This is a genomic window from Streptomyces sp. Ag109_O5-10 (genome assembly GCF_900105755.1).
GTDB lineage: Bacteria > Actinomycetota > Actinomycetes > Streptomycetales > Streptomycetaceae > Streptomyces.
This window is the reverse complement of the sequence record NZ_FNTQ01000001.1, coordinates 8,443,166-8,555,130: the sequence shown is the minus strand read 5'-3', so window position 1 is coordinate 8,555,130 and position 111,965 is coordinate 8,443,166. Positions and strand designations below refer to the sequence as shown.

General features: G+C 72.7%; 107 protein-coding genes and 2 pseudogenes (2 of these 109 running past the window's edge). 52 read left to right on the top strand and 57 right to left on the bottom strand.

The genetic code is table 11. From position 1 onward, the window contains the following. Positions 1-243, bottom strand: the 5' portion of a protein-coding gene (speB, locus tag BLW82_RS39010; RefSeq protein ID WP_093506656.1) for an agmatinase. 726 nt of this gene lie to the left of the window's left edge; only the first 243 of its 969 coding nucleotides appear in the window; its start codon is at positions 241-243; its stop codon lies off the left edge, out of view. 156 nt (positions 244-399) lie between these two features. Here speB and BLW82_RS39005 point away from each other — a divergent pair, with 156 nt between their 5' ends. After that, on the top strand, positions 400-1,887 hold the full coding sequence (locus tag BLW82_RS39005; RefSeq protein WP_256216100.1) for a PucR family transcriptional regulator: 1,488 nt from the start codon (positions 400-402) through the stop codon (positions 1,885-1,887). A gap of 108 nt (positions 1,888-1,995) precedes the next feature. Beyond that, positions 1,996-2,439, top strand: coding sequence for a cupin domain-containing protein (locus tag BLW82_RS39000; protein WP_093506652.1), 444 nt, complete (start codon positions 1,996-1,998; stop codon positions 2,437-2,439). A gap of 89 nt (positions 2,440-2,528) precedes the next feature. Here BLW82_RS39000 and helR read toward each other — a convergent pair whose 3' ends face one another. From helR to BLW82_RS38985, 3 genes are all read right to left on the bottom strand, one after another. Then, complete coding sequence (gene helR / locus BLW82_RS38995) at positions 2,529-4,700, bottom strand: RNA polymerase recycling motor ATPase HelR (protein WP_093506650.1); 2,172 nt, start codon at positions 4,698-4,700, stop codon at positions 2,529-2,531. 280 nt (positions 4,701-4,980) lie between these two features. After that, on the bottom strand, positions 4,981-6,180 hold the full coding sequence (locus BLW82_RS38990) for a glycosyltransferase (protein WP_093508506.1): 1,200 nt from the start codon (positions 6,178-6,180) through the stop codon (positions 4,981-4,983). Between the two features lie 166 nt (positions 6,181-6,346). Beyond that, complete coding sequence (locus BLW82_RS38985) at positions 6,347-6,895, bottom strand: RNA polymerase sigma factor (protein ID WP_093506648.1); 549 nt, start codon at positions 6,893-6,895, stop codon at positions 6,347-6,349. 46 nt (positions 6,896-6,941) lie between these two features. Between BLW82_RS38985 and BLW82_RS38980 the strand changes: the two genes are divergently transcribed. The 5 genes from BLW82_RS38980 (at position 6,942) to BLW82_RS38960 (ending at position 12,567) form a co-directional block, all read left to right on the top strand. Next, a complete protein-coding gene (locus BLW82_RS38980) occupies positions 6,942-8,348 on the top strand; it encodes a serine/threonine-protein kinase (protein ID WP_093506646.1) in 1,407 nt (468 codons plus the stop codon). Between the two features lie 128 nt (positions 8,349-8,476). Beyond that, positions 8,477-9,181 (top strand): DUF4232 domain-containing protein, encoded by a 705-nt coding sequence (locus tag BLW82_RS38975; RefSeq protein WP_093506644.1) that lies wholly within the window; start codon positions 8,477-8,479, stop codon positions 9,179-9,181. Between the two features lie 191 nt (positions 9,182-9,372). Continuing rightward, complete coding sequence (locus tag BLW82_RS38970) at positions 9,373-10,626, top strand: polysaccharide deacetylase family protein (RefSeq protein ID WP_177233209.1); 1,254 nt, start codon at positions 9,373-9,375, stop codon at positions 10,624-10,626. A 29-nt stretch (positions 10,627-10,655) separates the two neighbouring features. Then, the gene (locus tag BLW82_RS38965) at positions 10,656-11,957 is read left to right on the top strand and encodes an arsenic transporter (RefSeq protein ID WP_093506642.1); all 1,302 of its coding nucleotides are present in this window, start codon (positions 10,656-10,658) and stop codon (positions 11,955-11,957) included. A 121-nt stretch (positions 11,958-12,078) separates the two neighbouring features. After that, positions 12,079-12,567: a universal stress protein gene (locus BLW82_RS38960; protein ID WP_093506640.1), complete on the top strand. Its 489-nt coding sequence runs from the start codon at positions 12,079-12,081 to the stop codon at positions 12,565-12,567. A 12-nt stretch (positions 12,568-12,579) separates the two neighbouring features. Here BLW82_RS38960 and BLW82_RS38955 read toward each other — a convergent pair whose 3' ends face one another. After that, positions 12,580-14,451, bottom strand: a complete 1,872-nt coding sequence (locus tag BLW82_RS38955) for a ricin-type beta-trefoil lectin domain protein (protein ID WP_093506637.1) — start codon at positions 14,449-14,451, stop codon at positions 12,580-12,582. Positions 14,452-14,866: 415 nt separating this feature from the next. Further along, positions 14,867-15,763, bottom strand: coding sequence for a helix-turn-helix domain-containing protein (locus tag BLW82_RS38950; RefSeq protein WP_093506635.1), 897 nt, complete (start codon positions 15,761-15,763; stop codon positions 14,867-14,869). A 69-nt stretch (positions 15,764-15,832) separates the two neighbouring features. On the opposite strand from BLW82_RS38950, the gene BLW82_RS38945 reads away from it, so the two are divergent. Then, complete coding sequence (locus tag BLW82_RS38945) at positions 15,833-16,615, top strand: phytanoyl-CoA dioxygenase family protein (RefSeq protein ID WP_093506633.1); 783 nt, start codon at positions 15,833-15,835, stop codon at positions 16,613-16,615. 60 nt (positions 16,616-16,675) lie between these two features. Here BLW82_RS38945 and BLW82_RS38940 read toward each other — a convergent pair whose 3' ends face one another. The 3 genes from BLW82_RS38940 to BLW82_RS38930 all read right to left on the bottom strand — a co-directional run bounded on the left by BLW82_RS38940 (position 16,676) and on the right by BLW82_RS38930 (position 18,762). After that, positions 16,676-17,644: an aldo/keto reductase gene (locus BLW82_RS38940; protein ID WP_093506631.1), complete on the bottom strand. Its 969-nt coding sequence runs from the start codon at positions 17,642-17,644 to the stop codon at positions 16,676-16,678. A 105-nt stretch (positions 17,645-17,749) separates the two neighbouring features. Continuing rightward, on the bottom strand, positions 17,750-18,283 hold the full coding sequence (locus tag BLW82_RS38935) for a flavoprotein (protein ID WP_093506629.1): 534 nt from the start codon (positions 18,281-18,283) through the stop codon (positions 17,750-17,752). A gap of 20 nt (positions 18,284-18,303) precedes the next feature. Further along, positions 18,304-18,762, bottom strand: coding sequence for a nuclear transport factor 2 family protein (locus BLW82_RS38930; protein WP_093506627.1), 459 nt, complete (start codon positions 18,760-18,762; stop codon positions 18,304-18,306). 89 nt (positions 18,763-18,851) lie between these two features. Between BLW82_RS38930 and BLW82_RS38925 the strand changes: the two genes are divergently transcribed. Then, positions 18,852-19,403, top strand: a complete 552-nt coding sequence (locus tag BLW82_RS38925) for a TetR/AcrR family transcriptional regulator (RefSeq protein WP_093506625.1) — start codon at positions 18,852-18,854, stop codon at positions 19,401-19,403. A 253-nt stretch (positions 19,404-19,656) separates the two neighbouring features. Here BLW82_RS38925 and BLW82_RS38920 read toward each other — a convergent pair whose 3' ends face one another. Further along, on the bottom strand, positions 19,657-19,857 hold the full coding sequence (locus tag BLW82_RS38920; RefSeq protein ID WP_093506623.1) for a ferredoxin: 201 nt from the start codon (positions 19,855-19,857) through the stop codon (positions 19,657-19,659). Between the two features lie 12 nt (positions 19,858-19,869). Then, on the bottom strand, positions 19,870-21,111 hold the full coding sequence (locus BLW82_RS38915) for a cytochrome P450 (RefSeq protein WP_177233208.1): 1,242 nt from the start codon (positions 21,109-21,111) through the stop codon (positions 19,870-19,872). 293 nt (positions 21,112-21,404) lie between these two features. Here BLW82_RS38915 and BLW82_RS38910 point away from each other — a divergent pair, with 293 nt between their 5' ends. Both BLW82_RS38910 and BLW82_RS38905 read left to right on the top strand, forming a co-directional pair. Further along, entirely contained in the window at positions 21,405-22,037 is a 633-nt protein-coding gene (locus BLW82_RS38910) for a LysE family transporter (protein ID WP_093506621.1), read from the top strand. 127 nt (positions 22,038-22,164) lie between these two features. Then, on the top strand, positions 22,165-22,605 hold the full coding sequence (locus BLW82_RS38905) for a nitroreductase family deazaflavin-dependent oxidoreductase (RefSeq protein ID WP_093506619.1): 441 nt from the start codon (positions 22,165-22,167) through the stop codon (positions 22,603-22,605). Positions 22,606-22,766: 161 nt separating this feature from the next. Here the strand turns inward: BLW82_RS38905 and BLW82_RS38900 are convergent, their stop codons facing one another. Beyond that, positions 22,767-23,747: a cation diffusion facilitator family transporter gene (locus tag BLW82_RS38900; protein ID WP_093506617.1), complete on the bottom strand. Its 981-nt coding sequence runs from the start codon at positions 23,745-23,747 to the stop codon at positions 22,767-22,769. Positions 23,748-23,860: 113 nt separating this feature from the next. On the opposite strand from BLW82_RS38900, the gene BLW82_RS38895 reads away from it, so the two are divergent. Further along, entirely contained in the window at positions 23,861-24,877 is a 1,017-nt protein-coding gene (locus tag BLW82_RS38895; protein ID WP_093506615.1) for a glutathione S-transferase family protein, read from the top strand. Positions 24,878-24,893: 16 nt separating this feature from the next. Next, positions 24,894-25,199 (top strand): DUF4235 domain-containing protein, encoded by a 306-nt coding sequence (locus tag BLW82_RS38890; protein WP_093506613.1) that lies wholly within the window; start codon positions 24,894-24,896, stop codon positions 25,197-25,199. Between the two features lie 6 nt (positions 25,200-25,205). Here the strand turns inward: BLW82_RS38890 and BLW82_RS38885 are convergent, their stop codons facing one another. Together BLW82_RS38885 and BLW82_RS38880 are read right to left on the bottom strand one after the other, a co-directional pair. After that, complete coding sequence (locus tag BLW82_RS38885) at positions 25,206-25,598, bottom strand: VOC family protein (protein WP_093506611.1); 393 nt, start codon at positions 25,596-25,598, stop codon at positions 25,206-25,208. Positions 25,599-25,651: 53 nt separating this feature from the next. Next, positions 25,652-26,380, bottom strand: coding sequence for a TetR/AcrR family transcriptional regulator (locus BLW82_RS38880; protein ID WP_093506609.1), 729 nt, complete (start codon positions 26,378-26,380; stop codon positions 25,652-25,654). Between the two features lie 128 nt (positions 26,381-26,508). Here BLW82_RS38880 and BLW82_RS38875 point away from each other — a divergent pair, with 128 nt between their 5' ends. From BLW82_RS38875 to BLW82_RS38865, 3 genes are all read left to right on the top strand, one after another. Beyond that, the gene (locus tag BLW82_RS38875) at positions 26,509-28,002 is read left to right on the top strand and encodes an APC family permease (protein ID WP_093506607.1); all 1,494 of its coding nucleotides are present in this window, start codon (positions 26,509-26,511) and stop codon (positions 28,000-28,002) included. 11 nt (positions 28,003-28,013) lie between these two features. After that, positions 28,014-29,648 carry an amidohydrolase gene (locus BLW82_RS38870; RefSeq protein ID WP_093506605.1) on the top strand — a complete coding sequence of 545 codons (1,635 nt, stop codon included), beginning with the start codon at positions 28,014-28,016 and terminating at the stop codon, positions 29,646-29,648. Positions 29,649-30,280: 632 nt separating this feature from the next. Then, positions 30,281-32,011, top strand: a complete 1,731-nt coding sequence (locus BLW82_RS38865; protein ID WP_256216099.1) for a hypothetical protein — start codon at positions 30,281-30,283, stop codon at positions 32,009-32,011. 57 nt (positions 32,012-32,068) lie between these two features. On the opposite strand, the gene BLW82_RS38860 is transcribed toward BLW82_RS38865, so the two are convergent. The 5 genes from BLW82_RS38860 to BLW82_RS38840 are packed head-to-tail and all read right to left on the bottom strand — an operon-like array spanning position 32,069 to position 36,515. After that, positions 32,069-33,319 carry a cytochrome P450 gene (locus BLW82_RS38860; RefSeq protein ID WP_093506603.1) on the bottom strand — a complete coding sequence of 417 codons (1,251 nt, stop codon included), beginning with the start codon at positions 33,317-33,319 and terminating at the stop codon, positions 32,069-32,071. Next, on the bottom strand, positions 33,316-33,921 hold the full coding sequence (locus tag BLW82_RS38855; RefSeq protein ID WP_093506601.1) for a GTP-binding protein: 606 nt from the start codon (positions 33,919-33,921) through the stop codon (positions 33,316-33,318). The genes BLW82_RS38860 and BLW82_RS38855 overlap by 4 nt, the downstream gene beginning before the upstream one ends. Then, a complete protein-coding gene (locus BLW82_RS38850) occupies positions 33,902-34,273 on the bottom strand; it encodes a DUF742 domain-containing protein (RefSeq protein ID WP_093506599.1) in 372 nt (123 codons plus the stop codon). The genes BLW82_RS38855 and BLW82_RS38850 overlap by 20 nt, the downstream gene beginning before the upstream one ends. Continuing rightward, positions 34,270-34,680: a roadblock/LC7 domain-containing protein gene (locus BLW82_RS38845; RefSeq protein WP_046733906.1), complete on the bottom strand. Its 411-nt coding sequence runs from the start codon at positions 34,678-34,680 to the stop codon at positions 34,270-34,272. Before BLW82_RS38845 ends, BLW82_RS38850 begins: the two co-directional genes overlap by 4 nt. 5 nt (positions 34,681-34,685) lie before the next feature. Then, a complete protein-coding gene (locus tag BLW82_RS38840; RefSeq protein ID WP_093506597.1) occupies positions 34,686-36,515 on the bottom strand; it encodes a sensor histidine kinase in 1,830 nt (609 codons plus the stop codon). Between the two features lie 348 nt (positions 36,516-36,863). Here BLW82_RS38840 and BLW82_RS38835 point away from each other — a divergent pair, with 348 nt between their 5' ends. Then, entirely contained in the window at positions 36,864-37,226 is a 363-nt protein-coding gene (locus BLW82_RS38835; RefSeq protein WP_093506595.1) for a DUF1304 domain-containing protein, read from the top strand. Continuing rightward, positions 37,223-37,789, top strand: a complete 567-nt coding sequence (locus BLW82_RS38830; protein WP_093506593.1) for a TetR/AcrR family transcriptional regulator — start codon at positions 37,223-37,225, stop codon at positions 37,787-37,789. Before BLW82_RS38835 ends, BLW82_RS38830 begins: the two co-directional genes overlap by 4 nt. Positions 37,790-37,793: 4 nt before the next feature. On the opposite strand, the gene BLW82_RS38825 is transcribed toward BLW82_RS38830, so the two are convergent. Next, entirely contained in the window at positions 37,794-38,642 is an 849-nt protein-coding gene (locus tag BLW82_RS38825) for a hypothetical protein (RefSeq protein WP_093506591.1), read from the bottom strand. 160 nt (positions 38,643-38,802) lie between these two features. Here BLW82_RS38825 and BLW82_RS38820 point away from each other — a divergent pair, with 160 nt between their 5' ends. Next, positions 38,803-39,753 (top strand): NADP-dependent oxidoreductase, encoded by a 951-nt coding sequence (locus tag BLW82_RS38820; protein ID WP_177233207.1) that lies wholly within the window; start codon positions 38,803-38,805, stop codon positions 39,751-39,753. 7 nt (positions 39,754-39,760) lie between these two features. Here the strand turns inward: BLW82_RS38820 and BLW82_RS38815 are convergent, their stop codons facing one another. Together BLW82_RS38815 and BLW82_RS38810 are read right to left on the bottom strand one after the other, a co-directional pair. Further along, positions 39,761-40,867 (bottom strand): NAD(P)-dependent alcohol dehydrogenase, encoded by a 1,107-nt coding sequence (locus BLW82_RS38815; RefSeq protein WP_093506587.1) that lies wholly within the window; start codon positions 40,865-40,867, stop codon positions 39,761-39,763. A 25-nt stretch (positions 40,868-40,892) separates the two neighbouring features. Then, positions 40,893-41,075 (bottom strand): annotated as a pseudogene (locus BLW82_RS38810) (aldehyde dehydrogenase family protein); the annotation flags it as partial. Positions 41,076-41,325: 250 nt separating this feature from the next. On the opposite strand from BLW82_RS38810, the gene BLW82_RS38805 reads away from it, so the two are divergent. Continuing rightward, complete coding sequence (locus tag BLW82_RS38805) at positions 41,326-41,718, top strand: anti-sigma factor antagonist (protein WP_256216098.1); 393 nt, start codon at positions 41,326-41,328, stop codon at positions 41,716-41,718. 89 nt (positions 41,719-41,807) lie between these two features. On the opposite strand, the gene tuf is transcribed toward BLW82_RS38805, so the two are convergent. The 3 genes from tuf to BLW82_RS38790 form a co-directional block, all read right to left on the bottom strand. Further along, positions 41,808-43,001: an elongation factor Tu gene (gene tuf, locus BLW82_RS38800; protein ID WP_093506583.1), complete on the bottom strand. Its 1,194-nt coding sequence runs from the start codon at positions 42,999-43,001 to the stop codon at positions 41,808-41,810. 65 nt (positions 43,002-43,066) lie between these two features. Then, a complete protein-coding gene (locus BLW82_RS38795) occupies positions 43,067-44,023 on the bottom strand; it encodes a ribose-phosphate diphosphokinase (protein WP_093506582.1) in 957 nt (318 codons plus the stop codon). Positions 44,024-44,082: 59 nt separating this feature from the next. Next, positions 44,083-44,799: an SDR family oxidoreductase gene (locus BLW82_RS38790; RefSeq protein WP_093506580.1), complete on the bottom strand. Its 717-nt coding sequence runs from the start codon at positions 44,797-44,799 to the stop codon at positions 44,083-44,085. A 77-nt stretch (positions 44,800-44,876) separates the two neighbouring features. Here BLW82_RS38790 and BLW82_RS38785 point away from each other — a divergent pair, with 77 nt between their 5' ends. Together BLW82_RS38785 and BLW82_RS38780 are read left to right on the top strand one after the other, a co-directional pair. Further along, positions 44,877-45,689: a helix-turn-helix transcriptional regulator gene (locus tag BLW82_RS38785; protein WP_093506578.1), complete on the top strand. Its 813-nt coding sequence runs from the start codon at positions 44,877-44,879 to the stop codon at positions 45,687-45,689. Positions 45,690-45,913: 224 nt separating this feature from the next. Continuing rightward, on the top strand, positions 45,914-46,546 hold the full coding sequence (locus BLW82_RS38780) for a DUF4230 domain-containing protein (RefSeq protein WP_256216261.1): 633 nt from the start codon (positions 45,914-45,916) through the stop codon (positions 46,544-46,546). Between the two features lie 61 nt (positions 46,547-46,607). On the opposite strand, the gene BLW82_RS38775 is transcribed toward BLW82_RS38780, so the two are convergent. The 6 genes from BLW82_RS38775 to BLW82_RS38750 are packed head-to-tail and all read right to left on the bottom strand — an operon-like array spanning position 46,608 to position 50,342. Beyond that, positions 46,608-48,368, bottom strand: a complete 1,761-nt coding sequence (locus tag BLW82_RS38775; protein WP_093506574.1) for a complex I subunit 5 family protein — start codon at positions 48,366-48,368, stop codon at positions 46,608-46,610. Further along, complete coding sequence (locus BLW82_RS38770; protein ID WP_093506572.1) at positions 48,368-48,718, bottom strand: sodium:proton antiporter; 351 nt, start codon at positions 48,716-48,718, stop codon at positions 48,368-48,370. Before BLW82_RS38770 ends, BLW82_RS38775 begins: the two co-directional genes overlap by 1 nt. An 8-nt stretch (positions 48,719-48,726) precedes the next feature. Then, on the bottom strand, positions 48,727-49,467 hold the full coding sequence (locus BLW82_RS38765; protein ID WP_093506570.1) for an MnhB domain-containing protein: 741 nt from the start codon (positions 49,465-49,467) through the stop codon (positions 48,727-48,729). Further along, the gene (locus BLW82_RS38760) at positions 49,464-49,718 is read right to left on the bottom strand and encodes a Na(+)/H(+) antiporter subunit B (RefSeq protein WP_093506568.1); all 255 of its coding nucleotides are present in this window, start codon (positions 49,716-49,718) and stop codon (positions 49,464-49,466) included. Before BLW82_RS38760 ends, BLW82_RS38765 begins: the two co-directional genes overlap by 4 nt. Then, entirely contained in the window at positions 49,711-50,163 is a 453-nt protein-coding gene (locus BLW82_RS38755; RefSeq protein WP_093506566.1) for an MrpF/PhaF family protein, read from the bottom strand. The genes BLW82_RS38760 and BLW82_RS38755 overlap by 8 nt, the downstream gene beginning before the upstream one ends. Next, positions 50,160-50,342, bottom strand: a complete 183-nt coding sequence (locus tag BLW82_RS38750) for a hypothetical protein (protein ID WP_093506564.1) — start codon at positions 50,340-50,342, stop codon at positions 50,160-50,162. Before BLW82_RS38750 ends, BLW82_RS38755 begins: the two co-directional genes overlap by 4 nt. A gap of 232 nt (positions 50,343-50,574) precedes the next feature. Between BLW82_RS38750 and BLW82_RS46400 the strand changes: the two genes are divergently transcribed. Both BLW82_RS46400 and BLW82_RS38740 read left to right on the top strand, forming a co-directional pair. Continuing rightward, on the top strand, positions 50,575-51,366 hold the full coding sequence (locus BLW82_RS46400; RefSeq protein WP_371131447.1) for a VanZ family protein: 792 nt from the start codon (positions 50,575-50,577) through the stop codon (positions 51,364-51,366). A gap of 166 nt (positions 51,367-51,532) precedes the next feature. Then, a complete protein-coding gene (locus BLW82_RS38740) occupies positions 51,533-52,777 on the top strand; it encodes a glycoside hydrolase family 16 protein (protein ID WP_093506562.1) in 1,245 nt (414 codons plus the stop codon). 16 nt (positions 52,778-52,793) lie between these two features. Here the strand turns inward: BLW82_RS38740 and BLW82_RS38735 are convergent, their stop codons facing one another. Then, positions 52,794-53,051 carry a hypothetical protein gene (locus BLW82_RS38735; RefSeq protein ID WP_093506560.1) on the bottom strand — a complete coding sequence of 86 codons (258 nt, stop codon included), beginning with the start codon at positions 53,049-53,051 and terminating at the stop codon, positions 52,794-52,796. A gap of 67 nt (positions 53,052-53,118) precedes the next feature. Between BLW82_RS38735 and BLW82_RS38730 the strand changes: the two genes are divergently transcribed. From BLW82_RS38730 to BLW82_RS38720, 3 genes are all read left to right on the top strand, one after another. Next, positions 53,119-54,156: a PHP domain-containing protein gene (locus BLW82_RS38730; RefSeq protein ID WP_093508501.1), complete on the top strand. Its 1,038-nt coding sequence runs from the start codon at positions 53,119-53,121 to the stop codon at positions 54,154-54,156. A 50-nt stretch (positions 54,157-54,206) separates the two neighbouring features. Further along, a complete protein-coding gene (locus BLW82_RS38725) occupies positions 54,207-54,869 on the top strand; it encodes an HAD family hydrolase (RefSeq protein ID WP_093506558.1) in 663 nt (220 codons plus the stop codon). Positions 54,870-55,182: 313 nt separating this feature from the next. Continuing rightward, positions 55,183-56,145 (top strand): SDR family NAD(P)-dependent oxidoreductase, encoded by a 963-nt coding sequence (locus BLW82_RS38720; protein ID WP_093506556.1) that lies wholly within the window; start codon positions 55,183-55,185, stop codon positions 56,143-56,145. 23 nt (positions 56,146-56,168) lie between these two features. Here BLW82_RS38720 and nrfD read toward each other — a convergent pair whose 3' ends face one another. The 5 genes from nrfD to BLW82_RS38695 form a co-directional block, all read right to left on the bottom strand. Further along, complete coding sequence (nrfD, locus tag BLW82_RS38715; protein WP_093506554.1) at positions 56,169-57,122, bottom strand: NrfD/PsrC family molybdoenzyme membrane anchor subunit; 954 nt, start codon at positions 57,120-57,122, stop codon at positions 56,169-56,171. Next, entirely contained in the window at positions 57,119-57,988 is an 870-nt protein-coding gene (locus BLW82_RS38710; protein WP_093506552.1) for a 4Fe-4S dicluster domain-containing protein, read from the bottom strand. Before BLW82_RS38710 ends, nrfD begins: the two co-directional genes overlap by 4 nt. Continuing rightward, entirely contained in the window at positions 57,985-61,230 is a 3,246-nt protein-coding gene (gene fdh, locus BLW82_RS38705; protein ID WP_093506550.1) for a formate dehydrogenase, read from the bottom strand. Before fdh ends, BLW82_RS38710 begins: the two co-directional genes overlap by 4 nt. A 26-nt stretch (positions 61,231-61,256) precedes the next feature. Continuing rightward, positions 61,257-61,493 (bottom strand): hypothetical protein, encoded by a 237-nt coding sequence (locus BLW82_RS38700; RefSeq protein WP_093506548.1) that lies wholly within the window; start codon positions 61,491-61,493, stop codon positions 61,257-61,259. Positions 61,494-61,591: 98 nt separating this feature from the next. Continuing rightward, positions 61,592-62,881: an ROK family transcriptional regulator gene (locus tag BLW82_RS38695; RefSeq protein ID WP_093506546.1), complete on the bottom strand. Its 1,290-nt coding sequence runs from the start codon at positions 62,879-62,881 to the stop codon at positions 61,592-61,594. Positions 62,882-63,740: 859 nt separating this feature from the next. Here BLW82_RS38695 and BLW82_RS38690 point away from each other — a divergent pair. The 3 genes from BLW82_RS38690 to BLW82_RS38680 all read left to right on the top strand — a co-directional run bounded on the left by BLW82_RS38690 (position 63,741) and on the right by BLW82_RS38680 (position 67,360). Continuing rightward, positions 63,741-65,021 (top strand): FUSC family protein, encoded by a 1,281-nt coding sequence (locus tag BLW82_RS38690; RefSeq protein WP_177233206.1) that lies wholly within the window; start codon positions 63,741-63,743, stop codon positions 65,019-65,021. Further along, positions 65,018-66,052, top strand: a complete 1,035-nt coding sequence (locus BLW82_RS38685; RefSeq protein WP_093506544.1) for a hypothetical protein — start codon at positions 65,018-65,020, stop codon at positions 66,050-66,052. Before BLW82_RS38690 ends, BLW82_RS38685 begins: the two co-directional genes overlap by 4 nt. A gap of 105 nt (positions 66,053-66,157) precedes the next feature. Further along, a complete protein-coding gene (locus BLW82_RS38680) occupies positions 66,158-67,360 on the top strand; it encodes a lactonase family protein (protein WP_177233205.1) in 1,203 nt (400 codons plus the stop codon). Here BLW82_RS38680 and BLW82_RS38675 read toward each other — a convergent pair. Next, on the bottom strand, positions 67,328-68,059 hold the full coding sequence (locus tag BLW82_RS38675) for a DUF2470 domain-containing protein (RefSeq protein ID WP_093506542.1): 732 nt from the start codon (positions 68,057-68,059) through the stop codon (positions 67,328-67,330). The genes BLW82_RS38680 and BLW82_RS38675 overlap by 33 nt on opposite strands. 112 nt (positions 68,060-68,171) lie before the next feature. Then, positions 68,172-68,777 carry a TetR/AcrR family transcriptional regulator gene (locus tag BLW82_RS38670; protein ID WP_093506540.1) on the bottom strand — a complete coding sequence of 202 codons (606 nt, stop codon included), beginning with the start codon at positions 68,775-68,777 and terminating at the stop codon, positions 68,172-68,174. 108 nt (positions 68,778-68,885) lie between these two features. Here BLW82_RS38670 and BLW82_RS38665 point away from each other — a divergent pair, with 108 nt between their 5' ends. Further along, entirely contained in the window at positions 68,886-70,421 is a 1,536-nt protein-coding gene (locus tag BLW82_RS38665; protein WP_093506538.1) for a cytochrome P450, read from the top strand. On the opposite strand, the gene BLW82_RS38660 is transcribed toward BLW82_RS38665, so the two are convergent. Together BLW82_RS38660 and BLW82_RS38655 are read right to left on the bottom strand one after the other, a co-directional pair. After that, entirely contained in the window at positions 70,377-71,213 is an 837-nt protein-coding gene (locus BLW82_RS38660) for a pentapeptide repeat-containing protein (RefSeq protein WP_093506536.1), read from the bottom strand. The two genes, BLW82_RS38665 and BLW82_RS38660, sit on opposite strands and share 45 nt — an antisense overlap. Positions 71,214-71,222: 9 nt before the next feature. After that, complete coding sequence (locus tag BLW82_RS38655) at positions 71,223-72,137, bottom strand: AraC family transcriptional regulator (protein ID WP_093506534.1); 915 nt, start codon at positions 72,135-72,137, stop codon at positions 71,223-71,225. A 160-nt stretch (positions 72,138-72,297) separates the two neighbouring features. Between BLW82_RS38655 and BLW82_RS38650 the strand changes: the two genes are divergently transcribed. Continuing rightward, positions 72,298-73,380 (top strand): aldo/keto reductase, encoded by a 1,083-nt coding sequence (locus BLW82_RS38650; RefSeq protein WP_093506532.1) that lies wholly within the window; start codon positions 72,298-72,300, stop codon positions 73,378-73,380. 229 nt (positions 73,381-73,609) lie between these two features. Here BLW82_RS38650 and sigJ read toward each other — a convergent pair whose 3' ends face one another. The 9 genes from sigJ to BLW82_RS38605 form a co-directional block, all read right to left on the bottom strand. After that, complete coding sequence (sigJ, locus tag BLW82_RS38645) at positions 73,610-74,506, bottom strand: RNA polymerase sigma factor SigJ (RefSeq protein ID WP_093506530.1); 897 nt, start codon at positions 74,504-74,506, stop codon at positions 73,610-73,612. Between the two features lie 79 nt (positions 74,507-74,585). Then, positions 74,586-75,887, bottom strand: coding sequence for an alpha/beta fold hydrolase (locus BLW82_RS38640; protein ID WP_093506528.1), 1,302 nt, complete (start codon positions 75,885-75,887; stop codon positions 74,586-74,588). 97 nt (positions 75,888-75,984) lie between these two features. After that, entirely contained in the window at positions 75,985-77,010 is a 1,026-nt protein-coding gene (locus BLW82_RS38635) for a LacI family DNA-binding transcriptional regulator (protein WP_093506526.1), read from the bottom strand. Between the two features lie 100 nt (positions 77,011-77,110). Further along, positions 77,111-78,526, bottom strand: coding sequence for a BNR repeat-containing protein (locus tag BLW82_RS38630; RefSeq protein ID WP_093506524.1), 1,416 nt, complete (start codon positions 78,524-78,526; stop codon positions 77,111-77,113). A 19-nt stretch (positions 78,527-78,545) separates the two neighbouring features. Then, complete coding sequence (locus BLW82_RS38625; RefSeq protein WP_093506522.1) at positions 78,546-78,866, bottom strand: L-rhamnose mutarotase; 321 nt, start codon at positions 78,864-78,866, stop codon at positions 78,546-78,548. 17 nt (positions 78,867-78,883) lie between these two features. Next, positions 78,884-79,966: a rhamnose ABC transporter substrate-binding protein gene (rhaS, locus tag BLW82_RS38620; RefSeq protein WP_093506520.1), complete on the bottom strand. Its 1,083-nt coding sequence runs from the start codon at positions 79,964-79,966 to the stop codon at positions 78,884-78,886. Between the two features lie 118 nt (positions 79,967-80,084). Then, entirely contained in the window at positions 80,085-81,062 is a 978-nt protein-coding gene (locus tag BLW82_RS38615; RefSeq protein ID WP_093506518.1) for an ABC transporter permease, read from the bottom strand. Further along, positions 81,055-82,095 carry an ABC transporter permease gene (locus tag BLW82_RS38610; protein ID WP_093506516.1) on the bottom strand — a complete coding sequence of 347 codons (1,041 nt, stop codon included), beginning with the start codon at positions 82,093-82,095 and terminating at the stop codon, positions 81,055-81,057. Before BLW82_RS38610 ends, BLW82_RS38615 begins: the two co-directional genes overlap by 8 nt. A 28-nt stretch (positions 82,096-82,123) precedes the next feature. Beyond that, positions 82,124-83,641, bottom strand: a complete 1,518-nt coding sequence (locus BLW82_RS38605; protein ID WP_093506514.1) for a sugar ABC transporter ATP-binding protein — start codon at positions 83,639-83,641, stop codon at positions 82,124-82,126. A gap of 266 nt (positions 83,642-83,907) precedes the next feature. On the opposite strand from BLW82_RS38605, the gene rhaI reads away from it, so the two are divergent. From rhaI to BLW82_RS38570, 7 genes are all read left to right on the top strand, one after another. Then, positions 83,908-85,077, top strand: a complete 1,170-nt coding sequence (rhaI, locus tag BLW82_RS38600) for an L-rhamnose isomerase (RefSeq protein ID WP_093506512.1) — start codon at positions 83,908-83,910, stop codon at positions 85,075-85,077. Between the two features lie 124 nt (positions 85,078-85,201). Further along, a complete protein-coding gene (locus BLW82_RS38595; protein ID WP_093506509.1) occupies positions 85,202-87,241 on the top strand; it encodes a bifunctional aldolase/short-chain dehydrogenase in 2,040 nt (679 codons plus the stop codon). After that, the gene (locus BLW82_RS38590) at positions 87,238-88,683 is read left to right on the top strand and encodes a rhamnulokinase (RefSeq protein ID WP_093506507.1); all 1,446 of its coding nucleotides are present in this window, start codon (positions 87,238-87,240) and stop codon (positions 88,681-88,683) included. The genes BLW82_RS38595 and BLW82_RS38590 overlap by 4 nt, the downstream gene beginning before the upstream one ends. A gap of 121 nt (positions 88,684-88,804) precedes the next feature. Beyond that, positions 88,805-89,560 (top strand): (Fe-S)-binding protein, encoded by a 756-nt coding sequence (locus BLW82_RS38585; RefSeq protein WP_093506506.1) that lies wholly within the window; start codon positions 88,805-88,807, stop codon positions 89,558-89,560. Further along, positions 89,557-91,059 carry a LutB/LldF family L-lactate oxidation iron-sulfur protein gene (locus tag BLW82_RS38580; RefSeq protein ID WP_093506504.1) on the top strand — a complete coding sequence of 501 codons (1,503 nt, stop codon included), beginning with the start codon at positions 89,557-89,559 and terminating at the stop codon, positions 91,057-91,059. The genes BLW82_RS38585 and BLW82_RS38580 overlap by 4 nt, the downstream gene beginning before the upstream one ends. After that, a complete protein-coding gene (locus BLW82_RS38575) occupies positions 91,056-91,724 on the top strand; it encodes a LutC/YkgG family protein (protein WP_093506502.1) in 669 nt (222 codons plus the stop codon). Before BLW82_RS38580 ends, BLW82_RS38575 begins: the two co-directional genes overlap by 4 nt. 22 nt (positions 91,725-91,746) lie before the next feature. Next, entirely contained in the window at positions 91,747-92,901 is a 1,155-nt protein-coding gene (locus BLW82_RS38570; RefSeq protein ID WP_093506500.1) for an ABC transporter ATP-binding protein, read from the top strand. A 15-nt stretch (positions 92,902-92,916) separates the two neighbouring features. Here the strand turns inward: BLW82_RS38570 and BLW82_RS38565 are convergent, their stop codons facing one another. The 5 genes from BLW82_RS38565 to BLW82_RS38545 all read right to left on the bottom strand — a co-directional run bounded on the left by BLW82_RS38565 (position 92,917) and on the right by BLW82_RS38545 (position 96,509). Further along, positions 92,917-93,522 (bottom strand): hypothetical protein, encoded by a 606-nt coding sequence (locus BLW82_RS38565; protein WP_093506498.1) that lies wholly within the window; start codon positions 93,520-93,522, stop codon positions 92,917-92,919. A gap of 71 nt (positions 93,523-93,593) precedes the next feature. Further along, the gene (locus BLW82_RS38560; protein WP_093506496.1) at positions 93,594-94,532 is read right to left on the bottom strand and encodes an ABC transporter substrate-binding protein; all 939 of its coding nucleotides are present in this window, start codon (positions 94,530-94,532) and stop codon (positions 93,594-93,596) included. Next, positions 94,529-95,200, bottom strand: coding sequence for an ABC transporter permease (locus BLW82_RS38555; protein WP_093508498.1), 672 nt, complete (start codon positions 95,198-95,200; stop codon positions 94,529-94,531). Before BLW82_RS38555 ends, BLW82_RS38560 begins: the two co-directional genes overlap by 4 nt. Then, a complete protein-coding gene (locus BLW82_RS38550; protein ID WP_093506494.1) occupies positions 95,197-95,877 on the bottom strand; it encodes an ABC transporter permease in 681 nt (226 codons plus the stop codon). Before BLW82_RS38550 ends, BLW82_RS38555 begins: the two co-directional genes overlap by 4 nt. A 59-nt stretch (positions 95,878-95,936) precedes the next feature. Then, complete coding sequence (locus tag BLW82_RS38545) at positions 95,937-96,509, bottom strand: TetR/AcrR family transcriptional regulator (protein ID WP_093506492.1); 573 nt, start codon at positions 96,507-96,509, stop codon at positions 95,937-95,939. A 154-nt stretch (positions 96,510-96,663) separates the two neighbouring features. Between BLW82_RS38545 and BLW82_RS38540 the strand changes: the two genes are divergently transcribed. After that, entirely contained in the window at positions 96,664-97,521 is an 858-nt protein-coding gene (locus tag BLW82_RS38540; protein ID WP_093506490.1) for an AAA family ATPase, read from the top strand. A gap of 83 nt (positions 97,522-97,604) precedes the next feature. Next, positions 97,605-98,945, top strand: coding sequence for a VWA domain-containing protein (locus BLW82_RS38535; RefSeq protein ID WP_256216260.1), 1,341 nt, complete (start codon positions 97,605-97,607; stop codon positions 98,943-98,945). A gap of 14 nt (positions 98,946-98,959) precedes the next feature. Here BLW82_RS38535 and BLW82_RS38530 read toward each other — a convergent pair. Further along, positions 98,960-99,361: pseudogene (locus BLW82_RS38530) on the bottom strand (cupin). A gap of 116 nt (positions 99,362-99,477) precedes the next feature. Here BLW82_RS38530 and BLW82_RS38525 point away from each other — a divergent pair. The 6 genes from BLW82_RS38525 (at position 99,478) to BLW82_RS38500 (ending at position 105,127) form a co-directional block, all read left to right on the top strand. Further along, positions 99,478-100,629: an NAD(P)/FAD-dependent oxidoreductase gene (locus BLW82_RS38525; protein ID WP_093506486.1), complete on the top strand. Its 1,152-nt coding sequence runs from the start codon at positions 99,478-99,480 to the stop codon at positions 100,627-100,629. Beyond that, positions 100,626-100,925 (top strand): (2Fe-2S)-binding protein, encoded by a 300-nt coding sequence (locus tag BLW82_RS38520; protein WP_093506484.1) that lies wholly within the window; start codon positions 100,626-100,628, stop codon positions 100,923-100,925. The genes BLW82_RS38525 and BLW82_RS38520 overlap by 4 nt, the downstream gene beginning before the upstream one ends. Further along, positions 100,918-102,399: an NAD(P)/FAD-dependent oxidoreductase gene (locus tag BLW82_RS38515; protein ID WP_093506481.1), complete on the top strand. Its 1,482-nt coding sequence runs from the start codon at positions 100,918-100,920 to the stop codon at positions 102,397-102,399. The genes BLW82_RS38520 and BLW82_RS38515 overlap by 8 nt, the downstream gene beginning before the upstream one ends. Further along, complete coding sequence (locus tag BLW82_RS38510; RefSeq protein WP_093506479.1) at positions 102,399-103,295, top strand: dihydrodipicolinate synthase family protein; 897 nt, start codon at positions 102,399-102,401, stop codon at positions 103,293-103,295. Before BLW82_RS38515 ends, BLW82_RS38510 begins: the two co-directional genes overlap by 1 nt. Positions 103,296-103,323: 28 nt before the next feature. Further along, positions 103,324-104,325, top strand: a complete 1,002-nt coding sequence (locus tag BLW82_RS38505) for a proline racemase family protein (protein ID WP_093506477.1) — start codon at positions 103,324-103,326, stop codon at positions 104,323-104,325. A 70-nt stretch (positions 104,326-104,395) separates the two neighbouring features. Continuing rightward, entirely contained in the window at positions 104,396-105,127 is a 732-nt protein-coding gene (locus tag BLW82_RS38500) for a GntR family transcriptional regulator (protein WP_093506475.1), read from the top strand. 312 nt (positions 105,128-105,439) lie between these two features. Here the strand turns inward: BLW82_RS38500 and BLW82_RS38495 are convergent, their stop codons facing one another. After that, on the bottom strand, positions 105,440-106,462 hold the full coding sequence (locus tag BLW82_RS38495) for a LacI family DNA-binding transcriptional regulator (protein WP_093506473.1): 1,023 nt from the start codon (positions 106,460-106,462) through the stop codon (positions 105,440-105,442). Positions 106,463-106,761: 299 nt separating this feature from the next. Between BLW82_RS38495 and BLW82_RS38490 the strand changes: the two genes are divergently transcribed. The 5 genes in view from BLW82_RS38490 to BLW82_RS38470 are tightly spaced (at most 44 nt apart) and all read left to right on the top strand, a layout consistent with a single transcriptional unit that may run on beyond the window. Then, positions 106,762-108,678, top strand: coding sequence for a glycoside hydrolase family 127 protein (locus BLW82_RS38490; protein ID WP_093506471.1), 1,917 nt, complete (start codon positions 106,762-106,764; stop codon positions 108,676-108,678). Positions 108,679-108,710: 32 nt separating this feature from the next. Then, a complete protein-coding gene (locus tag BLW82_RS38485; protein ID WP_093506469.1) occupies positions 108,711-109,949 on the top strand; it encodes a sugar ABC transporter substrate-binding protein in 1,239 nt (412 codons plus the stop codon). 3 nt (positions 109,950-109,952) lie between these two features. Further along, entirely contained in the window at positions 109,953-110,924 is a 972-nt protein-coding gene (locus BLW82_RS38480; RefSeq protein WP_093506467.1) for a carbohydrate ABC transporter permease, read from the top strand. 44 nt (positions 110,925-110,968) lie between these two features. Then, positions 110,969-111,730, top strand: coding sequence for a carbohydrate ABC transporter permease (locus tag BLW82_RS38475; RefSeq protein WP_093508497.1), 762 nt, complete (start codon positions 110,969-110,971; stop codon positions 111,728-111,730). A 32-nt stretch (positions 111,731-111,762) separates the two neighbouring features. Next, positions 111,763-111,965 carry the 5' end (the start) of an RICIN domain-containing protein gene (locus tag BLW82_RS38470; protein ID WP_093506465.1) on the top strand. Its footprint extends 1,531 nt past the window's final position, so the window shows 203 of its 1,734 coding nt (coding positions 1-203); its start codon is at positions 111,763-111,765; its stop codon lies off the right edge, out of view.

Genomic DNA, 111,965 nt, shown 5'->3' with positions numbered 1-111,965 from the left:
CGCGAACGGGGACACGTCGAGCGCCGGGTGGTAGGGACGCAGCAGCCGGGACGCCTCGCGGACGGCGGCCGGGGCGAACCGGGCGCCGGGCCGGTAGGAGACGCCGGTGTCGAAGGGCACGCCGACGACGGCGATGTCCGCGCGGGTCACCTCGTCGAGACGCGGCAGCCGGGCGAAGGTCGCGGGTCCCGCGTAGCGGGGGATCCGGGAGGAGTCCACGGGTCCACGGGGCTCGGTCGTCATGGGGAACCTTCCTGTCGAGCCTGGGCGTACACCGCCGGGTGGGCGGACCCTGGACCGGAGCTGGTGGTTCCGGTGGCGGGGGGATCGATGCCTCAGTGTGCGGACGGCCGGCCAAGAGGGTCAATTGTCGACGGCACGAAGAACTACAGTGGGCTTGTGCCCGACCACAAAGCGACTCCGCGCTCCGTCCTCACCGTGGGCGACCTGCTGTCCTTCCCGGCGTTGCAGATGCGTCTGCTCGCGGGCGGTGCCGGCCTGGGCCGTACGGTCTCCTGGGCGCACGTCAGTGAGCTGGAGGACCCCACTCCGTGGCTGCAGGGCTCGGAGGTCCTCATGACCGTGGGCCTCGCGGTACCGCGCGGCGGGGCTGCGCAGCGGCGCTATCTGGAGCGCCTCGACGACGCGGGCGTCGCGGCGCTGGTTCTCAGCACCCAGCTGCGCACCCCGCCGCTGCGGCAGGCCTTCCTCGCGGCGGCCGGGGAGCGCGGCTTCCCGGTCCTGGAAGTGCCGCTCACCGTTCCCTTCGTGACCATCGCCCAGGAGGTCGCCGCCGCGGTCAGCGAGAAGTCCGCCGAACGGCTGGGCGCCCAGCTCCAGGTGTTCGGCGCGCTGCGCTGGATGGCCGAGGAGGACCTCGACATCCCCGCGCTCTTCGACCGCCTGGAGCAGCTCAGCGGCTACCGCATCTTCCTGTGCACCCCCCAGGGGCGCCCGCTGCTGCCCGGTGTCCCGGCACCGGAGGACCTGTCGGTGCTCCCGGCACACCCGGACGCCCCGCCTACCGTGCCCGGCGGCTTCGTGCTGCCCGTCCTCGGCCCGGGCGGCGCGGCCGGCTATCTGGTGGCGCTGGAACAGGCCGGCGCGCGTCCGGCCGGGCTGGCCGTCGTCCAGCACCTGGCCACCGTCGCCGCCCTGCGGCTCGCGATGGTGCGCCAGGAGCGCGAGGTGCTGCGGCGGGAGGGTGCGGAAACCCTCGCCGAGCTGCTCCAGGACACCCTCGACGCGGCCGGCGCCCAGCGCAGGCTGGACCACCACGGTCTGGACGCCCGGCGGCCGGTCGTCCTCGCGGTGCTCCGGCGCGCCCAGGACGAGCAGCTGGCCGGCGCCCTGTCCGGCCACCCGCACCTCATCCTGCGCCGCGGCGAGGACCGGCTGGTGCTGGCCGAGCCCGGCTTCACCGAGGCGCTGGCCGAGCTGCCGGACGCGGTGTGCGGGGTGAGCCGGCCCGTCACCGTCGGCGAGCCGCTGCGGGTCGCCCTGCAGGAGGCGGAATGGGCGGCGGGCCGCGCGGAGGAGGCGGGCAAGCCGCTCCTCCACTACGGCGAGGACGCCACCGGGCGCTGGCTGCCGGAGGACCGCCGGCTGCTGGCCGCCCTCGTCGAGCAGGTCCTCGGCGCGGCCCTGCGCTACGACCAGGCGCACGGGTCCCAGCTGCTGGTCTCCGTGCGCACCTGGATGGAACGCGACCGGCGCACCGAGGACGCCGCCGCGGCACTGCACATCCACCCCAACACCCTCGCCTACCGGCTGCGCCGATTCGGCGAGGTGACCGGCCGGGACCTGTCGACGACGGCCGCCTTCACCGAGGTCTGGTTCGCCGTGCGCGCGGCGACCGAACTGGGCGTGGCGGTCGCCGGGCCGTAGCGGGCGCCCGCGACACGTCGACGCCCGCCGATTGCGAAAGCAACGGTCACGAGGCCGCCGGACGTACAGTCGGTCACGCTCGGCACCGCACGCGGAAAGGACGGTTCAGTGTCGGAGGACCCACAGCACGCCCATCCCGGCGACGCTCCGGACGCCCCGAACTGGATCCGCGCGGCGCAGGTGCTCCAGGACGCCGCTCCCCTCACCATCCCCGAGGGCGCGTCGGCGATGACCATCCGCGTCCAGTGGGAACCCGGCGATCCCGGAACCCCACCGCACCGCCACACCGGCCCGGCGTTCGGGTACGTCGTCGAGGGCGCGGTCCGCTTCGAGCTGGAGGGTGAGCCCGAGCGGATCGTCGAGGCCGGCGGCACGTTCTGGGAGCCGGGCGGCGACGTCATCCACTACCAGGACGGCAACGCGCTCGCCGACGCCAGGACCGAGTTCGTGGTCACCATGATGTGCGCGCCGGGCAAGCCGATGCTGGAGCTGGTCGAGGCCGAGGAGCTGAGGCAGCGCGCCCATCTGCGTGCTCCCCGGCCCGCGGGCTGACCTGGCTCCGGCCCAGGCGCGTGCGTCGACCGCGGCGCCGTCGTGGCTGGTCGCGCGGTTCCTCACCCAGCGCCCCTTGGGGGCGCTGATCAGTCGCTGGTCAGGACGACCAGCTGCCGGGTCGCCCGGGTCATCGCGACGTAGCGGTCCACGCCGCCCGTCACGCCTGTGCCGAACCTCTCCGGGTCGACGAGGACGACGAGGTCGAATTCGAGTCCCTTCGACAGTTCCGGGGTGAGCGCGCTGACCCGGGGCGTCGGTGTGAACGAGGGGTCGCCGATCACGCAGGCGACGCCCTCGGCGTGGCCGGCGAGCCAGGTGCCGAGGATCTCGTCCCGCTCGGACACGGATCCGTGGACCACGGGCAGGCCGCCGCCGCGGATCGAGGTCGGCACGTTGGCGTCCGGGAGCACGGCCCGGATCACCGGCTCGGCCTCCGCCATGACCTCTTCCGGGGTGCGGTAGTTGATGCTGAGCGAGGCCAGCTCGATCCGGTCGAGCCCGACCCGTGCCAGGCGTTCCTGCCAGGTCTCCGTGAACCCGTGCCGTGCCTGGGCGCGGTCCCCGACGATGGTGAAGCTGCGGGACGGGCAGCGCAGCAGCAGCATCTGCCACTCCGCGTCGGTGAGCTCCTGGGCCTCGTCGACGACGATGTGGGCGAACGGGCCGGCCAGCAGGTCGGGAGCGGGGACGGCCAGCTCGGACTCGTCGACCAGGCTGACCGCGGCGTCCTCGCCGCGGAGCATGATCACCAGGCCCTCGCCGTCGTCGCCGTCGGCTCCCGAGTCCCGGACGGCCCCGATCAGGTTGTCGACGACCTGGGTCATGCGCTCGCGCTGGGCGGCGAGCACGGCCTCCTGCCGGCGCCTGCGCCGGGAGGTCTCCGGGTCGCCGAGCCGCTGTCGGGCCGCGTCCAGGAGCGGCAGGTCGGACACCGTCCAGGCCTGGGCGTCGGCGCGCTGGAGCCTGCGTACGCCGTCCGGGCCGAGCCAGGGGGCGCACAGCCGCAGGTAGGCGGGCACCGACCAGAGGTCCCCGACCAGGTCGGTCGGCTCCAGCAGCGGCCAGGCGCGGTCGAGGGTGTCGACCAGGTCCCGGTCCCGCTGCAACGATCCGCGGAACTCCGCGGGCGCCACGTCGTCGCCGCGGTACTTCTCCAGCAGGATGGCGGCCAGCTCCTCCCAGATCTGGTCGCGTGCCTCGTTGTGCGGGGTGCCGGGAGCCGGTGCCCGGAACGCGTCGGCCCAGTCGTCCGCGGTCAGCCGGAGGTCGCCCCAGTCGGTGGTGACCGTCGTCCCCCGCTCCGGGGGCTCCTCGTAGAACCGGACGGCGGTCTCGATCGCCCGCACCATGTCCGCGGACGACTTCAGCCGGGCCGCCTCCGGGTCGGTCTCGACGGCGGCCGTGGCCCCCTCGTCGACGAGATCCCTCAGGACGCAGGTCTGCACGCCCTCCTCGCCGAGGCTCGGCAGGACGTCGGAGACGTAGTTCAGGTAGGGCCGGTGCGGGCCGACGAACAGCACCCCGCCCCGGCGGTGGCCGAGCCGCGGGTCGGAGTACAGCAGGTGGGCGGTGCGGTGCAGGGCGACGACCGTCTTGCCGGTGCCCGGGCCGCCGTCGACGACGAGGGCGCCGCGGGATCCGGCGCGGATGATCGCGTCCTGGTCGGCCTGGATGGTGGCGAGGACGTCCCGCATCCGCTCCGAGCGGTCGGCGCCCAGACTGGCGATGAACGCGGACTGGTCGTCGAGCGCGGCGTGCCCGTCGAGTCCGTCGGCGGTGAACACCTCGTCCCAGTAGTCGCTGATCCGGCCGTCCGTCCAGCGGTACCTGCGCCTGCTGCGCAGCCCCGCCGGGTCGGCGTGGGTGGCCGCGAAGAACGGCTCGGCGGCGGGCGACCGCCAGTCGATCAGCAGCCGGCGCCCCGTGCTGTCGGTGAGGCCGAGGCGGCCGATGTACACGGGCTCGGGGTCGTCGGCGGCGACGATGCGTCCCAGGCACAGGTCCAGGCCGAAGCGGCGCAGGGTGCGCAGGCGCCCGGTCAGCCGGTGGACCTCGATGTCCCGGTCCATCGCGGCCCGGCCGGTGCCGCCGGGCGCCCTGAGCTCGGCGTCGAGGCGGTCGGACAGTTCCGCGATCGTCTGGGCGAGGCACTCGGCCACGGCGGCCAGTTGCCGCTCGTCGTCGGCGATCAGGGCCGGGTCGGCCTTGGCGGCGAGCCGTTCGGGCAGGTCGAAGGCGCTGGTGGTCAGGGGGTTCAAAGAATCAGCTCCGTGGGGTGGCCGTGCGGGCCGCGGGCACGCACGGCAGGGCGTCCGGGGAGGACGGGAAGAACGGGTGGACACGGGGGCCCGGACGGCGGCCGCCGTCGGGGGGTGATCGCGGGGTGTGGTGGGTGACGGGCGGGTCGCGGGGCCGTCGTGGCCGGTCGCGCCCGCGCGGCGGGGCCGTACGGTCGGGCAGCGCCCGAGGTGGTCGTGTCACGGCGGCTCAGGCGCCGCCGAGGAGCGGCCGTGCGGCCACGGGGTCGTGTACGGCGACTCAGGCGCCGCCGAGGAGCAGCCGTGCGGCCACGGTGGCTCCGTCGGTGCGCATCGTGCCGGCCACGGCGGCCGCACGGGCACGGGTCTCGGGGGTGAGGGCGGTCGCGAGCGCGGCCGAGAGCGAGCCGACGGTCGGTACCGGGCCGTCGTGGGCCGCGCCGATGCCGAGTGCGGCGACCCGGGCGGCCCAGTGCGGCTGGTCCACGAGCTGGGGGACGACCACCTGGGGCACCCCCGCCACGGCGGCCGTCGTCGTGGTGCCCGCGCCTCCGTGGTGGACGACGGCGGCGACCCGGCGGAACAGCGCCTGGTGGTTGACCTCGCCGACGGCGAAGCAGTCGGCGAGGTCCCCCGGAGCGAGGTCGGCCCAGCCACGGCCGATCAGCACCCGGCGGCCCTGGGCACGTACCGCCTCGACGGCCACCCGGGCGGCGTCCGGCGCGCCGCGCATGGCCATGCTGCCGAAGCCGACGTAGACCGGCGGCGGGCCGGCCGCCAGGAACGCCAGCAGGTCGGCCGGCAGCGGTCGGGTGTCCGGCAGCAGCCACGCGCCGGTCTGGACGAGGTCGAGGTCGGTCATCTCCTGCCACGGGGCGAGCCCCGGATCGGCCGCCAGCCACGGCCGGTCGGTGAGGACGTGATCGCGGACGTTGTCCACCGGGGGCAGGCCGAGCGCGGCCCGGTGGGTGTTGAGCGCGTCGCCGTACAGGGCGTTCACCCGCTCGGCGTCCACCTTCCACAGCGTCGGCAGGTCGGCGTCGGCGGGGGCCGGGCGGCCAGGCCTTCTCGCGGGCGGGAAACGCGAGGAGGGCAGCCCCGCCGTGTGGTAGCAGGCCAGGACGTAGCGGATGCCCAGGTTCTCGGCCACCGACCGCGCACCGGCCGGCATCAGGCCGCTCGCCACGATCGCGTCGCAGCCCTCGGCCGCCGGGCCGACCGTGTCGAAGTGCGCGGCCACCAGCTCGGGCGCGAGCTTGAACGCGTCCTCAGGAGCCGGGTTCGGCCGGGTCACCAGCGCGCGCACCGACGGCCCGAACGGCACGTGCGGCACGCCCGCACGGGCCAGCAGCTCCGCGAACTCCTGATCCGGCGGTGCGCACACCCGGGCCTCGGCGCCGAGTTCGCGCAGCGCCACCGCGAGTCCCGCCAGCGGCTCGACGTCGCCGCGCGACCCATATCCCATCAACAGCACACGCATGTCGCGCATCCCCCACATACCGCGGTTCCTGGCTTCGGCCTGCGATTGTGCGGGACGAGGGGGGCCTTGCCACAAGCCCCCCGGTGCGCTATACGTTGAGAAGGGAGAGGAGAAGCCCTCCCCCCTGTGTATGTTGCGGGCCGCCGACGAGCGGCCCTTTCCGCTGTCAGGGCGCGCTCAGCCAGGGCCGGACCTGCTTGCGCGCCTCGTGCAGCCGGGACTTCAGGGTGCCCAGCGGGATCCCCACCCGCTCGGCGACCTCGGCGTAGTCCAGCTGGCAGATGTCCCGGTAGACGAGCGGCGCGACCAGCTGCGGGTGCTCCCGCTCCAGCCGGTCCAGCGCCTCCAGCAGATCGATGCGGGACCCGGCGATCACACTCGTCGTGCGCGGGTCGACGTGCGCGGTGGGTTCGATGGTCGCCGGCTGCTCCGCCGCCCGGCGCTTGAGGTCTCGGTACTTCTGCCGGGAGCAGTTGGCGACGACGGTGTACAGCCAGGTGCTGAAGCGGCTGCGGCCCTCGAACGTGGAGATCTTCCGGGAGATCTGCAGCAGCACGTCCTGGGCCGCCTCCTCGGCGTCCTCCCGGCACGGCAGGAACCGCCCGCAGCGTCGTACGACGTCCGGCCAGACCTCGGAGAGCAGCTGGTTCAGAGCCGCCTGGTCGCCGGCGGCGGCCTGCCGGGCGAGGTCTTCGGTCAGCGCGGCGTCCGGCACGGGAGGTCCCCCTCGAAGTCGATCTCAGGACAGGCATGATAGTCGTATGCAACCCCTGGAGCGGATCGGCCGCTATCGCCTCGGACAGCGCCTGGGCACCGGTGCCTTCGGGACGGTCTGGCTCGCCCACGACGACCAGCTGGACGCCCCGGTCGCGGTGAAGGTGCTCGCCGACAACTGGTCCCACCGGCTCGACATCCACGACCGCTTCTTGTCCGAGGCGCGGCTGCTGCGGCGGGCCGACTCGAAGCGCGTGGTGCAGGTCTACGACATCGGCGAACTCCCGGACGGGCGGCCGTACTTCGTGATGGAGTACGCCGACGCGGGGACCCTCGCCGACCTGCTCGGCGGCGGCCCGCTCCCGATCCCCGACGCGCTGCGGCTGACCGCGCTGGCGGCGCGCGGCGCGCAGGACCTGCACGGGGCGGGGATCGTGCACCGGGACATCAAGCCGACCAACGTGCTGCTGCGCACCGCGCAGGACGGCACCCGGCGGGTGCTGCTGGCCGACCTGGGGCTGGCGAAGAGCCTGGCGCAGGCGTCGGGGCTGACCCTGGCCGCCGGTTCGGCGGGGTACCAGCCGCCGGAGCAGGCCGAGCCCGGCGAGGGCATCGACGCGCGCGCCGACGTCTACGCGCTGGGCGCGGTCGGCTACGAACTGGTCACCGGGACGGTGCCGGGGGCGCCCGGGCGGGTGATCCGGCCGGAGCGGCTGCGGCCCGATCTCGGGGAGGACGTGCAGCGGGCCCTGCTGCGGGCCCTGGAGCCGGACCGGCAGCGGCGCTGGCCGTCCGCGCAGGCCTTCGCGGACGAGCTGGACCGGCTGGCGGCGGCCGCGGCGGGCCGCAGGGCGCGCCGTCCCCGGCGCCTGGACGGTGTCCGCAGGCGGCTCAACGCGGTCACGCTGACCGTCGCCGCGGTCCTCGCGGCCGGGGGCACCGCCCTCGCGGTCACGATGATCGACCGGAACGGGTCGGCGGGTGAGGAGACGCGGGTCGCCGACTCCACCGGCCGGGTGGTGGCCGAGGTGCCCTCCGGGTGGGCGGGCGAGCTGCGGAACTCCGGCTGGAACCCGCAGGCCCTGGGGCTGGCCCCCGGACAGCAGCCGGGTCTGGAGGTCGCCGACGACGTGTCCGAGTGGCAGGACCTGACGACCGCGGTGAACGGCGTCTTCATCGGCGTGAGCGAGAAGGGGGACGTCTCCGCCAAGGTGGACGCCCTCTCCCACTCCGGCTGCCACTACGACGGCAGCCGCGCCTTCACCGGCACCGAGTGGAAGGGCAGTGTCCGCAGCTGGAGCGGCTGCGCCGGCGCGGGCGGCTCGATCCAGGAGGCGGCCCTGCGCCCGGCCGGCGGGGAGAGCGAGCCGCAGGTGTACGTCCAGGTACGGCAGAAGGGCGCCGTCGACAGGACCGTCACGGACGGCATACTCCGGTCCCTTCGGGTCACCTGAGTCGGGGAATCCCGGCGTGCCCCCGAACTTTTCCGCCGTTTCTCGCATCGGATGGGAGTGACGGCGCACGGAGCGCCTCGGGCACGTCCCGCGGGCGTGCCACGACACATCCAGGAGTGGTGAGACACATGGCGCACACGTCCCAGTCCTTGCGGCGCGGGGCGGCCCTGCTCGCGAGCACGGTCGCCGCCCTGGGCCTGCTGACCGCCTGCGGCAACGGCGGCCAGGGCAAGTCCCCGGAGTCGGTGTCGGGCACGGCCGCGCCGGCGACCGGCAACGCGTCGAGCACGGACAGCTCGGGCACCTCCGCCGTCCCGTCCGGCGGCGGATCCTCCTCGGCGTCGCAGAGCGGCGGCTCGTCGACGGGCGGCGGGTCGTCGACCGGCGGCACCACCTCGAGCAGCGCCACCGCGACGCGCTGCCACACCTCGGAGCTGGCCGCCTCGGTGGGCGGCAACAACCCGGGGGCCGGACAGGAGAACTTCCCGCTCGTGCTCACCAACAAGTCGGGCCGCACCTGCACGGTGCGCGGCTTCCCGGGCGCCGCCTTCGTGAACGCTTCCGGCACCCAGCTCGGCCCCGACCCGCAGCGCGAGTCCGGCACCACCGCCACGACGGTCACCCTGAAGCCCGGCCAGAGCGCCTGGGCCGGGTTGACCTTCTCCAACCCGGAGATCAGCGGCGCCAAGACGGCGACGCCGGCCGCGCTCCTCGTCACCCCGCCGGACGAGAAGGACTCGCTGAAGGTCACCTGGAAGAACGGCGCGGTCCCGGTCTCCGGGAACGCCTCCTCGGTGCGCCTGGGCGTCTTCAGCGCCGGTACCGGCGCCTGACCACCCCCTGACCCGGACCCCGCCGCCCACTCCCCCGGGCAGCGGGGTCCGTCATGCCCGGGCCACAACTGTCACAGGCGTGCAACACGCGCGGCCGGCTCCGATCTTTTTCGCCCGACCACCCATCGAACCCGTCGACCACACAGCGACGGGGCTCCGCGAGGGGCCGGACGACGGAATCGGGGACGGACATGGGCGGCATCTCTCGCAGGCGGGTGCTGACGGCGGGCGCGACGGCAGGGGCCCTCGGCGCCCTCTCGGCATGCTCGAACGGCAGCTTGACCCTGGGCGGCAGCAGCCCGGCCGGCGGCGGCAGGGGCGGCGCCGACGGCGGCGCGCCGGCGAAGCCGCTGAAGCTCATCGGCGACGGCTCCACCGCCGACACCGGCGCGCAGCCGCACCAGCCGAGGGCGGCCCGGATGGCGCCCGGCACCAAGCCGCCGCAGTTCGTGGTGTTCTCCTGGGACGGCGCGGGCGAGCTCAGCAACAAGCTGTTCTCCCGATTCCGCACGGTGGCCGCGGACCACGGCGCCAAGATGACGTTCTTCCTCTCCGGCATCTACACCCTGCCCGAGTCCAAGAAGGACCTCTACCGTCCCCCGCAGCACCCGGTCGGCGCCTCCGCGATCGGCTACCTCTCCGACGGGCACATCCACAACACGCTCCAGCAGGTGCGGGCGGCCTGGCTTGAGGGCCACGAGATCGGCACCCACTTCAACGGGCACTTCTGCGGCTCCGACGGCGTGCGCAACTGGTCCCCCGCCGAGTGGCGCAGCGAGATCGACCAGGCCGTGGACTTCGTGACCAAGTGGAAGACGAACACCGGCTTCACCGACCTGGAGCCGCTGCCCTTCGACTACCGCAAGGAGCTGATCGGCGGCCGCACGCCGTGCCTGGAGGGCCAGGCCAACCTGCTGCCCACCGCGGCCGCGCTCGGCTGGAAGTACGACGCCTCCTCGCCCGGCGGCCTGCAGATCTGGCCGGGCAAGGTGCAGGGCAACCGCATCTGGGACTTCCCGCTGCAGTCCATACCGTTCCCCGGGCACTCCTTCCAGGTCCTGTCGATGGACTACAACATGATGTACAACCAGTCCGCCGGGAATCCGCTGGGCGACAAGACGCAGTACGACGCCTGGCGCACCCAGGCCCGCGACAGCTACGTGGCGGGCTTCGAGCGGGCCTACAGCACCAACCGGGCGCCGTTCTTCATCGGCAACCACTTCGAGCGCTGGAACGGCGGCATATACATGGACGCCGTCGAGGAAGCGATCGGCAAGATGGCCCAGTACGACGACGTGCGCTTCGTGTCCTTCAAGCAGCTCGTGGCGTGGCTGGAGGCGCAGGACCCGGCGGTGCTGCGGACGCTGCGCACGCTGAACCCGGGGCAGGAGCCGACCGGCGGCTGGGGCGAGTTCCTCGGCGCGGCGGGTACCCCGTCCTCGTAAACGGGGTCCGTCCGCGTTCATCTGCTTTCATGGGCGGGGCCCCACTTGATCACGCCTCCGAGGGACACGCCCTGAACACCCCGCTCGCCGAGACCCTGTCCGTGCTCCTGCTCGCCGCCGTGCTGGCCTGGGCCGTCGTTCGGCCGCGCGGCTGGCCGGAGGCGGTGCTCGCCGTGCCGGCGGCGGGCGTCGTCGTCGCCACCGGGGCGATCTCCCTCGACCATGCGCGGGCGGAGGCCGAGCAGTTGGGGCCGGTGGTCGGGTTCCTCGCCGCGGTCCTGGTGCTGGCCCACTTCTGCGACGTGGAGGGCCTGTTCCAGGCCTGCGGGGCGTGGATGGCGCGCTGGTCGGGCGGGCGGCCGGTGCGGCTGCTGACGGCGGTGTTCGCCCTGGCCTCGCTGATCACCGCCGTACTGAGCCTGGACGCGACGGTGGTGCTGCTGACGCCGGTGGTGTTCGCGACGGCGGCCCGGTCCGGGGTGCGGGCGAAACCCCACGTCTACGCCTGTACGCACCTGTCGAACACCGCCTCGCTGCTGCTGCCGGTGTCGAACCTGACGAACCTGCTGGCATTCGCGGCGAGCGGGCTGAGCTTCACCCGGTTCGCGGCGCTGATGGTGCTGCCCTGGCTCGTGGCGATCGGCGCCGAGTACCTGGTGTTCCGGCGGTTCTTCGCCCGTGACCTGTCCTCGGCGGCCCCCGGTTCCCAGGACCCCGGCGAACCGCCCCGGCTGCCGGTGTTCGCGCTGGTGACGGTGGCCTGCACGCTCGCCGGGTTCGTGCTCACCTCGGCGGTCGGCGTCGACCCGGCGTGGGCCGCGTGCGCGGGCGCGCTGGTGCTGGCCGGGCGGGCACTGGTACGGCGGAAGGCGACCCCGCTGACGGTGGTGAAGGCGGCCGCGCCCGCGTTCCTGGCGTTCGTGCTGGCGCTCGGGATCGTGGTGCGGGCGGTCGTCGACAACGGGCTGGCGGACGCGCTCGGCCAGGTGCTGCCGGGCGGGACCGGGCTGCCGGCGCTGCTCGGCGTCGCCGCGCTGGCGGCCGTCCTCGCGAACATCGTCAACAACCTGCCGGCGGTGCTGGTGCTGCTGCCGCTGGCCGCGCCGGCCGGGCCGGGCGCGGTGCTCGCGGTGCTGCTCGGGGTGAACATCGGACCGAATCTCACCTACGCCGGTTCCCTGGCGACACTGCTGTGGCGCAGGATCGTGCACCAGCACGACCACGGCGTGGACCTCGGCGAGTTCACCCGCCTGGGCCTGCTCGCCGTGCCGACCGCGCTGTGCGGAGCGGTGGTGGCACTGTGGGGGGCGCTCCAGGTGGTCGGGGTCTGAGCGCCCCGGAGGCGCGCGGGGAACTGCGCGACCGGCCACGACGGCGCAGCAGTCGACGCGCGGCGGACCGCGGCACTTCAAGCGGAGCGCGTCATCGGGAAACAGCTGGGAGGCCAAGGACATGCGGGTGATCGTCTGGCTGGTCGAGGGGACCTGGCCGGCCTGTGTGGACGCGGCGCGCGGTTACGCGCCGGACGCGTCCGAGGTGGTACTGCTGCACGTGGCCGAGCCAGGGGTGGCCGGGCTCGCGCACGGTGCCTTCGCGGGGCTGCTGGGCCGGGCCGGCTCGGAACCGGACCCGGAGGGGCGGCTGGTGGAGCTCGGCGACACGTCGGCGGCGGAGTTGCTGGCCGCGGCCGAGGCCCGGCTGGGGCGGCCGTGCACCCGGCTGGAGCGGGTCGGCCGGGTCGAGCGGGAGGTGGTGGCCGCCGCCGAGGACGCCGGCCTGCTGGTCCTGGCCCGGGACGGCGACCGGTCCCGGCTCGGGCCGCACAGTCTGGGCAGGGCGGCCCGGTTCGTGGTCGACCACGCGCCCTGCCCGGTGCTGCTGGTGTGGCCGGAGGGGGCACCGGGCCTGACGACGATGCCGCCCCCGCCGCCGCACTCCTGAGCCGGCGCGGGCTCAGTGCCCGTGATAGCCCCCGTAGCCACCGCCGAAACCGCCGCCGCCCCCGTAGCCGCCGCCCCCGTAGCCGCCGCCGTACTGGCCGCCCCCGGAGCCGTAGCAGTAGCCCGGGTACTGGACGCACGGGGGGTAGCCGGCGGTACTCGACGGCGTCGGCTGCGCGGTCGTCCTGGACGCCGACGGGGCTGGTGTCGGCGTGGTGGGCTTCGCGGCCCTGGTGGTCGGGGCGGCGGACGCGGTCGGGGCCGGTGTCGGTGTGGTGTCGGCGTCCCAGTTGACGATCTGCATCTGCAGGTCGGGCTGGGAGGTGTCCATCACCCAGCGCTGGGCATTGGCGTTCGTCCGGTTCTTCACCACCAGGGCGCCGCCGCCGTCGGTGGCGGCCGGGGCGAGCGCCAGGTCCTGGTCCCAGCGGGGCACCAGCGCGCCCTGGAGGGTGAAGTCGTACCGGACGCTCTTCGCCTTGGTCCCGGCCGCCGCGGTGCACGGGGCGAGCTGGACGGAGTAGCCGAGGTGCGAGTCGAGGCACAGGTCGGGGGCGGCCGCGTTGCGCAGCAGTCCGTCGCCGTCGTACGTCCACTGCTGGCTGGCGACCGTGGAGCACTCGGCGAGCTCGGTCTCGGCACCCTTGACGGCCTTCTTGCCGACCACGCCGATGCACAGGCCGGAGGCGATGTTGTGCAGGCGGCCGCGCAGGGTGCCCTGGGCGCTCCGGCTGGTGCCGACCCAGGACGGTCCGGAGGTGGCGGAGCCGGCCGGTGTGGCGGACGGCCTGGCGGTGGCCGAGGTGGAGTCGTCGCCGGAGCCGAGCACCGACCACAGCACCAGGGGCAGCACGACCAGGCCGCTCACGGCGCCCACGGCCACGGCGAGGTTGCGACGGCGGAGCCGGCGGGCGGCCCGCTGCGTGGCGCGGCGGGAGGCGGCCGGGTGCGCGACCAGGTCCTTGCCCGGGGCGGCGGACGGCGCGAAGGCCTCGCCGCCGGCGAGGCCGCCCGCGAATCCGTCGGCGGGTGCGGCCGGTTGTTCGGCGGGCTGCCCGGCCTGTGCGGCCCGGGACTCCATGTAGGCGCGGGCGCCCCAGCCGAGCACGGCCTCGGCGAGGGCGATGCCGAGCCCGCCGTTGAACTGGTGGAGCTGGTCGGCGGTGTACCGGCAGTGCTTGCAGCCGTTCAGGTGCTGCTGGAGGTCGCGGTCGATGTCGATCCCGCCGCGCCGGAAGGTCACGTCGATCATGCGGACGTAGCGCCGGCACTCGTCCTCGTGGGCGAGTTCCCGGTGCACCTGGAGGCACTCCTCGCGCATCCGGTCGCGGGCCCGGCCCAGTTCGACGTGCGCGTCCTGCTCGTCGAGGCCCAGCAGTGCGGCGGGGGACGCCAGGGGTTCCGACTCGACCTCGGTGTGCCACAGCACCGTCCGCGAGGACGGGGTGAGCCGCTGGAAGGCACGGGAGAGCAACCGCCGGTCGGCGGGCGGGAGCAGCCGGGAGGCGGCCCGCTCGCCCTGGCCGGCGCGCAGCTGGGGGTGGAGGAGTTCGCCGCGGCCGTCGTTGTCCCATTCGGCGGCGATACGCCGGACGGTGACGAGGAGCTGGGGGCGCCAGGCGGCGGTCGGCCCGGCCTGGCGGAGGGATTCCCCGAAGAGCCGGGTGAATGCGGCGGTGGTGAGCATGCCCGCGCCGCGCGTCCCGTCGGCGCACAGTCGGGCGTAGGCGAAGGCCGCTTCCCAGTGCCGGTCGAGCAGTTCACCGACGGGATGCAGGGCGGGTGCCGTCCCCGTCCACTGCTTGAGCTCGGCGCTGAGCTGCTCGTCGGTGACGTCGAACGGCCGGGCGGGGGTAGGGGAATTCCCCAGGCCTGCGTCGTTCACGGCTGCATTCCTTCCAGACGCAACGCGGGATTCGGCCCATACCGCCTGGTATGCGACCGGTATGCGGCCCCGCCGACGTCAAGGCTGGATGGGCTTGTTGGGGGGTTCGGCGCGCGGGGAGCGGCCTCGCGCACGCGGCGGTGGAAAACAATTGTCCGCATGCCGACACGCCACACCTTTGCACAGGCCAGCACGGCAGAACAAGAGATCCCAGGGTTTTGCGCATTGCCCGGCGGCTGCGCCAATTTGACGATTCGTCAAGGACAGAGTCCGCGCTTTGTCGTCGTATCGACATCGCAATTGGCGCGGGGATTCAGGGCGGGCCGCCCCGGTATCGGCACCAACCATTGAACCACGCCCCGACCTGGACAGGGCAGCCGGGCGGCCGGCACCCGGGAACCAATAACCGGGCGCATTACGGACGTTCACCCGCGCGGTAGGCGCCGGGCGGGACACCGTATCGCTCTCGGAAAACCCGGTTGAAGTGGAACGGGCTGGGAAATCCGGACGCGGCGGCGACCCGCTCGACGGTCAGGTCGCTGCTCTCCAGCAGCCGGGCGGCGTGTCGCAGCCGCGCCTCGCGCAGGGCGCGCATCGGCGGCACGCCGGTGCGGGCGGTGAAGAGGTGGGCGAACCGGGACGGCGACAGCGCGACACGCGCCGCGAGCGAGCGGACCGTGTGCGGGGCGGCCGGGTCGGCGGCGATCAGTTCCTCGGCGCGGCGCACCCGTTCGTCCCCGGCGTCCCCGCCGGGCGCCGCCGGGTGCGCGCCGGCGGTCGCGAGCAGGACGGCCTCCTCCAGCGCGCACAGGGCGAGTTCGCGGGCCGCGCTGCCGTGCGCGACGGCGACGGGGTCGTCGCCGGCCGCCGGGGCGGGCGGCGCGCCGGTGCCACTCCAGCGGGAGTCGGCGAGCACGCGCTGGAAGGCCGCCTCGATCCGGGCACGGGTGCCGTCCGGGGCGCCGACGGCGTACACGCCGTCGCCGAGGGCTCGGGGGGCCAGCCACGGCATCCAGTGGGGGCGGACCTGGCAGTGCGTCCACCAGAACCGCCAGCGGCGTGCGCCGGGCCCGACGGCGTAGCTGTGCGGGACGCCGGGGGCGAGGACGACGAGGTCACCGGCGCGTGCGGTGGTCTCCACCGCACCCTGTCGGAGCAGGCCGCTGCCGTCCGTCGTCCAGGTGAGCAGCCAGCTGTTCGCCCCCGCGGGGCGGTTGATCCGGTAGCCGGGCCCTTCGTCGTAGCGGCCGGTGACGACCATCCCCGGAGGCGGGGCCGGGACAGCAGTGCCGGGCAGCTCCGCAGCGCTCATGGGCATCCTCTCCGCGGCGGCCTCGCCCTAGCGTGACAGGTCCAGGGCACCGGACCGAGGAGGGCGGCCATGACAGCCACGGGCATCGACACCACCGTCGCGCGGCAGTTCGAGGAGGACGGGTTCACCGTCGTACGGGGGTTGTTCGGGCACGACGAGATCGACCGGCTGTGCGCGGAGTTCGCGGCGCTGCACGCGGCGGGGCGGGTCGTGCCGGGCCACTTCGAGCCGAGGCCGACGGGGGATCCGCTGCAGCGGTATCCGCGGGTGATGCAGCCGCACGAGATCTGTGCGCTCGCGCGGCGGTTCCTGCTGGACGCGCGGCTGCGGGTGGTCCTGGAGGCGCTGTTCGGGGAGGAGGTGCTGGCCGCGCAGAGCATGTTCTACTTCAAGCCGCCGGGGGCCCGGGGACAGGCGCTGCACCAGGACAACTTCTACCTGCGGGTGGAGCCGGGGACGTGTGTCGCCGCGTGGGTCGCCTGTGAGGCAATCGACCGGGAGAACGGCGGCCTCGAGGTGGTGCCGGGGACGCACCGGATGGACCTGTTCTGCCCCGAGGAGTCGGATGCGGAGCTGTCGTTCGCGCGGGAGTACGTGGCACCGCCGGAGGGGCTCGCGGCGGTGCCGGTCGACATGGGACCGGGGGACGTGCTGTTCTTCAACGGGAGCCTGGTGCACGGGTCGCGGCCCAACCGCTCCGCCGGCCGGTTCCGGCGTTCGTTCATCGGGCACTACGTGGGACGGTCGGCGGAGCGGATCGGTGAGTACTACCGGACGTTGTCCATGGGCGGGGAACCTGTGCCTCTGCTCAGGAGCGACGGGGGTGGGCCGTGCGGGACCGAGCGGGTGTGACGCGGGGCGGCTGCGACGCGGTTGCCCGCGCAACTCCCCACGCCCCCGCAGGGGCGCGGCTCAGTGGCCGGAGACCGGATGGGGGCCGTACGGCTGCTGCAGTTCTTCGAGTTCCTTGTCGCTGAGGGCCAACTCCACTGCCGCCACCGCATCCTCGATGTGCTTGGGCTTCGACGCGCCGACGATCGGGGCGGTCACCGTGCTCTGGTGCAGGAGCCAGGCCAGGGCCACCTGGGCGCGCGGGACGCCCCGGTCGTCGGCGATCCGGGTGACCGCCTCGACGATCGCGCGGTCGCCCTCCTGGTAGAGGCGGCTGCCGAAGGTGTCGTTCGCGCTGCGCTCGGTGACCGTGCCCCAGTCGCGGGTGAGGCGGCCCCGAGCCAGCGGGCTCCACGGCAGTACGCCCACGCCCTGGTCGGCGCAGAGCGGCAGCATCTCGCGTTCCTCCTCGCGGTAGAGGAGGTTGTAGTGGTTCTGCATGGACACGAACTTGGTCCAGCCGTGCCGCTCGGCGGTGTACTGCGCCTTGGAGAACTCCCAGGCGTACATCGAACTCGCCCCGATGTAGCGTGCCTTGCCGGCCTTGACGACGTCGTGCAGCGCCTCCATCGTCTCCTCGATCGGCGTGGCGTGATCGTAACGGTGGATCTGGTACAGGTCGACGTAGTCGGTGCCGAGACGGCCGAGGCTGTGGTCGATCTCGGTGAGGATCGCCTTGCGGGACAGGCCCCCGCCGTTGGGTCCGGGGCGCATCCGGCCGTGCACCTTGGTGGCGAGGACGATCTCGTCGCGCCGGGCGAAGTCGCGCAGCGCCTTGCCGACGATCTCCTCGCTGGTGCCGTCGGAGTAGACGTTGGCGGTGTCGAAGAAGTTGATGCCCGCCTCCAGCGCCTGCCGGATCAGCGGACGGGCCGCCTCCTCGCCGAGGGTCCACTCGTGGGTGCCACGGTCGGGCGCGCCGTAGGTCATGCAGCCGAGGCAGATCCGGGACACGTCCATACCGGTGCGGCCGAGCTTCACGTACTCCATCGTTGTCTCCCACCGTCGAGATCACGTCGTACAGAGGCGAGCGTACGTCGGCCGGCCGGCCGGTCTCCTGTCGTGGCGGTGGTTATCGGACGCCGGGGGCCGTCGTCAGGGCCGCTCCAGCAGGTCCAGCGCGCGCTCCCAGGCGAACTCGGGGCGGCCGCCGTCGGCGCCGGCCTCGCCGGCATAGGGGTCGCCGAAGCGGACACCGAGCGCGCGCAGCCGGACCAGGCTCTCCTGGTACGCGGGGTGGGCGGCGAGCGCGCCGGCGACGCAGGGCAGGACCGCGATCGGCACGTCCAGTCCGAGGGCCTCGCACAGGGTGCCCACGGCGAGGGTGTCGGCGAGCCCGGCTGCCCACTTGTTGACGGTGTTGAAGGTGGCCGGGGCGACGACCACGGCGTCCGGCGCGGGGAAGGGACGCGGATCGGAGGGGCGGCGCCAGGCCGACCGGATCGGGCGGCCGGTGCGCGCCTCCGCCTCCGCGGTGTCGAAGAAGCCGTTCACGGCCACGGGGGTGGCGATGACCCCGACCTCCCAGCCGCGCTCCTGGGCCGCGGTGATGAGTCTGCCGACGCCCGCGGCGATACCGGCGGCGCAGACGACCAGGTAGAGGAAGGGCTTGCGGGGCTCGTCGGTCATCCGGGAACCCTATGCGGGGGCTACCGGAGCGGGAAGGACAGGCCCCGCTCGGACTCCGGGCGCGGCCCGTGGATCCGGCGCTCGTGCTCCTCGATCGGCACGTCGTTGATGCTGGCCTCGCGCCGGGTCATGAGCCCGTGTCCGTCGAACTCCCACAGCTCGTTGCCGTAGGAGCGCCACCACCGGCCGTCGGCGTCGTGGCACTCGTACTGGAAGCGCACCGCGATGCGGTCGCCGTCGAAGGACCACAGGTCCTTGCGGAGCGCGTAGTCGAGTTCGCGGGCCCACTTCGCGGTGAGGAACTCGACGATCGCGGCGCGGCCGGTGACGAAGGTGTCGCGGTTGCGCCAGACCGAGTCCTCGGAGTAGGCGAGCGCGACCCGCTCGGGGTCGCGGGTGTTCCAGGCGTCCTCGGCGGCCTGCACCTTCTGGAGGGCGGTCTCCCGGGTGAAGGGCGGCAGGGGCGGGCGGTCGGCCATGGTCTCCTCCTCGTCGAAGCGGAGAACGTACGTTCTCCCAGGCGCTGCTACCGTAAGAGAACGCACGTTCTCTCGTCAAGGAGTGGCCCATGGACAGCGCTGTCGCGCGTGAGCAGGCTCTGGACGCCGCCGAGCGGCTGTTCTACGGGCGCGGGGTGCAGTCCGTCGGCATGGACGACATACGCGGCGCCTCCGGCGTCTCCCTCAAACGGCTCTACCAGCTCTTCCCCGCGAAGGAGCAACTGGTGGAGGCCTATCTGGAGCGGCGCGACGTGCGTTGGCGGCAGCGGCTCGTCGAGCACGTCCGGCGGCACGAGGAGCCCCGGGAGCGGCTGCTCGCGGTCTTCGAGTGGCTGGAGGGATGGTTCGGGGAGGCGGACTTCCGCGGTTGCGCCTGGATCAACGCGTACGGCGAACTCGGCGCCACCTCCCCGCGGGTGGTGGCCCAGGTGCGCGGCCACAAGCAGGCGTTCCGGGACTACTTGGCGGGGCTGGTGGCAGACGCCGGGCTGGACGCCGCGCTCACCGGGCCGATGTTCCTGCTCGCCGAGGGGGCGATGGTCACCGCGGGCGTCACCGGGAGCACGGAGCCCGCGGCGGAGGCCCGCGCGGCGGCCCGGGTGCTGCTGCGCGCCGGGTGAGTCAGGCCGCGGCGGCGAGCCGGGAGAGGGCGGCGCGGGCCTGGGCGAGTCGCCGGTCGCGTCGGCGTTGGAGTCAAACCGTCCCGGCCCTGGTGGACGGCCGGGTCGGCCTGGTCGTCGCCCCGCGCGGACGGCTGCGGTACGTCCCGCGGGTCACCGTGCGCGGCGACCGGGTGGCGGCGTAGCAGGTGGTCGCCGACCCGGTGCGGCTGCGCGGGCTTGAGCCGGAGGTGCTCGACGTGCCGACGGCCGCCTAACCCGTCGGTTCCTTGACGGTGATGGCGCTCACCGGGCAGGCCCGGGCTGCCTCCTTGACGAGCGGGTCGCCGCCCCCGTCCTCCTTGCCGGGGAGCAGGGCGCTGAAGCCGTCGTCGTCCTGGGTGAAGACGTTCGGGGCGGTCAGGGCGCACTGCCCCGCGCCGATGCAGACGTCCGTGTCGATCTCGATGTGCATGGCAGGAGCCTCTTACCAGGTCACGGGGAGTTCCAGCATCCCCTGGATCGTGTCGCCGGGTTTGAAGGGAATCTTCTCCGGCGGTGCGGCGAGCCGCAGGTCCGGGAGCCGCTCCCACAGGGTGCGCAGGGCGATCTCCAGCTCGGTGCGGGCCAGGTTCTGGCCCAGGCACTGGTGGATGCCGAAACCGAAGGCCACGTGGTGGCGGGCCGGGCGGTGCCAGTCCAGGGTGTCGGGGTCGTCGTACACCGCCTCGTCCCGGTTGATGACCGACGTCGCGAAGACCACGCCGTCACCCTTGCGGATGGTGGTGCCGTCCAGCCGGATGTCCTCCAGGGCGACGCGCAGCAGCCCGTCGGCGATGGACAGCATCCGCATCAGTTCCTCGACGGCGGCGGGCACCAGCCCGGGATCGGCGCGCAGTTCGGCGAGCCGCTCGGGCTGCTGGAGCAGGGTGAAGGTGCCGAGCGAGATCATGTTGGCGGTCGTCTCGTGCCCGGCGACCAGCAGGATGAGGGCCAGCGCCACGACCTCGGCGCGGTCCAGTTCGCCCTCGCGCAGCCGCTCGTGCACGAGGTCGTCGAGGACCCCGTCGCCGGGCGCCTCGTCCCGGCTCTTGCGGTCGGCCAGGTCGCCCAGATAGGCCTCCAGCTGGTCGCGCGCGTCCAGGGAGTCGGCAGGCGCCGGACCGCGCAGCAGCCGCCGGGACTGCGCCTCGAAGAACTCGTGGTCGGCGTAGGGCACACCGAGCAGGTCGCAGATGACCATGGACGGCACGGGCAGCGCGAAGGAGCTCACCAGATCGGCGGGCGGTCCCGCGGCGATCATCCGGTCGAGCAGTTCGTCGACGATCCGCTGGATGGCGGGCCGCATCCCGGTCGCGCGTTTGAGGGTGAAGTCCGGGATCAGCATCCGGCGCTGGATCTGGTGCTCGGGGTCGTCGAGGCCGAGCAGTGCGACCTGGCGGCGCTCCCGGGCGGCCGCGAACCGGGCGTTCGGCATCGGGAAGTCCTCCCGCCGGCGGTCGCTGGAGAGCCGGGGGTCGGAGAGCAGCGCCCGGGCCGCGCCGTGGCCGGTGACCGCCCAGACGGTGCGGCCGTCGTAGAGGGTGACGCGGGACAGCGGGGCGCCGTCGCGCAGCGGGTCGTATCCGGTGGGCGGGTGGTAGGGGCACGTGCGGTCCTGCGGCCAGGCCACGGGGTCGGCCCGGCCGGCGGGAGAGGTGGTTTCCGTCAGGTCCGTCAGTTCGTTCATGGAAGACCTCGCAGACGAGTGTCGTACGTCGTGCCGATCTTCATTAGATGCTCGGGGCACCTATGTGGCGACCGGAAGTTCGGCCAGATCGCCGCATCGGATGATCTGGCCGAACCACGTTCGGTCGGGGGATGATTCCGCGCCGAAATTCGCTTGCCGGTGCGGCGCCGCGGGTCCCAGGATCTGCGCATGAACTCTCCTGACGCCATCGTGCCGCTGACCACCGCGACCTCCGGTCGGGTGCGGGTCCAGCAGCAGCCGGGGCGTCCCCGGAGGCCCGAGCCCGCACGCGCGTGACGGCCGCGCTCCTGGCCGGCCTGCTCGCCGGATACGGGATCGCCGTCCCGGTCGGCGCGGTCGGCACATATCTAGTGTCCCTCACGGCTCGCACGTCACTGCGGACCGGCGCCTGCGCGGCGCTCGGCGTGGCCAGCGCCGACGGCCTGTACGCCCTGCTGGCGACCGTCGGCGGTGCCGCGCTGGCGGCGGCGCTGGTGCCGGTGCTCGGACCGCTGCGGCTGGTGTCGGCGCTGGTGCTGGTGGGACTCGCCGTACGCGGTGCGGCGGTCGCGCTGCGCCAGTACCGGGAGCGGCGGCTCGCGACCCGGGCCGAGCGGCCGGTACCCGGCCCCGGACGGGCGTATCTCGGCCTCCTCGGGATCACGCTGCTCAACCCCACGACGGTCATCTACTTCGCCGCCCTGGTGGTCGGCACGCGCTCCGCCGAAGGGGTACGGCCGCTGGAGCAGGGGGTCTTCGTCCTCGCGGCCTTCGCCGCGTCCGCGAGCTGGCAGCTCCTGCTGGCGGGCGGCGGGGCGCTCCTCGGCCGCGGCCTGACCGGCCACCGGGGGCGCCTGGTCACGGCGTTGCTGTCGAGTTGCGTGATGCTGGCGCTGGCGGCCCGGATGATGCTGTCTCCCGGCTGACGTCCGGCGTGCTCGACGCGGCGGCGGGATCCCGTCGCGGGAGCGGTGTCGTACGGATGATCCGGGGAACTTCGCGTGTTGAATCATGCTGTCAGTCAGTCTTGGAACAGACGAGGGGACGGACCTCATGCCTCTTGAGGGCGACTACGAGCCCAGCCCGGCCGCCTGGGTGCGGGAGCAGGTCGAGTTGTACGAGAGCTCGGGCGGGAAGGAGGGCAACACCCTGATGGACACCGGGTTGCCCGTCATTCTGCTCACCACCCTGGGGGCGAAGAGCGGGAAGATCCGCAAGACGCCGCTGATGCGGGTGGAGCACGACGGGAAGTACGCCATCGTCGCCTCGCAGGGCGGCGCGCCCAAGCACCCGGTGTGGTACTTCAACGTCAAGTCCCACCCGGACGTCGAGCTTCAGGACGGGCCGGTCAAGCAGGACATGACCGCGCGCGAGGTCACCGGGGCGGAGAAGGCCGAGTGGTGGGACCGCGCGGTCGCGGCCTTTCCGCCGTACGCCGACTACCAGAAGAAGACCAGCCGGGAGATCCCGGTGTTCGTGGTCGAACCGAAGTAACCGGAACTGCAGTAGCCGGGACGGAGCAGTCGGAACCGGAGCGGCCGGAACCGCACGGGGAATTGGCGGTTCCGGGAATTCATTCCGGCCGGGGACCGGTGGAATTTAGAAAAATCTGTTTCCGGGAGGCATGAACCGGCTTCGGGCCGGGCAGCCGAATATCAGGCCCCGCCGCGTTCCCCCGTCGCGGCGGGGCTTTCGTACGCCTCCCGCGCGGAGCGGTCCGTCACGTCCAGGAAGATCTGGTCGGTCTCGTGGAACGTCTCGGCGAGGGCCCGCTTGATGCGCACCAGGACCTCCTCCACCTCCTCGCTCTCGAGGCCGGGCACCAGGTCGACGCGGGCCGCGACCAGGGTCGACTCGAGGCCCATCTGCATCGTGTAGAGCGCCTCCACACTGTCGATCTCCGGCTCCGCCTCCAGCTGCTCCCGGATCCTGTCGCTGAGCTCCGGATCCGCGGCCTCCCCGATCAGCTGGTCGCGGGCGTCGGCGCCCAGCCGGTACGCGACGAACACCAGCAGGACGCCGATCGCCAGTGAGGCCGACGCCTCCCAGACCACCTGGCCGGTCACCATGTGCAGCACCATGCCGACGATCGCGAGGCAGACGCCGAGCACAGCGGTGCCGTCCTCGGCGATCACCGTGCGCAGGGCCGGATCCCGCAGCCCCCGCGACTCCCCGCGGGCCTGGTGCAGCGCGCGGAACAGGGACGCGCCCTCGGCGAGCAGGGCGACGCCCAGCACGACCAGGCCGGCCACGTAGCCGCTGAGTTTTTCGTCCGCGCCGTCGCGCAGTGCCTCGATCCCCTGGAGGAAGGAGAAGCAGCCGCCCATGACGAAGATCCCGACGGCCGCGAGCAGGGCCCAGAAGAAGCGCTCCTTGCCGTAGCCGAACGGGTGCCGCGCGTCGGGCGGGCGCCGGCTGCGGCGCAGGGCCGCCAGCAGGAACACCTCGTTCAGGCTGTCGGCGACGGAGTGCGCGGCCTCGGACAGCAGGGCGGGCGAGCCCGCGAGGACTCCGCCGACGGCCTTGGCGGCCGCGATGACCAGGTTGGCGGCGAGCGCCACGTACACGGTCACGCGGGTCCGGCGGTCGGCATGCGGCTGTTCCGATTGGTTCTGCGATGGTGTCCTGCTCACCACCGCCGACTGCCCCGCCGCGCGCCGATCACTCCGTGCGAGAGGCGGAAATGAGGGAACGCATTCCCACAGGGCCGCCGTTCGACCGTGGGGCGGCCCCCGGGCAAGGAGGACGCATGAGCGGCGGCGACGGCAACAGCGCGCTGGGACACAAGGCATTCAAACGGTCCCTCAGTCACTTCACGGACCGGATCACCGCGGACGGACGCGACGGCTGGCCGGTGGCGGCCGGACGCTACCGGCTGGTGGTCAGCCGTGCCTGCCCGTGGGCGAGCCGGGCGGTGATCTCCCGGCGGCTGCTCGGCCTGGAGGACGCCCTGTCGCTCGCCGTCACCGACCCGGTCCAGGACGACCGCAGCTGGCGTTTCACCCTCGACCCCGGCGGCCGTGACCCGGTGCTCGGCATCCGGTACCTCAGCGAGGCGTACGACCGCCGGGAGACCGGCTACCCCGGCGGGGTGAGCGTGCCGGCGGTGGTGGACGTGCCGAGCGGGAAGCTGGTCACCAACGACTACCAGCAACTCACCCTCGACCTGGCCACCGAGTGGACGGCACTGCACCGGGACGGGGCACCGGACCTGTACCCGGCACGGCACCGGGACGAGATCGACGCGGTGACGGCGGAGGTGTACGAGGACGTCAACAACGGGGTCTACCGGGCCGGGTTCGCACACGAGCAGCGGACGTACGAGGAGGCCTGCGCCGGGGTGTTCCGGCGGCTGGAGCTGCTCGCCGGGCGGCTGGCCGGGCGACGCTACCTGGTCGGGGACACGATCACCGAGGCCGACATCCGGCTGTTCACCACGCTGGTGCGGTTCGACGCCGTCTACCACGGCCACTTCAAGTGCAACCGCTACAAGCTCGCGGAGAGCCCGGTGCTGTGGGCGTACGCCAGGGACCTCTACCAGACGCCGGGATTCGGTGACACCGTCGACTTCGACCACATCAAGCGGCACTACTACCAGGTCCACACCGGGATCAACCCGACCCGTGTCGTGCCCCTCGGTCCGGATCTCGCCGGGTGGCTGGCGCCCCATCACCGGGAGCAGCTCGGCGGCCGGCCCTTCGGGGACGGGACGCCGCCCGGCCCGGTGCGGCCGGCCGAGGAGGTCGCGGTCGCGGGGCGGCCCTGAGAACGCGGAGGCAGGCATGGCCAAGAGCAGGAAGAAGCTGAAGCTCCCCCTCGTGGACGCACCCCTGGGTTCCGTGCTGAGCTGGGCCGGCGGGGCGCTGGGCGCGCTGGCCTTCCGCCGCACCTGGAAGGCGCTGCGCGGCGAGGACGACGCGCCGGACGCCCTGGACCGGGACCGCGGCTGGGGCGAGGTGCTGCTGGCCGCGGCGGTCCAGGGCGCGGTCTTCGCGGTGGTGCGCAGCGCCGTGGACCGTACCGGCGCGACGGCCATAGAGCGGTCCACCGGGGTGTGGCCGACGGCGGGCAGGGGTGGGCGGGACTGAGCGGTCTCAGCCCTGCTTGGGTGCCGCGGACGGCACCAGGCGCAGCGTGAAGGAGTGTCCGGCCGGGTCGGCGTACCCGCGTTCCTCGTACGGGCCGGCCGGGTCCTTCGTCTCGATGGGACGTCCGCCCAGGGCGACCACCCGGCGCTCGGCCTCGTCGAGGTCCTCGACCAGGAATTCGAGATGGGCCTGGAGCGAGTTCTCGGGCCGTGGCCAGCTGGGCGGGGTCGCGTTGACGTCGCGCCGGAAGGCGATGTGGAAGCCGTCGGCGGTCCTGATCCCGACCAGGTTGGCCGAGGCCTCGCCGTCCTCGCCGTCCAGGAACTCCCGGTAGAACTCGGCGAGTTTCTCGGGTTCTGCGCAGTCCAGCACCACGACGGCCGCGGTCACCAGTGCCATGTTTCCTCCCTCGGCAGGTTCTCCGGGCACACGTCTGTCCCCGATCGGCCGGTTCAGTCGCCCACCGGCCGCCTCCCGGCACCCTGTTGAGCGAGCCGGGCCCCGGCCGCCGTCAGCAGCAGGTCGAGGGCGGCCGGATAGGAGCTGCCCCGCATCGAGGCGACGAGATGGCGGGCGGTGGCCGCGATGTGCGGGTGACTGGTGGCGGGCAGCCGGGCGTAGGTCGCCCGCCACACGTCCGCCTCGGCGTCCCGGGCGGCCCTGGGCAGCGCGGTGTTGGCGGAGTCGAGGGCGCCGTACGCGAGGGCCTGGTCGACGAAGGCGTGGTAGACGCGGACCGCCTCGCCGTCCGGGAAACCGGCACCGCGGAGGATCCCGAGGATGGCCTCGACGGCCTGGATCTCGTACGTCCGTCCCGTCACCCGGTGGGCACTGAGCGCCGCGGCGCGAGGGTGGGCGAGGGCGCCGGCGTGCATCCGCAGGCCGAGGTCGCGCAGATCGGCGCGCCAGTCCCCGGTGGGCCGCCAGGCGCGCAGGGTACGGCCGATCAGCTCGTCGGCGACGGCGAGCATCAGGTCGTCGGTATGCCGGAAGTAGCGGTAGAGGGAGCTGGGGTCGGCGCCCAGGGCACGCCCGAGGCGGCGCACCGACAGGGCGTCGGCGCCGTGCTCCTCGATCAGCCGCATCGCGGTCTCGACGATCAGCTCCTCGGAGAGGACCACGCCCTGTTTGGTGGGGCGCCGGCGCTGCCGTGCGGCGGCCGGGACGACACGTTCGCTCAACGGACCTCCTCATGACGTGCGGGCACCTTATGACAACACCGTTGACCTGTGAAGGGCACCGGCAGTTTCATGTCCCGTCACCGGGGCCGACCAGTCCGGCCCCCAGGTGCGAGCGGAGTGTGCCGGCCATGACCGACCAGCCCTACACAGCGGACCCCCCTGCGTTGCGCAGATCCCTCGGCGTCCTGGACGGCGTGGCGGTCGCCGCGTCCAGTACGGCCGCCACCACCAGCATCGGGATCGGGCTGGGGGTGACGGCCGGGGTGGTCGGGCTGCATCTGCCGGCCATCATGCTGCTGGCGTTCGTGCCGGTCCTCGGCATCGCGGGCGCCTACTCCCGGCTGAACCGGGTGGAGCCGAACGCGGGCAACGGCTATGTGTGGGTGGGCCGTTCGCTCAATCCGTGGCTCGGCTTCCTGGTCGGCTGGGTCAACATCGTGGCGACGGTGGCGTTCCTCGCGTACACCACGGCGGTCACGGGATCGGCGTTGCTGCAGCTGGCGGGAGAGGCGGGGGCGCACCGGATCGGCTCGCTCGCCCTCGACCCCGGTTCGACGGCGCAGACCACGGCCCTCGGGATCGTGGTCCTGGTCGCCGTCACCCTCACCGCCGTGACCGGCATCCGTACCGCCGCCCGCCTGCAGACCGGGCTGCTGGTCTTCGAGTACGCGGTCCTGCTCGGGTTCTGCGGCTACGGCATCGTCAAGGGACCGCACCCCTTCAGCCTGAGCTGGTTCGACCCGTTCGCGATCCCGTCGGCCACGGCGCTGGCGCAGGGCCTGCTGCTTTCGGTGTTCTGTTACTGGGGTTTCGAGGCGGCGTTCAGCGTGAACGAGGAGGTCCGCGACCCGCGGGACGCCTCCCGGGCCGGGCTGATCACCCTGGTGACCATGCTGGGCCTTTTCCTGCTCGGCTCGGTGGCCTTCCAGCGGGTGCTGTCGGAGCGGGAGCTGGCCGGCCACGGGGCCGAGGGGCTGGCGTTCTTCGGCGACCGGCTGGCCGCGCAGCCCTGGGCCGCGCTGCCGCTGGTGGCGCTGATGTTCTCGGCGGTGGCCTCGCTGCAGGCCGGGGTGATCCCGACGGCGCGGGGCATGTTCGCGATGAGCCGGGACCGTACCCTCGGGCCGGTGTGGTCCAGGGTCAGCGCCCGGTACGGGACCCCGGCGGCCGGCACCCTGCTGATCGGCGCGCTGGCCGCGGCGGTCGCCGGGCTCGCCCTGGTGATCCCGCGGCTCGCCGACATGATCATGGCGACGGTGAACGCGGTCGGCATCGTCGTCGCCCTGTCGTACGCGCTCACCGCCCTGGCCGCCGCCGCGCGCTTCCGCGCCCTGCTGCGCGAGGACTGGCGGCAGGGGGTACGGGCCGTGGTGCTGCCGGCGCTGAGCGCGCTCGCCCTGCTGGGCCTCGGCGGCTACCTCGGCTGGTCCTTCTACACCTCCGCCGACCACTTCGAGGTCAGCGCGGACAACGGGTGGTTCCTGCTGGCCACCCCGCTGGTGATGATCGGGTCCGGGTTCGTCGCGGCCGGCTGGGCGAAGTACGTGCGCCGGTCGCCGTACTTCCGCACCGGCGAGGGCACCGACGCCGACGCGCCCCAGCTGCTCACGACCCCCAACTGAGGAACGGAAACATGCACGCAGATCTGCTCTTCACCGGTGGCCGCGTCCTCACTGACGAGGACCCCACGGCCACCGCCGTCGCCGTCACCGGCGAGCGCATCACCGCCGTCGGCTCCGCCGGGGAGCTGCGGGAGCTCGCCGGGCCGCGCACCGAGGTGGTCGACCTCGCCGGGCGGCTGCTGCTGCCCGGGTTCCAGGACGCGCACGTCCATCCGGTCCCGGCGGGCCTCGAACTGACCCAGTGCGACCTGTCCGGGCTGCGGACCGCCGAGGAGACCGTGGCCGCCGTACGCTCCTACGCCGACGCGCATCCGGAACGGGCGTGGATCCTGGGCGGCGGGTGGTCCATGGAGGCGTTCGAGGGCGGTACGCCGACGAAGGAGCTGCTGGACGCCGTCGTACCGGACCGGCCGGTGTACCTGCCCAACCGGGACCATCACGGGGCGTGGGTCAACAGCCGGGCACTGGAGCTGGCCGGGATCGGCCGCGACACGCCCGACCCGGCGGACGGGCGGATCGAGCGGGACGCCTCGGGCGCGCCGGGCGGCACGCTCCAGGAGGGCGCGATGCAGCTGGTCGGCCGGCTCGCCCCGCCGGCCGGCCCGGCGGACCGGTTGGCGGCGCTGCTGCACGCGCAGCGCCATCTGCACGCGCTGGGCATCACGGCCTGGCAGGACGCGCTGATCGGGGACTTCCTCGGCATGGACGACCCGGCGTCGGCGTATCTGGCGGCGGCCCGGGACGGTTCGCTGACCGCGCGGGTGGCCGGGGCGCTGTGGTGGGACCGGGAGCGGGGAGCCGAGCAGATTCCCGAACTCGTCGAGAGGCGGGCCGCGTTGAGCCATGGCAGGTTCCGGGCGGGCACGGTGAAGCTGATGCTGGACGGGGTCGCCGAGAACGGCACGGCGGCGCTGCTCGACCCCTACCTGGACAGGTGCGGCTGCGCGACGCGCAACCGGGGCAAGAGCTTCATCGATCCGGCGCGACTGCCGCAGTACGTGACCGAGTTGGACGCCCTCGGCTTCCAGTGCCACTTCCACGCGCTCGGTGACCGGGCCGTTCGGGACGCGCTGGACGCGGTCGAGGCGGCGCGGGCGGCCAACGGGATGAGCGACACGCGGCCCCACCTGGCGCATCTCCAGGTCGTGCACCCCGCCGACGTACCGCGGTTCGCCCGGCTCGGCGCCGCCGCCAACATCCAGGCGCTGTGGGCCGCGCACGAGCCGCAGATGGACGAGCTGACGATCCCCTTCCTCGGCCCGGAACGGGCCGGACGGCAGTACCCGTTCGGGTCGCTGCTGCGTTCCGGGGCGCGGCTCGCGGGCGGCAGCGACTGGCCGGTGAGCAGTCCCGACCCGCTCCAGGGCATCCATGTCGCGGTGAACCGGGTCGAACCGGGCGGCGACGCGCCGGTGTTCCTGCCGGCGGAACGGCTGGAGCTCGCGGCGGCGGTCAGGGCGTACACGGCCGGTTCGGCGTACGTGAACCACCTCGACGACACCGGGCGGGTGGCGGTCGGCATGCTCGCGGATCTGGTGGTCCTGGACCGCGACCCGTTCGCCGGGCCCCCGGAGCGCATCGCGGACACACGCGTCGCGTACACATACGTCGGGGGCGCGCGAGTGTACTCGGCTCAGGAGGTATGAGCAGTAACACACGTCACGGCCAGGTCACGCGTAGATCATTTACGCTCTGGGCAGACTCGTAGCGCTTCACGGCTCAACTTTCGAGCCACGAAGGCCAGTTCGAGTGCCCGGGTGGCTGACAGGCCACCCGTTCGCAGGGACGGGGGGACTCTGCGCACTGTCGCCCGAAAGGAAACACATGCCTCAGGACGTCACCTCCGACCTGCCCTTCGAGTCCCCCGCCGGTGAGCATCCGGAGTCCGTGCGGCCGTCATCCGCGCCGGCTCCGGGACACGGACCTGGGGCGTGGCCACAGCAACAGAGCTGAGGCCACGCCCCAGGTCCTCGTCGTGCGGCCGCAACGCTCCGGCGCACGCAGGCCGTTCACGGAAGGCCCGGCGGCGCCGAGGACGCGTCCGCCGCGCCGTCGCGCACGAGCGCCGCGCTCCGTCCTCCCGGGCCCGACGCGGCGGTCGCTGCCCCGCGCGGTCCTTCGCAGCAGCGGCCGGAGCCGGTCGCGGAGCCGGGCTGTCCGGCTGCCCGGCTGCCCGGCGAGGCCGTCACGGGAGGGGCCGCCCCCTTCCCGGACCCGGCTGCCGACGACCGCCGTCGGCCGATTCCGTTGTCATGACCACTACTCGAAGGAGATCGCTGTGAATTCCCGAGGCGCGGGTGCTGTTCCGAAGGCGTCCCCCGAAAGCCTGCTCCCGGCGCGGTCAAACGCCCAGTTCCGGCCCACGGAGGCGGGGACCGCTCTCGCCGACCTCTTCGTGAAACGCGCGAACGGGAGCACGGATCAGTACCGGAACTTCCGAAACGCCGCTCAGCGGCGGCTGGAAGCGCTGGGTCCCGGCCACTCGGGCACCACGCTGCATCTGGCGGGAGCCCTCCACCAGGCGCCGCGCGAGTTCCTCCCGCCCGACGAGGAGGGCCGTGCCAGGTTGCGGCACCTCGACACCAGCCTGCGCATGATCGAGGCGGCCTTCCCCGAAGTCGGCACCGACACCGAGATCTGCCGGCTGACCTGCGCGATGCTGGAAGGGGCCTGGCGGAGCCGGGCACTGGCCCCGCCGCGCGTGGCGGAACAGGCGGCCCCCTGTTCCTGCCCGTTGTGCCGTCGGCTGCCCACACCCCCCGCGCGCACGCTGGACGACTACCGCTGGCGGCAGAGCGCCGGCCGGCCCCTCGCCGTCAAGACCTGGCCGTACCGCCGGGAGCTCGACAGCGTCCTGACCGGTGGCTGGTCCTGGACCCGTCAGATGAACGACCTGGAGCACGACCTCGGCCACCGCAACCGCTTCGAGGACGACATCCTCGTCTTCCACGAGTACAAGCGCGTGATCGACACCATCGACACCACGCGCCTCACCCAGCACGTCGAAGACCGCCTGGCCGAGAGCTTCAGCACCAACAGCGCACGAGCCCTGGTCTCCGGGCTCTTCGCGGCCCACAAGCGATCCGTCGACGAGTACTGGCTCCGCCAGCACGACGCCGGCAGGGTCACGCTCCCCCAGACCAACCCCCTGGGCCACAGCTCCTACTCGGTCCTGCAGATGCTGGACTGCCTGTTCTGGCACGTCGCGCCCGACACCGAACTGTGGCAGGAGGAGAACCTCGCCTCCCTGCTGCTGTGCCGCGTCATCGACGACATGGCCGACGTCCGGGCCGACGCCCTCACCGGCGAGATCAGCAACTTCTGGCTCGCCGAGATGCCCGCCCACACCAAGGCCTTCTACGCCGCCTGCGCGATAGCCCTCGTCAAGTACGGCTGCACACCCGAGGCGCATCGCCCGATGTGGAACACCTGGCTGCTGACCACCACCGTCGTCTGGATGGGGCTCACGGGACGGCACGCCCTGTGGTTCGACGGCATCACCGAGGGCCTCCCCCCGGCCGACGGGTGCCCGCTGTGCGACCTGCAGCCCAACCCGTGCGCCGGCATCCTCACCCACGGCACGACCCTCACCATCGCCCCCCGGCCCACGGTGCCGGAACTGAGCCCCCGGACCGCCGAACTGTCCGCTCGCTGCCGGGTCCAGCACCCGGCGGCGTGGCCCCTCTTCGACGCGGAGCTCCATGCCTTCGAGGCGGTGCACGGCCCTTGGCACGGCGACACCGACAACGCCTGGGAGATCCTGCGCCGCACCTACGTCGCCGCCGTGGAGGCATCCGGCGCCGCGCCGTCCCCCGACCGCGCTCGTCAGGTCCAGCAGGACGCCGGTGCGGTGGGATCCGAAAGGTTCCACGCCCTGCACGACCCGCTGACCGGACGGGAGGACACCGCACTGCTCGCCTACATGTTCGGCTGCGCGCACCCGCATTTCCTGTGGAACGCCACGGGCTACCGCCCCACGGACGTCGCGGGCGACTGGCTCGACGGCTGACGCCGCAACGCCTGTTGCCCGGTCGGGTGACCCGACCGGGCAACGGTGCGTCCGTGTCTACACCGCGAACTCGACCGGCAGGCTGTCCAGCACGGACATCCAGGTGGACGCGGTCGAGGTGAGCTCCTCCGCCGGCACGGCCAGGCGCAGGCCCGGCAGCCGGTACAGCAGGACGTCCACCGCGATCTGGATGATGGACAGCCCGATGCTCTGCCCGGGGCACTCGTGCGGGCCGGCGCTGAAGGCCAGATGCGACTCGTTGCCCTGCACCGAGACGTCCGGGTCGGGCCGGATCTCGGGGTCGAGGTTGCCGGGTGCGAGACCGAGGACGAGCAGGTCGCCCTCCTGGATGCGGTGCCCGCCGAGTTCCACGTCGCTGACGGCGAAGCGGCCCGGCAGGACCGACAGCGGCGGGGAGTTCCACATGACCTCCTCCACCAGCGCGGTGATGGTCACCTGACCGCTGGTCAGGCCGGAGAGTCGCGCGGGGTCCGTGAGGACGAGCTGCAGCACCCGGGCCAGCAGGTTGCTGGTCGTGCTGTGCCCGGCCATCAGCACCAGGCGCAGGTGGCTCACGACCTCGTCGTGGTCGAGGGCCGCGTGATGCTCCAGCAGGCCGGTGGTGAAGTCGGAGCCGGGCTCGGCCCGCTTGCGGTCGACGAGTGCGCCGAGGATGTCCTTGATGATGCCGTCGTGCAGGATCGCGTCCTCGCCGCCCCGGAACACCATGGCGTTGGACTCGACGAGCCGGCGGCCCTCCGCCTCGGTGAGGCCCAGGACGCGGGCGAGGATCAGCATCGGCAGGTAGCCGGCGTAGTCCGCCACCAGGTCGGCGTGGCCCGTGTCGGCGAACGCGTCGATCTGCTTGTTCGCGAAGTACGTGGCATGCCGCCGGATGCCGCGGCTCACGGCGGCCTGGAGCCCGTCGTTGACGGCGCCGCGCAGCCGGCGGTGTGCCTCGCCGTCCTGGGACACGCAGTCGGGGCGCCAGGCGACCATCGGAACCAGCGGATGGTTCTCCGCGACCCGGCCCTCCTGCCAGTCCCGCCAGATCCGCGCGTCCCGGGCGAACTGGCGGGGATTGTCGAGCACCCGCCGGCCGTCCCGGTAGCCCAGCACCAGCCAGGCGTGGATGTCGCCCTCCAGCAGCACCGGAGCGACCGATCCGTGCTCCTTGCGCAGCCGTTCGTAGATGCCGGACGGGTCGGTCGCCGCCTCGGGCCCGTACAACCGGGTCAGGTCGGGAGAGCCGTGCGCGACCGGGCAGCCGCGGGGGGCGTCGGGGCTGCCGGGGCTCTGGTCGTTCATCGGGGCTCCAGTACGACGGCGGAGCGTTCCTTCAAATGACGTATCAGGGCGATCAGTACGTCACGGCTGGATGCCCGGTCCCGGGCGTCGCAGGCCACGATCGGGGTGTGCGGGGAGATGTCGAGGGCGTCCCTGATCTCCTCGATGGGATGTTCCTTGCAGTCCGGGAAGACGTTCAGCGCGATGACGAAGGGCACGTTCTGCCGCTCCATCTCCTCGATGGCGCGGAAGCTGGAGGCCAGCCGGCGCGTGTCCACCAGGACGATGGCCCCGAGCGCGCCCTTGAACAGGCCGTTCCACAGGAACCAGAACCGTTCCTGCCCGGGGGTGCCGAACAGGTACAGCATCAGGTTGTCGTTGATGCTGATCTTGCCGAAGTCGAGGCTGACCGTGGTCTCGGCCTTGTCCGCGACGCCGATGAGGTTGTCGACGCCGACGGTGGCCTGGGTGAGTGTCTCCTCGGTGGTGAGCGGCCTGATGTCGCTGACGGAGCGGACCATGGTGGTCTTCCCGGTGCCGAACCCCCCGGCGATCATCACCTTGACCGAGCGGGTCCCCCCGGCACCGGGGTCGCCGGGATGGTCAAAGCCTTTCAAGTCCACTGAGTACCTCCTGGAGGAGCGCGAGGTCAGGCCCGCGTCCGGCGTGGTGCGCCGGAATGGGATCACGGGCTTCAATACGGCCTGCGTCCAGCAGATCCGCCAACAGCACCGCGAGAATGTTGAAGGGCAATCCGAGATGGGCGGTGAGTTCGGCCACCGACAGCGGATCACGGCAGCGCCGGACTATCTCCTCGTACTCGTGCTGCATCCCCTGGACGGGGGCGGTCCGGGAGACGACGAGGGTCGCCACGTCGAGGCTCGACGCCGACCCGCCCGGCCCGCTGCGTCCCCCGGTGAGGACGTAATAGCGTTCGAGACCGGACGGATCCGACGGTCGGCGGGGAGCACTCATCCAGAGTGCTCCTCCAGGCGCGGAGAGGTGCCGAGCAGCTCACCCATCCGCCGGGACAGGTCCCGCATCTGATGGCCGAGCAGCCCCTGGTCGAGTCCTTCGCGGGCGAGGACCCCGAGATACGTCTCCACACCGGCCCGTACGACGAAGAGGTGACCGCCGTCGACCTCGATCATCGCCAGCCGCAGCTGCCCCGCGTACTTGGGGAACTGCTCGGCGACCGGCTGGGCCAGGGCCTGCAGCCCGGCCACCACGGCCGCGAAACGGTCAACGTCGTCGGGGTCCTCGGCGCCAAAGGAGGTGATGGCCTTGCCGTCGCTGGAGGCCACGAGGGCGAAACGGATCTCCGGGATGCTCTCCACCAGATCACGGAGCGCCCAGCTCACGTCGGTTCCCTGTTGCGTCATGTGGACTAGTCGCTCTCTTCAGTGCGGTGCTCGGCGGACTCGCTTCCGGCGGCGGCGTCATCGGCGCCGGCCGGGGTCGCGGGTGCCGCGTCGTCTACGTCTCCGGTCAACTCGGCCTCGCTGTCCGCTTCCTCGCCCGCGGCGGGCGCGCGGCCCGCGGTGGCGAAGGCGGCCAGACCGGCGAAGGACTCCTCGGGCGGGACCGCGGGGAACGCGGTGCCCTCGGTGCGCTCCGTGCGGGCGGTGCGCTCCTCGGGCTGCTCCTCGTCGCGGCGCCGGCTGCGCCGCCGGGGCAGACCGCCCGGGGTGGTGTCCAGGGCCTCGCCGGACTCCGGCTGGGTGACGGTTTCGACGGCGACCGGGCCGTGCGCCTGTACCGGGGACGTGGCGGCGGGGGCGGCCGCCACGGGGGCCGGAGCGGCGGTGGCCGCGGGCAGCGGGCTGAAGAACTTGTGCGGGACCACGACGACCACCGAGGTGCCGAGCCAGGGCGAGTCCGCGAAGGTGACCCGGATGCCGTAGCGGCGGGCGAGGATGCCGACCACCCGCAGGCCGATGTTGGCGTCCTCGGAGATGCCTCCGATACCGGGTCCGGCCTCGGTGCCGGCCAGCGAGTGCTCGGCCTCGCGCTTCTTCTCCTCGCTCAGGCCCTTGCCGGAGTCCTGGATCTCGATGCCGACGCCGTTGGGCACCTCCTTGCCGGAGACGACGACCGGTTCGGTGGGCGGCGAGTAGCGGGCCGCGTTGTCCAGCAGGTGGGAGAAGATCAGGGTGAGGTGGTCCACCAGACCGCCGTCGACGCCGAGTTCGGGCAGGTGCCGGACCTCGACGCGGTGGAAGTCCTTGATCCGGCCGATGCCGCCGCGCACCACGCTGAGCAGGCGCTGGGGCTCCTGCCACTGGCGGCCCGGGCGGTCCGAACCGCCGAGCACACCGATACTGGCGGCGAGCGAGTCGGCGGGACCGAGTTCCTGGTCGAGCTCCATCAGGCCGCGGGCCACGGCGGGCAGCCGGCCGTGCTCGCCCTGCATCTCGTGCAGCCGGCCGCGCAGCTTGCTGGTCAGGACGTGGATGCGGTTGCCGATGCTGATCACGGCCTGCTCGGCGGAGGTGGAGCGGTTGAACTCCTCCTCCACGCCGATCAGCGAGGTGCGCAGGATGCGCCGCAGGTCGGCCTGGAGGTCCTTGTCGACCTTGGCGCACTGCTCGGTGACGGGCAGCAGGTCGTCGATGGCGTCGCCCGCCCGCAGCCGGTTCAGCGCGTCGGGCAGTTGCTCGTCGGCGAGCCGGGAGATCGCGGCCCGCTGGTGCGCGACCTGCTCCTGCCAGACCTCGGCCTGGTCGGCGAGCTGCGCCTCGGAGGACTTCAGCTGGTCGGCGAGCCGCTCCTCGTACGCCCGGGCCTGCTCGGCCAGTTGGGCGTCGTAGTGGGCGGTCCGGTCGGCGAGCCGGGCCTCGAACGCGGCGTTCTGCTCGGTGAGCTGGACGTCGAACGCGGCGGACTGCTCGTTGATCCGGCTCTCCAGCGTGGCGCGCTCGGCGGAGAACTTGCGCTCCAGGCCCGAGACGTGCTGCTGCCACTGCTGGGAGTGCTCCGCCTGCGAGCTGCGGAACGTCCCTTCCGCGCTGCGCAGTTGGCGCTGCGAGCGGATCAGCAGGCGTACACACACCGAGCTCGCGACGGTGGCCGCGGCGCCGGCGACGGCCGCGGTTATTCGCTCCGAGCTCATGAACGTGGCGGCGACCGTCCCTCCTCCTAAGGCCAGCGGCATCAGCCACCAGCTGTACCAGGCGACAGGGGCCCGCGCCGCCGGCGGCGGAGTGGCGAGTTCCATCTGCATCCCTCGAAGCAACACGATCGAACAACAGCGAACAGGGTCGGTGTGCGAAGGCCGCACTCACGAGCACGCACGGCGGGACGGACCCACCCTCGGGTGCGTCAACTCGCTGTGACGGAAGGGAGCTTATCGGGTTTGAACCCGAAAGGATCAACCTCGGTGAGCAGAGGAGGTGAGGGTTCCGTCACGCTCCGCCAGTTGGCGGCAAATCAACAAATACCTATTCCCGACCGCGACTTCCCGACGCGCGGCCCACATTCCGGGCCAGAACGGAACCCGAGCACTCCTGGACACCTGCCCAGCTATAGTGGACGACCGTCCAAGAAAAGGGGAGGGCTCACGATCATGGAAATCCTGGCGAACGTGCTGGTCGGACTGGTGGCCGCGCTGCACGCGTACATCCTGGTGATGGAGATGTTCCTGTGGCAGAAGGGCCCCGGGATGCGGTTCCACGGCTTCGACGCGGAGCTGGCGGGGCGGACCGCGCCGCTCGCCGCCAACCAGGGCCTCTACAACGGATTCCTGGCGGCCGGCCTGGTCTGGGGGCTGGTCGCGGCCGACCCGACCGGCTTCCGGGCCCAGGTGTTCTTCCTGTCGTGCGTGGTGGTGGCGGGGGTGTACGGCGCGGTCACCGCCAACCGGCGGATCCTGTTCGCGCAGGCACTGCCCGGCGCGCTCGCCCTGGCCGCCGTCCTGGCCGCCCGATGACCGGCCGCCCGGCGGCGCAGGACCCGCGGGCCGCCCGCACCCGGGCGCGGCTGCGGGCCGCCCTCCTGGCGGAGTGCGCCGAACGACCGCTCGCCGAGGCCGCCGTGGCCACGGTGGTGCGCCGGGCGGGGGTGGGCCGGGCCACCTTCTACGTCCACTACGACGGCCTGGAGGCGCTGGCGGTCGACGCCTGCGCGGACGTCGTGCGGGAGGCCGTCGACGCGCTGCACGCCTGGCGCGGCCGGCCGGACCCGGTGCACGCGCCGCCGGCGCTGCGGGAGTTCTTCGCCGGCCTCGTCCCGCACGGGGCGCTGTACCGGGAGCTGCTCGCGCCGGGCGGCGGGGGCCCGCTGGGCAGAGTCCTCCACCGCGACCTGCGGGCGCGCAGCCTGGCCGAGCGGGAGCTGGTGGGCGCGGCCGACGCCCCGCTGGTGGCCTCGGCGGTGGCCGCCACCTTCGCCGGGGTACTGGCCGACTGGCTGCACGGCCTGCTGGACGCCGGCCCCGACGACGTCGCCGACCAGGTCTGGCAGTTGCTGGTCGCCCTGCACATGAGCCGCTGACCGGTCAGTCGCAGGCGAACCCGCGCCGCTCCTTCGGCCAGGCCTCCACGCCCTGCGCGGTGCGGACGTACGCCGTGTCCCCGTCGTCCGTCAGCCACAGCCGCCAGGCACGCAGACGGTATCCGGTGTCGTGCGCGTCGGCGGGCATCGCGGTGTCACTGTCGTAGCGTCCGCCGAGTACGGAGTCCTGGGCGAACACGCCGTGGGGATCGCGGACGTAGGTCCTGCCGCCGACCGTCAGGAAGTGCGCGGACTGCCAGCCGCAGTGCTCGGCACCGGCGGAGCTCGTGATCCTCGAGACCGGTACCCGGCGGCCCTGGGTGTCGGTCCAGATCTCGGGCCACCCCGGCCCCGACGTCACGCCCGCCGGAAGCTCCGAGGGATCGCAGGAGGCGCTGGTCTCCGGACCCCAGCCGGGTCTGCCCCGCTGGTCCCTGGCGACCACGACGGCCACCTTCGTGCGCCCGCCGACGTCGTAGGAGTAAAGAACCCGGTCCGCTTCCCGGCGCTCCACGCGGTAGCCGGCGCGCGGCACCTCCGGGTCGAACATGTCGAAGAAGAGCCGCAGACCGTCCTCGGGCGAGTCGCCGCCGTCACTCTTGCTCCAGCCGTCGGGCCCGCTGCCCCAGTAGGTCTCCCCGTCGCACTCCAGCGCACGTCCGGCCGCGCCCGAGGCGGTGCGCAGCGCCGGCGCCGTGCTCGCGTCGGCCTCCCTCGCGGGGAGGTCCAGCGGCCCGCGGTACGGCGTCGCGGGCGGCGTCCCCTCCACCACGACGTCCGGTCCGCTCGCACCGTCGCACCCCACCGCCGCGGCCGCCACCAGTACCGTCGCCGCCGCCAGACCTCTGCGCATGCCCACCCCTGCCGCTCACCGCCGTTGCCGTCCTTCGACGGCGGAGCGGGCCGGAACGTTCACGCCGCGGGAAGCGCGACGGCCGGGCTGGCACGATTCCATCGAAGCTTGGCCATCGTGCCATTTTCCCGCCGGGCGCGTCCCGGCAGGCTGGGTGACCATGAACGACATGAACACGATGCACGCGATCAGCCAGGACGTACTCGGCGGCCCCGAGGTCCTCAAGGTGATCGAGACGGCGCGGCCGAAGCCGCGTCCCAACGAGGTGCTGGTCCGGGTACGGGCCGCCGGCCTCAACCCGACCGACTGGAAGCACCGGGAGAACGGAGGCTTCCTGGGCAAGCCGCCGTTCGTGCTCGGCTGGGACGTCTCCGGAATCGTCGAGGAGACCGGGATCGGGGTCGCCGCCTTCAAGCCCGGTGACGAGGTCTTCGGCATGGCGCCCTACCCGTTCGGGCACGGCACGCACGCCGAGTACGCGATCGTCCCGGCCCGGGCCCTGGTGCCGAAGCCCACCGTGATCGACCACGTCCAGGCGGGCGCGCTGCCGCTGGTGTCCCTGACCGCCTGGCAGGCGCTGGTGGAGAACGCCGACGTCCGGCCGGGGCAGCGGGTGCTGGTCCACGCGGCGGCCGGCGGGGTGGGGCACGTGGCGGTACAGATCGCCAAGGCGCGTGGCGCGTACGTGATCGGCACGGCCAGCGCCGGCAAGCACGACTTCCTGCGGGAGATCGGCGTGGACGAGCCGGTCGACTACCGGTCCGTGGACGTCACCGAGGTGGTGCGGGACGTCGACGTCGTCCTCGACACGGTCGGCGGCGACACCTCGACGGCCTCGCTGCGGGTGCTGCGCCAAGGCGGGATCCTGGTGTCGATCCTGCCGGTGGGCTCGCCCGCGCTGTACGAGGAGGCCGAGCGGCTGGGCGTGCGGGCGGTGCGGATGCTGGTGGACGCCGACCGGGCCGGGATGCGGGCGGTCGCGGAGCTGGTGGAGGCGGGGAAGCTGCGGGCGACCGTCGCGGGGACCTTCCCGCTGGCCGATGCCGCCAAGGCGCACGAGCTGGGCGGCACCGGCCGGACCACCGGGAAGCTGGTCCTGGTCGTGGACTGACCGCGGGTCAGAAGGTGAGCACGGGCTTGACCGCCTTGCCCGTGCTCATGTCCCGCACGGCCCGGTCGATGTCGGCGAACGGGTAGGTGCTGATCAGCCGGTGCAGCGGCAGCCGTCCCTCGCGGACCAGCCGGACCAGGGCCGGGATGAAGGCCTGGGTCTCGCTGTCGCCGAGGGTGAGACCGACGATCCGCTTGCCGGACAGCAGCCCGTTGACGTCCAACGGGACTTCGGTGCCGAAGGGCGGGGCGCCGACGACCACCAGGGTGCCGCGGGCGGCCAGCGCGTCGGCGCCCTGCCGGAGGACGCCGACGTTGCCGGTGGTCTCCACGATGCCGTCGGCGCCCGCGCCGTCCGAGATACGGCGAAGGGCGGCGGGCACGTCCTCCCGGGTCGCGTCGACGGTGTGGGTGGCGCCCACCTCCCGTGCCAGCTCCAGGCGTTCGGGCACCCGGTCGACGGCGACGATCGTGGTGGCGGGGGTGAGGGCGGCGGCCATGACGGCCGAGAGGCCGACCGCTCCGGCACCCAGGACGGCGACCGTGCTGCCGGGGACCGGCCGCAAAACGTTCCACACGGCGCCGGCCCCGGTCTGCACCCCGCAGCCGAGCGGTGCGACCGTCTCCAGCGGCACGTCCGGGTCGATCTCGACCAGGCTGCGCTCGTCCACCAGCGCCCGTTCGGCGAAGGAGGACTGGCCGAAGAAGTGGCCGCCGAGCGGCTCACCGTCCCGGCTGACGGTGGCGGTGCCGTCGGCGCGCCGGCCGCCGATCAGGTTGAGCGGCAGCCAGGTGGTGCAGTAGGCGGGGTGGCCGCCGCGGCAGTTGCGGCAGGTGCCGCAGGAGGTGAAGGACAGTACGACGTGGTCGCCGGGGGCCACGCCGGTGACGGCGGAGCCGACGGCCTCGACGACGCCGGCGCCCTCGTGGCCCAGGACTCCGGGCAGCGGGAAGGGCAGTCCGCCGCTCGCCGCGGCGAGGTCGGTGTGGCACAGACCGGTGGCCACCATCCGGACGAGCGCCTCGTACGGTCCCGGCTCGTCGAGCTGGACGTCGCGGAGGGTGAAGGGGGCACCGCCGGACTCGACCACGGCGGCTCGGGTGGTGAGGGTCATCGTGGGAACTCCTGGTCCGTGGGGCTCAGTCGAGGGAGACGACGACGGACTTGACCTTGGTGTAGGCGGCGAGCGCCTCGGGGCCGTACTCGCGGCCGAAGCCGGAGGCCTTGACGCCGCCGAAGGGGACGGCGGGGTCGAGCAGCGCCCAGTCGTTGACCCAGACGATCCCGGCCTGGAGACGCGCGGCGACCCGGTGCGCGCGGGCGGTCCGCGAGCTCACCGCACACCAGGAGGAGCAGTTCCGCCAGGCGCTGGGCAAGGCGTGGCACGCGCTGTCCTGACCGGGCACCCGGGCTCTCACGTGCCCGTTCCCCGGCTGTCGCGCACGCCACAGAAAATAGCGAGCCGAAGCAGCAGACATATGTCAATCGAACATGCTCAAATTCCCTCCATCGAGGGTAACTTGCAGGGCGGGGACCGGAATTGAACCGGCAGGGGTGGGAGGGGATGTCGTCGTGCGCCAGGAACCCCGGCAGGATGCCGCGCCGCTCACCCGGCACCTGCGCGTCCACCAGGACCGCGGCCACACGGTGCTGGAGCTGCGGGGCGAGATCGACATCGTGGCGGCGACGGAGATCGCGCCCCATCTGGACCGGGTGACCGCCCAGGAGCACGCCCAGGTGGTGATCGACCTGCTGCCCGTCGAGTTCTTCGACTGCTCGGGGCTGCGGCTGCTGTACCGGGCGCGCAGCCGGGTGCTGGAGCGCGGCGGACAGCTCCAGCTGGTCTGCGCCCACCCGCTGACCCTGCGGGTGCTGAAGGTGACCGGTCTGTCGCGGCTGCTGCCGCCCAGGCCGACGCTGGACGCGGCCCTGGGCCGGCCCGAGGCCACATCCGGCACCTTATGACACCGTTGTCACCGTGCTCCCCCGCGAGTCCGCGGCCACCGTGGTCACCGTCGTCACCGTCGTCACCGTCGTCACCGTGGTCACCGTGGTCACTTGAGGATCCTGGTCACCTGACCGGCGCCGACGGTCCGCCCGCCCTCACGGATCGCGAACTTCAGGCCCTCCTCCATCGCGATCGGCTGGATCAGCTGCACGCGCACGGTGGTGTTGTCGCCCGGCATCACCATCTCGGTGCCCGGGGGAAGGGTCACGACGCCGGTCACGTCGGTGGTGCGGAAGTAGAACTGGGGGCGGTAGTTCTGGAAGAACGGGGTGTGCCGGCCACCCTCGTCCTTGGAGAGGATGTAGGCACGGGCCTCGAACTCCGTGTGCGGGGTGACCGATCCGGGCCTGATGACGACCTGACCGCGCTCGACGTCGTCCCGCTTGATCCCGCGCAGCAGCAGCCCGACGTTCTCCCCGGCCCGGCCCTCGTCGAGCAGTTTCCGGAACATCTCGACGCCGGTGACCGTGGTCCGCGTCTTCTGCGGGTGGATGCCGATGATCTCGACCTCGCTGTTGACCCGCAGCACCCCGCGCTCGATCCGGCCGGTGACGACGGTCCCGCGGCCGGTGATGGTGAAGACGTCCTCGATCGGCATCAGGAACGGCCGGTCCACGTCCCGCACCGGCTCCGGCACGAACTCGTCGACGGCATCGAGGAGTTCGAGCAGGGCCGTCGTCCACCGCGGGTCCCCGTCCAGGGCCCGGAGCGCGGAGACCCGGACCACCGGGACGTCGTCGCCGGGGAACTCGTACTCGGTGAGCAGTTCGCGCACCTCGAGTTCCACCAGCTCCAGGATCTCCTCGTCGTCGACCATGTCGGTCTTGTTGAGCGCGACGACGATGTACGGCACCCCCACCTGGCGGGCCAGCAGCACGTGTTCCTTGGTCTGCGGCATCGGCCCGTCGGTGGCGGCGACCACCAGGATCGCCCCGTCCATCTGGGCGGCCCCGGTGATCATGTTCTTGATGTAGTCGGCGTGGCCGGGGCAGTCGACGTGCGCGTAGTGCCGGCGCTCGGTCTGGTACTCGACGTGCGCGATGGAGATGGTGATGCCGCGCTGCCGCTCCTCCGGCGCCTTGTCGATCTGGTCGAACGGCGTGAACGGGTTGAGCTGGGGGAACTTGTCGTGCAGCACCTTGGTGATGGCCGCGGTGAGGGTCGTCTTGCCGTGGTCGATGTGCCCGATGGTGCCGATGTTCACATGTGGTTTCGTCCGCTCGAACCTGGCCTTCGCCACTGGGGGCCTCCCGTTCGCCTCGGTGTCGCCGAGCGCGGTGCAGCGCTACAACTCCTCCTTCCTGTCTAGAGGTTGCGCGGCTCGTCGAACAGGGCGCTCACGGACTCACCGTTGTGAATACGGCGTACGGCCTCCGCAAGTGCCGGGGCGATGGACAGGATCCGCAGCTTGTCGGTGTGCTCCTCGGCCGGTACCGGCACGGTGTTGGTGCAGACGATCTCGAGCACGTCGGGCTGCTCGCTGAGCCGCTTGAGCGCCCCGGCCGCGAACAGCCCGTGGGTGCAGGCGATCCGGATCGACCGCGGCGGACCCAGCTCCCTGATCTTTTCCAGGAGTTCGACGACCGTGCTGCCCTTGGCGATCTCGTCGTCGAGCACGATGACATCCCGGCCGGCCACCTCGCCGATCACCGAGCTGATGGTGACCCGGTCGTCCGGGTAGCGCTGCTTGGCACCGGCCGCCACCTGGGCGCCGATCAGCCGGGCGAAGGCGGCGGCCTCCTTGGCGTTGCCGAGGTCGGGCGAGACGACGGTGGTGCGCGACAGGTCGTACCGCCGGAAGTGCGCCGCCAGCTCGCGCAGCGCGTGCAGGTGGTCGACCGGCACCGAGAAGAAGCCGTGCACCTGAGGGGCGTGCAGGGTCATGGCGAGGACCCTGCTCGCGCCGGCGGCCACCAGCAGGTCGGCGACCAGGCGGCCGCCGAGCGAGATGCGCGGGGCGTCCTTCTTGTCGGAGCGGGCGTAGGAGTAGTGCGGCATGACGACGGTGATCCGGCCCGCGGAGGCACCGCGGGCCGCGTCGCACATCAGCAGCAGCTCCACCAGGTGCTCCTGCACCGGCCGGACCAGCGGCTGGATCAGGAAGACGTCCCGCTCCCGGCAGTTGGCCTGGAGCTGCACCTCCAGGCAGTCGTTCGCGAACCGGCTGACCCGCGTCGGGCTGAGCGGCACCCCGAGGTGCGCGCAGACCTCCTCGGCCAGCTCGGGGTGGGCGCTGCCGCTGAAGACGGCGATGTCTCGCACGATCCGCTCCTCGCATGATCCATACGGGCTACGGGCTCATGCTACGGACCGTGCCGCTCTCACCACGGCACGGGTGTGCCGTCCCAGGAGAAGAACCCGCCGGTGGGACCGTCGTCGGGCAGCAGCGCCAGCCGTACGGCCCCGCGCGCGCCCTCGGCCGGATCGCCGCCCCCGACGGCCGCACCGGGCACCAGGCCGGTGGCCCGCCGCCCGGGGGCCAGGGCGTTCACCTTGATCCCGGCCTCGGCCAGCTCCTGGGCGTACAGGACGGTCAGCGCGTTCAGCGCGGTCTTGGCGGAGCGGTAGGCGGCGGACCGGGGGCTGCCGTGGGCGAACTGCGGATTGGGCCCGGTGCTCCAGGCGAGGGACGCGGTACCGCTGGAGACGTTCACGACGCGCGGGTGGGCGGAACGGCGCAGGGCGGGCAGGAAGGCGTTGGTGACCGCGAGGACACCGAAGACGTTCGTCTCGTACGTCCGCCGGAAGTCCTCGACGCCGGTCTCCGAGGGGCTACCCGTCACCGGCTGGATCCCCGCGTTGTTGACCAGGACGTCGAGGCGGCCGACGGAGGCGGCGGCCCGTGCCACGCCGGCGGGGTCCGTGACGTCCAGGACCAGCAGCCGCGCGTGCGCGCCGATCTCCGCCACGGCCCGCTCACCGCGCTCGGCGTCCCGGGAACCGACGTGGACGTGGAAGCCCTCCTCGGCCAGCAGTCTGGCGACATGGAAGCCGATGCCCGTGTTGGCACCGGTGACGAGTGCTGTGCGATCGTTCATGACAGCCACGGTCCCCCGGCCGCGTCCGCCCTGCCAGGGACCGTCTGTACCAGGCGGACCGAGGAGGCGACGACGGCATGCCGAGGCAGGAACTGGCCCGCTTCCTGCGCGAGCGCCGGGCGGGGCTGCGCCCGCAGACGGTGGGGCTGCCACCCGGCGCCGACCGCCGCACTCCGGGGCTGCGCCGCGAGGAGGTCGCCGAGCTGGCGCACATGTCGGTCGACTACTACATCCGCCTGGAACAGGCACGCGGCCCCCGGCCCTCCCCGCGCGTCCTGGACGCCCTGGCCGAGGCGCTGCGGCTGGCCCCCGCCGAGCGCAGCCACCTCTTCCGGCTGGCCGGCTCCGGTGCACCGCCGCCCGGCACCGCGGCGGTACGGCGGGTGCGACCGCACGTCGGCCACCTGCTGGATCGGCTTCCGGACACCGCCGCGATCGTCACCGACGCGGCCTACGGCCTGGTGGCCTGGAACCCCCTCGCCCAGCTGTTGTTCGGCGGCGACCTCGGACACGGCACGACCAACGTGGCGCGGCGGCGCTTCCTCGGCCAGGGGCGCATGTACGAGAGCTCCGGTGCCGAGGAGTCCGGGCACGTCGTGGTGGCCCGGCTGCGGCGGGCCGCCGAGCGCTATCCGCACGACGCGCAACTCGCCGCCCTGCTGGACGACCTGCGCACCGGCAGCGCGGAGTTCCGGCGGATCTGGGCGACCCATCCGGTACACGCCCCCGGCCACCGCACCAAGGTCCTCGACCATCCGGAACTGGGGCGGCTGCACCTGAACTGCGACGTCCTGCTGGTACCGGAGGACGACCAGGAGGTCGTCCTGGTCACCGCGGACCCGGGCACGGCCTCCGCCCGCCGCATCGCGGAACTGGCCGGGCGGCCCTGACCGGTCTTCCGCGACGCGACGGCGCGGGTGGCCGTCGGGCACGTTTCGGCACCGCGTGTATCAGTCCTGACCCAGCTGTCTCAATCAGCCGACAACGCGGTCTGGCACGGCCGTTGGCGGGCATTGGTCTCGTTGGAAAGGAGGACCGTCACATGGCGAGTTCCACCAAGGAGAGCAAGGCGAGCTCCACTCAGGAGGCTCCCGTCACGGCCCGGCCCCGGCGCATGCCCGGCTGGGCGAAACTGGTCACCGCGCTGGTGCTGGTGCTCGTGGTGCTGTTCGCCGGGATCAAACTGGCGGTGCTGCCCGGGATCAAGGACCTGTTCGGCACGGAGACCCGCGACAACACCGGCCCGGCGCTGCTCAAGTCCATCCAGGACATGAGCCGTTACGACGCGGCCTCCGGCAACTTCCAGGTCGTCGTGGACCTGGAGAAGGACGCCAAGTACCTGCCCAGCGCGATCCGCGGCACCCGCACCCTGTACGTGGGCGCGGGCACCGTCGACTCCTACGTCGACCTCGGCAAGATCGCCCAGAGGGACGTGACGGTCAACGCCGACCGGACCGAGGCCACCATCCGGCTGCCGCACGCGCAGCTGGGCAAGGCCACCCTGGACGCCGACCACTCGTACGCCGTCTCCAAGCAGCGCGGTCTGCTGGACCGGCTCGGCGACCTGTTCTCGGACAACCCGAACAGCGAACAGGCGGTGCAGAAGCTCGCGGTGAAGCACATCTCGGACGCGGCCAAGAGCAGCGGGCTGACCACCCGCGCCGAGACCAACACCACCGGCATGCTGGAGGGCCTGCTGCACTCCCTCGGCTTCACGGAGGTGCACGTGTCCTACGGGACGGTCTGACCGGCACCGCGCGAGAAGGCCGACCGGCGCCGGATGAACAGCCCGGCGACCGGCCGGTCGATCAGCCGCCCAGCACCCCCGGCGCCGCCAGCGCACCGAGCGCGGCGGCGCCGACCAGCAGCCAGGCCACGTAGTCCCCGACGTGCCCGGACTGCAGGCGGCGCACCGGCAGCGCCCCGCCTCTGGCGGCGACCAGGCCGGGCCGGGTGACCGCGAGGGCGGCCAGGCCGAGGGCCAGGAGGGTGGAGAGACAGCCCAGCAGGACCCCGGCCGCCGTCCAGTGCGCGCCGGCCGGGGCACCACCGGAACCGGCCCGGGCAACGGCCCGCGCCACCACCCCGGCGAAGCCCGGTGCGAGGCCGACGGCGAGGGCCCCGGCCAGCAGCACCGCGGGGACGACGGTCATCGTGTCCGGGATCCGGGAGAGCCGGCCCTCGGTCTCCGGTTCCTCCCCGGACCCGGTGGTCTCGTAGGCGTCACCCCGCGGTGGCCTGTCCCCGAGGCCGAGGAAGACCCGCGCCGCGACGCGCAGCACCGCGCCCGCCGTCACCGCCGACACAACGACGTACAGCACCGTCAGCGGGCCGCCCACCGCCTCCTCGGCGACCGACTTGCCGAGCCCGGTGCCGAACGGCGGCAGCCCCGCGAGCGCCAGCCCGCCGAGCCCGAACAGCACGCCCACCGTGCGCAGTTCCCGGGCCCGGCCGTGCAGGGCACGTTCGTCGACGTTGCCGTAACGGTCCAGGAGGATGCCCGCACAGGCGAAGAGGGCCGCCTTCACCCCGGCATGCCCGAGGAGGTACAGGGCGATACCGGCATCCCCCTCGGGAGAGAGGACGTCCAGGCCGACGAGGAACAGGCCGGTGTGCGCGACCGTGGAGAAGGCGAGCAGCCGCTTGATGTGCCGCTGGTGCCAGCACATGAAGGCGCCGAGCGCGGCCGTGCCCACCCCGAGGACGACCAGCGCCCGCTCCAGGTCGGCCGCCGGGATGCCCCCGGGCCCGGCGAAGACCGTGCCGTACACCCGCCAGACGCCGTAGGCGCCGAGTTCGACCATGACCCCGGACAGCAGCATGCACACCGGGGTGGGGGCCACCGCGTGGGCGTCGGGGAGCCAGAAGTGGAAGGGGGCGGCGGCCGCCTTGACCAGCAGCGCGGTGAGCACCAGGACGAAGGCGGCGAGGACCAGGGCGTCCGGGCGGCCGTGCGCGTCCAGACCGCGGCCGATCTTCGACATCGACAGTTCGCCGGTGCGGGCGTAGAGCAGGCCGATGCCCGTCAGCATGGCGTACGCACCCAGGGAGTTGACCACGCCGAAGGTGAGCGCGCCCTGGACGGCCCGCGCCTCGTCGATGCGGTAACCGGTCAGCGCGTAGGCGACGACGCTCATCAGCTCGAAGAACACGAAGGCGTTGAACAGGTCGCCCGCGATCGCGAACCCGCACATCCCGGCCTGGAAGACCAGCATCAGCGCCGGGAACGACCCCGCGTGCCGGGTCGGCGGCTCCGCGAAGTAGCGCCAGGAATAGGCCAGGGCGGCCAGCGTCAGCAGGGAGACCAGGGTGGCCATGCCGAGGGCCGGTCCGTCGCCGGTCAGTACGATCCCGACGCTCTCGCCGCCGACCGGCCGCCAGCCGCCCGCCCACTCGGTCAGCGGCGGGGCGGAGTTCAGCAGCAGGACCAGGGCGAGGGCACAGGTCGCCGCACAGACCGCGCAGGCGAAGCTCTCGGCCGCGAGCCGGGGCAGCCGGCGGCCGCCGGCCACCAGCAGGGTGGCGCCGAGCACCGGGACGGCCACGAGCAGGGGCAGCAGGTGGTGCATCAGCCGCGCAGCTCCGTCAGTTCGTCGGGATCGACGGTGCCGTGCCGCTTGGCGATCTGCAGGACCAGCGCCAGCAGCAGCGCGGTGACGGTCGCGCCGACCACCACGTCGGTGAGGGCGAGGGCCTGCACCACGGGGTCGACGAGCGGCCGGGCGCCGGGCCTGAGGTCGGAGAAGACGGGTGCGGTGCCGCCGTCGCGGTAGCCGACCGCGAGCAGCAGGACGTACGTCGACGACTGGCAGACGGCGAGGCAGCCGACGGCGTGGATCAGGTTCCGGCTGGTGGCGAGGCCGTAACAGCCCGTCAGGAAGATCCAGACGGCCACCAGGTAGGGGAAGACGTGCAGCACGGCGGGGCTCAACTCCCGTTCTCCTCCTCGATCTCGACGGCCTGGTCGAGGAAGCGGGCGAGCAGGACGACGACCGCGCTCGCCACCTCCATGCCGATGGCCGCGTTCAGCAGGGGGACCAGTCCGCCGGAGGACAGCGTGTTGAACGTGCCGTACGGCAGGAGGGTGTTGGCGAGGAAGGCGGTGCCGGCCAGCACCCCGGCGAGGCCCAGCACCACGAAGGAGCAGGCGGCGAGGGAGTCGGTGACCTCGAAGACGCCGATCGGGCGGACGCGTTCCAGGGCGCGGTAGTCGGCGCCGAGGTACAGCAGGTGCAGGGCGGTCGCGGCGACGACCCCGCCCTGGAAGCCGCCGCCGGGGCTGAGCTGGCCGTGCGCGATCACGTACAGGCCTGTGACCAGGGCGACGGGCACCACCAGGAGGGCGTAGCGGCGTACCGGCCGGGCGACTTCGGCGGGAAGCGGGGCGGCGCGGTGCTCGTCCCGGGCCTGGCGCAGCAGGACCACGCAGCCGAGGACGGCGGCGAACAGGATGCTCATCTCGCCGAGGGTGTCGTAGGCCCGCTGGTCGAAGTTGACGGAGGAGATGACGTTGGCGGTGTGCCGGGTGAGGGAGGCGCGCACCGCGCGTTCGCCGTACGGGTGGCCGCGCCGGCCGAACGCGGGCAGGTCGAGACAGGCGGCGACCAGCAGCGTGCCGAGTCCCGCGCCGCCGACGGCCAGGAGCCAGAGCCTCAGCCGCCGGCTCACTTGTCGTCCTGATTTCCGCGCCGCTTCACCTTGCGGACCGACAGCATGATCAGCAGCGGGGTGAGCACCGAGCCGACCGCGAGCTGCGACAGACCGACGTCGGGGGCCTGGAGCACGGTGAACACCACGCCGAGCAGCAGCCCGAGGACGGCGAGCACCAGGGCCTGACGGGCCGGGTCGCGGGTCGCCACGGCCGCGGTCGCCGAGGCCGCGGTCAGCAGCAGCGCGATGACGATCACCGCGTCAGCCACCGCGCACCTCCCGGAAGCCGCCCGACAGCGCCCGGGAGGCGACCACGTTCCCACCGATCAGCAGGGCCCCGATCACCAGGAGCTTCACCATCGCCCGGCCGGGTCCGGCGACCGCGCACAGCACGAGCACGACGACGGCGCCGACCCCGGCCGCCGTCCAGGTCAGCCCCCAGGCGGCGGGACGCTCACCCGCCAGGTCGTCGGCGAGCAGCCGGGCGAAGACCAGGGTGCCGACCGGGCCCAGCAGGGCCAGCAGCAGCGCGAGATCGACGTAGGAGGGGCGGCCGTAGCCCTGGGCGAGGAGCAGCAGGCTGGGGCAGACCGCCGTGGTGGAGAGGTTCTGGGCGATCACGCGGCGGCTCAGCGGGCCGGTGGCCACGCCCCACAGGGCCGCGCCCCCGCCCGCGGCCAGCAGTACGGTCGCCGCGAGGATCCAGCCGTTCACCGCCAGCTCACCGCCCGCCGTCCGGCGCGGGCCAGCAGGGCGCCGACGGCCGCCGCGCTCGCGCCGACGACCCGCTCCAGGGTGTCGACGGTGCTGATGAAAACCAGCCAGAGCAGGGCCAGTACGACCCACCACGCCAGCAGCTCGACCGCGGCGACGAGCGCCGTACGCCTGGTCATTCGCCGCCTCCTCGAGCCGTCGCGCGGCGAGATGTCCGCTTCGCCGCTTCCGTTATCCAAGCATCGCTCCGGGCGGCCGGAGCGGCGGCACGCGGGAACGCTGCCGGAGTACCCGGGGAGCGTGGACGGAAACCGGCGGTGTGCCTTCGGGCTCCGCCGGGAGGCGGGCATCTTGGGGCGCTTCGCGGGTAACAGCGCTAGCACGCCGCCAAGTTCACGAGTGGAGGACCGGATGGCCAGCGCCACCTCGCGCCTGCGTACCGCCAAGCGCGACCCGATCGAGGGGTCGGACAAGGGAAGAAGCCCCGGCAGGAGCGCCGGGCTGTTCGCCAGGGCCGCGGGCCTGGTGAAGGCCCGTCGCCCCGCGGCGGGGGCCACCACGGAGAAGGGCGGCACCGCGAAACCGGCGGCCACCGGCAAGAGGAGCGGCGCGGCCGGGAGGGGCACCACGGGGAGCAAGGGCGCCGTCGGCTGGGCCCGCGGCTTCGGCAGGAAGACCGCCCCGGGAAAGGCACCGGGCAAGTCTTCCGCCAAAGCCTCCGCCAAGGCCGGCGCCGACGAGCGCCGTCCGCTCCCCCTCCCCCTGCGCCTGCTGGCCATGATGTGCGCCTTCGTCGTGATGGTGGCGTTCGCGGTCGTCCTGGCCAAGCTGACGCTCGATCCGTCCCCCGCGTCGGTGTCGATCGCGCACACCAATCTGCACCCCGGCGCCACCCTCAGGATCTATCTGGACCAGCCCGCGTTCCGTGACGCGGTGAAGCAGATCGGCGGCAACATCCTGCTCGGCGTCCCGTTCGGGGTCCTCGTGCCGGTGCTCGCGCCCCGCGCCCGGAGTGTGCTCCGGGTGCTGCTGCTCACCGCGATCGTGATGCTGCTGGTGGAGCTGGCGCAGGGCGCGCTGGTCACCGGCCGGGCCTTCGACGTGGACGACGTCATCCTCAACACCACGGGAGCGCTGGTGGGTTGGGTGCTGCTGGGCCGCCGGCTCGGTCGCGCGGTGCACGCCCGCAGGCGCAAGGCGTGACGGCCGTGCGGGCGTCCTGGTCCAGCCATCAGATCGTCCTGTACTGGTCCGTACCAAGGTATTGACGCACTACTTATCTCACTCCTTAAATCAACAGGCGTAACCCTTACCCCCCACCCCGGCCGGACGCCTCCCCGCGCCCGGCCGCCGTACGGAAGGGAGCGCCATGGCCTCGCCACGACTGCTCCGCAGATGTCTCCTCGCCGCCCTGTCCGCCGCCGCCCTGGTCGGGTCCGTCGCGGTCGGTCCCGCGCACCGGGCCGAGGCCGCCGACGCGAGCGCGGCCGCCGTGACCTTCTCCGACACCTTCGACGGGGCCGCCGGTTCGCCGGTCAACTCCTCCAAGTGGACGCTGGAGACCGGCGACAACGTCAACAACCACGAGCGCGAGTACTACACCTCGGGCACCAACAACGCGGCCCTCGACGGCCAGGGGCACCTGGTCATCACGGCCAAGAAGGAGAACCCCGCCAACTACCAGTGCTGGTACGGCACCTGCCAGTACACCTCGGCCCGGATGAACACCTCCGGGAAGTTCAGCGCCCAGTACGGGCACGTCGAGGCGCGGATGAAGATCCCGCGCGGGCAGGGCATGTGGCCGGCCTTCTGGATGCTCGGCAACGACATCGGGTCGGTCGGCTGGCCGAACTCCGGTGAGATCGACGTGATGGAGAACGTCGGTTACGAGCCGTCCACCGTGCACGGCACCATCCACGGTCCCGGCTATTCCGGCTCGAACGGGATAGGCGCGGGCTACTCGCTGCCGAACGGCCAGGCCTTCGCGGACGGCTTCCACACCTTCGCGGTCGACTGGGCGCCCAACTCGATCAAGTGGTCGGTCGACGGCACCATCTACGAGACCCGGACCCCCGCCGACGTGGGCGGCAACACCTGGGCGTTCAACAAGCCGTTCTTCCTGATCCTGAACCTGGCCGTGGGCGGCTACTGGCCGGGCGACCCGGATGGGTCGACCGCGTTCCCGGCGCAGCTGGTCGTGGACTCGGTGTCGGTCACGACCAGTGACAGCGCCGCCGGGGTCCCGATCAAGGGCCTGGCCGGCAAGTGCGTGGACGTGGCCGGGGCGAACACCGCCAACGGCACGCCCGTCGACCTCTACGACTGCAACGGCACCGCCGCCCAGCAGTGGACCGTCGGCAGCGACGGCACCATTCGCGCGCTGGGCAAGTGCCTGGACGTCACCGGCGGCGGCACGGCGGACGGCACGACCGTCCAGCTCTACGACTGCAACGGCACAGCCGCCCAGAAGTGGGCCGTGTCCTCGGCGCACGACATCGTGAATCCACAGGCGAACAAGTGCCTGGACGTCACCGGCAACAACTCGGCCAACGGCACCCGGCTGCAGATCTGGACCTGCTCGGGCGGCGCCAACCAGAAGTGGACGGTCGGCTGAGCGCGGCGCGCGCCGGCTAGCGGCGTGCCGGGCGGGGCGACCAGGTGAACTTGTCCCCGCCCACCCAGCGGACCACGTCCGGGTCGTCCAGGTCGTGGACCTGGATCCCGAAGGACGCGGCCACCTCCAGTACGTCCGTGACGGTGCGCGCCTGGCATACCACCTCCCCGTCGATCTCCACGATGCGGAAGGGCGGGGTGCCGGGCCGGCCGGTCATGACCCCGAGCACCAGGATCCGCGGCTGGGAGATGTACGGGCTCGCTATCTCGGTCATGCAATCGAGGGTAGATCCCCTGGGGCGGAAGTGACCGGCCTGAGTCACCCTGGCGGTGGAGGTGGCCATGGATCCCGTCGAGGCGCTGGAACGCATCGCCTTCCTGCTGGAACGGTCGCTGGCGCCTACCTACCGGGTCCGCGCGTTCCGCACCGCCGCAAGGGTTCTGGCCGCTCTGGCCGCCGACGAGGTGGCCGCGCGGGCGCGGGCCGGGACCCTGGAGTCGCTGCGGGGCGTGGGCCCGAAGACCGCCCAGGTGGTCCAGGAGGCGCTGGCCGGAGATTTGCCCGGATATTTGCGCAGACTTGAGGAAGAAACGGGCAAACCCGCGGCCGGTCCCGGGTCGGGGTTGCGGGAGCTGCTGCGCGGGGACTGCCACCTGCACTCGGACTGGTCCGACGGCGGCAGCCCGATCGAGGAGATGGGCCGCACCGCGGCGGCCCTCGGGCACGAGTGGGCGGTGCTCACCGACCACTCCCCCAGGCTCACCGTGGCGCGCGGGCTGTCCCCGGAGCGGCTGCGCGAGCAGCTGGCCGTGGTCGCCCGGCTCAACGCCTCCTGGGCGCCGTTCCGGCTGCTCACCGGCATCGAGTGCGACATCCTGGAGGACGGCTCGCTGGACCAGGAGCCGGAGCTGCTGGAGCGGCTCGACGTGGTCGTCGTCTCGGTCCACTCCAAGCTGCGGATGGACGCCCGGTCGATGACCCGGCGCATGGTGGCCGCCGTCCGCGACCCGCACGCCGACGTCCTCGGTCACTGCACGGGCCGCCTGGTCACCGGGCGGGGGCGGCCGGAGTCCGAGTTCGACGCGGACGAGGTGTTCGCCGCCTGCGCCGAGTCCGGTACGGCCGTGGAGATCAACAGCCGCCCCGAGCGGCTCGACCCGCCCCGCCGGCTGCTGCGCCGGGCCGTCGGCGCCGGAGTGCTGTTCGCGGTCGACACCGACGCCCATGCCCCCGGCCAGCTCGACTGGCAGATCCTCGGCTGCGCCCGGGCCGAGGAGTGCGCGGTGCCGGCCGACCGGGTGGTGACCACCTGGTCCGCGGAGGAGCTGCTGGCCTGGACCCGCGAGGGACGGGTCCCGGCACGCGTGACCGGCGCCTGACGCGGTACCCGGGTGCAATGGGGCCGTACCACAGGAAGGGGCGCCGAGTGATGCAGCGGGCTGCCGTGTTCGACGTCGACGGGACCCTCGTCGACACCAACCACCTGCACGTCACGACCTGGTGGGAGGCCTTCAGACAGGCCGGCCACCAGGTCACCATGAACGCCGTGCACCACTCCGTCGGGCTCGGCTCGGGCGACCTGATCGCCCATCTCCTGGGCGACGATCGCGACAAGAGCCAGGACGACGGTCTCAGCGCCGCGCACACCGCGCTGTACGGCCAGTTCTTCGACCGGCTCGCCCCGCTGCCGGGCGCCGGCGAGCTGCTGCGGCGCCTGCACCGGGACGGCTGGCGGGTGGTGCTGGCCACCTCGGCGAGCGGCCCCGAGCTGGCCGCGCTGCGCCGCGCGATCGACGCCGACGACGCGATCGACGCCACCGCGAGCGCCGACGACGTGACCCACGGCAAACCGGCGCCGGAGCCGGTGGAGCACGCCCTGGAGCTGGCCGGGGTGCCGGCGGACCGGGCCGTGTTCGTCGGGGACACGGTGTGGGACATGCGGGCGGGCACCAAGGCCGGGGTGCGCTGTGTGGGGGTGCTGTGCGGCGGGATCCCCCGCTCGGACCTGGTGGCCGCCGGGGCGGAGGAGATCTACGCCGACCCCGCCGACCTGCTCGGTTCGCTGGCGGACAGCCCGCTGGCCCCGGAGTGACACGCGTCACGTGCGGGTCCGGAACACCCAGGAGTGGTTGTCCGATGAACCAGCCGTGGGTGCGGATGGGACAGTGTCCCCGGGCCTCACCTTTTGCCCACAGGGACGATCGTTCGGCTGAAGCCCTGTGGAGCGTTTCGCCGAGAGGCGACCGCCATCCGTGCCCACCACCTGACCGCCCCGGCCGCGAATCCCCCGTCGCGACCGGGGCTTCCCCCTGTCCGGGACCGCCCGGGACTGTTCGGGACCGTTCCGGCCGCGCCGGGAGCACGCGCTTGACTTCGAGCGCACTCCAATTCGTAGCGTTCGGGTCATGAGCGCTACGACACCTCAGCACAAGATCGGTTCCGGCTTCGGCGCGGACAGCACGGCCGACGAGGTCCTGGCCGGGGTCGACCTCGGCGGCCGGCTCGCGATCGTCACCGGCGGCTACTCCGGGATCGGGCTGGAGACCACCCGGGCCCTCACCAAGGCCGGTGCCCGCGTCATCGTCCCCGCACGGCGCGCCGAGACCGCACGCCAGGCGCTGACCGGGCTCGACGGGGTCGAGGTGGACGAACTCGACCTCGGTGACCTGGAGAGCGTGCGCGGCTTCGCGGAGCGGTTCCTGGCCTCCGGGCGGACCGTCGACTTCATGATCGACAGCGCCGGGATCATGGCCTGCCCCGAGACCCGGGTCGGACCCGGCTGGGAAGCCCAGTTCGCCACCAACCACCTCGGGCACTTCGCCCTCGTGAACCGGCTCTGGCCCGCCGTCGAGCCCGGCGGCGCCCGGGTCGTGTCGGTCTCCTCGCGCGCCCACCACTTCTCCGGGATGCGCTGGGACGACGTCCAGTGGCGCCGCGGCTACGACAAGTGGGAGGCGTACGGCCAGGCCAAGACCGCCAACGTGCTGTTCGCCGTGCACCTCGACCGGCTGGGCCGGGACTCGGGCGTACGCGCCTTCGCCCTGCACCCCGGCGGCATCATGACCCCGCTCCAGCGGCACATCCCCCTCGCGGAGAAGGTCGAGCGCGGCTGGACGGACGAGCGGGGGAACCTGCTGGAGGTCGCGGGCATGAAGACACCCGAGCAGGGTGCGGCCACCCAGACCTGGGCGGCCACCTCGGCGCAGCTGGCGGACCTGGGCGGGGTGTACCTGGAGGACTGCGACGTCGCCGAACCCGCCGCCGAGGGCGAGCCGACCGGCGTCAAGGCCTGGGCCGTCGACCCGGAGCAGGCCGCCCGGCTGTGGGACCTGTCGGCGGAGCTGACCGGCGTGAACGCGTTCGCCTGAGCACCCGGCGAGCACCCGGCGGGTCAGGCGGCGTCGGCGCGCTCCCGCTGCGGGACCACCGTGTACTTCGGGTCCGCCGCCGACGCCACGCCCGCCGCGAACACGCCGAACCGCGTGCAGGCCGAACCGGCCAGCAGCGCGAGCCCGGAGGCGGCCGCGGGCAGCCGCCGGCCGCCGAGCAGGACGGCTCCGAGCGCGCCGCCCGCGGTGAGGAACCGCGCGGCCCGCAGCAGCGTCCCGGCGCGCCCGTCCTGCCAGGTCTCGGCGACCAGCCCGAGCCGCCGGGCGGCGGCGCGCTCCGCCGCCGCGTCGGCCAGGGCCGCCAGCCCGGCCGCACAGCGCGCGGGCGCGTTGTCCCGGACGGGCCCGGTCACCAGCGCCATACCGGCCGCCGCGGCCGTGGCGGACGCGGCGAACAGGTACGGCAGTTCACGGTGGGCCCCGTGCCAGGCCGGTACGGCGGTGTCGGCGGCCAGCACCGCGGTGTACGTGGCGACCACCGGTCCCAGCAGCGCCGCCGCGCCGGTCGCCGCGCCCCCGAGCCGCGGCAGCCGGCCGCTGACGGCGCTGGCGGCGGCCGCACCCGCCGCGGGTCCGTAGGCCCCGAGCAGCCAGGAACCCATGCTCATCGGCGAGGTGGGCTTGAACACCCGCAGCATGTTCGCGAACCGGCCGGGCCTGCCCAGGTCGTGGATGAGTGCGGCGGCCGACAGCGACACGGCGGCGAACGAGGACACCTTCAGCGCCCTGGCGGTCGCCGTACGGCCGGTCAGGTGCGCGCCGGCCGCGAGGACCGACCCGGCGCCGGCCAGGCCGCCGAGGAAGAAGTACCCGGCGATGTCGGGGGCGGCCCAGGACGGCGGCTTGATGACGGGGCGGCCGTAGTAGGAGCCGAACTCGGCCCGTGGCACGACCGGTTGCTCCCCCCGGCCGCCCCGGCCGCGCCGCCTGCGCCCGCCACGCTCCGGCTCGCTCATCGCACACCCCTTCCTGCCGCCCTGCCGGCCGCGGCCGCGGCCGCGAAGCAGGCGGCCGCACCGCCCAGCAGGGACAGGGCGGCGACACCCGCGTGCTTCCACATGGCGGGCAGGTCACGGGTGGTGACCACGGGGGCCGGGGGCAGTCCGTACACCTCGGGTTCGTCCAGCAGCAGGAAGAACGCGCCGTCGCCGCCGACCCCGTCGTCCGGGTCGTGGCCGTACAGCCGGGCGTCGGTGACGCCCTGTTCGTGCAGTTGGTCCACGCGCAGGGCGGCCCGTTCGCGGAGTTCGTCGAGGGGGCCGAACTGGATGGACTCGGTCGGGCAGGCCTTGGCGCAGGCCGGTTCCTGTCCCGCGCCGAGCCGGTCGTAGCACAGGGTGCACTTGAACACCCGCCCGTCGGAGGGGCGTTGCTCGATGACGCCGTAGGGGCAGGCGGGCACGCAGTAGCCGCAGCCGTTGCAGATGTCCTCCTGGACGACGACCGTGCCGAACTCGGTGCGGAACAGCGCACCGGTGGGGCAGACGTCGAGGCAGGCGGCGTGGGTGCAGTGCTTGCACACGTCGGAGGACATCAGCCAGCGCAGGTCGCCTCCGCCGCCGTCGTCACCGCCACCGTCACCGTGGTCCGGTGCGCCGTCCACCAGCGGAAGTTCGGTACGGCCGTCCGGGCGGGGTTGTTCGATGAAGGCCACGTGCCGCCAGGTGGAGGCGCCGAGCGCCCCGGTGTTGTCGTACGACATGCCGGTCAGGGAGAGGCCGTCCTCGGGGATGGCGTTCCACTCCTTGCAGGCGACCTCGCAGGCCTTGCAGCCGATGCAGACGGAGGTGTCGGTGAAGAACCCGACGCGGTCCTCGGTCACTTGCGCACCTCCGTTCCGGTGGCCGCGGTGATGCCGGCCCGCCTGCGGTACTCGGCGACCAGCTTCGGAAGGTCGGGGCCGCGAGGGCGGCGGCCGGCCATGATGTCGGCGGAGAGCGCCTTGTCCTCCTGGATGTGGGCGTTGGGATCGAGGGCGATGGACACCAGCTCGTTGGCCGCGTCGCCCCGCGCGACGCCGTTCGGCCCCCAGTGGAAGGGCAGGCCGATCTGGTGGACGGTGCGGCCCTGCACCCGTAGTGGCCGGATGCGGTCCGTGACCAGGACCCGTGCCTCGACGGCGTTGCGGGCGGTGACGATCGTGGCCCACCCGCCGTTCTCCAGGCCGCGTTCGCGGGCCAGGGCGGGCGAGACCTCGCAGAAGAACTCAGGCTGCAGCTCGGAGAGGTACTCCGACCAGCGGCTCATGCCGCCCGCCGTGAAGTGCTCGGTGAGCCGGTGCGTGGTCACGACGTACGGGAAGACCTCGGCGCCCTCCTCGTCCCCGCTCGGGTGGTAGCGGTTGCCCTCGCGGGGCAGCAGCTGACGCACCGGGCTGCGCGGGGTGGACGGGTGGAGGGCGTTGGGGAACGGGGAGTCCTGGGGTTCGTAGTGCGTGGGCAGTGGGCCGTCCTCCAGACCGGCCGGGGTGTAGAGCCACCCCTTGCCGTCGGCCTGCATGATGAACGGGTCGTCGCCGCGCAGTGCGGCCACGCCCTCGGCGTCCTCACCGGGCTCGTAGCCGGGCGGCCGGTCAGGGATGAAGTCCGGGACGTCCCGGCCGGTCCACTTCCCCTCCTCCGGGTCCCACCAGACGTACTTCTTGCGTTCGCTCCACGGGGTGCCGTCGGGGGCGGCGGAGGCGCGGTTGTAGAGGATGCGGCGGTTGGCCGGCCAGGCCCAGGCCCATTCGGCGGCCACCCAGTCCTGCTCCCACTCGGGCTTCCTGCGGGCGGCCTGGTTGACGCCGTCCGCGTAGACACCGCAGTAGATCCAGCAGCCGCAGCGGGTGGAGCCGTCGTCCTTCAGCTCGGTGTAGGCGCTCAGCGGCGCGCCGTCCGGTCCGTGGCCGTTGATCTCGGCGAGCACGGCGTCGGCGACCGGCTCGTCCAGCTCGCCGCTGACCGGGTAGTCCCAGGCCAGGTCGAGGATCGGCCGGTCCATGGGGTCGGTGGAGCCGGCCAGCTTCTCCCGGATGCGGCGGCCCAGGTGGTACATGAACCAGAGGTCGCTGCGGGCGTCGCCCTCGGGTTCGACCGCCGTGTGGTGCCACTGCACCCACCGGTTGGTGTTGGTGAAGGAGCCGGACTTCTCGGTGTGGGCGGCGGCCGGGAAGAAGAACACCTCGGTGCCGATGTCCTCGGTGCGCAGCTCGCCGGTCTCGATCTCCGGGCCGTCCTTCCACCAGGTCGCCGACTCGATGAGGGAGAAGTCCCGGACCACCAGCCACTCCAGGTTGGCCATGCCGAGCCGCTGGAGGCGGGTGTTGGCGGAGCCGACGGCCGGGTTCTCGCCCATGAGGAAGTAGCCCTTGCACAGGCCGTCGAGCTGGGCCATGACCGTGTCGTAGGTGGAGTGCGAGCCGGTCAGCCGCGGGAGGTGGTCGAAGCAGAAGTCGTTCTCGGGGGTGGCCGCGTCGCCGTAGTACGCCTTGAGGAGACTCACGGCGTAGGCCCGCATGTTCGACCAGAAGCCCTTCACCGTGCGGCTCGCCTCGATGAAGTGGTCCAGGTTCATGTCGTCGTGGGCGTGCGGCATCGGGATGTAGCCGGGCAGCAGGTTGAACAGGGTGGGGATGTCGCTGGAGCCCTGGATGGAGGCGTGGCCGCGCAGCGCCTGGATGCCGCCGCCGGTGCGGCCGATGTTGCCGAGCAGCAGCTGGAGGACGCAGGCGGCGCGGATGAACTGGCTGCCGGTGGAGTGCTGGGTCCAGCCGACGGCGTAGCAGAAGGCGCTGGTGCGGTCGGGGCCCGAGTTCGCGGTCAGGGCGTCGCAGACCTGCCGGAAGGTCTCGCGCGGGATCCCGCAGACGTTCTCCACCATCTCGGGGGTGTACCGGGCGTAGTGGCGCTTGAGCACCTGGTAGACGCAGCGCGGGTGCTGGAGCGTCTCGTCGCTGGGGGCCCGGTGGCCGGTGCGGGCGCCGCCTGAGCCGTGTGCCTCGGCGCCCGCGGACTTTCGGGTGCGGTCCTCGTACTGCTCGTCGGCCTCGCCGGTCGGCTGCTGCACCTCGACGCCCTCGTACTGCCAGCTGCGCGGGTCGTAGTGGGCCTTCTCCTCGTCGAGTCCGGAGAAGACGCCGTCGAGGTCCTCGGTGTCCCGGAAGTCCTCGCTGACCAGGGTGGCCGCGTTGGTGTACTTCAGGACGTACTCGCGGAAGTCCTTCCCCTCGGTCAGGACGTGGTTGATGATCCCGCCGAGGAAGGCGATGTCGGTGCCGGCCCGGATCGGGACGTACAGGTCGGCGAGTGCGCTGGTGCGGTTGAAGCGGGGGTCGACGTCGATGATCGTGGCCCCGCGCAGCTTGGCCTCCATCACCCACTGGAAGCCGACCGGGTGGCACTCGGCGAAGTTGGAGCCTTCGATGACGATGCAGTCAGCGTGCTGGAGGTCTTGCATGAAGGTGGTGGCGCCGCCGCGGCCGAAGGAGGTGCCGAGCCCGGCGACGGTGGAGCTGTGGCAGACCCGGGCCTGGTTCTCCACCTGGACCACGCCGAGGCCGGTCAGCAGCTTCTTGATCAGGTAGTTCTCCTCGTTGTCGAGGGTCGCGCCGCCGAGACTGGCGATGCCCATGGTGCGGGCGGTGCGCATGCCCTCGTACTCCCACTCCCAGGTCTCGCGCCGGGTGCGGATCACGCGGTCGGCGACCATGTCCATGGCCGTGTCCAGGTCGAGGGACTCCCAGTCGGTGCCGTGCGGCCGTCGGTACAGGACCCGGTGTTCACGGGCGGGTCCGGTGGTGAGCTGGAGGGTGGCCGAGCCCTTGGGGCACAGACGGCCGCGGCTGACCGGGGAGGCCGGGTCGCCCTCGATCTGCACGACCTTCTCGTCCCGGACGTAGATCTGCTGGCCGCAGCCGACCGCACAGTACGGGCACACCGACTGCACGACGCGTTCGGCGGTCTCGGTGCGGGGGCGCAGGTTCTCGGTGTGCGGCGACTTGGCGGCGGCGCCCCGGCCGGTGCGGTCGGGGCCGGTGAGCTGGCGGTAGACGGGCCACGAGCGGAGTCGGTCGGCGAGGGTCATGTGCGTTCCTCCCAGCTGCCTCGGCCTCAGGCCGACGGCTCGTCGGGGACCGGGTCCTCGGGGTGCACCGAACCCGAGCGCGGGGCGCCGTCGGGGCCGGCGCCGGCCTCGTCGGGGTCGGGGAGGTCGTGCTCCGGGTGGTCGCCGTCGCCGCGGTCCTCGGGCCGTGTGCCGTCCGCCGCCTCCCACGGGTCCTGGCCGGAGCCGGCCTGCTGGTCCGGCAGGTCCCGGGGCACCGGCTTGCCGCCCTGCTTCTCTCCCACGGCGTACTCCCCTCGCGTCGTTCCGCCACACTCCTGGCGTCGGCCGAGTACCACGGCGGAGCCGGGCGAAACGCGCGGGAGCGGCGGGTTGCGTGGGGTCAGCGCGGGCTGCGTTCCTCCAGGGCCGCGCGCCAGGCGGGGAAGCGGTCCTCGGTCACCGGTTCGGCGCGGCGGCCGCCGCGGCTGAAGAAGTCGGCGAGAGGCAGGATCGCGGCGCCGACGGTGACCGCGTCCGGGCCCAGCCGGCCGAGATCGATGGTGACCTGCTCGGCGGGATGGCGCAGCGCGTACGTGGTCGCGTACCGGCGTACGGCGGGCAGGAAGCGGGCGCCGAGCTGGAGGCCTGCCCAGCCGCCGATCAGGATCCGCTCGGGCTGGAAGAGGTTGATCAGGTCGGAGAGGCCGGCGCCCAGGTACTCGGCGGTCTCCTCGAGGACGGCGAGCGCGACGGGGTCGGCCGCGGTGCCCTCGGAGGGGTAGGCCGCGGCGAGCATCGCGGTGAGCGCGCTCTCCTCGTCGATGCCCTCGTCGGGCCGGCCGCCCTCCTCGCGCCAGCGGGCGAGCAACGACTCGGCGCCGGCGTACGCCTCCAGACAGCCGAGCGCGCCGCAGCGGCAGCGGCGGCCCCGCACCCGTACGGTCAGGTGTCCCCATTCGACCGCCCGGCCGTTCTCCACGTCGGCGGTGACCAGGCAGGCGCCGACACCGGAGCCGAAGAGCACCACGACCGCGTTGTCCGCGCCGCGCCCGGCGCCGAACCACATCTCGGCCTGGCCCAGGGTCTTCGCACCGTTGTCGATGAAGTACCGCACGGAGTCCGGGAGGCGGCAGCCGGAGCGGAGCAGTTCCTCCAGCGGGACGGCGTCCCAGCCGATGGTCTGGCCGTGCACGACGGCGCCCCGGTCCTCGGTGTGCTCGATGATGCCGGGGACGCCGACGCCGACGCCGAGGAGCAGTTCGGGCGAGGCGCCGTCGGTGGCGAGGACCTCGTCGATGCCGTCCCGGATGTGGCCGACGATCACCTCGACGTCGTAGCCCAGTTGCTCCAGGGGGCGCTCGACGCGGGCCAGTTCGGTGAGGTTGAGGTCGAACAGCTCGACGCGGACCCGGGTCTCGCCGACGTCCACGCCGATCATGTGACCGCTGTGCGGGGCGACGCGCAGCAGGGTGCGGGGGCGGCCGCCGTCGGAGTCGACGCTGCCGGCCTCCTCGACCAGGCCGTCGGCGACCAGGTCGGCGACCACGTTGCTCACCGAGCCGGAGCTCAGGCCGGTGGCCGGGCCCAGCTCGAAACGGCTGAGCGGTCCGTCGAAGTAGAGCCGCTGCAGCACGGCCGTGCGGTTGGCCCTTCTGAGGTCGCGTACCGTGCGCCCGTTCCGCCCCGCCATGTGGCCCCGCTCCCTTCACGAACCCTGCCCGACCTGCAACATACTCCTTCGGGGGGCCGGAAGCGATATTTTCCCAACCCTTAGTTCACGCTGTGAGCTAAGGAGGGATCGACGCCGGGTCGCACCGTGCTGGGGGAGATCGTACGCGGGCGGAAGGTTCGTCGTGGCTGCTCGCGCAATTCCCCGCGCCCCTGACGGGGCGCCGCGGGCGGCGGCGCCCATCACCTCGACGCGCATACATCCTCCACAAAACGGCCGTCCCCCACCAGGGAGTTGAGCCATTCGTCGGGATTTCCCCCGGGAACGCGGTCGCGGAACATCGCGCGGAACGCCTCCCGGACCCCGGCCATCCGGCTGCCGTCGCCGCGGACGGGACCCGGGCGCCTGCTTCCCGCAGCCGCCACACCTCGTCGGCCTCGGCCGCGACGCAGCCGAAGTAGCAGTCCACCCGGTAGCCCAGACGTCCGTGAAGGCGACGGCCGGGACCCGCTTCGGCCCGTCCCGGTCCGTGGTGCGCACGCTGTCGACTACGAGTCCCCCGGTGCGCAGCCCATACCGCCGCAGCCGGTGCACCACCGAGCCCTCGTGCGGCGCTGCGCACGATGGCCGCCCCGGGCAGCCCCGGGGCGGCCATCGTGCGCAGCGCCGCGCCGACGTTCGTCGCCCCCAACCCTTCCGCCCGACCGGACCGTTCGGCACCTCGGGTGCAGAGGACGCGTCGGTCCGGCGTTCAGTTGCCGATGGGCGGGCGGCGCGCCGGGGACCCTCCGTCATCGACTCTGGTCAACCGGCCACCAGGACGTGAGTGATCTGCGGAAAATACGTTCGCCATGACACCCGAGTGGGAACAGGCCAAGGGATGCAAAACGTACGGAAGTGGACGGAGGGGCTGTCGCGACTCCTGCGGCGGCACCGGGACCCGGTGGTCGTGCAGACCCTGCGGTCGGCCACCGCGGCCACGATCGCCTACGTCGTCGCCCTCCACCTGAGCCCGGAGCCGGCTCCGCTCACCGCCCCGCTGACCGCGCTGCTGGTCGTCCAGGTGACCCTGTACGCCACCCTGACCAACGGCTTCCGCCGGGTCAACTCGGTGGTGGCCGGGGTGCTGGTCGCCATCGCCTTCAGCCAGCTGGTGGGGCTGACCTGGTGGAGCCTGGCCCTGCTGATCGTGGCCTCACTGGCGGTGGGGCACCTGGTGCGGGTCGACGAGTACATCCCGGAGGTGGCGATCAGCGCCATGCTGGTGCTGGGGGTCACCACCATCAGCAGTACCGCGTGGGCGCGGATCGTGGAGACCCTGATCGGCGCGGTCGTCGGCATGGGCTGCAACCTGCTGCTCCCGCCGCCGGTGTGGGTGGACGAGGCCGGGGAGTCGATCGAGGGACTGGCGCGCCGGCTGCGGCAGCTGATGCTGCGGATGGGCGAGGAGGCGGCGGAGATCATGCCCTGGCAGCAGGCCGCCGCCCGGCTGCACGAGGCCCGCCGGCTGGACCACGCCATCGTCGAGGTGGACGCGGCGCTGCGGCAGGCGGAGGACAGCCTGCGGCTCAACCCTCGGGTCCGGGAGGGCCTGCTGCACCGGGTGGTGCTGCGCACCGGCCTGGACACGCTGGAGATCTGCACGGTCGTGCTGCGTGTGCTGGCCCGCACCTTCACCGACCTGGCGAAGGCCCGCGAGCCCGAACCGCTGTTCAGGTCGGACGCGGGTGCGGCCGTGGAACAGCTGCTGTCCCAGATCGCCGACGCCGTGGTCAGCTTCGCGGTGCTGGTGACCACCAGCATCAGCGAGAACGCCGAGTCGGCCGAGGCCCGGCTCGCCGCCGAACTGCACGCCGCGGCCGGCACCCGTGACAAGCTCGCCGACCTGCTGCATGAAGAGGTCCGCGACGACGACCGGAACTGGCAGCTGCTCGGCGCCGTGCTGACCGAGGTCAACCGGCTCCTCGACGAGCTGGACACCGAGCACCGCACCCGCCGCCTGCTGGAGGAGCTGGACCGGGTTTCCGGGGAACAGCGCGCCAAGCGGCCGCGCCTGACCCGGCTCCGGGAGCGGGTGGGCGTACCGGAGCGGCTCCGACGGAACCAGGGCGGTCGCCCGGGGCGTTCTCCGTCACGGACGGGAAAGGGGGTACGCCGATGACGGACACGGCGGTACGGATCGACGGGAACACACTGCGGCTGCCGGGCGGGGTGGCGGTGCGGTTCGTGCGCACGCTGCGGTTGCCGGAGACGGGCACGCATCCGCTGCCGCCGGGGCTCGGCGAGTTCCCCGTCCGGCGGGTGAGCGACTATCCGGACACGGTTCCGGACGAGTGGCGGGCGCGGGGCGGGGTGATGCTGCCGGTGTACCTGCGCGAGGCGATGTGGCTGAGCTTCGCGGGCACGTCGGAACCGGCCGCCCTCCAGGTCGGCGTCGGCAAGGTGTGCGCGGTGTCCGGCGAGCCGTGGCGCGACCGGCTGTCCCGGAAACCGCAGAACTACCTGGTGCTGCCCCGGCAGCCGTGGCTGGACGGCATCAACTCCGGGAAGGGCACGGTCCGCCAGTTCGTGGCGGTGCCGCTCGGGCTGGGCGCCACGGTGGAGGGCCAGGTCACCGGCGAGGAGGTGTGGGGCGGGGTGCAACTGCAGTGCTTCACGCTCCGGGACGGCCCGCTCGCCGAGTGGCGGCGCGCGGAGCGGCTGCGGCGCGAGCGGGTCCGCGGGCCCGGAGCGACCGGCGGCTACGGCGCGGCCCTGCCGATGATGTCCGCGCTCCCCGCACCGGCCCTAGGCGCGGCTCCGGCCGGGCCGGCCGGGATGGGCCTGGGCGTCGGCGGCTCGATGCGCCAGGAGGTGTACGAGGACGACCGGCCACCGGGCGACTGGGCCGAGACCCCGGCCGGGCGCGTCTTCGTGCACCTGGTCACGCCGCCGCAGTGGCAGCGCATCACGGGCGAGGCACCCCCGCCGTCGCCGGTGGACCGGTCGGCGTACACCCGCGCGGGGCTGCCCTGGTACGACTACTACGACCAGGACGCCCAGGATCTCGCCCCCACCGACACCCTGGAGGCGGTCAAGCCGGTCGGCGACTGGCTCGGCGCCGACCTGGAGCCCTGGCAGCAGCCGGACCCGGGGCAGGTCGTCCCGCTGAAGGACGCACAGGGCAAGCCGGTGGCGGACGGCGACTGGTGAGGCCGTTGCGCCGGACGCGACGGGCGTTGCTTTTCTTGCGCTGCACCCGTGGTCCACGCCAAGGTGTGTCGGGTCGGGGGTGACTCACGACCTGGGGTGCGTGGCATGGGCAGTGGTACGGAAGGGACGCGCGGCGGCTGGAGCAGGCGCCGGTTCGTCGGCGCGCTGGGGGGCGCGGCCGCGGTGGTCGCGGTCCCGGCGCCGGCGGCCCCGCCCGCGCAGCGGCCACGCCGGGCGGCGCGCCCAGCGGCCGCCGCCACCACGCGGACGTCCGCGGCGCCCCGCCCGCTCTACCTCGGCACCTACACCTCCGTGGACGGTGGCGGCACCGGCATCGGCCTCGCCACCTACGATCCGGCGACCGGCGCGATCACCGGCACCGGCGCGCTCACGGGGGTCGCCGACCCGTCGTACCTGGCGGTACACCCGGACGGCCGGACGCTGTACGCGGTGAACGAGCGCGCGGCCGGGAGCGTGACCGCCGTACGCCTGTCGGACCGGAGGATCCTGGGCAGCCGGAGCACGGGCGGGGCGGGCCCGTGCCACGTCTCGGTGCATCCGACCGGCCGCTGGCTGCTGAGCGCCAACTACACCTCCGGCAGTGTGGCCGTGCACCCGATCGACGCCTCGGGCGCCCTCGGCGAGCGCACAGCCCTGGTCACGCACTCGAGCCCGGCGCCCGGACCCGGTCAGCAGGGGCCGCACGCCCACCAGTTCGTCACCAGTCCGGACGGCGGGCACGTCCTCGCCGTGGACCTCGGCACCGACACCGTCTACAGCTACCGCCTCGATCCCGCGCGGGGCACGCTCACCGAGGTCGCCCAGGCGCACACCGGGCCGGGGGCGGGGCCGCGTCATCTGACCTTCCATCCGGGCGGGCGGTACGCGTACCTGGCGAACGAGGTGGGCGACACGGTCGCGGTCTGCGGCTACGAACCGGCCACCGGCCGGCTGACGATCGGCGAGCCGCAGTCCACCGGGAGCGCCGCCGGCACCACCAACTACCCGGCCGAGTTCCTGGTCACCGCGGACGGCGCGTACGCCTTTCTGGCCAACCGGGGCGACAACACGCTCGCGAGGTACCGGGTCGAGGCCGCCGGGGCCCGGCTGCGGCTGCTGGACACGGTGCCGGTGCACGGGGACTTCCCGCGCCAGATCGCCTTCTCCCCCGACGGCCGGCTGCTGTTCGCGGCCAACCAGCGGTCGGGCACCGTGAGCGACTTCACCGTCGACCGGGACAGCGGTGAACTGCGGCTCGCGGGCGAGCCGTTCGCGTCACCGGTCGCCGTCTGCGCGCTGCCGCTGTAGCGTCCGCGGGCAGGAGGCGGCCGCGTTCGCCTGCGCCAGCAGGACGTGCATGCGCTCGGTGAGCTGGGAGACGTCGTCGGCGGGCGCGTGGAAGGTGAGCCGTACGTCGCCGTGGGCCCGGGTGCGTTCGATGCGCAGGGTCAGTCCGTGCCGGTCCACGGCGAGAGGCTGGACGCGGGTCGCGGCGTGCAGGCTCTCGGGCTCGACGAGCCGGGTGAGCCGTTCCACGGCGTCCGGGTGGGAGTCGGCGAGATGGGTGAGCAGCCGGGCCTCGGCGCCCGCCAGCGGGTCAGGCCGGGCGGCGGCGAACTCGTCGAGGTCGACGGCCACCGCGCCCGAGGGCCGGCGCAGCACCACGCGGGTGGGCCGGAAGACGAGATGCCCGTCGCCGGGGCTGAACCAGCCGGCCATCCAGAGCCGGGCCCGGATGCGGCTGCGCACCGGAACGGGCGCGACGTCGGCGAACTCCAGCACGGCGGACGGCTCGCCGCGCGGGGCGCAGATCGCGGCCGTGAGCAGGGCGCTGTCCTCGGGCACGTGCAGCAGCACCCGGCCGTCGTCGGCGACGGCGTGCGCGCCGACGTACTCCTCGCGGCCGCCGTCCGCGGTCACCGTGCACGACCACGCGACGGCCAGCAGGGACCGGGCCTGCTCCGCCGCACCGGGTCCGGCCGCCCAGGCTGCCTGTTCGTCACCCATCCCCAACCTCCTTAGGTAAGCCTCACCTAACCTACCGAAGATCGGGGAGTACGCCAAGCGCGGAGCGCGTCACGCACCCGAAGAACGGGGTGGGGAAAAGAGACCGGGACGGTCAGGAGATGACGCCCAGCAGCGCCCGCGCGCACAGGTCTCGCACCTGTTCCCGCGTCAGCTCCTCGGTGCGCAGCCACTCCAGGCAGACGTGCGTGGTGAAGGCGAGCCAACCGCGTACCGCGAGGCGGATGTCGGGGCGCTGCTCCAGGGCGGGGCCGAACTCGGGGTCGGCGGCGAGGGCCGCCAGGATCTGGCGTTCCTGAGCGGACTGGGCCTGCCGGTAGACGCGGCGCACGGCCTGGTCGCCGGACGCCTCCGCGCGGTGGAAGGCACGGAAGCCGTGCGCGTGGGTGTGGACGTAGTCGAGGTAGACGTCGAGGGCCGCGGTGAGCTGTTCGCGGGCGGGCACGCCGGGTTCGGCGGCCGTCATCCGCAGCATCCGCTCGCTCTCCCGCTCCACGACCGCCGCGAAGAAATCACGTTTCGTCGGAAAATAGTGGTACAGCAGCCCCCGGGAGACGCCCGCGATCTCCGCGACCTGCTCGATCCACACGTCGCCGTACGGGCTCTCCGAGAAGAGTCTGGCCCCGACCGAGAGGAGCTGCTCACGACGGGCCGCGGTGCTGAGTCTGCGGCGGCCTCGCTCGCCCTGGTTCGGGACCATGCCCGCACTTTACTTGACGTGGGTTCAACAACGGGACGAGACTGAAACCGCCTATTGAACCCACGTACAACTAGCTCAACCTGCCGCAGCATCGAGGGAGATCGCGTCATGGCGGAGACGGCCACGCAGCCGGGGACGGACGGCCCACTGCCGAAGGGGTTCCGGGGCGCCGAGCAGGGCTGGCCCGAGCTGCACCGCATCCCGCACCCGCCGCGCCGGCTGCCGCTCCTCGGCGACGTCCTGGGCGTCGACCGGCGCACCCCGCTGCAGGACTCGATGCGGATCGGCGGGCACCTGGGTCCGATCTTCCGGCGCAGGGCGTTCGGCAACGAGTTCGTGTTCGTGTGGGGTGCCGAGCTGGCCGCCGACATGGCCGACGAGTCGCGGTTCGCCAAGCACGTGGGGCTCGGGGTGGCCAATCTCCGTCCGGTCGCCGGGGACGGCCTGTTCACGGCGTACAACCACGAGCCGAACTGGCAGCTGGCGCACGACGTGCTGGCTCCGGGGTTCAGCCGGGAGGCCATGGAGGGCTACCACGCGATGATGGTGGCGGTGGCCGGGCGGCTGACCGACCACTGGGACCGGGAGCTGGCGGCCGGCCGCTGGGTGGACGTGCCCGGCGACATGACCAAGCTGACCCTGGAGACGATCGCCCGCACCGGGTTCGGGCACGACTTCGGCTCGTTCGAGCGGGACCGGCCGCATCCCTTCGTGACCGCGATGATCGGCACGCTCACCTACGCGCAGCGCCTGAACAGCGTGCCCGGGCCGCTGGCCCCGCTGATGCTGCGGCAGGCCGCCCGGCGCAACGCGGCCGACATCGAGTACCTCAACCGCACGGTCGACGACCTCGTCGCCGAGCGGCGCCGGACCGGCCGCGGGGAAGGCGACCTGCTCGACCGGATGCTGGAGACGGCCCACCCGCGGACCGGGGAGCGGCTGTCCGCCGAGAACGTACGGCGGCAGGTGATCACCTTCCTGGTGGCCGGCCACGAGACCACCTCGGGCGCGCTCTCCTTCGCGCTGCACTACCTCGCCCGGCACCCGGAGATCGCCGCGCGGGCGGCCGCCGAGGTGGACCGCGTGTGGGGCGACACGCCCGCGCCGGGCTACGACCAGGTGGCCAAACTCCGTTACGTCCGCCGAGTGCTGGACGAGTCGCTGCGGCTGTGGCCGACCGCCCCCGCCTTCGCCCGCGAGGCCCGCCAGGACACCGTGCTGGCCGGCCGGCATCCGATGCGCCGGGGTGCCTGGGCGCTGGTGCTGACGCCGATGCTGCACCGGGACCCCGAGGTCTGGGGCCCGAAGGCCGAGAGCTTCGACCCGGACCGGTTCGAGGCGAAGGCGGCGCGGGGCCGGGCCCCGCACACCTTCAAGCCCTTCGGCACGGGGGCGCGCGCCTGCATCGGCCGCCAGTTCGCCCTGCACGAGGCCACCCTGGTCCTCGGCCTGCTGCTGCGCCGCTACGGCCTCGGGGCCGACCCGGACTACCGGCTGCGGGTGACCGAGCGGCTGACGCTGATGCCGGAGGGGCTGCGGCTGCGCCTCGATCGGCGCACCCCCGCCCCGGCGCCGGTGAGCGTGCCGGACGCGCCCGCGTCAGCGAACGGCGACGGCTGTCCAGTGCACCGGACGGGTGACTGAGGCCGGCAGGCGCGTCCGCGTGTTGCCCCGGGCCGCGTCGAGCTGCGGCTGGGTCAGGAAGAAGGCGCCGGTGAGGTCCGCGTCACCGAGATCGGTGTCCCGCAGGTCGGCGCCGATCAGGTCCGCGTCCCGCAGATCGGCCCCGGTGAGGTCGGCGGCGATGAGGATCGCCCCGCGCAGGCTCGCCCCGCGCAGGTCGGCGCCCCTGAGCCGGGCGCCCACCAGGTCGGCGCCCCGCCGGTCCTTCTTCTTCCCGCGCGTCCCCGCCCGGGCCAGCTCACTGGTCCGCAGCAGCAGCACGTTGACCTCCTGCCGGTGGGCGGCCACGTCCAGGGCGGCCAGTTCGTCGGGCGTACCGAGACTCAGTTCCTCCGTCTTCCGCAGCGCGGCACGCAGCTCGGCGTGGACGGGGCGGGCGGCGGCCAGTCCCAGGGCCTCCGTCAGATACCAGAGCAGTTCGTGCAGTTGGCGTACGACCGGGAACGCGTCGAACATCCGGCGGGCGTCCTCCACGGATCCGTTCCGCCAGTCCCGGCCGCCGAAGGTGACCTGTGAGACCTTCTGCCCGGCGCCGAGGCAGTCGTAGACCGTACAGCCGTTGAACCCCTTCTGCCGCAGGTCGGCGTGGATGCCGCAGCGGTGGTCGCCGCCGAGGTTCGCGCAGGGTTTTCCGGCGGGCTTGCCGACCGCGAAGTCCGCCGACGCGGCGAACGGCAGGGCGACGCAGCACAGGCCGAAGCAGCGGGCACAGTCCCCGCGCAGCCGGTCCCGTTCGGATATGTGTTCTGGCACCCGGTCAGCCTACTGAGCGGTGCCGACCTCGTCCTGCGCGTTTCTCAGCCGCACCGCGTCCGCCCCCGGCGGCCGTCCGAACTGCCGCCGGTACTCGCGGCTGAACTGGGAGGCGCTGTCGTAGCCGACCGCGTACCCCACGTCGGACACGTCGTCGGTGCTGCTCATCAGGCGCAGCCGGGCCTCCTGGAGGCGGATGTGCTTCTGGTACTGGATCGGGGTCATCGCGGTGACCGCGCGGAAGTACCGGTGGAACGGGGAGGCACTCATCCCGGAGAGGCGGGCCAGGTCCTCGACGCGCAGGACGTCGGTGTAGTGCTGGCGGATGTGGCGGACGGCCCGGCCGATCTGGGTGAGCCTGCTGTCGGCGAGCCCGATCTGCCGGACCAGTGCGCCCTGCCCGCCGGTGATCAGCCGCCACAGGATCTCCCGCTCGATCATGGGGGCGAGCACCGGGATGTCCGCGGGCCGGTCGAGCAGCCGGACCATCCGGACGACCGCGTCGACCAGGTCGGCGGGCGCCTCGCCGACCGCGAGCGCGGGCAGATCGGTGCGTCGGCGCACCCCGCCCGGGTGAGGGTCGGTGCCGGACTCCAGGAGCAGCGCCGCGATGCGTGAGGGCCGCAGCCGGAAGCCGAACCCGAGGAACGGCGTCTCACGGCTGGCCCGGGTGCACTGCCCGCTGACCGGCAGGTCCACGGAGACGACCAGGTACTGGCCCGCTTCGTAGTCGTAGATCCGGCCGCCCAGCGTCAGCCGTTTGGCCCCCTGGGCGACCAGCGCGAGGACGGGGTCCACGATCCCCGAGCGCGGACCCGTCGGCCGTTCGGCGCGGGTCAGCATGAGGCCGTCGATCGCGGCCACGGCGTCGGCGTCGCGCGGGGCGTGCCGGTCGATCAGCGAGCGCAGTTCGTCGAGGGACACGCTCCCGATTCAAACGCCGCCCGGGGGCCGGCCGCAACGCCCTCCCCCGGAAACCCGGCAGGATCGTGCAAGCCCGCGATGCGATCGCCCTAACGTTCCCGCAGCTCAGCCTGGTTTGCTCGAGGAGTCGGATTTCCCACCGTCTTCCACGGAGCATTACATGACACTCGACTCGTACGTCGGTCTCGGCCGGTCCGGACTCAAGGTGAGCCCGTTCTGCCTCGGTGCGATGAACTTCGGCGAGGACGGCGGCTTCGGCTGCTCGGTCGAGGAGTCGGAGAAGATCCTCCAGACCTATCTCGACCTCGGCGGCAACTTCGTCGACACCGCCAACTTCTACACCAACGGCCACTCCGAGGCGATCCTCGGCGACTTCCTCGCCGCCCGTCCCGGCCGCCGCGACCGCCTGGTGCTGGCCACCAAGTTCTTCGGCAACCTGCACCTCGGCGACCCGAACGGCGGCGGCGCCGGCCGCAAGGCGATCGTCGGCCAGCTGGAGGACTCGCTGCGCCGCCTGCGCACCGACTACGTCGACCTGTACTGGCTGCACAACCACGACCGGTCCACCCCGGTCGAGGAGACCCTGCGCACCCTGGACGACCTGGTCACGGCAGGCAAGATCCGGTACGTCGGCTTCTCCGACACCCCGGCCTGGTTCACCGCCAAGGCCCACACCACGGCGCTGCTGCGCGGCTGGACGCCGGTGACGGCGCTGCAGATGGAGTACTCGCTGCTGGAGCGCACCATCGAGGGCGAACTGGTCCCGCTCGCGCAGGACGCCGGGATGGGGCTGTTGCCCTGGTCGCCGCTGAAGAACGGCTACCTCTCCGGGAAGTACCGCAGGGACCGGTCCGCACCCGCCGACGCGAAGCGGGCGGCCCTCCTCGGGCAGCCTTCCGAGGGGCAGTTCACCGTGATCGAGGCGGTGGCCGCGATCGCTGAGGAGACCGGCGCGAGCCCGGCCGCCGTGGCGCTCTCCTGGGTGCAGAACCGCCCCGGCGTCACCTCCACCCTGATCGGTCCGCGCACCCTCGACCACCTGGAGGCCAACGTGGCCGCCCTCGACGTCCGCCTGGCACCGGAGCAGACGGCCCGGCTCGACGAGGTGTCCGCCCCGGCCCTCAACTTCCCGCACGACCTCAACCACCGCGTCGGCACCATGCTCAAGTACGCGGGCGCCACGGTCGACGGGGTGCCGAGCGCGGTGTACCCGCCGCTGCTGGCGAGCAGCGCCCGCTACTGAGCGGGGATCCGCCGCGGTCCCGGAAGTCGCCGCTGGGATTCCGGCCCTGTGGCCCTGTGGGAGTCCTCCCTGTGGCCCTGTGGGAGTCCTCTTCACCCGGTGGAAGGCAAACCACCCGGCTACCACGGAGAGAGGAACCACCCGCAGGACAGGAGAACGGCCACGCGCAGGCGTCAGCCCCCGTGCCCCGTCGCCGCCGGCCACCCGGCCGCCGTCGTCCGAACGGCCGTCAGTCGTCCCCGGCGGTGTAGTCCAGGCGGGCCAGCCGGTCCGGGTCGGCCAGGATGTACATCTCGGTGATCCGGCCGTCGGCGACGGTGACCGCCATGACGGAGAGCGGGCGGCCCGCGGGCGCGGTGACCATGCCGACGGTGCCGTTGACCAGGGCGAGGTCTGCCGCTTCGGCGAACTGCCGGAAGGTGAGCGCCTGTTCGGCCACCGTCCGCGCCCCGCGCAGCACCTTGGAGGCGGCGGCGCCGCGCACCAGGGCGCCCGAGTCGACGCGCAGCACCACGTCCGGGTGGAGCAGCGCGACCAGCGCCTCGAAGTCGCCGTCCCGGGAGGCGGCCAGGAAGGCGTCGAGAACCCGGCGCTGCCTGCCGAGGTCCGGGTCGGCCGAGGGGGCGGCCCCCTGGACCCGGCGGCGGGCCCGGCTGGCCAGCTGGCGGGTGGCCGCCGAACTGCGCTCCACGATCGGCGCGATGTCGTCGAAGGGGACCGAGAACAGGTCGTGCAGGACGAACGCCAGCCGCTCGGCGGGCTCCAGCGTCTCCAGCACGATGAGGAGGGCGAGTCCGACGGAGTCCGCCTCCAGCGCCTCCTGTTCGGGGTCGATGCCCGGCAGCGGCCTGATCACCGGGTCCGGGACGAAGGTCTCGTCGATGGGCTGCTCGCGGCGCGCGGTACGGGACCGCAGCATGTCGAGGCTGACCCGGCCGACCACCGTGGTCAGCCACCCGCCCAGGTTCCTGATCTCGTCCGTGTCGACGCGCCCGAGTCTGAGCCATGCCTCCTGGACGGCGTCCTCGGCCTCGGCGAGCGAGCCGAGCATCCGGTAGGCCACCGCGCGCAGCCGGCCGCGGTGTTCCTCGAAGCGGCCGGCCAGCAGTTCCGGGTCCGTGTTCATGCTGTTGGTGTCCCTCGTTCCGCCACGGCCGCAGACTACGCGGACCCGCCTCGCGCGCAAGCGGTGTACCGGCCGGGGGTCACACCTCGTCGTGGACGAGGGCGAGGAGCCGGTCCAGGACCCGGGGAGCGCCGGTGCGCAGTCCGTCGTGCTCGAACTCGTCGGTGACCCAGGTGCGCAGGCCCCGGACGGCCCGGGCGGTGGCCAGCGAGTGCCCGGCGTCGACGTACATGTCGTCGTGGTAGACCGCGGCGGCGACCGGGACCTCGTTGGCGGCCAGGCGGGCCGGGTCGTACAGCGGCTGCCAGTCGGTTCGGGCGGCGAGCAGGTCGGCCGCCGCCTTCAGGGGCCGCAGGGCCGGGTCGGTCTCGAACATCCAGGGGTGCACGGTCTCCCCGGTGAACAACAGCGGGGCGTCGCCGGCGAGCGCCTTGGCCGCGTCGAACTGCGGGAACTCGGCGCGGACCCGCTCGGCCGCCCAGGCGGTGGGGCGGGCGTCCTGGCCGTAGACCGGCTCGTGGACCAGGGCGTACAGCGGGTTGCTCGCGTACGACAGCAGGCCCTGGACCTGTTCTTGGAAGGCGTCGGAGAGCTCCGGGCCGGACCGGGTGCGGACGAAGGCGTCCTCCAGGAGGAAGTGCAGGCGGTGGCTGCCGTCGCTCATGCCCAGCATCAGGCCGAGGGACTGGAAGGCCTCCACGGTGAGCCGGTAGCCGTTCGGCAGCAGGGTCTCGTGCTCCAGGAGGTGCTCGGCGATCCGCCGGGCCCGCTCGACGTCCTGCGGGTAGCGGTCGTAGTGCGCGGTGACCTTGCGCTCGATGCGCGGGTAGGCGGCGCGGTAGACGTCTTCGGCGTGCGCGTCCAGGGCGGGCAGGCCGCCGGTGATCAGGGAGGTCTTGAGTCCCTCCGGGAAGAACGACAGGTAGGTGACCGTGCAGAAGCCGCCGAAGCTCTGGCCGAGGGTCGTCCACGGGGCGCCACCGGTGACCTGGGGGCGGATCGCCTCGCAGTCCCGGACGATGGAGTCGGCGCGGAAGCGGGCCAGGTAGTCGGCCTGGGCGGCCGGACCCCCGCGCAGCGGGAGGGTCTGCCGGTTGACCGGGGTGGAGCGGCCGGTGCCGCGCTGGTCGAGGAGCAGGACGCGGTAGTCGGCCAGGGCCCGGTCGAGCCAGGCCTGGCGTCCGACGAAACGATTCGCTCCGAAGCCCGGGCCGCCCTGGAGGTACAGCAGCCAGGGCAGCTCCTGGTCCGCCTTGTCGCTCGCGACCACCTCCCGGGCGTACAGCTCGACGGTCTCACCGTCCGGGTCCGCGTGGTCGAGGGGGACGGTGAAGCGGCGGTCGGTGAGGACGACGCCGGGCTGGCGGTAGCTGAGGCTCAACGTTTCTCCCGGGACGGACGGACGGTCGCGTCCCAGTTCAGCACACCTCCCGGCCGGATCCACCCCCGGGATCATGCAATCGTTACTGAATCACCGATCAGCGGGCGGCGAGGCTGGAGCGCCGCACCACCAGTTCCGGCTGGAGCACCACCCGGCGGTGTTCGTGCGCCGCCTGTCCCTCGCGATCCTCGGTCTCCTCCAGGAGGAGGTCCGCCGCCATGGCCCCCATGGTGACGGCGGGCTGGCGGACGGAGGTCAGTGGTACGGCGGCCGCTGCGGCGAACTCGATGTCGTCGTAGCCGACGATCGCGAGGTCGTCCGGGACGACCACCCCGGCCGCGTACATGGCCTGCAGGACGCCGAGGGCGAGGAGGTCGTTGGCGCAGAAAACGGCGGTGGGCCGGTCGGCGAGGCCGAGCAGGCGGGCGCCCGCGTCCCGCCCGGCGGCCACGTCGAGCCGCTCGGACGGCAGCTCACGCAGCGCCTCGGGGCCGAGCCCGGCCTCGGCGAGGGCGTTCAGGGCGCCGGTGCGCCGGTCGCGGACCTGGTTGAGGCCGGGCGGCCCGCTGACGTACGCGATCGAGCGGTGCCCGGCGTCGACGAGGTGGCGCACGGCCAGCGCGCCGCCCGCCACGTCGTCGACGCTGACCGAGCACTCGGTGGTGCCCTCGGCGACCCGGTCGACGAGCACGAAGGGGATGCCGTGCCGGCGGAAGGACTCGATGTTGCGGCCGGTCGCGTCCGCGGGGGTGAGCAGGACGCCGCGCACCCGCTGTTCGGCGAAGAGCGAGAGGTACTCGGCCTCCTCGCCGGCGTTCTGCGCGCTGTTGCAGACCATCACTCCGAGCCCGGCGTCCCGGGCCGCCCGCTCGGCGCCGCGGGCCACGTCCACGAAGAAGGGGTTGCCCATGTCGAGGACGAGCAGGCCCATGATCCGGCTGCGGCCCGCGCGCAGCTGACGCGCGGACTCGCTGCGGACGTACCCGAGCCGGTCGATCGCCGACTGCACCCGCGCCCTGGTCTCGCCGGCGACGGTGTCCGGGCGGTTGATGACGTTCGAGACCGTACCCACCGAGACTCCGGCGGCGCGGGCGACGTCCTTGATACCCACCGACTGGGCCATCGGTCGAGACCTCCAGGAAACATGGACGGCGCCTTCACGGCACGGAAGGGCACATCCGGAAGGGCTTCACATTACGACATGACTCGCACACCGGTCCGGGTCAGGCGGGCAGGGCGAAGTCGACGACATGGAGTGCGGAGGGTGTCGTCCCGCTCGACGTCTCCTGGTACATGAACGACAGCACGTTGTCGGCCCTGACCCGCAGCTCGTCGACCACCACCTCGCCGAAGGCGTTCAGGTCGCTGCCGTCGTGGAGCAGCGCCCAGTCGGAGTAGCCGGAGGCCCTGGACGCGCCGGCGATCCGGCCGTGGGGAAGGACGGCGTAGGCGTTGTCGTACTTGTCCAGGACCAGCTTGGTGCGCTGGCTGGAGTTCAGGGGGACCGGGATCTCGGTCTTCTGCCAGGCGCCGGCGGAGTTCTTGCGGAGGTGGAAGGCGCGGCCGTGGGCGGTGCGGTCGGCGACGTAGTCCGTGGTGCACCGGCCGAAGCGGCCGGGGACGTAGCTGATGACCGCGTGCGGGAGGCCGGCGGAGTCGGTCCACTGGCTCTCCTGGTTCATCAGGGAGTGGTCCGGGCCGAGGAAGTCGACGACCAGCCCGGAGTCGGTGACGGCGACGGTGTCCGAGGTGCCGGTGGTGGCGACCAGGGCGCCCGCGTCGTTGCGCCAGGTGCGGCCGCGGTCGGTGGAACGGACGTAGCAGGTGTCGTGGTTGGTGATGCCACCGCCGCTGCACATGACGGACGCCGACTGCTCGCGCCAGGTGAAGAAGGCGTGCAACCGCCCGTCGACGTCGTAGTCGATGCCGTGCAGGTACATGTTGCGGGCGGTCGACGAACCGTGCGTGCTCGTGTACGTCCCGGTGGAGCCGCTCCACTCCCCCAGCTCGGTCCAGCCCGAACCGTCGTACTCCGCAAGGGCGTTGCGGCCGTTTCCGGAGACCCCCACCCGGTAGCTGAGCTGGAGCCCGCCCTCGGGGGTCTGGACGAACTGCGGGTACGTGAACTGCGAGGTGAGCGACAGCCCGTCGAGGGACGTCTGTACGGCGCCGAAGACGGCCGGGGTCCAGGCCGTGGAACCGGGGTTGTCCAGCAGCCCGGCGACCGACTTCACGTAGAAGAACCCGTCGCTGTGCGCGTCCATGGTGATGTGGAGGCGGCCGTCGGTCCTCGACACGCCCATGGAGATGACGTTGTGCGAGTCGCTGGACTTCAGCCGGTGGGCGAGGTTCACGGTCGACCAGGACGAGCCGCCGAGGACCCGGCGCCCGATCACCGCGGCGCCGGTGGAGGTGTACCAGCCGGCGTACTGGTGGTCCTGGTACGTGAGCAGGCCGCTCTTCTGGAACGAGTTGTTGTTGACCAGGCCGTCGTAGGAGACGAAGTAGATCGCCTGGGCGTCGAGTCGGGTGGTCTGCTGCTTGCTCACCGACGGTCCGGAGCCGGCCGCACCCGCGGTGCCCGCGGGGGTGGCCGAGGCGCCGGCGAACGCGGCACCGAGCACGGTACGTCTCTTCACGAGCGGCTCCTGTCATGGTTCAGGCGAGGTGGAACACTTCGGTGAGCGGTTTCATCGCCTCGTCGGGGCGGGCGCCGTCGAGGGCTTCGAAGAAGGGGCCCATCTCGGCCTGCCAACGGGCGTTGACCTCGGTGGTCTCCATGCCGGCGCGGGCGGCCTCGAAGTCCTCGGTCTCCAGGTAGCCCACCAGCAGGCCGTCGTCGCGCAGGAAGAGCGAGTAGTTGTGCCAGCCGGTGGCGGAGAGCGCGGCGCGCATCTCCGGCCACACGGCGGCGTGCCGTTCGCGGTACTCGGCGAGGCGGTCCTGCCGGACCTTGAGGAGGAAACAGACGCGCTGCATCAAAGCCTGCCGGAGACCTAGAAGTCGAACTGGTCGATGTTCTTCGCGTCGAACACGGTCGGCTTGCCGAGGTTGATCACCCCGTCCTTGCCGATGGTGTACGTGGTGCCGCCGGCCTTGAAGGTCTCGCCCTCCTTGCCGGTGATCTGCCCGGAGACGAGCGCGACGGCGGTGCGGGCGGCGAGGTCGCCGAGCTTGGCCGGGTCCCACAGCTCGAAGCCCTCGACGGTGCCGTTCTTCACGTACTGCCGCATGTCGTTGGGCGTGCCGAGGCCGGTCAGCTTGACCTTGCCCTTGTACTTGGAGCCGGAGAGGTACTGGGCGGCCGCCTTGATGCCGACGGTGGTCGGGGAGATGATCCCCTTGAGGTCCGGGTACTGCTGGAGCAGGCCCTGGGTCTGCTGGAAGGACTGCTGGGCGTCGTCGTTGCCGTAGGCGATCTTGACCAGCTTGACGTTCTTGTACTTCGGGTCCTTCAACTCGTCCTTCATGTACCCGATCCAGGTGTTCTGGTTGGTCGCGGTCTGCGCGGCGCTCAGGATCGCGATCTCGCCCTTGTACCCGATCTGCTGGGCGAGCAGCTGCGCCTCGGTACGGCCGAGGTCCTCGGCGCCGGCCTGCGAGACGAAGACGTTGCGGCAGCCCGCGTTGGTGTCGGAGTCGTAGGTGACGACCTTGATACCACTGCTCATGGCCTGCTTGAGCGCGGTGCACAGGGCACCGGGGTCCTGGGCGGACACGGCCATCGCGTCGACCTGCTGCTGGGTGAGCGTGTTGACGTAGCTGACCTGCCCGGAGGTGTCGGTCGCGCTGGACGGGCCGACTTCCTTGTACGTGCTGCCCAGTTCGGTGAGCGCCTTCTCGCCGCCCTTGTCGGCGGAGGTGAAGTAGGGGTTGTTCACCTGCTTGGGCAGGAACCCGACGGTCAGGCCCTTCTTGAGCGCGGCGTTCGGATCGGCCTTGGCGGTGGAGGTGGCGGCCGACGTCTCGTCACTGCCGGAGTTGTTCTTGGTGGTGCCACCGCAGGCGGTGGCGGCGAGGGCGAGGGAGGAGACGGCGGCGAGGGCCACACAGGCACGCCGGAGGGACGACTTACGCATGACGGTTCCTTTGTGAGTAACGGCTCTGGGAGCGCCCTTCCTTCAGGGGCGCTGGGGGTACCCCCGGCCGAAGGCTGGGGGAGGAACTGCGCGACCAGCCACACACGGCCCGCAGTGTTCAGACGACCTTCACACTCCTGTGCCTGACGTGGGCGATCTGTCGCGCCACCCTCGGGCCGAGCACCGAAACAACCAGCAGCACACCGGTCACGACAATCTGGGACTGCGCGGACACGTTCAGCAGACTCATCACGTTCTGCAACGCCCCCAGCAGGAACACCCCGGCGATCGCGCCGCCCAGCGTCCCCTTGCCCCCGTCGAAGTCGATGCCCCCGAGCAACACGGCGGCCACCACACTCAGTTCGAGCCCGGTCGCGTTGTCGTACCGCGCACTCGCGTAGTGCAGCGCCCAGAAGACCCCCGTCAGAGAGGCCATGAACCCGGTCGCCACGAACAGGATCAGCTTGTGACGCTTGACGCGGACGCCCGCGAACCGCGCCGCCTCCTCGCTCGCCCCCACGGCGAAGAGAGACCGCCCGAACGGCGTGGCGTGCAGCACCACCACGGCGATCACCAGCAGCACCAGGAACGGCAGGAAGGCCCGCGGCAGGAACGTGCCGCCCAGCCGGCCCGCCGCGAAGTCCAGGTACTGCGTGGGAAAGTCGGTCACCGCGTCGGAGCCGAGCACGATCTGCGCGATGCCCCGGTAGGCCGCGAGCGTGCCGATAGTGACGGCGAGGGAGGGCAGCCCGAGGCGGGTCACCAGCAGCCCGTTGACCAGCCCGCAGACCACGCCCAGCAGCAGGCACAGCGGGATGATCGTCTCGATCGCCATGCCCTCGTTCCACAGCCTGCCCATGACGGCGCCCGAGAGCCCGGCGGTCGACGCGACCGAGAGGTCGATCTCGCCGGCGACCACCAGCAGGGTCATCGGCAGGGCGATCAGCGCGATCGGCAGGGTGTTGCCGATCAGGAACGACAGGTTGAGCGCGTTCCCGAAGCCGTCGACGAAGCCGAACGACAGCACCAGGAGGACGATCAGCAGCGCGCCGACGACCGTGTCCCAGCGGACCGCGCGGGTCAGGGAGTCAGGCATGGCGGATGCTCCTCTTCTTCAGGGCGGCGGCCACCCGCACCGCGACGATCCGGTCGACGGCGATGGCGAGCAGCAGCAGGAAGCCGTTGATGGCGAGCACCCACACGGAGCTGACCCCGAGGGCCGGCAGCACGCTGTTGACGGAGGTGAGCAGCAGCGCGCCCAGCGCGGCGCCGTACACGCTCCCGGAGCCGCCGGTGAAGACCACGCCGCCGACCACCACGGCGCTCACGACGGTGAGTTCGTAGCCGTTGCCGGTGCCGGAGTCGACGTTCCCGAACCGGGCCAGGTACATCGCCCCGGCGAGTCCCGCGAGGGCGCCGCAGAAGGTGTACGCGGTGAGGATCCGCTTGCGGACCGGGATGCCGGCCAGCCGGGCGGCCTCGGGGTTGGAGCCGAGGGCGTACAACTCCCGTCCGCTGCCGAAGTGTTTGAGGTAGTAGGCGGTGGCGACCAGGACCGCGAGGGCGATGAGGGCCAGCCAGGGGATCGCCGACAGGCCGCCGGAGCCGAAGGCGACGAAGGAGCCGGACAGGTCGGCGGCCGTGATCTGCCGGGAGCCGACCCAGATGGAGTCGACGCCCCGGATGATGTAGAGGGTGCCGAGGGTGACGACGAGCGCGGGGACCTGGCCGAGGCTCACCAGCAGGCCGTTGAGGAGTCCGCAGCCGATGCCGAGGAGCACGGCGAGCAGGACGGCGACGACCGGGTTGCCACCGCCGTGCAGGTAGTCGCCGGCGGCGAAGGCGGTGATGCCGAGGGTGGAGCCGACGGACAGGTCGACGTTCCTCGTGATCACCACCAGGGACTGACCGGTGGCGACCAGCACCAGGATGGTGGCGTTGAGCAGCAGGTCCTTGACGCCCTGCGCGGAGAGGAACTGGCTGTTGCCGGCCTGGGTGACGGCGATCATCGCCAGGAAGACGACGAGGATGGTGAGTTCGCGCATCTTGAAGACGCGGTCGACGAGCCGGGTCCCGGAGGACTCGGGTGTCTTGGCGACGGGGGTCGGCTCGGAGGTGGTCACCGTCATGCGGCGGCCCTCCCCGTGGCGGTGGTCGTCATGCGGCGGCCCTCCCGGTCGCTGCGGCCATCACGGTTTCCTCGCTGGCTTCGGAGCGCGGGATCTCGGCGGTGATCCGGCCCTCGTGCATCACCAGCACGCGGTCGGCCATGCCGAGGATCTCGGGCAGGTCGGAGGAGATCATCAGGACGGCCACCCCGTCGGCGGCCAACTCAGCCAGGAGCCGGTGCACTTCGGCCTTCGTGCCGACGTCGATGCCCCGGGTCGGCTCGTCGACGATCAGTACCTTCGGGCCGGTCGCGAGCCATTTGGCGAGGACGACCTTCTGCTGGTTGCCGCCGGAGAGGGTGGAGACGGCGTCGGCGATCCGGGCGTACTTCACCTGGAGCCGGACCGCCCAGTCCAGGGAGCGGCTGCGTTCGGCGCCCCGGTCGACGAGGCCCGCCTTCACGGTCGTACGCAGTCCGGTCAGGCCGATGTTCCGCTCGATGGACATGTCCATCACCAGGCCCTGGGCGCGCCGGTCCTCGGGGACGAGGGCGAGGCCGGCGGAGATCGCGACGGAGGGTGCGCCGTTGGTCAGTCTCCGTCCCCTGACCTCGACGTCGCCGGCGTCCCAGCGGTCGACGCCGAACACCGCGCGGGCGACCTCGGTGCGGCCGGCGCCGACCAGGCCGGCGAGCCCGACGATCTCACCGGACCGCACCTCGAAGGAGATGTCCGTGAACACCCCCTCGCGGGTCAGCCGCCGCACGCTCAGGGCGACTTCGCCGGGTTTCACGTCGTGCTTGGGGTAGAGCTCGTCCAGATCGCGGCCGACCATCCGGCGTACCAGGTCGTCCTCGGTCATGCCGTCGACGAGCTCGCCGGCGATCCGGGCGCCGTCCCGGAGGGTGGTGACCCGCCGGCAGATCTGGAAGATCTCCTCGAGACGGTGCGAGATGAACAGCACGGCGGCGCCCTGGTCCCGCAGGGTGCGGACGACGCCGAAGAGGCGGGCGACCTCGCTGCCGGTGAGGGCCGCCGTCGGTTCGTCCATGATCAGCACCCGGGCGTCGAAGGAGAGCGCCTTGGCGATCTCGACGATCTGCTGGTCGGCGATGGACAGGCCGCGGGCGGGGCGGTCGGGGTCGAGGGCGACGCCGAGCCGCTTCATCAGGGCGGCGGTGGCCGCGCGGGTGGCCTTGTGGTCGATCCGGCCGAGGGCGCGCCGGGGCCGACGGCCCATGAAGATGTTCTCGGCGATCGACAGGTCGGGGAAGAGCGTGGGCTCCTGGTAGATCACGGCGATTCCGGCGTCGCGGGCGTCGCCGGGGCCGTGGAAGACGACGGGCCCGCCGTCGAGCAGCACCTGGCCGGCGTCCGGCCGGTGCACTCCGGCGAGCGTCTTGATCAGCGTCGACTTGCCCGCGCCGTTCTCCCCGGCGAGGGCGTGCACCTCGCCGGGGAACAGCTCCAGGGAGACGTCCCGCAGGGCGCGCACGGCACCGAAGGACTTCGAGACGTCCTTCAGCGCCAGCACCGGGGCCGGTCCCGTGTCGGACGGGTGGGTCATGGGGGCTCCTCGACGACACCGGCGAGACGGTGGGCACCGGACCTCACGGCGTCGTGAAAGGTTTCAACTGGATTGCCGGGACCGTAGGCATCACCGGCATGTCACGTCAATGGGTCCGTCTCGAAAAGATTTCGATGGCCTAAGGTCACGAGGGAGTCACGGAGGACGAGGTCGGTCGTCATGCTTGACACCCCTGCGCGGGGCTCATACTTTGCGGTCCTGAATCGTTTCACCACTCAGTTGTTCCGATCCCCAGGAGCCCCGAAGTGACCGACCTCGCCGCGGTGAAGGCCGCGCTGAAGACCCAGGCCGTCGAAACGCCGTCGTGGGCGTACGGAAACTCGGGGACCCGTTTCAAGGTGTTCGCCCAGCAGGGTGTGCCCCGCTCGCCGCAGGAGAAGCTGGACGACGCCGCGCAGGTCCACGCCGTGACCGGGGTCGCGCCGACGGTCGCCCTGCACATCCCGTGGGACAGGATGGACGGCCCGGACGGATACGCCGACCTGGCCAAGCACGCCGAGGACCGGGGCCTGCGGCTGGGGGCGATCAACTCCAACACCTTCCAGGACGACGACTACAGGCTGGGCAGCATCTGCCACCCGGACGCGGCGGTGCGCCACAAGGCCGTCGGTCATCTGCTCGAGTGCGTCGACATCATGGACGCGACGGGGTCGAAGGACCTCAAGCTGTGGTTCGCCGACGGCACCAACTACCCCGGTCAGGACGACATCCGGGCCCGGCAGGACCGGCTGGCCGAAGGGCTGGCCGAGGTGTACGCGCGGCTGGGCGAGGGGCAGCGGATGCTGCTGGAGTACAAGCTCTTCGAGCCGTCCTTCTACACGACCGACGTGCCCGACTGGGGGACTGCCTACGCCCACTGCCTCAAGCTGGGACCGAAGGCGCAGGTCGTGGTCGACACCGGCCACCACGCACCGGGCACCAACATCGAGTTCATCGTCGCCACGCTGCTGCGGGAGGGGAAGCTCGGCGGGTTCGACTTCAACTCGCGGTTCTACGCGGACGACGACCTCATGGTGGGGGCCGCGGATCCGTTCCAGCTCTTCCGGATCATGTACGAGGTGGTGCGGGGCGGCGGGTTCACCGCCGAGGTCGCCTTCATGCTCGACCAGTGCCACAACATCGAGGCGAAGATCCCGGCGATCATCCGGTCGGTGATGAACGTCCAGGAGGCGACGGCGAAGGCGTTGCTGGTGGACCGGGGGGCGCTGGCGGACGCGCAGGCCGCGGGGGATGTGCTGGCCGCGAACGCCGTGCTGATGGACGCGTACGACACGGATGTGCGGCCGCTGTTGCGGGAGGTGCGGGAGGAGATGGGGCTGGACGCCGACCCGCTTGCGGCCTACCGGCGGTCCGGGTGGGCCGAGAGGATTGTCGCCGAGCGGGTCGGCGGACAGCAGGCCGGCTGGGGTGCGTAAGCGTCTGCCCTGATCTGTTTCGTCGCGGCGTGCGGGCCGGGTGTGGCCGGTCGCGCCGTTCCTCCCCCGGCCCCCGGCGCCCCCGCGGAATGCACTGACGCCCTTTCGACAAGTAAGGAACCTCATGCCCACCCATCCCCAGGCAGCCGCCCTCCTGTCCCGTTCCCATCGGCTCGGTGCCGATCCGCGCAACACGAACTACGCCGGCGGCAACACGTCCGCCAAGGGCACCGCCGTCGACCCCGTCACCGGAGGTGATGTCGAGCTGATGTGGGTGAAGGGGTCCGGTGGGGATCTCGGGACGCTCGGCGAGGGCGGGCTCGCCGTGTTGCGGCTGGACCGGTTGCGGGCGCTCGCCGGCGTGTATCCGGGGGTCGACCGCGAGGACGAGATGGTCGCCGCCTTCGACTACTGCCTGCACGGCAGGGGCGGGGCCGCGCCCTCCATCGACACCGCCATGCACGGGCTCGTCGACGCCCCGCACGTGGATCATCTGCACCCGGACTCCGGGATCGCGCTCGCCTGTGCCGCGGACGGTGAGAAGCTGACCGCCGAGTGTTTCGGGGACAGCGTGGTGTGGGTGCCGTGGCGGCGGCCGGGGTTCCAGCTGGGGCTGGACGTCGCAGCGATCAAGGCCGCCAACCCGCGGGCGATCGGGTGCGTCCTCGGCGGGCACGGGATCACCGCCTGGGGCGACAGCTCCGAGGAGTGCGAGCGGAACTCGCTGCACATCATCCGCACCGCCGAGAAGTTCCTGGCGGAGCGCGGGAGGGCGGAACCCTTCGGGCCCGTCGTCGAGGGGTACGGCGCGCTGCCCGAGGCCGAGCGGCGGGAGCGGGCCGCGGCCCTCGCCCCGTACATCAGGGCGCTCGCCTCCCAGGACCGGGCGCAGGTCGGGCACTTCACCGACTCCGAGGTCGTCCTCGACTTCCTCGCCCGGGCCGGGCATCCGCGGCTCGCGGCACTCGGGACCTCGTGTCCGGATCACTTCCTGCGGACGAAGGTACGGCCCCTCGTGCTCGACCTTCCGCCGACCGCACCGGTGCCGGAAGCCGTGGCACGGCTGCGCGAGCTGCACGCCGAGTACCGCGAGGAGTACGCCGGCTACTACCGGCGGCACGCCCTGCCCGACTCCCCCGCCATGCGCGGCGCCGACCCCGCGATCGTGCTCGTGCCCGGCGTCGGCATGTTCAGCTTCGGCAAGGACAAGCAGACCGCCCGGGTCGCGGGTGAGTTCTACGTCAACGCCGTCAACGTGATGCGCGGCGCCGAGGCCGTGTCGGCGTACGCGCCGATCGAGGAGTCGGAGAAGTTCCGGATCGAGTACTGGGCGCTGGAGGAGGCCAAGCTCCGGCGAATGCCGAGGCCGAAGGCGCTGGCGACCCGGGTGGCACTGGTGACGGGGGCCGGGAGCGGGATCGGGAGGGCGATCGCGCACCGGCTCGCGGAAGAGGGGGCCTGTGTCGTCGTCGCCGACCTCAACGCCGAGGGCGCGGCCGCGGTGGCGGAGGAACTCGGCGGGGCCGACAGGGCCGTCGCGGTCACCGTCGACGTGACGGACGAGGAGCAGGTCGTCGCCGCCTTCCGGGCCGCCGTGCTGGCCTTCGGCGGGGTCGACCTCGTCGTCAACAACGCCGGGATCTCCATCTCCAAGCCGCTGCTGGAGACTTCGGCGAGGGACTGGGACCTCCAGCACGACATCATGGCCCGCGGTTCCTTCCTGGTGTCGCGGGAGGCGGCGCGGGTGATGACCGCGCAGGGGATCGGCGGTGACATCGTCTACATCGCGTCGAAGAACGCCGTGTTCGCCGGGCCTGACAACATCGCCTACTCGGCGGCGAAGGCGGACCAGGCGCACCAGGTGCGGTTGCTGGCCGCGGAGTTGGGTGAGCACGGGATCCGGGTGAACGGGGTCAACCCCGACGGTGTGGTGCGCGGGTCGGGGATCTTCGCCGGAGGGTGGGGGGCCCAGCGGGCCGCCGTGTACGGGGTGGAGGAGTCGAAGCTGGGCGAGTTCTACGCGCAGCGGACCATCCTCAAGCGTGAGGTGCTGCCCGAGCACGTGGCGAACGCGGTGTTCGCGCTGACGGGTGGCGAACTCACCCACACCACCGGGCTGCACGTGCCCGTCGACGCGGGTGTGGCGGCCGCGTTCCTGCGATGAGCTCGCCGAGGGCGTACGCCGCGGTCGACCTGGGCGCGTCCAGCGGGCGGGTCATGGTCGGGCGGGTGGGCCCGGACTCGCTGGAGCTGGCCGAGGCACACCGGTTCGCGAACCGGCCGGTGCGGGTGCCGGAGGGGCTGCGCTGGGACGTACTCGGCCTGTACGCCGGGGTGTTGGACGGCCTGCGGGCCGCCGGGCGGGTGGATTCCGTCGGCATCGACAGCTGGGCCGTGGACTACGGTCTGCTGGACGCCGACGGAGCCCTGCTCGGCAACCCGGTGCACTACCGGGACGCACGGACCGAGGGTGTCGCCGAGCAGGTGTGGGCGCGGATCCCGGCGGCGGAACTGTACGCCCGCACCGGGCTCCAGTACGCGCCCTTCAACACCCTCTACCAGCTGGTGGCGGCGCGGCCGAGCGCCCAGTTCGCGCACGCCGAACGGCTGTTGCTCGTCCCGGACCTGGTGTCGTACTGGCTGACCGGCGAGCAGGGCACCGAGCTGACCAACGCCTCCACCACCCAGCTGGTCGACCCCCGGACGCGTGACTGGTCGTACGAGGTCGCGGACCGGCTGGGGATCGACCTCGGGCTGTTCGCGCCGCTGCGGCGGCCGGGGGATCCCGCCGGGGTGCTGCGGCCCGCGGTCCTTGAGGAGACGGGGCTGACCGGGCCGGTGCCGGTGACCGCCGTCGGCTCGCACGACACCGCGTCGGCGGTGGCCGCCGTACCGGCGGTCGGCGAACGGTTCGCCTACATCTGCACCGGCACCTGGTCGCTGGCCGGACTGGAGCTGACGGCACCCGTGCTGACCGAGGAGAGCCGGGCCGCCAACTTCACCAACGAGCTCGGGCTCGACGGCACGGTCCGCTATCTGCGCAACATCATGGGGCTGTGGCTGCTCCAGGAGTGCGTACGGGCCTGGGGCGATCCGGAGCTGGGCGGGTTGCTGCGGGCGGCGGCCGGGGCGCCGGCGCTGCGGTCGGTGGTGGACGCGGGGGATGCCGGGTTCCTGGCACCCGGGCGGATGCCGGAGCGGATCGCCGAGGCGTGCCGGGCCTCCGGGCAGCCGGTGCCGCGGACGCCCGGCGAGACCACCCGGTGCATCCTCGACTCGCTGGCGCTGGCCCACCGGCGGGCGGTCGCGGATGCGCAGCGGCTCGCCGGACATCCGGTGGACACCGTGTACGTGGTGGGGGGCGGCACCCGCAACGCGCTGCTCTGCCAGCTCACCGCCGACGCCTGCGGACTGCCGGTGGTGGCGGGGCCGGCGGAGGCGGCGGCGCTCGGGAACGTGCTGGTCCAGGCTCGCGCGCACGGAGTCGTCGGTGACCTGGCCGACATGCGGCGGCTGCTCACCCGCACCCAGCCGCTGACCCGGTACGTGCCGCGCGGCGGCACCGTCCGCTGGGCGGCGGCCGAGGCACGGCTGGCCACCGGGTGACGGGCCGCCGCCAGGATGTCCGGCGGCGGCTTCCGACCCGCCGCACCGTCACCGGGTCTCCCGCTGATCGAATCGGCCCATTAGGCTGCACTCATCCGATGACCGACCTCTAGGAGCCGCGATGCGTGTCGCCCTCTTCCTGACCTGCGTCAACGACACGCTCTATCCGGAAACCGGCCGCGCAGTGGTGAAACTCCTGACCAGACTGGGCGTCGAGGTCGATTTCCCGATGGCCCAGACCTGCTGCGGGCAGGCCCACTACAACACCGGATACCGACATGAGGCGGAGCCGCTGGCCCGGCATTTCTCCGATGTCTTCGGCGAGTACGAGGCGATCGTGACCCCGTCCGGGTCCTGCGGGGCGATGGTGCGGGAGCTGTATCCGCGGATGGGCGAACGGGCCCGGGCGGAGGGGCGCGGGGGCGGGCTGGCGGCGGCGCTGGCGCCCGTGGTGCCGAAGACCTACGAGCTGACGGAGTTTCTGGTGGACGTCCTGGGGGTGACGGACGTCGGGGCATATTATCCGCACCATGTCACCTACCACCCGACCTGCCACGGGTTGCGGAGTCTGGGGCTCGGCGACCGTCCCCGACGTCTCCTCCAGGCCGTCAAGGGCCTGGAGCTGGTGGAGTTGCCGGGCGCCGAGGAGTGCTGCGGGTTCGGCGGCACGTTCGCGGTGAAGAACGCCGACGTCTCGGCGGCGATGGGCACGGACAAGGTGCGCAACGCCGAGTCGACCGGCGCGGAGGTGCTGTGCGCGGCCGACAACTCCTGCCTGATGCACATCGGCGGCACCATGACCCGGCTCGGCAGCGGGCTGCGGCCGGTGCACATCGCGGAGATCCTGGCGAGCACCGAGGAGGACACGGCCGCATGAGCGGGACGTTCGTAGGGATGCCTGAGTTTCCCCCGTCCACCCAACCGGCCTTCCCGAAGGCCGCGCACGAGGCCGTCAACAACCCCGTCCTGCGCGAGAACCTGCGCCATGCCACGCACACCATCCGCGCCAAGCGGGCCAAGGCGGTCGCCGAGGTGTCCGACTGGGCCGCGCTGCGCGAGGCGGGCAAGCAGATCAAGGACCACACGCTCCGTCACCTCGACCGGTACCTGGTCCAGTTGGAGGAGAGGGTGACGGCGGCGGGCGGCACGGTCCACTGGGCCGCCGACGCCGACGAGGCGAACCGGATCGTCGCGGACCTGGTCCGGGAGACCGGCGAGTCGGAGGTCGTGAAGGTCAAGTCGATGGCCACCCAGGAGATCGGGCTGAACGAGGCGCTGGAGGCCGAGGGCATCCGGGCCTACGAGACCGATCTCGCCGAGCTGATCGTGCAGTTGGGCCACGACCGGCCCTCGCACATCCTGGTCCCCGCCATCCACCGCAACCGGGGCGAGATCAGGGACATCTTCCGCAGGGAGATGGGCGAGTGGGGGCGCCCCGCGCCCGAGGGTCTCACCGACGCCCCGGCCGAACTCGCCGAGGCGGCCCGGCTCCATCTGCGCGAGAAGTTCCTGCGCGCGAAGGTCGGCGTCTCCGGCGCCAACTTCATGGTCGCCGAGACCGGCACCCTGGTCGTCGTCGAGTCCGAGGGCAACGGGCGGATGTGCCTCACCCTCCCGGAGACGCTGATCTCGGTCGTCGGCATCGAGAAGATCGTGCCGACCTGGCAGGACCTGGAGGTCTTCCTGCAGACCCTCCCCCGCTCCTCCACCGCCGAGCGGATGAACCCGTACACCTCGACGTGGACCGGCACCACCGACGGCGACGGACCGCGGACCTTCCACCTCGTCCTCCTGGACAACGGCCGCACCGACACCCTCGCCGACGAGGTGGGCCGGCAGGCCCTGCGCTGCATCCGCTGCTCGGCCTGCCTGAACGTCTGCCCGGTCTACGAGCGGGCGGGCGGCCACGCCTACGGCTCGGTCTACCCGGGCCCGATCGGCGCCATCCTCAGCCCCCAGCTGCGGGGCACCGCGAGCGAGATCGACGCCTCGCTGCCGTACGCCTCGTCGCTGTGCGGGGCCTGCTACGAGGTCTGCCCGGTCGCCATCGACATCCCCGAGGTCCTTGTGCACCTGCGCGAGCGGGTCGTCGAGGGCGGTGAGGCGGTCCGGGGCGGCAACAGGGTGCTGCTCAAGCCGGCCAAGGGGCACGCGGCCGAGCGGGCGGCGATGCGGGCGGCGCGCTGGGCGTTCTCCCACCCGGCCGCCCTGCGCACCGGCCAGCGGCTCGTCTCCCGCAGCCGCCGGCTGCATCCCCGTACCCTGCCGGGTCCCGGCCGGGCGTGGACCGGGACCCGGGACCTGCCTGCCGTACCGGCGGAGCCGTTCCGGGACTGGTGGCAGCGGACCGGCGGCGGAAAGGGCGGGGCGAAGTGAGCAGCAGGGAGCGGATCCTGGGCCGGGTGCGGCGGGCGCTGGCCGAGGTGCGGGACGAGGACACGCCGGTCGAGCGGGCGTATCTGCGGGAGCACGGGGAGCGGAGCGTCCCGGAGACGGTGGACCTGCTCGCCGAGAACCTGGCGGACTACCGGGCGCTCGTGCACCGGTGCACGGCGGACGAACTAGCGGCACTGATCGGGCGGTTGGTCGCGGAGCGCGGTTCGAGGTCGGTGGCCGTGCCCACCGGGCTCCCTCCGGAGTGGCTCGCGTCGACCGAGGCCGAGCGGGTCCCGGACCGGGCCGGGAGCACCTCCCACGAACTCGACCGGGTCGGCAGCGTGGTCACCGGCTGCGCGGTGGCGATCGCCGAGACCGGGACGGTCGTGCTGGACGGCGGCCCGGACCAGGGCCGCCGCCGGCTCACCCTTGTGCCCGACCACCACATCTGCGTCGTGCGGGTCCCGGACCAGGTGGTGTCGTCCGTGCCGCAGGCCCTCGAACGGCTCGACCCGGCCCGCCCGTTGACCTGGATCTCCGGCCCCTCCGCGACCAGTGACATCGAGCTGGACCGGGTCGAGGGGGTGCACGGTCCGCGCACCCTGGAGGTGGTGCTCGTCGGCGGCGGCTCGCAGGGCGCCGAGGCCGGTACGGGCGGATCGTGACGGTCGCGGCTACCGTGAGGGAATGATCCGGTTCGAGCAGGTCACCAAGCGGTACGCGGACGGGACGACCGCGGTCGACGGGCTTTCCTTCGAGGTGGCCGCGGGTGAACTCGTCACGCTCGTCGGCCCCTCCGGCTGCGGCAAGACCACGACGATGATGATGGTCAACCGGCTCATCGAACCGACGTCGGGACGGATCCTCGTCGACGGCGAGGACGTCGCGGGCGTCGACCCGGTGCGGCTGCGGCGCCGGATCGGCTATGTCATCCAGCAGGTGGGCCTGTTCCCGCACCGCACCATCCTCGACAACACCGCGACCGTCCCGGCCCTGCTCGGCTGGCGACGGGACCGGGCCCGGGCCCGCGCCGCCGAACTGCTCGACCTCGTCGGCCTGGACCCGAAGACGTACGGGCCGCGCTACCCGGACCAGCTCTCCGGCGGCCAGCGGCAGCGCGTCGGCGTGGCCCGGGCGCTCGCCGCCGATCCGCCGGTGCTGCTCATGGACGAGCCGTTCGGCGCGGTCGACCCGGTGGTGCGGGAGCAGTTGCAGGACGAGTTCCTCCGGATGCAGGCCGCGGTCCGCAAGACGGTGCTGCTGGTCACGCACGACATCGAGGAGGCGGTGCGGCTCGGCGACCGGATCGCGGTGTACGGGCAGGGCCGGATCGAGCAGTTCGACACTCCGGGCGCCGTGCTGGGCAGGCCTGCCACGCCGTACGTGGCCGGGTTCGTGGGCGCGGACCGCGGGCTGAAGCGGCTCTCGGTGACCGACGTCGAGCCGGACGACCTGGAGCAGCCGCCGGTCGTCCGCCTGGGCGAGTCCGCCGAGCGCGCCGCGGCACGGCTGCGGGCCGGGGGTGCCCGGTGGGCGGTGGTCCTGGACCCGGACGGCGACCTGCACGGCTGGGTCGGCCGCGACGAGCTGGCGGCGGGCGGCACGATCGACGGGCTCGCCCACCGGATGACGGCGTGGGTGCCGGTGGGGGCCCCGCTGAAGCAGGCGTTCGGTGTGATGCTCCAGTACGACGCCGGATGGGTCGCGGTGCTCGACGGTTCGCGCTTCCTCGGTGTCCTCACCCCGGCCAAGCTGCACGAGGCGCTGCGCCGCTCGGTGGACGCCGACGCGCGCGGCGTCCCGCGCGGCCAGGTGCCGTTCGACTCGGTTTCCGATGCCTGACGACAGAAGCCCTAGTCAGCAGTACGTCATCGGGCAGCCACGCCGCAACGAGTGCTCGGCGGCCCGCAGGTACAGCGCGACGTAGAAGGCGGTGTCCAGGTCCTCACCCCACGGGCCGGGACGGGACTCGGCCGTCTCCTTCGCCTGCCCCTCCAGGAACCAGAAGGTCAGATCGAGGTTGTCGCAGGCCTCCGGTATCGCCTCGACGGGAAGTCCGATCACCGCCGCCAGCCGCTGCGCGAGGGCGAGCACCTCGGGCGCGCCGGCGACCACCGTCTCGTCGGTGTAGGGGGACGCGACGGGCAGCCGGATCTCCTCGTCGATTGAGAAGGGCACCAGCACCGTCCAGCCCAGCAGCAGTTCCCCCTCCTCCGGTGACAGGTGCTCTCGGCACAGTGCGCCGAACCCGTCCATGGCCGGCGCCAGCTTCTCCTCGAACGACAGCCCCGAGCCGCGCACGAAGGCGGCCGTCTCGGGCACCGACTCGTAGGGTGCCAGCCCGCGCCGTCGCAACTCGTCGTCGAGGGCCGAGGCGAGGGCGCCCCTCCCGCCCTCGTCCTCGTCGTCCTCGCCGCCGTCGAGCCATTCCTGCGCGCCGACACTCACCAGATAGATCCCCATGCCGCGAACGTACCGCCCGCCACTGACAACGGGCCGGGGCGTCGCGCTGCCGGGCATCACGGCGCCGGCCGTCACTTCAGCAGGCCCTTGTCCCGCAGATAGGTCCGGGCCACGTCCTGGGCCAGCCGTCGCCAGCTGTCGACCTGCCGGTTCATCGAGGCCAGGTCGGCCGTCGTCAGGACGTCGTTGAGCTTGCCGAGCGCCTTGGTGACGCGCTCGCTGCCGGCCCGCGCGCGGTTGACGACCGGGACGACGTAGTCGGCGTTCTGCAGATGCCTGTCGTCGGCGAGGAGGACCAGCCCGAACTGGTCGAGCGTCGCGTCGGTGGTCGTGGTCAGCACCATCTGGTCCTGCCCGCTCTGCACGGCCCGCTTGGCCTGGGTGGTGCCGACGCCCTTGGGGTCGATGCCGGTGATGTCGATGCCGTAGACCTTCTTCAGCCCGGGCTCGCAGTACGGCCGTTGCACGCATTCGTCGCCCGCGGCGAGCCGTACCTTCAGACCCGAGGCGCCGAGGTCGCTGAGCGTCCTGAGGTGGTGCCGGCGGGCGTAGGCGGCGGTGACCGCGAAGGCGTTCTGGTCCACCGCCCGCCCCGGGTCGAGGACGGTGAGGCCGCGAGGGGTGGCGAGGCGGCGCAGTGCCCGCATCGTGGTGGTGAGGTCCGGGGAGCCCACGGGGGCCGCGTCGGGGCCGTTGGTCCTGGCGTTGAGCCAGTCGGCGAAGGTGGCCGCGTATTCGGGGACCACGTCGATCTGCCCGGACTCCAGGGCGGGTTCGTAGAGTTCGCGGTTGGCGACGGTGATGAGGGAGGTCCGGTACCCGGCCTGGTTCAGGAGCTGGGCGTACATCTGGGCGAGCAGGTCGCTCTCGGTGAATCCGGCGGAGCCGATGGTCAGGTGCTTGCTGTCGCCCGGGGGCGCGGTGACCTCGCCGCGGTTCTCCAGGGAGGGTCCGGTGGTACAGGCGGTGAGGGCGAGGAGCAGGCCGGCGGCCGCCGTACGGAGTCTCATCGCGAGCCCCGCAGCCAGACCGGGGCGAGGCGCTCGGCGAGTTCGAAGACCCCCTCGACGATCAGGGCGAAGACGGCGACCAGGATCGCCCCGGCGACGACCATGGGGGTGCTGGCCAGATTGAATCCGGCGGTGATGATCCGGCCGAGTCCGCCGCCGCCGGCGAGTGCGGCGATGGTGGCCGTGGCGACGAGCTGGACGGCGGCGATCCGCACCCCGTTGAGGACCATGGGGAGCGAAAGGGGCAGTTCCACGTGAAACAACACTTGTCGCCCGGTCATCCCCATCCCCCGGGCCGCCTGCACGATGTTCCGGTCGACCTCGCGCATGCCGACGTAGGCGTTGGTGAGCAGGGGCGGTACGGCGAACAGCACCAGGGCGACCACGGTGGGGCCCTCGCCCCATCCGCCGATCGGGGTGAGCAGGAGCAGCACCAGGACGGCGAAGGTGGGGACGGCCCGGCCGACGTTGGAGATGTTCACGGCGAGTGCGCCACCCCTGCCGAGGTGGCCGAGGAGCAGCGCGACCGGGAGCGCGATCAGGCAGCTGACGACCAGGCAGACGACGGTGAGGGCGAGGTGCTGGAGCAGCCGGTGCCCGATGCCGTCGGCACCGGACCAGTGCGCGGAGTCGGTGAGCCAGGCCCAGGCCTCGGTGAGCGTCTTCACGTGCGGGCCGCCCGCGTCCACGGGGTGAGCAGGCGCTGCACCCCGAGCAGCAGCAGGTCGGCGGCGACCGCGATCAGCACGCACAGTACAGAGGCGGTGAGGACCTGGGCCTTGAAGTAGGTGTTCATGCCGGCGTAGATCAGGTTGCCGAGCCCGCCGAACCCGACGATCGCGCCGACGGTGACCAGGGAGACCGCGGAGACCGTGGCGATGCGCAGGCCGGCCATCGCGGCGGGCAGCGCGAGGGGCAGTTCGACGGTGAGCAGGAGGCGGATCGGGCCGTAGCCCAGGCCTCGGGCGGCCTGCCGGGTCTCCTCGGGGACGGCGCGCAGGCCCGCGAGGATGTTGCGGACGAGCAGAGTGAGCGAGTAGAGCACCAGTCCGGCGACGACGAGGGTGGCCGAGAGCCCGTACAGCGGCAGGAGCAGGGAGAACATCGCCAGGGACGGGATGGTGTAGAGGATGGTGGTGACGCCCAGGACGGGCCCGGCCGACCAGCGCCAGCGGCGGGCGAGTACGGCCAGCGGGACGGCGATGACGAGCCCGACGAGCACCGAGACCACGGTGAGCCGCAGATGCTGGCCGACCGCGTCGAGGAGGATCTGGCGGCGGCTGGTCAGATAGGCGCCGCAGATCCACTCGTTGCGCGCGAGGCAGTCGTTCGGGGGCGCGGTCACGCCTCCATTGCACCGGGCGGGCGACCGGCCCGGCGCGTTGTGGTGATCCGTCCGGGCGGCTACTTCAGCCCGGCCGCGTCCAGGAGTGTGGTCACCGTGCGGGTGACCAGCCCGTCGTCGAGGTGCTCGATGTGGGCGCCGGCCCGGGCGCTGGCCCCGTCGAAGACCAGCATGAGCTGGCGGGCGAGCAGGGCCGGATCCGCCGCACCGCCCTGTTCGGCCTGCTCCTCGAAGTAGCGCTGCAGCAGTTCCTTGGCGGCCCGGGCCACCACGCTCGCGGGATGCTCGCCGTCCTTGAGCTCGACGAGGACGGCGAGGTAGGGGCAGCCGCAGTAGCCGGGGGCCGCCGCGTTCTCCTCCACCCGGCGGAACACGTACCCGATCCGTTCGCGAGGGGTGGCCGTCTCGGCGTCCGGGGCCCTGAGCTGGGTCTCGTACCAGGGCCTGCGCCGCTCCAGGCTGGCGGCCAGCACCTCGTCCTTGCTGCCGAAGAGCTGGTACATCGAGCGCTTCGAGACCCCCGCGGACTTGCACAGCGCCTCGACGCCGATGGAGACGCCGTCGCGGTAGAAGAGCTCGCCGGCGGCGTCGAGCAGACGGTCGCGGGGGGACGCCTTGTCTGTGGTGGCCATACGCCGAGGTTACCGCGCGGGGCACTGTGAGGAAACCGATCGGTATACAGGGTGGCAGGGGAGGGTGAACAAGCGCTTAGATAGGACCCGGACCTGTTCCCCACGCGCGTCCCACCTGCGTGCGTTCCCCGACCCCGATCAGCCGGAGGCCCCGTTGTTCACTTCCGTCGACGACGTCTCCGCCCGCCTCGCGGAGACCGGCTACCTCGCCTCCCCCGCCGTCGCCACCACCGTCTTCCTGGCCGACCGGCTCGGCAAACCGCTCCTCGTCGAGGGCCCCGCCGGGGTCGGCAAGACCGAGCTGGCGAAGGCCGTGGCCCAGGTCGCCGGGGCCCGGCTGGTGCGGCTGCAGTGCTACGAGGGCGTGGACGAGTCCCGGGCACTGTACGAGTGGAACCACGCCAAGCAGCTGCTGCGGATCAGCGCCGGCCGGGACGAGACCTGGGACGAGGCCCGCACCGACATCTTCAGCGAGGAGTTCCTGCTCCCCCGCCCACTGCTCACCGCGATCCGGGGCGACGACCCCAAGGTGCTGCTGATCGACGAGACCGACAAGGCCGACGTCGAGGTGGAGGGCCTGCTCCTGGAGGTGCTCAGCGACTTCCAGGTGACCGTCCCCGAGCTGGGCACGGTCACCGCGACCCGCCGCCCCTTCGTCGTCCTCACCTCCAACGCCAGCCGCGAGCTGTCCGAGGCGCTGCGCCGCCGCTGCCTGTTCCTGCACATCGGCTTCCCGGACGAGGAGCTGGAGCGCCGGATCGTACGGCTGAAGGTGCCGGGGCTCACCGAGGCGCTGACCGAGTCCGTGGTCCGGGTGGTCGGGGCGCTGCGGGCGATGGACCTGCGCAAGGTCCCCTCGGTGGCCGAGACCATCGACTGGGCGCGCACCCTGCTGGCCCTGGGCGCCGACACGCTGGACGAGCAGGTCGTACGGGACTCCCTGGGCGTGATCCTCAAGCACCAGGACGACATCCAGAAGGCGGCCGCCAAGCTGGACCTGGACGCGCTGTGAGCCCGGCCGGCGCATCGACCGACTCCCCGACCGACTCCCCGACCGACTCCCCGACCGACGCTCCGGCCGACCTCGCCGAGCGGCTGACGGGGCTGGTCGGCGCGCTGCGGGCGCACGGAGTGCGAGTCGGCACCGGGGAGACCGTGGACGCGGGACGGGCGGTGACGGCGCTGGGGCTGGCGGACCGGGAGCTGCTGCGCGAGGGACTGGCCGCGACCCTGCTGCACGGCACTGGCCAACGGGCCGTGTTCGACCAGGTCTTCGACCTCTACTTCCCGCGGTCGGTGGGCGCGCCCGGCGGCGGCTCCGGTGACCCGTCCGGCGACCGGGACGAGCTCAGGGAGCGGCTCGCCGCCGCCTTGGCCGACGACGACACCGCGCTGCTGCGGCAGTTGGCCGCCGAGGCGGTGGACGGCCTGGGCGGATACGGGAGTTCGCCGGGTTCGGACGGCTGGTCGTCGTACCAGACCCTGGACCGGCTGCGGCCGCAGACGCTGCTCGCCCGGGTGCGGGCGGACGTCCGCGGGCAGGGCGGCGGCGAGGGGTTCGCGGACCGGCTGCTCGACGACGAGATCCGGCGGCGGATCGAGGCCTTCCGGGGCATGGTCGCGGCGGAGGCCCGGCGCCGGGTGGCCGAGCGGCGCGGGCGGGACCGGATCGCCCGGCGGGCGGTGGCGCCGAGCGCCGACCGGGTGGACTTCCTCTCCGCCGGGCGGGAGCAACTCACCGAGCTGCGCAGGACCGTGCGGCCGCTGGCGCGGAAGCTGGCCACCCGGCTGGCCGCACGCCGCCGCCGGGCCGCGCGCGGCACCATCGACCTGCGGCGCACCCTGCGCGGTTCGCTGTCGACAGGCGGGGTGCCGATGCGGCCGGTGCTGCGCCGGCGCCGGCCGGTCCGCCCCGAGCTGGTGCTGCTGTGCGACGTCTCGGGTTCGGTGTCGGGGTTCTCCGACTTCACGATGCTGCTGGTGCAGGCGCTGCACGACCAGTTCAGCAAGGTGCGGGTGTTCGCGTTCGTCAACCGGATCGACGAGGTGACCGGTCTCCTGGAACACGGCCGGGCCGATCCGGAGGGGCTGGGCGCCCGGATCCGCGCCGAGGCGACCCTCACCGGCTGGCACGGCAGCAGCGACTACGGCGTCGCGCTGGGCGAGTTCGCGGAGCGGTACGGCGCCGCGGTGGGCCCGCGCACCACGGTGTTCGTGCTCGGCGACGCCCGCACCAACAACCTCGACCCGAACCTCGCCGCCGTCCGCCGGATCGCCGGACAGGCCCGGCGCGTCTACTGGCTGAACCCCGAACCGCTCTCCCTGTGGGGCACCGGCGACTCGGCGGCGCCCGACTACGCGGAACTGGTGGAGATGCACGAGTGCCGCACCGCCCGCCAGCTCGGCGGGCTGATCGCCAGGCTGCTGCCGGTGTGACACACCGGATGCCGTCACCCACGGAAGGTGACGGCACCCGTCGGCCGCTCCCGGCTCTCCCCGGCCTTCGCGTAGTCCGTCGCCATGCCGCCGGCGATGTCGTGCACGATGCACTGCTCGTCCCCCACGACCCAGGCGGCGTGTCCCGGCGGAAGGACGAAGACGTCACCCGGGCCGATCTCGCCCTCGCCGCCGTCGTCCACGACGAGGTGCATCCCGCGCTGCACCACACAGCCGTTGTGGTGGACCATGCAACTCCCGGTGCCCGCGACCGGCGCCACCGACTCTTACCGGCGCCCGCCCGGCTCGAAGGTGCCGATGGCGAAGCCGAGGCCGGTCAGGCGCACGGCCTCCAGGTGGCCGTGGGGGAAGACCCGCCGCTCGTCCGGATTGTCGACCGGCTTGATCTCCGGCATGACGGTGTCCTCCCGTCGAACTCCCGTCCACCACTCCACGTCTGCCTGTCACATCGGGAGCGCCACTCGGTGCTGGGGGTCTTCCGAGGGTGTGTGCTATGTGACATATTACTGGCGTGAGCATGCGACTGACCTGCGACGTCGTGGTGATCGGGGCGGGCATGGCAGGCGCCGCCTGTGCCCTGTACGCGTCCCGGGCGGGTCTGGACGTCATCGTGGTGGACCGTGGTCCGGTGGCCGGCGGCACGACCGGGGCGGGTGAGGGGAATCTGCTCGTCTCCGACAAGGAGCCCGGGCCCGAGCTCGAACTCGCCCTGCTCTCGGGCCGGTTGTGGGCCGACCTGGCCGGGGAGTTCGGTGACCGGATCGAGTACGAGCCCAAGGGCGGGGTGGTCGTCGCCGCCGAACCCGAGGGACTGGCGGCCCTGGAGAGGTTCGCCGCCGGGCAACGGGCCCGCGGGGTGGCGGCCGAGAACGTCGGTGCGGACCAACTCCGCGACCTTGAGCCGTACTTGGCGCCCGGCCTGGCGGGCGCGGTGCTCTACCCCCAGGACGCCCAGGTCATGCCGACCCTGGCCGCCGCACATCTCCTGCGGGCCTCGGGAGCCCGGCTGGCGACCGGCCGCACGGTGACGGAGGTGCTGCGCGATGCCGGCGGTGCCGTACGCGGGGTCCGTACCGGCCGCGGCGACATCCACGCCCCGGCCGTGGTCAACGCGGCCGGGACCTGGGGCGGCGAGGTCGCCGCGCTCGCGGGTGTGCACCTGCCCGTCCTCCCCCGGCGCGGCTTCGTCCTGGTCACCGAGCCGCTGCCGCGCCGGGTACGGCACAAGGTGTACGCCGCCGACTACGTGGCCGACGTGGCCAGCGACTCGGCCGCGCTGCAGACCTCGCCGGTCGTCGAGGGCACGGCGTCCGGGCCGGTCCTGATCGGCGCGAGCCGGGAACGCGTCGGCTTCGACCGGTCGTTCTCGCTGCCGGCCGTACGGGCGCTGGCGGCGGGTGCCGTCCGGCTGTTCCCCTTCCTGTCCGCGGTCCGGGCGCTGCGCACCTACCTGGGTTTCCGCCCGTACCTGCCCGACCACCTCCCCGCCATCGGCCCCGACCCGCGGGCGCCCGGTCTCTTCCACGCCTGCGGGCACGAGGGCGCGGGCATCGGACTGGCCACCGGCACCGGGCGGTTGATCGCGCAGGTGCTGAGCGGCGAGGCACCCGAGCTGGACCTGAGCCCGTTCCGTCCCGAGCGTTTCGGCGAGGAGAGCGCGTGAATCCCCTGGAGCTGGTGCAGGCCCGCCCCGGGCCCGCCTTCACCGTCACCTTCGACGGGCGCGAGATCGTGGCGCTGCCGGGCCAGACGGTCGCGGCCGCGCTCTGGGCGGCCGGTGTCACGTCCTGGCGGACCACCCGCGGCGAGGGCCGCCCACGCGGCGTCTTCTGCGGGATCGGCGTCTGCTTCGACTGCCTGGTGACCGTCAACGGCCGTCGCAACCAACGGGCTTGTGTGCTGCCCGTGCACCCCGGCGACGCGATCCGTACACAGCGGGGCACGGGGCACGATGACTGACGCCCCTCGGCCGGAGCCGGCGCCCCGGCTCGCCGTGATCGGCGCGGGCCCTGCCGGTCTCGCCGCCACCCTGGCAGCCGCCCGAGGCGGTCTGCGGGTCACCCTGGTCGACGCGGCGCCCGAGGCGGGCGGCCAGTTCTACCGGCAGCCCGCCGCCGGGCTCGGCGCCCGCCGCCCGCAGGCACTGCACCACCGGTGGCGCGACTGGGAACGCCTGCGCGCCGGCCTCGACAGGCTCGTCGCGGCAGGACTGGTGACGCAGCTGCCGGACCATCACGTGTGGTGCGTGACGCGGCGGCGGTCCGGTTTCACCGTGCACGCCCTGCTCGGCCCCGAGCAGGAACGGGCCGTCGAGGTACGCGCGGACGCCGTGCTGCTCGCCACCGGGGGTTACGAGAAGGTGCTGCCCTTCCCCGGCTGGACGCTTCCCGGTGTGGTCACCGCGGGCGGGGCGCAGGCCATGCTGAAGGGCGGACTGGTGCTGCCGGGCCGTACGGCGGTCGTCGCAGGCACCGGACCGCTGCTGCTGCCGGTCGCGACCGGCCTCGCGGCTGCGGGTGCCCGGGTGGCGGCGCTGGTCGAGTCGGCCGACCCGCGGGCCTTCGTACGGCGCTCCCCCGCACTGGCCGCCCACCCGGGCAAGCTCGCCGAAGGCGCCCACTACGCGACCCGGTTGCTGCGGCACGGTGTGCGGACCCTGGCCCACCACACCGTCGTCGAGGCACACGGCGACCGGCGCGGACTGCGGCTCGAAGCCGTCACCGTCGCCGCGCTGGACGCCGCGGGCCGGGTACGGCCGGGCACCCGGCGGCGCGTCGACTGCGACACCCTGGCCGTCGGGCACGGCATGCTCCCGCACACCGACCTCGCCGAGGGCCTGGGCTGCCGGATCGACGAGGTCGCGGTGCACGTGGACGACGAGCAGCGCACCGACGTACCCGGGGTGTGGGCGGCGGGCGAGGCCACCGGCGTCGGCGGCGCGGTCCTCGCCCTCGCCGAAGGGCACGTCGCGGGCAGGTCGGCGGCCGCGCGACTGTCGGGCCGGGAGCCGGACCCGCGCGACTGGGCGGGAGCCGCCCGGGCCCGTACCGCGCTGCGCCGGTTCGCCGCGGCGCTGAACGACGCCTACGCCCCGCCCGCGCACTGGGCCGAGCAGGTCACGGACGACACGGTCGTCTGCCGTTGCGAGGAGGTCACCGGCGGGGCGGTCCGGCGGGCCGTGACCGAGCTGGGCGCCGGAGACGTACGGACCGTCAAACTGCTCACGCGGGCCGGGATGGGCTGGTGCCAGGGGCGGATGTGCGGGCCGGCGGTCGCCGGGCTCGCCGGCTGCCCGGAGACGGCGGCACGCAGACCGTTCGCCCGGCCGGTGCCGCTCGGGGTGCTCGCGCGGGCCGGCGGCGCGGATGACGAACAGTGCAATGTCACATACCACCCGGACGAAGACCACCCGGCCCCTACGGAGGAACCCTGATGCCCACCCCACACCCCCACCCCTGGCGGGGCGTCCTCGTGGCCACCGCCCTCCCGCTCCGCGACGACCTCTCCGTCGACCACGACAAGTACGCCGAGCACTGCGCCTGGCTGGTGGCGAACGGCTGCGACGGCGTCGTACCGAACGGCTCTCTCGGCGAGTACCAGGTGCTCACCCCCGAGGAGCGCGCCAAGGTCGTCGAGACCGCCGTGGCCGCGGTCGGCGGCGCCCGGGTCATGCCCGGGGTCGCCGCCTACGGTTCGGCCGAGGCTCGCCGCTGGGCCGAGCAGGCCCGGGACGCCGGCTGCGCGGCGGTGATGCTGCTGCCGCCCAACGCGTATCGGTCTGACGAGCGTTCGGTCCTTGCGCACTACGCGGAGGTCGCGAAGGCCGGGGTGCCGGTGGTGGCGTACAACAATCCCGTCGACACCAAGGTCGATCTGGTCCCGGAGATCCTCGCCAGGTTGCACGGCGAGGGGTACGTCCACGCCGTCAAGGAGTTCTCGGGCGATGTCCGGCGCGCCTACCAGCTCGCCGAACTCGCCCCGGACCTGGACCTGTTGATCGGCGCCGACGACGTCCTGCTGGAGCTGGCGATCGCGGGTGCCAAGGGCTGGGTGGCCGGTTACCCGAACGCGTTGCCGGCCGCGTCGGTCGAGCTGTACCGCGCGGCGGTGCGTGGGGACCTGGACACCGCCGGGCGGCTGTACGCACAGCTGCATCCGCTGCTGCGCTGGGACTCCCGGGTCGAGTTCGTGCAGGCCATCAAGTTGTCCATGGACATCGTCGGCCGGCACGGCGGTCCCTGCCGCCCGCCGCGCGTGCCGCTGCTGCCCGAGCAGGAGGCCGTGGTCCGCGCGGCCACCGAGAAGGCCGTCGCGGCCGGACTGGCGTGACGGAACCCGCCCACCCTCCAGGAGCGTCATGCGCAGCAAACTCGTCCTGCACGCCGTCGACTCGCACACCGAGGGCATGCCGACCCGGGTGATCACCGGCGGGATCGGCACCATCCCCGGCGCGACCATGAACGAGCGGCGGCTGTACTTCCGTGAACACCGCGACGGCATCAAGCAGTTGCTGATGAACGAACCGCGCGGGCACTCCGCGATGAGCGGGGCGATCCTGCAGCCGCCGACGCGGCCCGACTGCGACTGGGGCGTGGTCTACATCGAGGTGTCCGGCTATCTGCCGATGTGCGGGCACGGCACGATCGGCGTGGCGACGGTGCTCGTGGAGACCGGGATGGTGGAGGTCGTGGAACCGGTCACCACCATCCGGCTGGACACCCCGGCCGGCCTGGTCGTCGCCGAGGTGGCGGTGGAGGACGGCGCGGCGCGGAACGTCACGCTGCGGAACGTGCCGTCGTTCCCGGTCGCGCTGGACCAAAGGATCGTGCTCGCTGACGGCCGGTCAGTGACGTATGACATGGCGTACGGCGGCAACTTCTACGCCATCCTCCCCCTGGACGAGTTCGGCCTCCCCTTCGACCGCACCCGCAAGGACGACATCCTCCGGGCGGGTCTGTCCCTCATGGCGGCGATCAACGCCGAGGCGGAGCCCGTTCACCCCGAGGACCCGTCCATCCGCGGCTGCCACCACGTCCACCTGGTCGCCCCCGGCGCCACGGCCCGCCACTCCCGGCACGCGATGGCCATCCATCCCGGCTGGTTCGACCGCTCCCCCTGCGGCACCGGCACCAGTGCCCGGATGGCCCAGCTGCACGCCCGCGGCGAACTCCCGCTGGACACCGAGTTCGTGAACGAGTCGTTCATCGGCACCCGGTTCACCGGCCGGCTCCTCGGCACCACCGACGTCGCGGGTCGCCCCGCCGTCCTGCCCAGTTTCACCGGGCGGGCCTGGATCACCGGCACCGCCCAGTACCTGCTGGACCCGGACGACCCGTTCCCGGCGGGCTTCGTACTCTGAATCCTCCGGCGACTTCCTCCGACGACTTCCTCCGACGCCCCTGCGGCGACGATCCTCCTGGAGTTCCACCATGGCCGACCGGCCCAGCAGCAGCACGCCCACCGCAGCCAAGCCCGCCGTACCGGCCGCCAAGCCCGCCATTCCCTCGCTGGGCGGGCGGAAGCCGAACTTCCGGGAGCGGGTCGTGGACGTCCTGCGGGCCGCACTGATCGCCGGTGAGCTGCGCCCCGGCGAGGTGTACTCGGCGCCGGGGCTCGCTCCTCGTCTGGGCGTCTCCGTCACCCCGGTGCGCGAGGCGATGCTGGAGCTGGTGAAGGAGGGCATGGTCGAGATCGTCCCGAACAAGGGGTTCCGGGTCACGGCCGTCTCCGAGCGGCAGCTCGACGAGTACACGCAAGTCCGGTCCCTGATCGAGATCCCGACGACGGTCGCCCTCGCGGCCACCGCCGACCCCGACGACCTGAAGGCGCTGCGGCCGGTCGCCCTGGAGATCGTCACCTCGGCCGTGAAGGGCGACCTGATCGGCTACGTCGAGGCCGACCTGGCCTTCCATCTGGGTCTGCTGGCGCTGGCGGGCAACGACCATCTCGTCGCGGTGGTACGGGACCTGCGCCGCCGGTCGCGGCTGTACGGGCTGACGGCGCTGGTGGCGGCGGGACGTCTGAAGGCCTCCGCCGAGGAGCACGTGGAGCTCCTCGACGCCCTGCTGGCGCGTGACGAGCAGGCTGTCCACGAGGTCATGACCCGCCACCTGGGCCATGTCCGCGGCCTGTGGGCTGCGCGGCAGCCCGAGCACGGCTGAGCGCTCCGCCGGAAGTGCCGAGGCAGGCCTTCGGTCGACCGCGGCGCCGTCCCGTCCTGGCCGGGCGCGCGGTTCCTCCCCCGGCCTTCGGCCGGGTGACCCCCAGCGCCCCTTCCGGACGTTGCCGAACCGCAGAATGCTTCCAGGGACCCACTTGGCATCTCCCAGATTCGCCGTGCCCCCGACGCAACCCCGGCTCGACTCACGCAATCCCGGCTCGACTCACGCCCCGTCGGCGCGACTCACGCAATCCCGGCTCGACTCACGCCCCGTCGGCGCGACTCACGCGACCCCGGCTCGACTCACGCGACGTCAGCTCGACTCGCGCACCACCAGCCGGCACGGCACCGTCCGCACCCCCGGCTCCGGCTCGGCGTCGATGGCCTGGAGCAGCCGGAGTGCGGCGATCCGCCCGATCTCGGCCAGGTTCATGTCGACGGTGGTGAGCGGCGGCCGGCAGGCGAGGGCCATGGTGTCCCAGTTGTCGTAGCCGACCACGGCGATGTCCGCCGGCACGTCCCTCCCCCGCTCCCGCAGGGCGTCCGCGACCCCTCGCGCGATCTGGTCGTTGCCGCAGAACACGGCGTCCGTGCCCGGTGCCGTCCGCAGTACCGCGTCGGCGGCGCGCCGCCCCCAGGCCTCGCTCCACTCCCCGAAGTGCACGCGTCCCGCGGCGAGTTCGAGTCCCGCCTCGGCCAGGTGCCCGACGGCGTGCCGGGCACGGTCGCGGGCGGCCTGGTGATGCTCGGGCCCGGTGACATGGGCGATGCGGGTACGGCCGGTGGCGAGCAGGTGCTCCACGGCGAGCCGGGCGCCGCCGCGGTCGTCGGTGACGACGGAGGCGTCGGCCGGGTCGGTCGACGGGGAGAGGGCGTACACCACCGGGATCGCCGGGTCGATGCCGGTCAGGGGCGGGCGGGGGTCGGTGCGGCGGCCGGCGACGATGATGCCGTCGACCCGGCGGTCGGTGAGGGCGCGCAGGTGGTGCTGCTCACGGATGGCGTCGCCGCGGGTGTCGCAGAGCAGGACGGAGATCTTCCCGGCGCCCAGTGCGTCCTCGGCGCCGAGCAGCACCGGGGTGCTGAAGCGGCCGATGCCGTCCGTCGTCATCAGGCCGACCGTCCAGCTTCGGCCGCTGTGCAGGCTCTGGGCGTGCTGGTTGGGCCGGAACCCGAGCGCCGTCACCGCGTCCAGCACCCGTTGCCGGGTCTCCGGGCGCATCCGGCCGGCGCCGTTCAGCGCCTTGGACGCGGTACCGACGCTGACGCCGGCGAGCGCGGCGACATCGGCGAGCCTGGCCCGGCCGGCGGACGGAGAGCTTGGAGCAGAGGTCACGGGCAAACCTTTTCCTGGACGGATACTCGGCGCCACCGTCGGCCTCGCGACGGCAGAGCCGCCCCACATCGTCGCAGCCGCCCATGCGAAGTACCAGCCCTCCCGGGCAACTTGAAAAAGCTGCGCCGGGCGTCTTGACCCGCCCCTCGGGCTGCCCTGTACTTCTCGGCGGGAAAACGATTGCGCAATCCGGTTCCGCACCGCCGCACATCACCGGTCCTTGCTCGATCTTCCAAACGTCGTTCGACATCCCGAACCACTGTGCCCCGGCACCCCGCCCCTCCCCACCCCGGAGAGCCATGCCCCGCACCCACTCCGCCCCGCCCTCCCCCGCCGGTCCGGTCCGCCCCACCCCCGATGCCCGCACCGCGCTGCGCCCGGCGGCCGTCACCGTCGACGGCGGCTTCTGGCACGACCGGCGCGCGACCAACGCGCGCGTCTCCCTTCCGCAGGGACCCGACCTGCTGGAGTCCGCCGGAAACCTGCACAACCTGCGGCTGGCGGCGGGCACCGCCGAGGGTGTGTTCCGGGGCGCTTACCCGTTCGTCGACACCGACGTCTACAAGTGGCTGGAGGCGGCCTCCTGGCAACTCGCCGCCGAGGACGACGGATCGCTGTCCGCCGAGGTGGGCCGGATCATCACCCTGGTGGCCGCCGCCCAGCAGCCCGACGGCTATCTCAACACCTGGTTCCAGCTGGTCAAGGGCGGTGCGCGGTACCAGGACCTGCGCTGGGGCCACGAGTTGTACTGCGCCGGCCATCTGATCCAGGCCGCCGTCGCCCACCACCGCTCCACCGGCCGCCCCGAACTCCTCGACGTCGCCCGGAGGTTCGCCGACCACATCGACTCAGTGTTCGGCCTCCCCGGCAGCGGCAGGCCCGTCGACGGCATCGACGGTCACCCGGAGGTCGAGACGGCACTGGTGGAGCTGTACCGGGAGACCGGCGAGCGCCGCTATCTCGACCTGGCGGGCTACTTCGTCGACCGGCGCGGCCACGGCCTGCTCGACGGCGACGCCTACTGCCAGGACCGGGTACCGCTGCGCGCGGCGACGGACGTCGAGGGCCACGCCGTACGGCAGTTGTACCTGCTGGCGGCGGCGGCGGACCTGGCTGCGGAGACCGGGGACGCCGGACTCCGCGCGGCGGGCGAGCGGTTGTGGCACGCGATGACGACCACCAAGACCCACCTCACCGGCGGACTCGGCGCGCACCACGACCAGGAGGAGTTCGGCGACCCCTACGAACTCCCCAACGAGCGGGCCTACTGCGAGACCTGCGCCGCCATCGCCTCCGTCCAGTGGAGCTGGCGCATGGCCCTGCTCACCGGCGAGGCCCGCTACTCCGACCTGATCGAGCGCACCCTCTACAACGGGTTCCTTGCCGGGGTCTCGCTGGACGGCGAGCGCTGGCTGTACGTCAACCCGCTCCAGGTCCGCGACGGCCACACCGACACCGGCGGCGACCAGTCGGCCCGCCGCACCCGCTGGTTCCGCTGCGCCTGCTGTCCGCCCAACGTGATGCGGCTGCTGGCTAGCCTGGAGCACTACCTGGCGTCGGGCGACGAACAGGGCCTGCAGATCCACCAGTTCGTCACCGGGACGTACGCGACCGACCGGGTCCGGGTGCGGGCCGAGACGGACTATCCCTGGCACGGCACGATCGCGTTCACCGTCGAGGAGACGCCGTCGGACGAACCGTGGACACTCTCGCTGCGCATCCCCGGGTGGTGCCGGGAGTTCCGGGTGCGGTGCGGGGAGGAGACCTACGACTCGCCGGCCGACGACGGCTGGCTGCGGCTGTCGCGGACCTGGGCGCCGGGCGACCTGGTGGTACTGGAGCTCGCCCTGGAGCCGCGGCTCACCACCGCCGACCCGCGCGTGGACGCCGTGCGCGGCTGTGTGGCGATCGAGCGCGGGCCGCTCGTGCACTGCCTGGAACAGGTCGACCACCCGGGAGGCGGCCTCGACGACGTCGTCCTCGACCTGTCCCGGCCGCTCGCCGTGAAGCACCGCCCGGACCTGCTCGGCGGTGTCACCACCGTGGTGGCCGCGGGCCGCCGGCGCCGCATCCCGGACCGGGGCTGGTGGCCGTACGCCACCGCTACCGACCCGGCCGAACCCGGGGACGAGCCGGTCGAGTTGACCGCGATCCCCTACCACGTCTGGGCCAACCGCGAGGACGGCAGCATGCGCGTCTGGCTCCCCACCTCCTGAGACACCCCGTCCTACGACAACGAGGTCACCCCGTGATACCAACCCGCCGTACCGTCCTGGCCCTCACCACGGCCGCCCTGCTCCCTCTCACCGCCTGCGGTGGCGGTTCCGGCTCCTCGGGATCGTCGTCCTCGGCCGGTGGGACGTACACCTTCTGGGACCCGTACCCGCAGTTCGACGCCTCCTCGGAGTGGGGCAGGCGGGTCAGCGCGTGCGGCACCGCGGCCGGGGTGAAGCTCAAGCGGACCGCGTACGACACCACCGACCTGGGCAACAAGGCGCTGCTGGCCGCGCAGCAGGGCAACGCGCCGGACGTGATGCTGGTCGACAACCCGGTGGTCTCCACGCTGGTGGAGGCGGGCATCCTCAACAGGACGCGCGATCTCGGGCTCGACACCTCCTCGATCCAGAAGAACATCATCGGCGCCGGCACGATCGACGGCTCCTCCTACGGCGTCCCGATCGGCGCCAACACCCTCGCGCTCTACTACAACAAGAAGGTCCTCGCCGCGGCCGGTGTCGACCCGGCCTCCGTCAAGGACTGGGCGTCGCTCACGGCCGCGCTGAAGAAGGTCAAGGCGGCCGGGAAGAAGGGGATCACCTTCTCGGCGATCAACACCGAGGAGGGCAGCTTCCAGTTCCTGCCGTGGTTCTGGGGCGCGGGCGGTGACCTGACAAAGCTCGACTCCGCCGCGGGAGTTGCCGCCCTCGCGCTGTGGAAGCAGTGGGTGGACGCGGGGTACGCGCCGAAGGACGTGCTGCAGAACACCCAGACCACCAGCTGGCAGGAGTTCGCGACCGGCGACTACGCGTTCGGCGAGAACGGCACCTGGCAGCTCGGCAACGCCGACAAGGCCGGGTTCGGCTACGGCGTCGTCAACATCCCCGCGCGGACCGGAGGTTCGGCTCCGGTGCCGACGGGCGGCGAGTTCGTGACCGTGCCCGTGCAGAAGGACACCTCCCGCTACGACGTCAGCAAGAAGATCGTCGCCTGTCTGACCAGCGACTCCAGTCTGCTGGCCACCGACACCACCCTCATGTACGTGGCGCCGACCTCCACCGTGCAGTCCCAACAGGTGGCGAAAAACGCGGAGTTGAAGCCCTGGGTGGCGGCGGTCGCGGCGGCGCGGGGCCGGACCAGCGGTGGTCTCGGCACCAAATACCCGACGATCTCGCAGCCCTTGTGGACGGCCGTCCAGGCCGCGCTCTCCGGCGGCAAGAGCCCGCAGGACGCGCTGGACGCCGCGCAGGCTGCGGCGGGCAAGGGCTGACCCATGGCGGTGAATCCGCGAGTGCGTGGGGGCCTGTCGCGCAGTTCCCCGCGGCCCGGTGGAGGCGCTGTGCCGCGAAAAGTTCGTCTGTCCCCTGGGCATCGAAGCCGGCTGACCTCGCTTGCCTTCGTGACGCCCCTGCTCGTCTATCTCGCCGGCTTCTACGTCTATCCCCTCTACCGCAACCTCGACCTGAGCCTGCGCGACTACACCGTCCGCTCCTTCGTGGCGGGCGACGCGCCGTTCTCCGGCTGGGCCAACTTCCGTACCGTGCTGGACGATCCGACGTTCGGCCCGGCGATGCGGCACACCATGGTCTTCACCCTCGTGTCGCTCGCCTTCCAGTACGTCATCGGGCTCGCCCTCGCGGTCTTCTTCAACCGGCACTTCAGACTCTCGACCGTGCTGCGGGCGCTGTTCCTGATCCCCTGGCTGCTGCCGCTGATCGTGTCGGCGTCGACGTGGTCGTGGATGTTCAACAGCGAGTCGGGGGTGGTGAACTACCTCCTGCGTCTCCTCGGCGTCGACCCCGTCGGCTGGCTGACCTCGCCCGACTGGGCGCTGACCTCGGTGATCGTCGCCAACATCTGGATCGGCATCCCCTTCAACCTGGTCATCCTGTACAGCGGCCTGCAGAACATTCCCGGTGAGCTGTACGAGGCCGCGGCACTCGACGGGGCGGGCGCCTGGCAGCGGTTCCGCCGGATCACCTTCCCGCTGCTGCGCCCGGTGTCGGCGATCACCCTGCTGCTCGGGCTCGTCTACACACTCAAGGTGTTCGACCTGATCTGGATCATGACCAAGGGCGGTCCGGGCGACGCCTCCGCCACGCTGGCCACCTGGTCGTACCAGCTGGGCTTCGGCACGCTGCTGCCCAGGTTCGGCCCCGGAGCGGCCGTCGGCAACATCCTGATCCTCATCGCCCTGGTCTTCGGCCTGCTGTACGTCCGCGCCCAGAGGAGGCGGGAGGCGTGAAGTCCCGTGGCCACACCGTGCTGGGTCTCCTTCTCACGGCGCTGATGCTGTTCCCGGTGTACTGGATGCTCAACGTGTCCCTCACCCCGCAGCAGGACATGCGCAAGGACCCGCCGGACCTGCTCCCGCTGCACCCGACCTTCGAGGGCTACCGGGCGGTCCTCGACGACCAGCTCCCCTACCTGGGCACCAGCCTGCTGATCGGCGTCGGCACGGTCGCCCTCACCCTCCTGATCGCCGCCCCGGCCGGCTACGCGCTGGCGAAGCTGCGCCCGCGCGGGGGCGGGGCGCTGAGCCTGGCCCTGCTGATCGCCCAGATGGTCCCGGGCATCGTCATGGCGATGGGCTTCTACGGCATCTTCCTGGACCTCGGCCTGCTCAACTCCTGGTGGGGGCTGATCGTCGCGGACTCCACCATCGCCGTGCCCTTCGGCGTCATGATCTTCACCGCGTTCATGTCGGGCATCCCCGGCGACCTCCTCTCGGCCGCCCGGATCGACGGCGCCGGCACCTGGCGCACCTTCCGGTCGGTCGTCCTCCCGCTGAGCCGCAACGCGGTCGTCACCGTCTCGCTGTTCGGCTTCCTGTGGGCCTGGTCCGACTTCGTCTTCGCCAACACCTTGGACGGCGGCGGCAGTTGGAGGCCGATCACGCTCGGCATCTACAAGTACATCGGCAACAACAACCAGGAGTGGAACGCGATCATGGCCACCGCCGTCGTCGCGTCGGTCCCCGCGGCCGTCCTCCTGATCCTCGCCCAGCGCTATGTGGCCGCGGGCGTGACCGCGGGCGCGGTGAAGGACTGACACCCCCCGGACTCCTCGAGGAGACGCACGCCATGAGCCGCACACCCCGCAGCGCCACTCTCGCCGCCGTGATCCTCACGGCCGCCCTCGGCACCGCCGCCCCCGCCCACGCGGCGCCCGCCCCCGCCACCACCCTCGTGGTGAGCGCCGACCAGACGCTGCGCCCGGTCACCCACGTGGCCTCGGGCAGCCTCTACGGCCTGGACACGGCGAGCGTGCCGGCGGACGGGCTGGT

What these genes read in the sequence shown, in the direction of transcription:
- BLW82_RS38990 (WP_093508506.1), bottom strand. Translation starts at nt 6,180, where the DNA reads ATGCGTGTGCTGTTGATGGGATATGGGTCGCGCGGCGACGTCGAGCCG.
- BLW82_RS38980 (WP_093506646.1), top strand. Translation starts at nt 6,942, where the DNA reads ATGCAACCCCTGGAGCGGATCGGCCGCTATCGCCTCGGACAGCGCCTG.
- BLW82_RS38975 (WP_093506644.1), top strand. Translation starts at nt 8,477, where the DNA reads ATGGCGCACACGTCCCAGTCCTTGCGGCGCGGGGCGGCCCTGCTCGCG.
- BLW82_RS38970 (WP_177233209.1), top strand. Translation starts at nt 9,373, where the DNA reads ATGGGCGGCATCTCTCGCAGGCGGGTGCTGACGGCGGGCGCGACGGCA.
- BLW82_RS38965 (WP_093506642.1), top strand. Translation starts at nt 10,656, where the DNA reads ATGGGCGGGGCCCCACTTGATCACGCCTCCGAGGGACACGCCCTGAAC.
- BLW82_RS38960 (WP_093506640.1), top strand. Translation starts at nt 12,079, where the DNA reads ATGCGGGTGATCGTCTGGCTGGTCGAGGGGACCTGGCCGGCCTGTGTG.
- BLW82_RS38950 (WP_093506635.1), bottom strand. Translation starts at nt 15,763, where the DNA reads ATGAGCGCTGCGGAGCTGCCCGGCACTGCTGTCCCGGCCCCGCCTCCG.
- BLW82_RS38945 (WP_093506633.1), top strand. Translation starts at nt 15,833, where the DNA reads ATGACAGCCACGGGCATCGACACCACCGTCGCGCGGCAGTTCGAGGAG.
- BLW82_RS38940 (WP_093506631.1), bottom strand. Translation starts at nt 17,644, where the DNA reads ATGGAGTACGTGAAGCTCGGCCGCACCGGTATGGACGTGTCCCGGATC.
- BLW82_RS38935 (WP_093506629.1), bottom strand. Translation starts at nt 18,283, where the DNA reads ATGACCGACGAGCCCCGCAAGCCCTTCCTCTACCTGGTCGTCTGCGCC.
- BLW82_RS38930 (WP_093506627.1), bottom strand. Translation starts at nt 18,762, where the DNA reads ATGGCCGACCGCCCGCCCCTGCCGCCCTTCACCCGGGAGACCGCCCTC.
- BLW82_RS38925 (WP_093506625.1), top strand. Translation starts at nt 18,852, where the DNA reads ATGGACAGCGCTGTCGCGCGTGAGCAGGCTCTGGACGCCGCCGAGCGG.
- BLW82_RS38920 (WP_093506623.1), bottom strand. Translation starts at nt 19,857, where the DNA reads ATGCACATCGAGATCGACACGGACGTCTGCATCGGCGCGGGGCAGTGC.
- BLW82_RS38915 (WP_177233208.1), bottom strand. Translation starts at nt 21,111, where the DNA reads ATGAACGAACTGACGGACCTGACGGAAACCACCTCTCCCGCCGGCCGG.
- BLW82_RS38905 (WP_093506619.1), top strand. Translation starts at nt 22,165, where the DNA reads ATGCCTCTTGAGGGCGACTACGAGCCCAGCCCGGCCGCCTGGGTGCGG.
- BLW82_RS38895 (WP_093506615.1), top strand. Translation starts at nt 23,861, where the DNA reads ATGAGCGGCGGCGACGGCAACAGCGCGCTGGGACACAAGGCATTCAAA.
- BLW82_RS38890 (WP_093506613.1), top strand. Translation starts at nt 24,894, where the DNA reads ATGGCCAAGAGCAGGAAGAAGCTGAAGCTCCCCCTCGTGGACGCACCC.
- BLW82_RS38885 (WP_093506611.1), bottom strand. Translation starts at nt 25,598, where the DNA reads ATGGCACTGGTGACCGCGGCCGTCGTGGTGCTGGACTGCGCAGAACCC.
- BLW82_RS38875 (WP_093506607.1), top strand. Translation starts at nt 26,509, where the DNA reads ATGACCGACCAGCCCTACACAGCGGACCCCCCTGCGTTGCGCAGATCC.
- BLW82_RS38870 (WP_093506605.1), top strand. Translation starts at nt 28,014, where the DNA reads ATGCACGCAGATCTGCTCTTCACCGGTGGCCGCGTCCTCACTGACGAG.
- BLW82_RS38860 (WP_093506603.1), bottom strand. Translation starts at nt 33,319, where the DNA reads ATGAACGACCAGAGCCCCGGCAGCCCCGACGCCCCCCGCGGCTGCCCG.
- BLW82_RS38850 (WP_093506599.1), bottom strand. Translation starts at nt 34,273, where the DNA reads ATGAGTGCTCCCCGCCGACCGTCGGATCCGTCCGGTCTCGAACGCTAT.
- BLW82_RS38845 (WP_046733906.1), bottom strand. Translation starts at nt 34,680, where the DNA reads ATGACGCAACAGGGAACCGACGTGAGCTGGGCGCTCCGTGATCTGGTG.
- BLW82_RS38840 (WP_093506597.1), bottom strand. Translation starts at nt 36,515, where the DNA reads ATGGAACTCGCCACTCCGCCGCCGGCGGCGCGGGCCCCTGTCGCCTGG.
- BLW82_RS38835 (WP_093506595.1), top strand. Translation starts at nt 36,864, where the DNA reads ATGGAAATCCTGGCGAACGTGCTGGTCGGACTGGTGGCCGCGCTGCAC.
- BLW82_RS38830 (WP_093506593.1), top strand. Translation starts at nt 37,223, where the DNA reads ATGACCGGCCGCCCGGCGGCGCAGGACCCGCGGGCCGCCCGCACCCGG.
- BLW82_RS38825 (WP_093506591.1), bottom strand. Translation starts at nt 38,642, where the DNA reads ATGCGCAGAGGTCTGGCGGCGGCGACGGTACTGGTGGCGGCCGCGGCG.
- BLW82_RS38820 (WP_177233207.1), top strand. Translation starts at nt 38,803, where the DNA reads ATGAACGACATGAACACGATGCACGCGATCAGCCAGGACGTACTCGGC.
- BLW82_RS38815 (WP_093506587.1), bottom strand. Translation starts at nt 40,867, where the DNA reads ATGACCCTCACCACCCGAGCCGCCGTGGTCGAGTCCGGCGGTGCCCCC.
- BLW82_RS38790 (WP_093506580.1), bottom strand. Translation starts at nt 44,799, where the DNA reads ATGAACGATCGCACAGCACTCGTCACCGGTGCCAACACGGGCATCGGC.
- BLW82_RS38785 (WP_093506578.1), top strand. Translation starts at nt 44,877, where the DNA reads ATGCCGAGGCAGGAACTGGCCCGCTTCCTGCGCGAGCGCCGGGCGGGG.
- BLW82_RS38780 (WP_256216261.1), top strand. Translation starts at nt 45,914, where the DNA reads ATGCCCGGCTGGGCGAAACTGGTCACCGCGCTGGTGCTGGTGCTCGTG.
- BLW82_RS38775 (WP_093506574.1), bottom strand. Translation starts at nt 48,368, where the DNA reads ATGCACCACCTGCTGCCCCTGCTCGTGGCCGTCCCGGTGCTCGGCGCC.
- BLW82_RS38750 (WP_093506564.1), bottom strand. Translation starts at nt 50,342, where the DNA reads ATGACCAGGCGTACGGCGCTCGTCGCCGCGGTCGAGCTGCTGGCGTGG.
- BLW82_RS46400 (WP_371131447.1), top strand. Translation starts at nt 50,575, where the DNA reads ATGGCCAGCGCCACCTCGCGCCTGCGTACCGCCAAGCGCGACCCGATC.
- BLW82_RS38740 (WP_093506562.1), top strand. Translation starts at nt 51,533, where the DNA reads ATGGCCTCGCCACGACTGCTCCGCAGATGTCTCCTCGCCGCCCTGTCC.
- BLW82_RS38735 (WP_093506560.1), bottom strand. Translation starts at nt 53,051, where the DNA reads ATGACCGAGATAGCGAGCCCGTACATCTCCCAGCCGCGGATCCTGGTG.
- BLW82_RS38730 (WP_093508501.1), top strand. Translation starts at nt 53,119, where the DNA reads ATGGATCCCGTCGAGGCGCTGGAACGCATCGCCTTCCTGCTGGAACGG.
- BLW82_RS38725 (WP_093506558.1), top strand. Translation starts at nt 54,207, where the DNA reads ATGCAGCGGGCTGCCGTGTTCGACGTCGACGGGACCCTCGTCGACACC.
- BLW82_RS38720 (WP_093506556.1), top strand. Translation starts at nt 55,183, where the DNA reads ATGAGCGCTACGACACCTCAGCACAAGATCGGTTCCGGCTTCGGCGCG.
- nrfD (WP_093506554.1), bottom strand. Translation starts at nt 57,122, where the DNA reads ATGAGCGAGCCGGAGCGTGGCGGGCGCAGGCGGCGCGGCCGGGGCGGC.
- fdh (WP_093506550.1), bottom strand. Translation starts at nt 61,230, where the DNA reads ATGACCCTCGCCGACCGACTCCGCTCGTGGCCCGTCTACCGCCAGCTC.
- BLW82_RS38695 (WP_093506546.1), bottom strand. Translation starts at nt 62,881, where the DNA reads ATGGCGGGGCGGAACGGGCGCACGGTACGCGACCTCAGAAGGGCCAAC.
- BLW82_RS38690 (WP_177233206.1), top strand. Translation starts at nt 63,741, where the DNA reads ATGCAAAACGTACGGAAGTGGACGGAGGGGCTGTCGCGACTCCTGCGG.
- BLW82_RS38685 (WP_093506544.1), top strand. Translation starts at nt 65,018, where the DNA reads ATGACGGACACGGCGGTACGGATCGACGGGAACACACTGCGGCTGCCG.
- BLW82_RS38680 (WP_177233205.1), top strand. Translation starts at nt 66,158, where the DNA reads ATGGGCAGTGGTACGGAAGGGACGCGCGGCGGCTGGAGCAGGCGCCGG.
- BLW82_RS38675 (WP_093506542.1), bottom strand. Translation starts at nt 68,059, where the DNA reads ATGGGTGACGAACAGGCAGCCTGGGCGGCCGGACCCGGTGCGGCGGAG.
- BLW82_RS38670 (WP_093506540.1), bottom strand. Translation starts at nt 68,777, where the DNA reads ATGGTCCCGAACCAGGGCGAGCGAGGCCGCCGCAGACTCAGCACCGCG.
- BLW82_RS38665 (WP_093506538.1), top strand. Translation starts at nt 68,886, where the DNA reads ATGGCGGAGACGGCCACGCAGCCGGGGACGGACGGCCCACTGCCGAAG.
- BLW82_RS38650 (WP_093506532.1), top strand. Translation starts at nt 72,298, where the DNA reads ATGACACTCGACTCGTACGTCGGTCTCGGCCGGTCCGGACTCAAGGTG.
- sigJ (WP_093506530.1), bottom strand. Translation starts at nt 74,506, where the DNA reads ATGAACACGGACCCGGAACTGCTGGCCGGCCGCTTCGAGGAACACCGC.
- BLW82_RS38635 (WP_093506526.1), bottom strand. Translation starts at nt 77,010, where the DNA reads ATGGCCCAGTCGGTGGGTATCAAGGACGTCGCCCGCGCCGCCGGAGTC.
- BLW82_RS38625 (WP_093506522.1), bottom strand. Translation starts at nt 78,866, where the DNA reads ATGCAGCGCGTCTGTTTCCTCCTCAAGGTCCGGCAGGACCGCCTCGCC.
- rhaS (WP_093506520.1), bottom strand. Translation starts at nt 79,966, where the DNA reads ATGCGTAAGTCGTCCCTCCGGCGTGCCTGTGTGGCCCTCGCCGCCGTC.
- BLW82_RS38615 (WP_093506518.1), bottom strand. Translation starts at nt 81,062, where the DNA reads ATGCCTGACTCCCTGACCCGCGCGGTCCGCTGGGACACGGTCGTCGGC.
- BLW82_RS38610 (WP_093506516.1), bottom strand. Translation starts at nt 82,095, where the DNA reads ATGACGGTGACCACCTCCGAGCCGACCCCCGTCGCCAAGACACCCGAG.
- BLW82_RS38605 (WP_093506514.1), bottom strand. Translation starts at nt 83,641, where the DNA reads ATGACCCACCCGTCCGACACGGGACCGGCCCCGGTGCTGGCGCTGAAG.
- BLW82_RS38595 (WP_093506509.1), top strand. Translation starts at nt 85,202, where the DNA reads ATGCCCACCCATCCCCAGGCAGCCGCCCTCCTGTCCCGTTCCCATCGG.
- BLW82_RS38590 (WP_093506507.1), top strand. Translation starts at nt 87,238, where the DNA reads ATGAGCTCGCCGAGGGCGTACGCCGCGGTCGACCTGGGCGCGTCCAGC.
- BLW82_RS38585 (WP_093506506.1), top strand. Translation starts at nt 88,805, where the DNA reads ATGCGTGTCGCCCTCTTCCTGACCTGCGTCAACGACACGCTCTATCCG.
- BLW82_RS38580 (WP_093506504.1), top strand. Translation starts at nt 89,557, where the DNA reads ATGAGCGGGACGTTCGTAGGGATGCCTGAGTTTCCCCCGTCCACCCAA.
- BLW82_RS38570 (WP_093506500.1), top strand. Translation starts at nt 91,747, where the DNA reads ATGATCCGGTTCGAGCAGGTCACCAAGCGGTACGCGGACGGGACGACC.
- BLW82_RS38565 (WP_093506498.1), bottom strand. Translation starts at nt 93,522, where the DNA reads ATGGGGATCTATCTGGTGAGTGTCGGCGCGCAGGAATGGCTCGACGGC.
- BLW82_RS38560 (WP_093506496.1), bottom strand. Translation starts at nt 94,532, where the DNA reads ATGAGACTCCGTACGGCGGCCGCCGGCCTGCTCCTCGCCCTCACCGCC.
- BLW82_RS38545 (WP_093506492.1), bottom strand. Translation starts at nt 96,509, where the DNA reads ATGGCCACCACAGACAAGGCGTCCCCCCGCGACCGTCTGCTCGACGCC.
- BLW82_RS38515 (WP_093506481.1), top strand. Translation starts at nt 100,918, where the DNA reads ATGACTGACGCCCCTCGGCCGGAGCCGGCGCCCCGGCTCGCCGTGATC.
- BLW82_RS38510 (WP_093506479.1), top strand. Translation starts at nt 102,399, where the DNA reads ATGCCCACCCCACACCCCCACCCCTGGCGGGGCGTCCTCGTGGCCACC.
- BLW82_RS38505 (WP_093506477.1), top strand. Translation starts at nt 103,324, where the DNA reads ATGCGCAGCAAACTCGTCCTGCACGCCGTCGACTCGCACACCGAGGGC.
- BLW82_RS38500 (WP_093506475.1), top strand. Translation starts at nt 104,396, where the DNA reads ATGGCCGACCGGCCCAGCAGCAGCACGCCCACCGCAGCCAAGCCCGCC.
- BLW82_RS38490 (WP_093506471.1), top strand. Translation starts at nt 106,762, where the DNA reads ATGCCCCGCACCCACTCCGCCCCGCCCTCCCCCGCCGGTCCGGTCCGC.
- BLW82_RS38480 (WP_093506467.1), top strand. Translation starts at nt 109,953, where the DNA reads ATGGCGGTGAATCCGCGAGTGCGTGGGGGCCTGTCGCGCAGTTCCCCG.
- BLW82_RS38475 (WP_093508497.1), top strand. Translation starts at nt 110,969, where the DNA reads ATGCTGTTCCCGGTGTACTGGATGCTCAACGTGTCCCTCACCCCGCAG.